A 113,897-nucleotide genomic window follows, 5' to 3' on the forward strand; every position below is an offset into this window, starting at 1 on the left:
GCGGTCCTCGGCCAGGCGCTCGGTGACGTTCTTCTTCCAGCCGTCCCCGGCCAGCTGGTCGTCCCGGTACTGCCGGGTGTCCATCATGTGGAAGTTGGCCAGCTGGCCCCACTGGATGGTGCGGTAGATCTTCATGTCGACCCCGGCCGGCACGGACGAGGCCCGGAGGGGCATGTTCTCGTAGTACGCCTGGAACGCGGCGGTGCGGCGCTGCCGGAACCGCTCGGTGGTGTCGTTCAGCTGCCCGGCGTCCTTGTTCTCCGGGATCTCGTCCGCCCAGTTGTTGTCCACCTCGTGGTCATCCCACACCACCAGCCACGGCGCGACCGCGTGCGCGGCCTGCAGGTCAGCGTCGGACTTGTACTGCGCGTGCCGCTGCCGGTACCCGGCGAGGCTGGAAGTCTCGGGGCCCTGGTGGTCGCGCGGGTTGCCGCCGCCGATCACGTAGCTGTCCTTCTTGTACTCGTAGATGTAGTCGCCCAGGTGCAGCACCAGGTCCGGGTGGTCCTGGGCCAGCCGCGAGTAGGCGGTGAAGTAGCCGTGCTCGTACTGCGAGCAGCTGGCGAACGCCATGGCCAGCGCCGCCGGCGTCTCGTGCGGCGCCGGGCTGGTGAGGGTGCGGCCCACCACGCTGATGTGCTTACCCGTGCGGAACCGGTAGAAGTACTCGCGCCCCGGGCGGAGGCCTTTGATTTCCACGTGCACCGAGTGGGCGGTTTCGATCCGGGCATTCTCGACGCCGCGGGCTACTACGGTGCGCATGCCGGCGTCTTCAGCCACTTCCCACGCCACCGCGATGTTGCGGGAGGGCATGCCACCCAGGCCGTCCTCGGCGATCGGGTCCAGTGCCAGCCGGGTCCAGATCACAAAGCCGTCCGGCCAGGGCTCGCCGGAGGCGATTCCCAGCAGGAACGGATCGGTGCGGAGACCGGCGTCGTCCGCTGTTGAAACGGCGACGGCGGCACCCGGCCAGGCGGCGACGAGCCCGGCCCCGAGGCCGGCGGAAAGGAGGGATCTGCGTGAAATGTTGTCCATGGGTTCGACCGTAGTGAGGCCGGTTGGACATGTTGTGAGGGCGGCGTGAATGCGTGGTTAACTGCGTGACAAGACCTGTCGATTTGGAGCAGTTTCTACTTCCTGGAGTTCAACGCGTCGAACTGCTCCTGCCAAAGGGATAACTCCTCATCGACGTAGCGCCTGTGGGCAGGAGTCCATTTGGGCCAGATGTCGGGCGAGGCCGGGACTGGTGCGGGCCGCGGTGCCCGGTCTCGGGCGGGGGGAACTTTGCGCTTGGGGCTAACGGGGGTCTTCCGCGGTGCTTTCGGCCGGCTCTTCCTCCTGGTGGCCAGGGCCGTAACGTGCGTCAGCCCGATTATTAGACCGTAAATGCCCCAGAAGATGCCGAGCAGGACCAGGGCAACGAGAAACAATGCAAGGTAAAACAGGATCCCTGCTGCAGGGATTAGTAGCACCATGGTCTATTCCACCGGTCCACCGTCGTTTGGATGAGGTTTGTTCGGCTATCCAGCAGCTTCTGGCAGGGGCGGCTGCATAACTGCCGCCCCTACCCACATGTAGTAGCCGGCAGCCACCATGGCGAGCCCAAAAGGTATGGCGAGCAGGACAGCAGGTGTTTGTTCATTGGCTGCCAGCAACGCGACAGTGCTGACCACGAAGACGATCCCGAGCCATCGTGGAAGAACACCTGAACGGAGAATGAAGACCCCGATCATCAGGAGGCCTGCGATGATAGCCAGCAGCCCGGGGATGACAAAATAGGGCATCCCTGGGAAGTCGCCGGCGAAGAATACCGTCTGGATGAGCGCTCCCGTAAACAGCAGGATGAGACCAACGGCGGCCGTAATCAGGCCAGCGTTCGCAAGCTTGAGGTACTGGCCGGATCGCCGTGCAAGGAGTGCCATACCGGCTACGCCAACCAGTATGAGAAGGGACGCGACAGAGGCTGCCAAAGGGGCAAACCCGGTCGATGTACGCATGGCTCTTGTTTCGCATTCCAAGCCGATGCAGCCGATCGGTTCCAGATTGTGTAGGAATGCGGTCAAGACGCACAGCACGCCACCGAGCATCGCTGCGGCGCCAGCCCATCTGTGGAATTGCCCCGTCCAGAATCGGTCGTCGAAACTTCCCCGGGCCATCGTCAACCGCCATCTCTCTGGAGACCGCCAGTGTGTCTTCCAATGCTGGACCCGGCCGGAGTGGCGGTCAAGAGCCGGTTGCCAGGCACAGAAGGATCCGCATGAATTCCTTGAGGCGGGTCGCCGCCGAGGTGCACGTTGAGGACAGCTGACAGGTCGTTGTACCGCTCAGCAAGGTCGTCGCGGACCTCTGCCTCCGCCGTCTCCATCCAGCGCGTTCGGAGCGGCTCGATGATCTCAAGTCGTCGTGCAACCTGCCTATGCTGCTCGAGTATCTGCTCAACGTGCAACGCACATACGGGTGCCCGTTCCGCGAACTGCGGGTTCATCGCAGGTCCTCGCCCTCGTGGTGGACATGGAGGATCTTGTCGAAGTTCCCCAGCACTTCCCCCACGTATGCGGCGTTTGCCCCCAGGCCGCACAATGGCCGTTAGGTTTCGACGGGTTGGCTTCGACGAGCTCAACCGCCGGGCAGTACCTCAGCCACCTCTACCGTGACCCTCGCGTCACGGAACTTCTGCACCTGACCCGGGTCGGCGCCGTCGTCCGTGACCAGCGTCCAGGGCAGCGCGAGCCTCGCCCACGCGTGGAAGGGGCGCAGGCCAAGTTTGGAGGAGTCGGCCAGGACGTAGACGCTGTTGCCACGGCGGGCCATGAGCTCCTTGAGCCGGGTCTGAGCGTGGTCGGCCTCGCAGATGCCGTCCTCGGCGGTGACGGCGTCGGCGCCAAGGAACACCCGGTCAAAGCTCATCCGTTCCAGGGCGGCCTCGGCGAGCGGGCCCACGAAGCTCTGGCTCAGGCTCCGCAGCCGGCCACCCAGGCAGTCCACTTCGATGCCGTCGGACTCGGCCAGTTCCTGCATGGTGTTGATGCCCGGCGTCGTCACGGACAACCGATCAAACCCCCGCAGTTCGTGGGCCAGGGCACCCACGGTGGAGCCGGCGTCGAGCAGGATGTTCTCCCCGGGCCGGATCACGGATGCCGCCCAGCGGGCAATGGCGTGCTTCTGCTCAAACGCCTCGCCGGTGCGCTGCCGGAGCGATGCTTCGGGGTGGGCGCCCAGGGCCATGGCGCCGCCGTACGTGCGGGCCAGCCGGCCCTGCCCGTTCAGGAGCGCCAGGTCGCGGCGGATGGTGGAGGCCGTGACCTCGAACCGGGCGGACAGTTCCTCCACGGAGGCCAGGCCGGTGGTGAGCGCCAGATGGTAAATTTCTTCGCGCCTGGCATTTGCCGACAGCATTCCCGGTCTCCTTCCCGTGGGCGTGGTTACCATGCTAGTTCCGGCCCCGGCCAACTGCCCGCAGCATTGCCGTGTGCTCCTACACGGCCACGGCGGGCCGGGTGGCCATCTCCGCCGCCTGGTGCAGGGCCTCCACCATGCTACGCGAATCGGCGATCGCCTTGCCGGCAATGTCAAAGGCGGTGCCGTGGTCCACGGAGGTGCGGATGACGGGCAGGCCCACGGTGATGTTCACGCCGGCCTCGATGCCCAGCACCTTCACCGGGCCGTGCCCCTGGTCGTGGTACATGGCCACCACCAGGTCGTAATCGCCCCGGCCGGCCAGGAAAAACAAGGTGTCGGCGGGCAGCGGTCCCGTAACGTCGATGCCTGCCGCCTGGGCGGCCTTCACGCCCGGCTCGATCTTCTCCGCTTCCTCGCCCTGGCCGAACAGCCCGCCCTCGCCGGCGTGAGGGTTGATGGCGCAGACGCCGATCTTCGGGTTGGGGATGCCGGCACGGATCAGGGCGTCATGGCCGCGGCGGATGGTGCGCTCCACCAGTGCCGGGTTGATCTTCCGCACGGCGTCCATCAGCCCGATGTGCGTGGTCACGTGGATGACCTTGATCTTGGGCGTGGAGAGCATCATGGACACTTCCTCGGTCCCGGTCAGCTGCGCCAGCAGTTCGGTGTGCCCGGGGAAGACGTGCCCGGCCGCGTGCAGGGCCTCCTTGTTCAGCGGGGCGGTGCAGATAGCCTGCACCTTCCCGGCCATGGCCAGCTCGCTCGCCACTCGGATGTATTCATAGGCGGCGTGCCCGGCCACGGGGGAGAGCTGCCCCCAGGGCAGGTCCTCCGGCAGCAGCGCCAGGTCGATCACGTTCACCCGGCCCGGCGTGAACACTGCGTCCTCCACCGAGGCGATGGTCCAGATGTCCGCGTCGACGCCCAGGATGTCCGCGGCCTGGCGGAGGCGCAGCGCGTCGCCGATCACCACGGGCCGGCACTCGGCGTTGCTCTGCGGGTCCAGCACGGCGGCCACCACCACCTCGGGTCCGACACCGGCGCCGTCGCCCATGGTTACGGCTACAAAGGGGAGTTCAGTGGGATCAACAGAGTTCATGGAGGGTCCTTTTCCGGGCAGGGACGGCTTGGGCGCCGTCGGCAGAGGGGAGTGCGTTGTGGGGGGATTCCCTGTCAGGGAGGGTGAAGAAGGTGAGTAGCCGGCCAATACGGCCAGGATGGTGCGGAGGCTGTTCGTTTCGCCGAAACTGCCCGGGCGGGTGACCACAGGGTTTCCGTCCGGAGCCAGCGACAGGACGGCGCCGTGCTCAACCTCGCCCTGAACGCTCAGCCGCTGCACACCCAGGGCATCCAGCACGGAGCGGGCCGTTTCCCCGCCGGTGAGCATCAGCGGCCGGTCCTTGGCGAGCGGCGCCACTGTCCGGGCCAGGGCGCCGGCAATCCTGGCCGACATCGCGGGATTCACCGTGGATGCATCCACGGCCACCGCCGCCGGGCCTGCGGCCAGGGCCTTCTCCAGCGAAACCAGATCCGCGGTTCCCGCCAGCATGTCCGCCGGGGACAGGGTGATGACGGCAACGCCGTTACTGGCCAGGGCCTGCAACTGTTCCCGTGCTGGACCGGACGCGGAGCCCACTACCAGCAGGGGAAAGATGCCGGTTGTGCGCTCGCCAATGGAAGAACGTACGACGGCGGCGCTTCTGTTGTGTGCCTTACCGGCAGTCCGCGCCAGCGCGGCTCCGAGAGCTGAACCGAGGGCGGAGGCACCCGCGAACCGGACGCCGGGAATGCTGAGGGCGGCGCTGACGATGGCATCCAGGTCGGCCTGTGTCTCGGCGTCGCAGACCACCACGGGGAAAGGCCGGCCGGCACTGGCGGCCTTCAGCGCTGCGGCCAAGGTCTCGCCGCCGCCGCGGACAGTGGCCAGCTCCACCAGGGTGGTTGCCACAGGCTGCAAGGCAGCGCCGATGGTTGCTGGCGGAACCGACGTCTCGGCATGCCACAACGTGGTTTCATGCAGGGGCATCCCCTGGTGGTGCACCGTTCCGTTGACCGTGCTGCGGCCCAGCGGCGGCAGTGCCAGCGCCAGGACGACGGGACCGTCGGCGCTGAGGACCTCCAGTTGCGAGGCCACGGGCCCGCGGAGCAGGGAGTCGATCTTCAGGAAAACTGTGGGGGAGTGGTCCCCGACGGGAAGCGAGTGCAGGACTTGGCGCAACCGCCCGGCGGCGGCATCTGCTGGGAGCCTCCGGTTGTCCGTATCCAGCACCAAAAGCCCGACGTCCTGCCCGTGGTTCCCGTCCTGCAGGAGGTTCCGCAGGGCGGTGGCAAGCTCCTCCGGAAGGTGCGGGAGCAGACAGACGTGCGGGGCGCCGTCGTTGGACCTTGTCTTGCCGGGCACAGTTTGCGCGCTCCGCGCATCATCCTTACGGGTCTCGGCGTGTTCCGTCAGGAAGGCCGCTGCGGTCTCTGCGGCGCCGGAAAGATCGTCAGCAATGGCAATAATGCGTTTCATCGCTGCCTCCTTTGGCTTCCGCGGAACTGGGTACGGTGAAGCCGTTTTGGACCGGCCTGCACAAAACACGCTAACCTACTTGCGCACTTTGCGCAATCATGACATTGTGAGCGGAGTAACAACCCTGGTGCCTCGTATCAGCACGAAGATGCAGCACCTGGCCGGCACGAGCCGGCCCTTACCTGGAGGTCAAAGATGACTCGATCCGACAGTGTCGCCGGCGGCAGTGCATTCCTCGGCGAAGTAGCGCAACGTTCACTCTCCCGGCGTTCGCTGCTCCGGTGGGTTGCCCTGACCGGAGCAGGTGCCGTGCTGGCACCCGCCGTCACCGCCTGCGTGGGCCCGTCCGCCCCCGGCCCCGGCGTCACCGGCACCAGTACCCTCACTCTGGGGCTGAACCGCTCACTGGTCAGCCTCGACAACAAACTCAACCAGTTTGACGCCGCCGTCACCGTCCAACGCGCCGTCCGCCAGGCCCTCACCGAGATCGGCGACGACCTCAAGCCCCGCAACGTCCTGGCCGAAAGCTTCGAACTGACCAGCCCCACCCAGTGGACCGTCAAGCTCCGCAACGACATCAAGTACTCCGATGGCACCAAGGTTGCCGTGGAGGACGTTTCCAAAGCGCTGGAGATGTACAGCCAGGTCAACGGCTCCTTCCTGGCACCCCAGTTCCCCGAATGGCCCGTCGTGACCAAGAAGGACGAACTGACCTTCACCCTGGACACCAAGGCCCCGCTGCCCGTGCTGAACACACTGATGTCCAACATTCTCATCACCCCGGCCGCCGCCAACAAGCCCGAGGAACTCCAGGAGGGCGTCGGCACCGGCCCCTACAGGGTGGCCTCAGCCGACCGCGGAACGGGCACCTACAAGCTGGTGGTCAACGAGAACTACTGGGGCGAGAAGCCCAACATCTCCGAGGTCAACGTCCGGTTCATGTCCGAGGAATCCAGCCGTGTGGTGGCCCTGCGCTCCGGCGAGGTGGACGTCATCGACTCCATCACCCCGGATTCGGTAGCCCAGCTGAAATCCGTTGAAGGCATCAAAATCGAATCGGTCACCGGCACCCGTTACAACCAGCTTTTCTACAACTTCCGCAAGCCGGCGGACAGCCCTATGTCAGATCCCAAGGTCCGCGAGGCGCTCTCCTACGGCTTCGACAGCAAGAGTATCGTTGACGGCATCCTGGGCGGCACGGTCACTTCCGCCAAGGGCGTGGTCCCGCAGACCCTGGCGGGCGCCGTGGAAACCGGCGACTACAAGTACGATCCCGCGAAGGCCAAGTCCATGCTCGCGGACCTGGGCGTCTCCAACCTGTCCCTTAAGGTCATCTGGGAGACCGGAGAATTCGCCGGCGACGTGTCCATCATGGAAGCCCTCGTGGAGATGATGAAGGCGATCGGCGTCACCGCCGAGCTGAAGCAGTTCGAACCCGGTGGGGACATCTCCAGCTGGCGGCAGGGCAAAGCCGGTGACTGGGACATCCTGGGCAACGGCTACGGGAACCAGACGGGCCTCGCTCTGACCAACCTGCAGGGCATGTACGCCGGCACCGCCGCGAAGGAAGCCACCCGCGACACATACCACGGATTCGTCTTCCCGGAGATCAGCAGCAGGATCATCACGGCAACCTCCGAAACGGATACCGCCAAGAGCACCCAGCTGCTTACCGACGTCCAGAAGGACATCTGGGCCAAATGGCCCTGCATGTGGGCATTCATCCCCAACGCCGTGCTGGCCCGCCGCACCCGCGTGGAGGGCATCAAGCTGCGCCCCATCAACTCCTACCAGCTCTCCACAGTCAAGGTGAACGGCTAGTCCCATGGTCACATACGTCTCCAAGCGGTTGGGGCAGAGCCTCCTCACGATCTTCCTGACCGTGTCCACAGTCTTTGTCTTGATCCGGATGGCTCCCGGCGACCCGGCCTACGCCTTGGCCGGGCCGCTGGCCTCCACCGGGGACCTCGAAAAAATCCGGATCTCCATGGGGCTCAACGAACCCCTGCTGACCCAGTACGGCATCTTCCTCAAGGAACTGGGCGCCGGGAACATCGGCAAGTCCTACTCGTTCCAGGCACCCGCCCTGGAAGTGGTGATGTCCCGGCTGCCCAACACCATCTTCCTGGCGGTACTCGCCATCCTGCTCGCCATCGTGGTGGCCATCCCGCTGGGGGTCTGGATGGCCAAGCGTGCCGACACCAAGCGTGAACTCGGCGTCAACGTGCTCACCATCGCCGGGCAGTCCATGCCGGACTTCTGGATCGGCATCATGCTGCTGACCCTGTTCGCGGTGGTGTTCCCCATCTTCCCGTCCTCCGGCTTCACCAGCTGGTCCGGGGTGGTCCTGCCCGTCACCACGGTGGCCATCCTGCAGATCGCGCTGGTTTCCCGGATGGTCCGTCGCGAGGTGGGCACAAACATGGCCGCCCCGTACCTCACGGTGGCCAGGGCCCGCGGCACCGGCGAGCAGAAGCTCACCTGGGCCTATGCCATGCGCAACTCCTCCATCCCCATCCTCACCACCCTTGGCACCCGGTTCGCCGGCATGCTCAACGGCGTGGTTGTGGTTGAAGTGGTGTTCAACTGGCCAGGACTGGGTTCCCTGGTGGTGCGGGCGCTCGAAACCCGCGATTACCCGCTGATCCAGGCCACGGTCCTGGTGACGTCCGTGCTCGCCGTCGGCGTCCAGCTGCTGATCGATCTGTGTTACCCGCTGCTTGACCCCCGGGTCCGGCTCGGAAAGGTGTCCGTCGCATGAGTACCGTCAACGAAATCCCGCTCGCCGCGCAGGCCATGAAACGGCCGACGGCGGTGACTAAGCGGCTCCTCCGCCGCTCCTCGGCTGCCCGGCGGGAACGTTCCGCCAAGGTGAAGATCGTGCTGGGCGCTTTCCTCACGGCCGTGGTGGTCCTGCCGATCATCCTGGCCCAGGTCCTTCCGCTGCCTGACGTGGACGCCCAAGCCATCACCTCCCGCTTCCTGCCCCCGTTCAGCCCGGACCACCTGTTCGGCACCGACCAACTGGGCCGGGACATCCTCTCCCGGGTGCTGCACGGCGGCCAGGTGTCGCTCACCATCGGTGTGCTCGCCGTCGTGATTTCCGGCCTCGTGGGTGTGGTCCTCGGCGCGCTCGCAGGATTCTTCGGCGGTTGGGTGGACGCCGTGGTCTCCCGCCTCATCGAGGCCCAGCTCTCGCTGCCCCTGCTCATGATGCTCCTGCTGGTGGTTGCCCTGTTCGGCCCCTCCATCCCGGTGATCACCTTCGTGATCGCCATCGCCCAGTGGCCGGAACCCGCCCGCCTCACCCGCTCGCTGGTGCTGGTGGAACGCGAAAAGCCCTACGTCCAGGCTGCCAAGGTCCTGGGCCTGCCGCAGATCACCACCCTGGTCAAGCACGTCATCCCCAACGTCATCAACCAGGTGATTGTGGTGGTCCTGCTGCTCCTGGCCACTGCCGTGCTGATGGAAAGCGCGCTGAGCTTCCTCGGCGCCGGCCCGCAGCGGCCCTTCGCCACCTGGGGCCGGATCATCTCCGACGGCCAGGACTTCATCACCACCTCCTGGTGGATCGTGACGCTCCCGGGTGCCGTGATCGCCATCCTGGTGGTGGGTGTGAACCTGCTGGCCGACGGCCTGCGGGACCGTGTACGGCGCCGGAAGGGAGCCACCTCATGAGCGTGCTGGAGGTCAGGGACCTTGCCGTTGAACTGATGACCACCGCCGGCGTGATCCGCGCCGTGGACGGCATCAGCTTCTCCATCGATGCCGGACAGACCGTCACCATTATCGGTGAGTCCGGTTCCGGCAAAAGTACGACGGCGATGGGCCTCCTGAGGCTCCTGCCGGACGACCTTGCCGTTATCTCCGGCCATGCAGAGCTGGACGGCGTGGATGTGGTGACTGAGCCGAAGCAGTTCGCGAAGCTCCGCGGCCGGTCCGTCGCGCTGATCCCGCAGGACGCCATGACCGCGCTGTCACCGGTGCACACCATCGGTCGGCAACTGGGCGAGGCGATCCTCCGGAAAGGAGGCGCCTCCAAAGCCGACCTGAACAGGCGCTCCGTGGAGCTCCTGGAGCAGGTCCGCATCCCCGAACCGGCTGTGCAGCTGAAGAAGTACCCGCACCAGCTGTCCGGCGGCATGCTGCAGCGTGTCCTGATCGCCATGGCGCTCGCCGTTGACCCGGTTCTGCTGGTGGCCGACGAGCCCACCAGTGCACTGGATGTCACCGTGCAGGCCGGCATCCTGGACCTGCTCATGGAGCTGCAGGAACGGACCCACGTGGCCATCCTCATGATCACGCACGATCTGGGCGTGGCGCGGTTGGTCTCGGACCGGATCCACGTGATGAAGGACGGAAAGTTCGTGGAAAGCGGCGAAGTGGAACAGATCGTTGAGCACCCGCGGACGGAGTACACCAAGAAACTCCTCGCCGCCGTGCCTAAGCTGGGGCACTGGGATGGGGAACCGCACCATGACCCGCTCGAAGCAGGCCCGCCGTCGCCGGACGCAACCGACCAGCAGGCAACCGTCCGCCAGGCAACGTCCAGCCAGGCAACCACCAGCCCGGTAACACTGAACGGAGCACACCCGTGAGTTCACCCTTGAACACCCCGCCAGCAAAGGCCGCCGGGCAGGACCTGGTGCTGTCCGTCAAGAACCTCACCGTGGACTACGCCGTGCACCGCACCAGCTTCCGCGCGGTGGACGATGTCAGTTTCGACGTCCCGCGCGGCAGCACCGTGGCCATCGTGGGGGAGTCGGGCTGCGGCAAGTCCACCATTGCGAAGGCCATTGTGCGTCTGCTGACGCCCGCCTCCGGAGAGATCCTGCTGAACGGCCAGGACATCGCCCGCATGCCTGCCCGGCAGCTGCGGCCGCTCCGGTCCAAGGTGCAGATGGTTTTCCAGGACCCCTACGGTTCGCTGGATCCGCACCTGACCGCCGAGGACATCGTGGCCGAACCACTGATCCTGCGCGGCATCCGGTCCGGCAAGGAACGCCGGGCGGAGGCGGCCAAACTGATTGACAAGGTGGGTCTGCCGGCCTCTGCCCTGGGACGCCGTCCGGCCGAGTTCTCCGGCGGGCAGCGCCAGCGCATCGGGATCGCCCGGGCGCTGGCCTCCAAGCCGGAACTGCTGGTCTGTGATGAAGCCACCAGCGCGCTGGACGTCTCGGTCCAGGCCCAGGTGCTGGAGCTCCTTGCGGACATCCAGCGGGACCGCGGGCTCACCTACCTGATGATCAGCCACAACCTCGGGGTGGTGCGGGAAAGCAGCAGCCACGTGGTGGTCATGTCCAAGGGCAAAATCGTGGAGCAGGGACCCACCGAACAGGTCCTCACCAGGCCCCGGGACCCATACACCCGGGCGCTGCGGGCCGCGGCGCTGGATCCGCTGACCATGACCGGCCGCAAACCACGCGAGCTGGTCTCAAGACTGAACAAGGTGGCGCCGCAGGGCGAGCCCGTACTGATGGAGGAAGCAAGCTGATGCAGGGAACCAACGTGGCAGGCCTGGAGCTTCCCATTTCGCAACTCGCCCTGGGCACCATGACCTTCGGGGACACCGCATCGGAAGAGGTGGCCGCCGGCATGCTGGCGGCGGCGCTGGAGGCGGGCATCACGGTGGTGGATACCGCGAATGGTTACGCCGGCGGCGCCAGCGAGGAAATCCTGGCGAAGCTCCTGCCCGCGCACCGCGACGCCGTCGTCCTTGCCTCCAAGGCCGGGATGCCGCACGCGGACGCCGGTGACAACTCGCCCCTCTCCGCGGAGGGCCTACGGCGCTCCGTGGAGGGCAGCCTCCGGCGACTGGCCACGGACCGGCTGGATCTTTTCTACCTGCACCAGCCGGACCGCAAGGCGCCGATGGAAGAGACGCTCGCCGTCGTCGGACAACTGATTCGCGACGGCAAGATCCGCGCCTGGGGCGTGTCCAACTTCGCCGCTTGGCAAGTCAGCGAGCTGAACGCGGCAGCCGACAGCTCCGGGGTGCCGCGGCCGGTGGTGGCGCAGCAGCTGTACAACCTGCTGGCCACGCGGATCGAGGACGAATACCTGGAATTCGCCCAGCACACCGGGCTGCTGACCATGGTCTACAACCCGCTCGGCGGCGGGCTCCTCACCGGCAAACACACCTTTGCGCAATCACCCACCGAAGGCCGGTTCGGCAGCTCCCGGCTGGCCGAGATGTACAAGCAGCGATACTGGGACCCCCGGCTCTTCGAGGCGGTCCGCCAGCTCGGTGTCATTGCCGACGGCACGGGCCTGCCGTTGCCGGAGCTGTCCTTCCGCTGGCTGCTCAGCAAGCCCGGCGTGGGCTCCATCCTGCTGGGCGGCTCCAAGCTGGAGCAGCTGCAGACCAACATCGCCGCGGCCGCGAAGGGCCCGCTGCCGGAAGATGTGGTGGCCGCCTGTGATGCCGTGGCCGCGGAAATCCGCGGGCCCATGCCCAACTACAACCGCTAGCCCAGTTGCACGTCTTTACTAACTGAAGAGGAATCTGCCATGACTGCCGCATCGTTTGCCGCAAAAGCCCGAGCCAATGAGCCCGTCGTCGGATACTGGGTGGTCCTGGACTCACCGGTCTCCACCGAGCGCGTGGCACGGCTGGGCTATGACTACGTGGCCCTCGACGCCCAGCACGGGTTGATGGGCTATTCCGGCTGGCTGCACGGCCTGATGGCGATTGATGCAGCCGGGGCTGCCGGAATCGTCCGGGTCCCGTCCAACAACGCGGCCTTCATCGGGCAGGCGCTGGACGCCGGAGCTGCCGGAGTGATCGTGCCGCTGGTCAATAACGCCGAGGAAGCCGCCGCCGCAGTCCGGGCCGTGCGCTACCCGCCCCACGGCATGCGCTCCTATGGGCCCATGCGGTCCGCGCTCCGGATCGGGCCGGTGCCCGCCGAGGCCGACGCCACCGTGCTGTGCCTTGCCATGATCGAGACGCCTGAGGGCCTGGAGAACGTGAAGGAAATCTGCGCCGTGCCCGGAATCGACGGCGTCTACATCGGCCCGTCCGATCTCTGCCTGGCCGTGGGCGGCAAGTTCCCCAACGACCCCGACGTGGCCGAGGAGTTCAACGCCGCGCTGGTGACCATCCGCGAGGCAGCACAGGCCGCCGGCGTAATCGCTGCCATTCACACAGCGAGCGGTGAGATCGCGCGCCAGCGGATCGCGGAGGGCTTCACATTCGTCACCGTGGCGTCCGACCTGACACACCTGGAAATCGCGGCCGCGAACCACCTTTCCAGGGCCCGCGGGGAGTAGCCGGGGTGTTGGAGACTGCGGCGATCGGGCCTGTCCGGTGATCGAGCCTGTCCGGATCCCAGTTGCCCAAAAACGTGCGGGAAGTGAGAGAGGGTCCTGGGGTTCCTGACCGGTCGGACGGCGGGGCCGGGGGGAATTGCCCTGATCGGCAGGCTCAAGCGGCGGGCAACCATCGTTGCAGCTCCAGGCGGAACACCCAGAGAAGGACGTCCTCGCCGGGCACGTACCAGTCGCGCTTCGGAACCCTCTGGAAACCCAGGGATTCGTAAAGAGCATGTGCCCGTCCCATAAACGTCGCGCTCGTAATGCTGATCGCCCTGATTGCGGGCAGCGACTGCGCGTGTTCAATGACCCTTCGGACTACAACGCGACCAATCCCGCCGCCCTGAACCGCAGGATCAACGGCCAGCATCCGGAACTCCAGCTCATTGTCCACCGCGATCTCGCTGTACGGCTGGCCTGCGAAGGTCAGCGTCACGGCCGCGACCACCGCGCCGGAGGCTTCGGCCACCCACACTTCGGCATGCTCCGCCCGGTGTTCCACGTCCTCAAGCACGCTCATGTACGGGTGATCGGCGGTGAAATGCCCGGCATGGAGGTACGCCTCCCGAGTGATTCTCCGGACCTCTGCGTGATCGGCGGGCGTTGCCTGCCTGAAGACCAGATTCACCGTCCAACAACCCCGGCCCCAGCGACCCGGGCAACGTACTCCTCGAGCAGGGCCAGAGCCGGCTGCGAAGATGGATCGCCCACAGCGTCCGCCCCCACGGCGTTGGCCGCCGCCAGCGCCGTGGAGTAGTCAAGTCCCGCGCCGAGTGCCAGGACCAGGGCCGCGCAGAACGCGTCGCCCGCGCCGATGGTGTTCGCCACCGTCACTGCGGATGCGGGGGCTTCTGCCACCTTCCGCCCGTGTTCGAACATCGCGGAGCCGTCCTTGCCGTACGTCACGGCTACCAGCTTGGCCGCGGCGAGGGCGGGGATTAGGGCGTACTCGCTCTCGTTGACGATCACCAAGTCGCAGCGTTCCAGCAGCTCGGCCGGCAAGTCCATCGCTGGTGCGGCGTTCAGCACAAAGTACCCGGCGGGCCGCCTGGCGGCCTCCAGTACCACGGGCAGGCCCACCTCCAGCTGGCACAACACCGTCTCCTCGGGGCCGAACTCCACGCCCTCCAGGGAGAGGCTGGAGTTGGCGCCCGGGCAGACGACAATCTGGTTCTCGCCGTCGCGGTCCACCACAATCAGCGCCGTCCCGGTCGCCTCCGGATGGACCGCGACGTCAGAGGTGTCGACGCCGGCGCTCGCCAGCGCGTCAAGCATCCGGTGCCCCTGGGCGTCGCTGCCCACGGCGCCGACCATCCGGGTATTCCCGCCCAGCCGTGCAGCCGCCGCGGCCTGGTTGGCGCCCTTGCCGCCCGGCTGTTCGGAGAGCACCGCCCCGCCGATGGTTTCGCCGGCAGTGGGGAGTCTCTCGGCGGTGGCGATCAGGTCCAGGTTGATGCTGCCGACGACGGTGACGGCAGGAAGTCGATTGCTCATGGGAAGTCTCTCTCGAGGCGAAGCCGGAAGTGGCCGGATTGGGAAATAGTCTACGGCATGGTTGTACTTGTGCGTCATACATGGTTGTATAACAACTCGGATCGCCATTCCGGATGATTCAGCTCGAACAAAGGAGTTTGATGTGAACACCCCAACGTCGGTTGCCGCCTCCCCGCCGGTCAGCGCGGAACAGCCCGCCTTCGCCGGCCGCCGCGCCGCCCTGCTGATCTCCACCCTGCTGCTGGGCGTGCTGTCCTTCCAGCTCAACGCCAGCATGGTGACCCCTGCACTGCCGCAGATCGCCGCCGCATTCGGCCAGAGTGCGGACAGCGCCGCGCCCGTCCAGTCCATGTTCTTCCTGGCCGGCGCCATCGCCGGGCCCGTGATCGGCCGCTGGAGCGACTTCATCGGCCGCCGCGCCGCCCTGCTCCTGGTCCTCGGCATCATGGGCGCCGGCACCATCCTCTGCATCGCCGCCCCCACGCTGCCCCTGCTCGTCACCGGCCGGTTCCTGCAGGGCGTCTCCAGCGCCGTGTTCGCGCTCGCCTACATCGTGCTCAGCGAGAATCTGCAGGCGAAGGTCTTCGGCACCTCCGTGGGCATCATCGCCGCCATCAACGGCGGAGTGGGGGGCGTGGACGGCTACGTGGGCGGGCTGATGGCCGAGACCCTCGGCTTCCGCTCCATCTTCGTGGTGGTGCTGGTCCTCACCGCCATCGCCGCCGCCTGCATCATCAAGATTGTTCCGGCCGGACGGCCGCGGGGCGTGCGCGGCGCCATGGACTGGTGGGGCGCCGGATCCCTCTCCGTGTTCCTTGTGTTCATCACCTACTTCGTCTCCGGCGGATCCGCCGCCGGCTGGACAGCGCCCAGCACCCTGGCACTGCTCGCCGCCACCATCGCGTCCTTCGCCGCCTTCTGGAGCATCGAGAAACGGCGCACCAACCCTCTCATCGCAGTCCACCACCTGCGCTCGCGCCAGGTCTGGCCCGTCATCGCCACCACCGTCCTGACCCTCGCCGGCATCTTCGCCATCATCAACTTCACCGTGGTGCTCCTCAGCCAGGACGCCGGTGCCGGCTTCGGGCTGACCGCATCAGTTTCCGCGCTGCTGTTCCTCACCCCGGCCGCCCTGATCGGCGTCTTCGCCGCACCTCTCGCTGGCTGGCTCGCCGACCGGCGCGGCTGGATCAAAACCCTCCGCGCCGGCACCGGACTGAGCCTGGCGTGCGCTATCGCAGCCGCCATGTTCTCGGACAACCAGATCGCGGTGCTGATCGCCGTTGCGGCCCTGGGCATCTTCTACAACGGCTTCTTCCTCACCGCCATCAACGGGCTCTCGGTGCTGCTCTCACCCAAGGAAGCCCCGGCTGCCCTGCCCGGCATCAACGGTGCCTCCTTCGGCATCGGGGCGAGCCTCGGCGTCGTCCTCGTGGCACCCTTCGCCGCCCAGGCCACCGCCGCCGGGTACACCACCGCCCTCTGGATCTCGGTGGCCATCACGGCCGCCGCGTTCATCGTCAGCCTCTTCGTCGCCGCCCCCAAGGGCGAGACGGTCTAACCCCCTCTACCGAAAGAGAACCACCGCCATGACCGACACCTTTCCGTTCTACCTGGACTGCGACACCGGAATCGACGACGCCCTCGCCCTGGCCTACCTGCTGGCCGCCCCCACCGCTGACGTGGTGGGCATCGGGACCGTCAGCGGCAACGTCAGTGCCGCCGTCGGCGCCCGCAACACCCTGGACCTGCTCCAGCTCGCCGGCCACGCGCACATTCCCGTGGCGCTCGGCGCCCACGATCCGCTGGCCGGGCAGTTTGGCGGCGGGGCGCCGTGGGTGCACGGAGAGAACGGGGTCGGCGGGGTTTCCCTTACGACGGCGTCCGCCACGTTGGAGTCCGAGAGTGCGGCCGAGATGCTGGTTCGGCTCGCCCATGAGTATCCGGGAACGCTGCGGGTGCTCGCCATCGGCCCGCTGACCAACATCGCCGAGGCGCTGCGCCTGGACCCCGCGCTGCCCTCGCTTGTGGACGAAATCACCATCATGGGCGGGGCGGCCCTGGCCCCGGGAACATTAGCCCGGTGGCGGAAGCCAACATCTTCAACGACCCCGAGGCCGCCGCCCTGGTGCTGGCCGCCGACTGGGACGTGACCCTGGTGCCGCTGGACGTCACAATGGCCAACGTCCTGGAGGAAAGCCACCGGCAGGAACTGCTCGCCGCGGACCACCCGGTCCCGCAGGCCCTCGGCGACATGCTGGGCTACTACTTCCGGTTCTATGAGGGCATCTTCGGCCGGCCCTGCTCCGCCATGCACGATCCGCTGGCGGCGGCGCTCGCGGTGGGCGGCATTAAGGCGACGGTGGCCCCGGTGGTGCATGCCGCCGTCGACACCTCTGCCGGGCCGGGCCGCGGGCAGACCGTCTGCGACATGCGCGGCTCCTACTTGGGCTACCCGGAGCAGCCCGGCGCGCGGTGCCGGGTGGTCCTCTCGCTGGAAGGGGACTTCGCGCCGCACCTGGTGGAGACGCTGCTGTCCTTTACTGAAAGTACGACGGCGGCACTTGCCGCGGGTGCGGCGGCCGCCTGAAATATCCGCAGACTTTTCCGCAACCACTATCCAGCCGGTCCGGGTTAGCGCAAGATAACCCCATGAAAAAAACAGTTATCGCCGGTTTCGCGGCCCTCATGATGGGGCTCGGCGCCATCACCTTCGCCGGCCCAGGCAATGCAGCGCCCGAGCCGCCGCACATCGCGGGGCAGATTATGGTCAAGTTCCGCGTTGATGCGGCGGCAGTTGGGGTACTGCGCCGCCATGGCCTCAGCGACGGCCCGTGGATTGGCAGCACAGGGGCCCGCCTCATCAAGGTTCCGGCCGGCAAGGAACTGCAGCTCATTGACGCCCTCAGCCTGAACCCAAACGTTGAATACGCCGAGCCGGACCATGTGGTGACGGCAGCTACCGATCAGCCCAACGTCGACTATTTCCCCCGCCAGTACGCTTTGCACAACACTGGCCAGGAATTTACCAGCACGATGGGAGTAAAAGTGGCCGGGGGTACGCCAGACGCCGACGTGGACGCCGTCGAAGCGTGGGCTAAAACGACCGGTGCCGGCATCAGGGTGGCTGTGCTCGATACAGGAGTCACGAACAGCCACGACGACATCTCATCACAGGTTGTTGAACGCGTTAACTACAGTGATGCGGCAACTGGTGAAGACATATACGGCCACGGCACACACGTCGCCGGCATCATTGCCGCCATCAAAAATACGGTTGGCGTCTCCGGTGTGTGCCCGGACTGCGACATCCTGGACGGCAAAGTCCTGAACGACCAGGGGTCCGGCTCCACCTCGAGCATCGCCAAAGGCATCGGCTGGGCTGTGGAGAAGGAGGCCAAGGTCATCAATATGAGCCTGGGGCAGCGTGTTTCCTCACGGACCTTGGAGATCGCGGTTAATAACGCCTGGAAGGCAGGGGCGGTGATCGTCGCCGCGGCCGGCAACGCCGGTACCCAGGCCAAGATCTACCCGGGCGCCTACGCAAATGTTATTGCCGTTGCAGCAACCGACAACAAGAACGTGAAAGCCTCCTTCTCGACCTATGGCAAGTGGGTGGACGTCGCAGCGCCCGGTGTCAGCGTGTACTCGACCTTCCCGAACGGATCCTTTGTCCTGGGGACGCAAAACAACCGCTCCCATGGTTACGACATCGCCAGTGGCACCTCGATGGCCTCACCCATCGTCGCCGGCGTTGCCGCGCTTGTCTGGAGCACTTCTGCCGGGACCGGAAACGCATCAGTCCGCGACAAGGTCGAATCATCCGCCGACGAGAATATTTACGGCACCGGCATGTACTGGGCCAATGGCCTCGTGAACGCCTGCGATGCGGTCGGTTGCGTACGGCCCTAGTCAGACCGCGGTTGCCGTCAGGACTGCAGGGACTGCATTACTGACAGGTGGCCGGCGCGGGCCGCGATGAGGCACTTGGCCAGGTAAAAGGGCCGGTTCGCGTGCCTGACGTACTGGGTGAGGACCAGCACAGGGTCCGACGGCCGGAGGTCCAGCAGCTTCGCTCGGCTGGGCCCCACCTGGCTCAGGCTGATCTGGCACTCGCCCGGACCGGGCTGCCGGCCGAGCTGTTTGGTGAGCGTGGCAAGCAGGGTGGCGCCGGCGTCGTCCTCAATGTCCAAAGGTGCGGCGGGGCGGCTGCCGAGGCTGACAGGCTGGGCGGAGACGTTTTCCTGCAGGTGGGCGATGGCCTCGCCGTCGCGGATCAGGACGGATTCCCACAGCCAGCAGTCGCTGCCGGGCTCCACGCCGACGCCGGGGGCGACGAACTCGGAGGCGGGCTGCCGCTCCCGGAGGACGCGTTTGATTTCCAGGTGCTGGCCGGGGCCGCCGAGGACTTCCTCGAACGGGCGGATCCGTTCGATGCCGATGCGGGGGAGGGTGTCCGAGACGAAGCGTCCGACGCCGCGCCTCGCCCGGATGAGCCCGTCTTCCTCGAGCAGCATGAGGGCTTCGCGGACCACGGTGCGGCTGACTTTCATATCGGCGCCGAGCTCGGTTTCCGTGGGGATCATGGAGCCGGGCTTGAGGAGGTCGTTGCGGATGGCTTCGGCGATCCGGGAGTACACCGCCACGCGGAGGGGTGAGCCGGGCTGGGCCTGCACCGGCTGGGACAGGAACCGGACGGCGTCCTCGTGCACGTTATGCCTCGCTTCGTGGTCTGGGGATTCCCAGCCTACCGGTGTGACGCGTTTGTTGGACAAGGCGCGGGTGGCTTTGCACCTGCTTGCTCAGGATGTCCCAGCGCTGGGTGGGGTTCTTGAGGCCGTCCGGGAGCGAATTCTTAGGCTGGAGTTCCGCGCCCGGGCGGGCCGACGCCGTCGTCCGTCACCGCAGTTCCCCGGCTTGCGCTATTTTCCGCACCCAGTGCACATTTGTGCAGCAGCTCTGACGGGTTTTCTCAGTCCCGGCGCCGACGCATACGCTACCCACCAGTAACAACGCTGGGTTTGAGGGTTTTGGCCTCGGGGGAGAGCGCACCGCTTTATAGGGCTTTTTTGGCGCACGTCTGTGCAACCCGGCTCCGCAACGACGGGTGTGCTGCGTAGCATGGAAAACCCTGCCGGTACTTGATCACCCCTAGAACCATCACTACCGGCCGCCCCTGTTGGCACATGAACAAAGAGGTTTCCATGTCATTCGTTACCCGGGCCCTGTCCGTCGCGGCTGCCGCCGTCCTCGCCACTTCCTTGGCTGCGGCTCCCGCCCAGGCGATCGAGATTTCCCCGCCAGGGGCCAACGACTGGTCCTGCAAACCAACCGCCGAGCATCCCTATCCGGTCATCCTGGTACCGGGAACGTTCGAGAGCATGGAGAAGAACTGGTCCACCCTCTCGCCGTACCTCAAGAGCGCCGGGTACTGCGTTTTCGCCCTCAACTACGGCGAGACGAATGGCGTGTATGCCACCGCACCGGTGGCCGAGTCGGCGCAGGAACTCGCCCCGTTTGTGGACGCGGTACGTGCTGCCACCGGAGCGAAGAAAGTGGACCTGGTGGGCCACAGCCAGGGCGGCATGATGCCCCGCTACTACTTGGGCTTCCTCGGCGGGGCCAAGTACGTCCGTCAGCTCATCGGCATCGCACCCTCCAGCCACGGGACTGAAGGTGTGATTGTCCCGCCGCCGGGCTTCGTCCAGGACCCGGACTTCACCGGCTTGGGCTGTGCTGCCTGCGCCGATCAGCAGGCAGGCTCGGCGTTCATGCAGGAGCTCAATTCCATCGGCGACACCGTAGCGGGACCCTCCTACACCGTCATCTCCACGGTTTACGACGAAGTGGTCATTCCTTATAACAGCCAGTTCCTGAACGGTCCGGCCCGGCAGGTCAGCAACATCACCATCCAGGACAAGTGCCCGGCCGATGTCTTCGAACACGACCAGACGCCGAACGACGCCGTGGTGCACCAGATCGTGGCGCATGCGCTAGGCAACCCGTCCGGCCCCGCAGACCCGGCCTACCAGCCCGCCTGCTTCTAGCCGTTGTGCCGGTGTGAGTCCAGGGCTCGAACGGCGAGTCTGACAGCAACCAGACGGTGCCGCAGGCCTACAGCGTCTCGGGAACCTCGCGCCCCGGACGGGCGGATTCGTGGCCAGCACCATTCCGAGGTTGCCCGCCAGGAACTTGTTGGAGACATGACCGGGATGCCCATGGTGATGCCGATTTATTGGGGCACGGTTGTCAGCCCGGAGGCGAGGCCCTGTACGGTGTCGGGGAGGCCGGCAGTGGCCGTGACCATAAACCCTACGATGGCGGCCAGGTTGGCGATGCCTCCGATGAACGTGGCGGCCGGCACGATGACCAGTGAAACCAGCTGGTGGACGCGGGGTAGAGCCAACATCACCAATGGGGAACCCTGACGGAAAAGTGTTGAAAGACAGCGGGAACGGATCCCGAACCACACGTTCGTCCTCGGAACACAGAACAAACACTCCTTCAGTTACGACGTCGGCAACGGCACGTCAATGTCCTCGCCGATCGTCGCTGCCACGGCTGACTGAGCAACAGCGGCGGGAAGTCCAGCAGATGCTGGCTGTCCGTCGTATGCGGCAGCCTCGGCGAGGAGTTACCCCCGCGCCTGCAGCCCCGGCACTCCGTCCTGGATCGCGAAGGAGGCCTTGGTTGAAACGGGGGCGCCCGGCGTCGTGACGTAGTCCAGAACCCGGAAGTCGGCGGTGAGCGCGTCCTTGGTGATGCGTGTGTTTACGTAGCCGCGGTTGTCGTTGTAGAACTTCAGGTGCGGGTTCCAGGCCATCACCGGATCCGTGGCGGAGCCGTCGCCGTCGCCGTCGCCGTCACCGTTGGAAGTGATGGAAGTGCAGACCAGTTCGGAGCCGACCACGGGGGCGGCGGGGTCCTTGTAGTCGATCTTGAGGTCGCGGGCCCAGTTGCCGTGCACGTCGCCGGTGAGGACCACGGCGTTGCGCACGTTCGCGTCTACCCAGCCGTGGGTGATGCGGCGGCGGGAGGCGGCGTAGCCCGTCCAGCAGCCACTTTCTCCTGCTCGGCGCCGGTGATGGTGCGGTAGACCTTCAAATGGCCTGGTCCGTCAGATCCCGGATGTGCTTCGGATCCAGGAAAGAGCGCGGTCGCGGCGGACGTCGTCATTGGCCACTGTTAGCAACCGCTCGGCGACGAGGCCTGGATCCACTAAGCCGTGCTCGAGGAGCGCCCTCACAAACAGATGGTCCTTGATCCTGCCTGCGATGAGTTTCGCGGCACAAAGGTCGTGGGGCTCCAGACACAGCCCGCTACGTCCATTAGTGTTAGCGTTTCTGACTTTGACCAGGCGGTCCGTCCAACCGGTCGGGAGAACCGCGGTGTTCTGGCCGACTCCCTGAACATAGAAGCCGTGGGTCTCGTGGAAGTGGGACATTTCACCGATGGCGGCGTCCAGCTCCGTGGCGAGAGACTGGGCGTCATCGTCCTTCAATGGAGCAACATCGACCTCTTCTGAATGCGTCGCTTCGTCGGGCAGTTCGTCTTCTGTGAAGGACCCGAGGATCGATTGGCTGCCAATGATGAAGACGGCATCCTGCCGGATGATTTCGGTGGCCGCACGGATAGCGTGCTCAAGGTCCCTACGCCGCACGAGCTGCCTTGTGAATTGCGACGAGCCGCTCTTCCTGGGAGAGCACGCCGGCGAACGGCGTCATCTGGCGAAGGTCGATACCTCGCTCGTCAGTGCCCAACATGCTCTCCACGAGCCGGTTGATGTCGCCGCCATTAACGAGAGTGTTCCACTCTGCCACCCAACCGTGTGCGTGGGCACCGCGTGTGCGTGACGCCATCCTCTGGAGGTTTGTCCGTGCCTTGCTGAGTACCGGCTGGGGATCCTCGCGGACCTTTTGAGCCACGGCCAGATGCAGCTCGTACGAGACTCGTTCTTCACGGCGTGGCAGCCGTGGCCGGCTTTCCCTGGCTTTTTCGAGCAGGCGTTGGCTCACGGAGGGACTCACTCCGATAACTTCGGCGATCTTGCGAACAGGCATGCCTTCAGCCCAGAGCGCGAAAACTGCTTCGGCGCGCCGATCGGAAGCCGCGAGCATCTCACGACGGAAATTTTCGGCTGCCGCCCCAGCATCTTTTGCTTTCCGGATGAGCTCATCCGTCATCGTAGTGAACACGCTTGTATCCTACCCCCATACAAGGGGCCGGAAAAGGGCAGCGGCGGGTGGTCGGCAGAAAAGCCAGCCGCCCGCCGTCGTCGTACCGGGGTTTCGACAGGCTCAACCACCGGAGGTTTCGGCAGGCTCAGCCACCGATGAGGCCGGGTACCCGTCCTGGATGGCGAAGGAGGCTTTGGTGCTGACGGGGGATCCCGGCGTCGTGACGTAGTCCAGGACCCGGAAGTCGGCCGTGAGGGCGTCCTTGGTGATCTTGGTGTTCACGTAGCCGCAGGGGTTGTTGATTGTGTCGCTGTTTGCTCCGCCTACGTATCTCGCTCCGGCTACACCGCGTTGGCGCTCGCGTTCAGGATGGACAACGCCATCCATTTCCCGGTGTTGGCAATCACAGAATGCAGCCACCAAAAAACCTCTTGCGGCGCCCATCCTGTAAGCGGAGAATGGCGTCACTGGCGGGGTTCTGTATCCTCTCCGCCGTGGATATCGGGGCTTCGCCGAAGCCCTATTTTCAGGAGATATCCATGAACATCAAACGTTCCTCCGCTGCCGTCGCCGCCGCAGTACTGGCGGTGCTTTTTGCCGGCGTTGCCCCGGCTTCAGCCGAGATTGCCGACGAACATGCTGCCTGCACCGGACTCGGCATCTCGGACCATGCAGTCGCCGACGGCCCGGGCGCCGTTGCCGGCATCATCACCGAGATCAAGGGTGCCGCCACTGTCTACGGTTTCGACAACATGGGCCAGGTTGTGAGCAAGTTCTCGAAGGTCCATGCCGGCACGCACGTACCAGGCTGCGAGGAAGCCATTGAGGACATTCTCGTCGCCGGGCCATGACCTGACGAGTGCAGGCGCTCCGTTCCGGGAAACTGCCCCAATCCGCACTCCCTGAGGCGGACGGCTAGCTGGACGGTGCCGGTAGCCCGGCCGCGATCAGCAGGCTGAGCAGGATCAGAATGATCCCCACCGAGGGAAGATCCACACACGGCTGGATCTTCCCTTCGGGGCTCTATTTACCGCGCGGCTCCACCCATCAGTCCGGCGGTCCCTCGGCCCGTTTCCAGTGCTCCCGCAGCAGTCCGGCCAGCCGGTCAGGTTCGATCCGGTGCGGGGGATCGAAGTGGTGGCGGTCTGCGAACACCTCGAGGCGGAAATCGGAGACGACGGCGGCAAGGCGGTCGGCAACCTCGCCGTAGTCGTTCGGGTTGCTCAGACCGCCGAGAACGAACAGCACCGGCTTGGTGAACGCGGCAAGCCGGGCGCGGTCCAGGTCATACGTCTTGAACTCCTCCACGAAGGCTTTGATCCCGGCCGGCCGCTTGGCCATCCACGGCGGCGGGGGACCCTGCGGGGGTGGCGGCAGGACGACGTCGGACTTCACGCCCAGCCTCATGAAGGCGGGCATGAACTGCTCAGGCGGCAGCGATTCGAGCTGTGCGTACTGCTTCCAGAGCTCGGCGTGGGCAGGGCTCCAGTCCCAGTTCCCGGCCCAGGCGGCTTCCAAAAGGGTCAGGCTCAGCAGGTGCTCAGGGTGTTTGGCGGCAAAGGCCAGCGCCGCGGCGCCGCCGCCCGAGTAGCCCACCAGATGGAACGCCTTCCAGCCGCGGACCCCCGCCTCGCGGAGGACGCCGACGGACTCGGTGTCCAGGGTCCAGCCCGGCGGGGGAGCATCGCCCGCGTAGAGTTCCAGGTCCTTGGCCACGGCGTCGACGCCAGGTCCCAGCGCCTCAATCAGCGCACCGTAGGCAGGTTGGGCGGGGAGCACGCTCCCGGGAAGAAGGATGGCCCGAATTGGTTCCATGGTTGGATGCTACGCCCGGGCGGCCGCGATCGGGAACGGCAATGGCCCCGGCAGCAGCGTGAAGCTGCGGCCGGGGCCATTTCGAGTGATGTAGCGGGGTTTCCCGCCCGGGTGTTCCTATGCGCGATCCTTGACGTGGCCCTTGGTGAGGATCACGGCCAGGGCAACCATGCCGACGCCGAGCAGCAGGTGCAGGACGTTGTCGAAACCGTTCAGCGGGACAAAGTTGCCGGCCGAATCCTGGGGGACCACCAAGCCGTAGACGAACAGGACCAGGTAGATGATGCCGCCGTAGAGGAGGAAGGAGCGGGCGCCCGTGGCGGTCTTGGCCATGAGGAGGCCTGCAGCGCCGAAGAGCAGGTGGACGATGTTGTGCAGGGCCGAGACCTGGAAGAGGCCCAGCAGCATTGCCTCGGAGTGGTGGCCTGCGAAGTGCAGTTCATCAAAGTTGGCCGTAATGCCCGGAACGAAGCCCAGGATGCCGACCAGTAGGAACACTGCACCGACAACTATCGATGCCTTCTGGACGTTGGTGCGGGCTGCCGTTCGGGTGCCGGTGTGCGTTGCCATGGTGATCTCCTGATTGCGATATGTGTTTATGGATCAGCGGGCTTTCTTTCCTGCCGACCCGTGGGGTTATGTCAGCTATTCGGGCGTGACCGCATGTCGGATGGGTATTCAGAAAATATTCTCGAGCGCACTCCCAGGTTTCGCAGCGATAATCATGGCGCTACTGGCGACCACCGTCCTGATGGAAAGCGCGCTGAGCTTCCTCGGCGCCGGCCCGCAGCGGCCGTTCGCCACCCGGGTGCCGTGATCGCAGCTATTCACACCGCCAGCGGTGAGATCGCGCGCCAGCTTGCCGGTGGTCGAGCCCGCCGGGCTCAGCCGCCGACGGTATCGGCAGGCTCGACCACCGGGGTTGATCCGCCGTGGATTTCGTATCGGGCCTTGCCGCCTTGCTTGGCCCGGTACATGGCTGAATCTGCCTGCCGCAGCAGCTCCGTCACGTCCGCCGTGTCCGTGGTGCGCTGCGCGACGCCCATGCTCAGCGACACCCGCAGCGACCGGTCACCGATGACGAACGGCTCGCTGAGCGCCTCATAGATCCGCTCGGCGACGGGCCCCGTGGCCGGAGTGCCGTCGTCGTTATCCACAACGACGACGGCGAACTCGTCGCCGCCCAGCCGGGCCACCAGGTCGTGGCCGCGGACGCTGGCCCGCAGCCGCTCTGCCAGCTGCGCCAGCAGCGCGTCACCGCCCTCATGGCCCAGGGAATCGTTGACGTCCTTGAAATCGTCGATGTCGATGAACAGCAGGCCCTCGTGCCGGGTCCGGCGGTCGCTGTCGGGTTCGAAGGATGCCAGCAGTCGCTCGGCCAGGGCTGCACGGTTGGCGAGCCCGGTGAGGTCATCGTGTGTGGCCCGGTACGTCAGGGCGTTGTGGCTGTCCTGGAGCGCGGCGGCCATCCCGTTGAAGGCCACGGTCACCTCGCCGAGTTCGTCGCGCCGGGCCACGTTCAGGCGGTGGCCGTAGTCGCCGGACTGCAGCTTCAGGACGCCCCGGCGGAGGCTGTTGACGGGCCGCATCAGGTCCTTGACCATCCGGCGCCGGAAATACAGGGTGGCGCCGATGGCCACAACGAACAGCCCGAACCGGCCAATCACCAGAAGCCCTTCAAGTTCGCGTGTGTCCACGAGCCCCCTGTTCAGCGCCAGGAGCGAGGACTGCTGGACGGCGGCCAGTTGCGACCGCACGGTGGAGCTTGCGGCCGCGAAGGCAGCGGCATCAGCTACATTGCTCCCCGTGAGGTTCAGTGCCCGGTCACCCCAGAGGCCGGCCTGCTCCAGTCCCGCCTGCCAGTCCTGCTGGGCCATGGAAAGGGCTTCGGTCCGGCCTTCGTCCGCAACCGGGACGGCGGCGGCCACACGGAAGAGAGCTTCAATGTCCTGCTGCTCCAGGACAAACGCCTCCCTGTTCACGGGCGCCGCCGCCAGCAACTGGTGTCCCAGTTGCTCATGAGCCTCAAGGGCTGCGGCCAGGTCCGCGACGGTGCCGTACTCGGCCTGCAGCCGGCCGTTCGCAGCTTCCATCTCGTTCACCACGAACCGGACTCCGACGACCGTGACTGCCGCGCCGACGAACAGGGCCAGGAGCATCAGCGTGAACGCCCCGGACCATTCACGCTGCAGGCTAAAGGAGCGCAGCGTAGTGGGGGCTCTATTCATGGGCGTCCTCGGACCGGGGTGATGTTATGCCTAAATTACACGGCACTTCCTACAATCGGGCTTCGACAGGCTCAAACACCGGGCGTCACCGGTTTCGGCAGGACCAGTCGCCGAGTCGGCCCAGCGCCCAGTCCCAGCGGATCAGCTCTTGCTCCAGCCTGACAGCCGTCCCGAAGGCGTCATTGCGGAGGCCTTCGTACAGTGCGGACTCATCAGGTGTCAGCCTGCCAAGCGAAGCCTTCGACGGCGACGGCTCGGTCACCCATGCATCTCGGTGTGCCAGCAGCGTGGCCTCGTCCATCATCACGCTCATCACATGCGGGTGGATCGCCCGCAGCTGGTCCAGGATCCGGAACCCGTGGGTGTCCAGATCGCCCCAGTACAGGACCTCGCGGTCGCGCAGCCACCCTGCATCCCGCAGCGACGAGAAACCATAGCCGCCGCCATAAATAGCCAGCGTGTCCTGCCTGTCGGGGAGGGCCAGAAAGTTGACGAGGTTTTCCGTGATCAGAACTTTGGTGACCGGCAGGCTCAGCGTACTGAAGGCTTCAGCGGTCACGGTCAGGTCCCGCGCCGTGCCCAGCAGTGGCACGGCAGGATCCAGCACGCGGAACCTGACCAGCTCCGGCGGATGCAGGAAGCCGTGGCCCGCGGCAAAGCGCGCCGCCGGCGTCCGGGCCGGCGTTAGCCCCAGCAGCGAACCGGGCTCAGCGGGAAAGTCCGGAAGAGAGTCCTCGTCCGGCTCAATCTCGGCGCGCACGGAATCAGCCCGCAGCGCCATGGCCAGCTCGCTGATCACCGCCCTGTGGTTCTCGATGAACTTGGTGTGCACACCGGGAAGGCTCAGCTGACGCACATAGATGCCGGGCACGGGATTGTCCTCCAGCCACAGGGCCACCCGGGCCGCTGTCAGCGCGTCAGCCCCGAGTTCCAGCAGCTTGAGCGGCCGCTTCAGCGCCCAGCCGCGGAACAAGGAGTGCAGCGAGGCCAGACTCCCGGCAAGCTCCACGAACCGGGCTGCATCCTTCGCCTTACCCACAAAGCCGATCTCGGCCTCGGCGTTTGCAAAGACCGCCGCCGCCGGAAGCTGGTTGGCCCCCACCGTGGTGCGCCCCACCTCTGCGGTTTCCAGGCTGAACGGACCCACCGCGGCGAACAACTCAGCCGCCCACGCACTCGCCGCCGCGTAGTCAGTCCGGAGCGTCGCCGCCGTCGGACGTTTCAACGGACGACGGCGGGGGTGCAGTCCGCTGGGTTCCAGTACCTCGCGGAGCAACGCGCCGCTGCCCCAGGCCTTCAGCGACTGCGCCCGCAGGTCAGCCAGTGTGGTCCAGCCCTGAGCCCGGCCCGCCTGCGCCTGGCCCGCCTGTGCCCGGCCCGGGGCGGAAGCCGAAAGCCGGTCACCCGGCACGCCGGGCCCGCTCGTCCCGGTACTCCTGGATGGTCATGTTCCGCAGCTGCGAATCGTCGCCGTTGGTGTTGGCCACGAACCCCACATGGGAGACAAAGGGCTCGATCACATGGATCTTCTGCAGGGGAGTGACGATCAGCAGCTGCAGCTTCATCCGCTGGAACAGCTCCAGCCCATACCGGGCTGACTCGTCGGAGCCGCGGCCGAACGCCTCATCAATGACCACGAACCGGAAACTGCGGCCACTGCCGGCGTTCTTACCGGCACCCTTGCCGGACGCCAGCCCGAACTGGAACGCCAGGGCGGCCGCGAGAATCGTGTAGGCGAGCTTCTCCTTCTGGCCACCGGACTTGCCGCCCGAATCCGTGAAGTGTTCAAATTCCTCGCCGGTTTCGGTCCATTTTTCCGAGGCGGAGAACGTGAACCAGTTCCGGACGTCCGTGACCTTGGCGGTCCAGCGCTCGTCGAGGGTGGTGTAGCCGTCCCGGCCCCGGAACCGCTCGATCAGGCGCGCCACCTGCAGGTACTTCTGCTCGGAGTACTGGTCATCGTCGCCGATGGTCCCCTCCGAACAGGCCCGCAGGTCCAGGCCGAACTGCCGGACGTCCAGGTCGGTGCTGTTCTGGTGCTCCAGCTGGATGTGCCGGCCGGTGTTGTACTCAATCCCGGCCAGGGACAGGTTGATTTCGCCGATGCGGTTCACGATGTCCTGCCGGCGGCTGTCCAGGAACGCGTTGAACGCCACCACCTCGTGAATGGTGTTCTGGTTCAGGGACTCCTTGAAGTGGGCCTCAAAGCGCGGGAGATCGTTGCTGACCAGCTGCTCCAGCAGCTTGCCGAACTCGCCGGCGGACTCCAGGGCGGCGTCAATCTCCGTGGTCTCGTTCGGGTACTTGTTCCGGAACTCGGCCATGAGCCGGACGGTCTTCTCGGCGGCCCGGGTGATCTGTTTGGACAGTGCGTCGATGGTGTCTGTCAGCCCGGACCGGACGGAGCTTTCGACGGTGCCGGTGTTTTTGTAGGTGAGCGGTTTGCCGGCGAGTTCCGCGGCGGCCAGCCTTGCGACGGCGGCCAGCACGCCGCCGTCGTCCGTCAACGGGGTCTCCCGCAAGACGTCGCGGCAGTCCTCGATCGCCTCCACGATGTCCTTGGCCGAGCCCTCGTTGGAGCCGATCCGCCGCTGGACATCATCGGCCCGCACCTGCAGGCGATCCAGCTTTCCGGTGAGCTCGGCTTCCTTCGCCGTCAGCTGCCGCAGCACATCGCTGGTGGACTCCAGCTGGGCCTTCTCCGCCTTGAGCTCCTCGATGCGGCGTGCTGTGAGCTGCCAGCTGAGCTCGGCGAAGTCCGACACCGCCCCGATGATGCCCAGCTGCTGGTTCTGCCGGCCGATGGCGCCCAGGGAATCGTTGACCCTGGACAGCTGGCCGGCCACCACGCTCAGCTGGCCCTGGACCTCGTCCTGCTCGGTACGGAAACGGCTGATCTTGTCCAGGTTGTCCCAGCCCAGGACGTAGTTCCGGCGGTCCGAGAGCTCCTGCCGGTCATCCTTCTCGTGCCGGCCGCGGCCGCCCTTGAGCTGGCCGTTGGCGGTCAGCGCCTTGGAGCGGCGGCGGAAGTCCTCCAGGGTGTCGCAGCAGAAATAGTCGAAGCGGCTGCTGAGCTCATCGAGCAGGAAATTGCGGAACGGCGTCCCCTGCTTGATGTCGATCTTCGCCGCCAGCGTGCCCGCCTCGGCCGGCTTCGGCGTGGACGATTCGCCGATCTTCAGGTACACCAGCCGGCCGCGCAGGTTGTTGCCGTCCACCCAGCCGCTCACAGCCGCATAGTGCTCCGACGGCACCAGCAGCGACAGGGCAAAGCCGCGCAGTGTGCGTTCGGCGGCGCCTTCCCACGCCGCTTCGCCGTCGCGGACGCGCAGCAGCTCACCGGCGTACGGCAACTCTGATTCCTGGATGCCGGTACCGTCGCAGAGCCGACGGCGGAGCTCCACCTGGGGGCGCGGCAGCAGGTTGGGACGCGCCTGCAGGCTGGTCAGCTCCGCGGCGATGTCGCTGGCGCGACCGGTGAGTACCGTGCGTGTCATGGTCAGTTCGGTGCGGGTGTCCTGCACTTCGTTGGCGGTGGCGGCGAGGTCCTTTTCGACGTCGGCGAGCCGGGCCCGGTTGGCGTCGAACTGGACGCGGTCCGCCGGGGCCTGAAGACCGAGCTCTGCCGCGGCTTCGGCATACTTTTCGAAGCGAACCCGCTGCGCCCGGGACTCCTCGCCCAGCCGCGCGGCCTCCGCCTCGATGGCGGCCAGCCGGCCGCCGCCGTTGCCGCGGATATCTTCCTTCACGGCGGCCAGGTCCAGGCGGAGCTGAGTGATTTCGGTGGCCAGTTTGCCGCTGTCCTCCTGCAGCCGGAGGCCGGTGTTCTGCAGTTCCGTCTGGTGTTCGATGCTCAGCTGCAGTTTCCGGTCCGTGAACCAGGGATGCAGCTGGTCCCGCTGTTGGCGGGCGAATTCGTCGTCGCGGCTCAGGGCGGTGTGCTGGGCGGCGCCCTCGGTGATGGGGGTGAGCAGGGCGATCTGGTCCTTGGCCCGGAGGACGGCGTCGTGGGCCTTCTTCAGGTCGTCGAAATGGTGGATGAGGTTGCCGATCCGGGCCTCGACGTCGTCTTCCTCGAGCATGTTGGTGCGCACGAAGTTGGTGATGTTCTCCACCTGCTTCATGGACACCGTGCGGTGGAACAGCTCCATGGCCTGGTTTCCGCTGATGCCGAACTGCCGCTTGAACGCCGCCGCATACGGCTCGAACGTTTCATGGAGGGACGCACCCGCGGCACGGAGCTGCTTCTTCAGCTTCGCGGGGTCCTGGCCGAAGTTGGCGAAGTCCCCGGCGATGGACTGCTCGCCCTCCACCAGCGAGTAGAAGCGGTTGGGCTGGCCGGCTTCCTGGGTGGCCCAGAGGGTGATGGCAAGGGTGATTGATTTGCCCAGGACGGCATTATGGAAGACGCCCAGGACCACTGTGAGCTTGCCGGTCCCGCGCAGCGCAACTGGCTTGGAGTACTCGCCGCCGGCGCTCCGGGTGCTCTTGTGGAAACCCCGCACATACGACATCAGCGTGCGTTCCTTCTTCTGCGCACCCGCGGCCTTGTTGTACTCGATCCTGTTGGCCGGCAGCAGCAGGGTGGTGATCGCATCCACCACTGTCGACTTCCCGGAGCCGATGTCGCCGGTCAGCAGGCTGTTCGAACCGTCCAACCGGAACGTCCGCACCTCCTGGTGAAAGGTGCCCCAGTTGAGCAGCTCCAGACGGTGCAGCCGGAAGCCCGGGGGAGTGCCGGCGTCGTCCGCTTTTTCATCCAGGCTGAACAGCATCTCCTGCTCGTCTGTCCCGCCTTTAACTGGGGTGGCCGTCTCGGTGGTCATGTGCGGTCCTCTTCCTTACTGCCGGTGACGGCTCCGCTGAGCGAGGCGCGGTAGTCAGCGAGCCGCGCGTCGAATTCCTCCAGCCACTGGGCATCCACGTAGGCCTTCAGGATCCGTGCTACTTCGTAGGTGCCCGTCTGGCCGCGGAGTTTCCGCAGGAAGCCCAGCTCCACCACCTTCTTGATGTTGGTGCTGAGCTGGTCCAGGATCCGCGCCTCGTTGCTGGATTCGGGCAGGAAAACGGCCACCATGTCTGCGATGTCCTGCTCGGTCATGATGAGGCGCAGTTCGCTGCTGTTGGTGTCGAATTCGAGCATCCGGCCGCGGAGCAGCGCCAGGAGGAGGCTGACGTTGAAGGTGAGCGGGCGGCGGGGGATCAGCCGCGGCAGTGTGCCGTCCGGATCCTCGCGGGATTTCAGGAACGCGTAGCCCTCGGACTCGTCCAGGATCAGGTCAAGGCCCAGGACGGCCACGTAGTCGCGGACATGGGAGGACAGGCCCAGCAGCGACTGCCAGATCTTCTCGTCCGTCTCGGCGTAGACCACGCCCTTGAAGAGCTTGGTGACGACGCCGGGAAGTTCCTCCGGCGTGTGTGTTTCGGCTGCGTCTGTGGTGGTCATGCCGGCCTCACGAAGATGATCTGTTCGACGGTGGCTTCCCGGATGCTGCCGTCCGGGAGCTGCCAGGACAACTGCTGTGACTCGTCCGGGTTAATGGACGCCCAGTCCGATTCGGTGGCGAGCTGGTAGTAGGCCACGAGCTCGGCCAGCCCCTGGGAGAGCGGATGGGCGGCCGCTACTTCGCCGAGGGTGGCCTGCTCGGCGCCGGCCAGGACGTCGTCGATATTGGACTTCAGCCGCTCCGTGTCCACATGGAACTGGCTGAAGAGGGCGCCGGCGTCCACTTCCGTGTCGTTGGCTGCCACCACGACGTCGTCCACCATGATCCGCCGGCTCGGCTCATACAGCGGCCGTTCGAAGGGGAGCGCGACCTCGACAGATTGAGCGGCGATCTCCGTAAAGACGCCCGACGGCGGCACCTCCCGGGTGCCCAGCGCGCCGGATTCGATGCTCCGGACGAGCTGCATGATGCGCTTGTTTTCCAGGTACACCTTGTCGTCCAGGAGCCGGCGCATCTGCTGCGAGAGCTGCCGGACAGTGGCCTGGGTCTGCTCGACGGCGGGTAGCCAGTCCTGGTGCAGATTGGTCACGGTGTGCAGGTTGTCCAGTTTGGCGAGGGCGTCGATCTGCGTGGCCCGCTGCAGCAGGTCCCGCAGTTCCGTTCGGAGCTGCGGGGACATCAGGTAGTCCCAGAAGCCCTGGAACGTTCGGCCCTGGAGGGAACCGCTGATGTCCTGCTGGTTGGCGAAGATCGAGGCAAGGAGCTCGCCCTGGGTGCCGTCCCAGGTGGCGATCTGTTCACGGACCTGCCGGTCAAGCTTCCGGAAGTTCTGCTCCACCTCACGGAAATCGGAGAGCAGGTCCTTGGCCAGGGTGGTCAGCTGCTGGAAGTGGTCCAGGGCTTCCGGCGCAGTCATCACGCGGATGTTGCCGTCCTTGATCCGCTGCATCTCGGCGTCGATCCCGTCCCGCTGGCGCTGGAGCTCGGCGAGCCTTACCTCCGGATCGGTCTCGGACTGCTGGACCAGGGCCTTCAGGACGGCGAAGATGCTGGTCAGCCTGGACTGGGTGGCCACGAAGTCCCGCCCGCTCAGGCTCTCCACCCAGCGGACCACGTCCTCGGCGGCGGCGGTGAGATCGTAGCGCGGCTCGTCCTGGCCCGGGACGTAGTATTTCCGCAGCCAGGCCCGTTCCGGGGCCGCCCACTCATCCAGGTACTCACCGGCCGGCCTAGGATACTTGTCCTCGCCGAAGACTTCACGGAGGCCGAACAGGACATCATCAAGGTGGTCAATGAGCTCCTGCCGGCCGATGTCCCGCTGGTTGGGTCCGGTGAAGGCCTTGATGAAGAAGCTGACGGCCAACGGGGCGTTCTGTGCGCGGAGCAGGGACCACCCTGCGTGGTTCTCACGCAGTGCGTTGATGGCGTAGAAATCCATGGCGTCCTCATGCAGGGTGCTGTTATTCCTAAGCTACACGGGGCGGTGACAGTGATCGAACTTGTCGTCCCCGGTTGATCGAGCCTGTCGGGATCCAGGGTTTCGACAAGCTCAACCACCGGGCGCACTCAACCACCGGGGGATAGGACGTTCAGGCCTGCCTCGACGGCGGCAGCCAGGAGCTCAGCGTCATACGCCACCATTACGTCGGACTGCAGCCGGATGGCTGCGGCCAGATGGATGGCGTCGGCGCTTCGGAGCTTGCCGGGCAGGGCCGCCGCGTACATAAGGTCCGAACGGGCAAGATCGACCAGGTTGATGGCTCCCAGGACCGTATTGACGGACTCGCCGGGAAATCCGCGGCGATGGGCCGCGCAATGAAGTTCCGTATAGAGGAGCATCGAAGCCACCAGCTGGTGGCCCTGGGCTGCCGCGGTTGAGAGGTAGTGGGCGGCCGCGGATGACTCTGGCTCTTCGACCACCAGCTTGAGGACAGCCGACGTTTCCAGGTAGATGATCACCGGTCCCCGCGGAGGTCAGCCAGGATCTCAGCAGTGCCGGCTTCTGACGGGACGCGCGGCAGCGTCTGGAAATCGACCGGCCCCTTGGCGGCTGGGCGGACCTGGCCCGCCAGCAGCAGCCGCTCAAAGGGTGACGCCGACGGCGGGATCAATGTAGCGGCTATTTCGCCGTTGTTCGTGACGTCGATGGTTTCGCCGTTCTTAACGCGCTCCAGGATTTTGCTGCTCTGGTTGCGCAGCTCCCGGTGTGGGATGGTCGCCATGGTTACCTCCGTAGCAAGCGTAGCAACCTGCGTGTCCGAGGGTAAGGATCAGTCACCGCGGGTTTCGGGAGGCTCGGTTTCGACAGGCTCAACCACCGCGGGTTTGGACAGGCTCAACCACCGCCCGCTCCCAGTGCCGCCGGAGCAATTCAGCCAGCCGCTCGGGCTCGATCCGGTGTGGCGGATCAAAATGGTGGCGCTTGGGGAACACTTCCAGGTGGAAGTCCGGGAAGAAGACCCTGGACAGCCGGCTGGCGATATCGCCGTAGTCATGGGGATTGCTCAGGCCGCCCAAGGCGAAGTAGACGGGCTGGCGAAAGGCAGCCAAACGCGCCCTCTCCAGGTCATAGTTTTTGAAGGTCCGCAGGAACGCCCTGATGCCCGCCGGCCGGTTGGCCATCCACGGCGGCGGGGGATCCGGCGGCGGCGGCAGGACGACGTCGGGCTTAACTCCCAGCCTCATGAAGGCGGACATGAACTGTTCCGGCGGGAGTGTTTCCAGCTGCTCGTACTTCTTCCGGAGCTCCGCGTACGCAGGGCTCCAGTCCCAGTTCCCGGCCCAGGCAGGTTCCAGCAGCGCCAGGCTCAGCAGCCTCCCCGGGTGCTTGGCAGCGAACGCCAGCGCCGCCGCGCCGCCACCTGAATAGCCCGCCAGATGGAACGTCTCCCATCCCCGGGTATCGGCTTCGCGCAGCACGCCGTCGATCTCCGTGTCCAGGCTCCAGTCCGCCGGCGGCCCATCGTCCGCGTAGAGCTCGAGATCCTTGGCGATTGCCTGGACATCCGGCCCGAGGGCTGCGATGAGTCCGCCGAAAGCGGCCTGGGCAGGGAGTACAGCGCCTGGTAGAAGAATGGCCCGAATTGGTCCCATGGGAGAACGGTACGCCTGGGTTTCGACAGGCTCAACCACCGGATCTTGGAGGCTCAACCACCCGTCTCGTTGGCCGGTGGTAATCGAGGTTCAGAATCTCCTGTAGTCTTGATCCTGTTGTTGTGTTTATGCGGTTGGTAGTTCAGGCAGTACGCGCGGTCGAAAGTCCGCGTCTTTCTGAAGTAGCGGTTTTGAACACCCCACACCGGAGGACCCGAAAGTCGGGACTTTTCCTCCACCTTCACGAAGGACAAAAATAATGGCTACTGGTACCGTCAAATGGTTTAACGCTGAAAAGGGCTTCGGCTTCATTTCCCCCGATGACTCCTCACAGGACGTTTTCGCTCACTACTCCGCGATCGCCTCTTCCGGCTTCCGCTCACTCGAAGAGAACCAGAAGGTTTCCTTCGAAACCGAGCAGGGCCCCAAGGGTCCCCAGGCCGTCAACATCCAGGCACTCTAATTCTTTAGAGATTCTGGGGCCTTAGGGTTTCATTATTCAAAGCAGGGCCGGTCATAGACCGGCCCTGCTTTTGTTAACCCGGAAGTGCTTCAAAGCGCCCGACTGGCAACTTGCGGGAAACCCCTTCAAGATAGTCAGTGGGCAAGCAGGGGGGATCGAGTCCATCCCGCCGCACAGAGAGGCCCGCCCTTCGTGGCAATACCAAAACGTCAACTCAGTCCGCTCATCCGCAAGTACGTCAACGGCAGCCGCCCAGCCCAGGCAGAGACCAGAGGCCTCGGCGAGCTCAAGCCGGTGGAGCCCGCTGCCCGCCGGGAGGGGGTGCCCGTACTGGGCGATGACCAGGTCTATGTGATGAAATACGGGACGGTCTATCACACGGCATGGTGTCCGGTGGTGGGCGACAGCTGGGACCACGCCCCCAGAAGACTGCTAGTGACCCTATTGGCCGCTGTGGGGGAGCGAACCCGGTGCGCGGAATGCAACCGGCACACGAAGGCAGCCAGGGCGTCAGCCGCGCAGGAATACCACCAGCAAGCCCGGCCCACCCCCGAACCCCCACCGCCTGACGCCGTGGTCCCGCTGAAAGTCATCGGGCTGGCCCATGGGATACTCTTCCTGGCCGCAGGGCAGGAATATCGGGAACGTTTTAAGGAAACCGCCGTGGAGCCGGCTACCCCGCTGTGGGTGGACGGGCGCCGCGACGGCATGGTGGTGCGGCTGGACTCCGCCAGCGACGAACCACTCGTGCTTGTCCAGTTGGACCCCCGCGCCACGTTCCGGAACGGTCCGTACCAGGTGCGCCTGCGTCATCCGCTGCGGCGGTCGGCCACCAAACCCTATGCGGTTGAGTCGGTTGAGTCCGTAGAACCCGCACCATAACGGATCCCCGAAAGCCGCGCGAGATTGTGGGTCCCCAGGACCTCACGAAAGACGTGGACGCAGAGCCGGCCTCCGGCGTCGTCCTTTCCGAACTGCTGGATGCCCAAGAGGGAATTACCTGGAGTGGCTGCCACTTCTCCTTCTGGGTCGTTCAGCACGCAAGAAAGAGTGAGGACTGTCACCGTCCACGTTGAGGGGTACTACAACAAGCCGGGCTGGGCCCGAGGCAACCGGACCCAGCCCCGCAGTAGCCTGTGCTGAGCGAGGCTTAGCGCAGTTCGATTTCCAGTACCTGGAAATCGTCAGCCGCGTGCCGGCCTACCAGCAGGCGGAATGTACCCTGCTCGAACTTCCAGCCGCCGTCGTAATGCCCGAAGGCTTTCGCCGGGACGCGGACCTCGACGCTGTCCGTTCCGGCGGGTGCAAGATGCGTTCCGGCGTAGCCGGCGAGCCAGCGGACCGGACGCTCCACAGCCGACTCCGCACGGTCTAGGTAGACCTGGACCACTTCGCGACCCGTGCGTGTGCCGGTGTTCCGAACCGGAACGTGCACCACAACGTCCTGCCCGGCCAGAACGGACTGGGGCGCGTGGGGGGTTCCCAGCTCGAACGTGGTGTAGCCCAGCCCGAAGCCGAACGGCAGGGCCGGGGCGGCGCCTCCGGCGGCTTCCTGCTTGAGCCACGCCCGGTAGCCGATGTGGATCCCCTCGGAATAGACCACCTTGCCGTCAACGGGCGTGGTGTTGAGGACGGGCACATCCGCCAGCGCGGCGGGCCAGGTGGTAGGAAGGCGTCCGCCGGGCTCCACTGCGCCCAGCAGGATGTCGGCGATGGCGGAGCCGAATTCCTGGCCACCGAACCATCCCAGCAGCACCGCGCCAACCTTATCCAACCAGGGCATGAGCACCGGCGACCCGGAGTTCACCACCACCACCGTGCGCGGGTTCACCGCGGCCACGGCCTCCACGAGCTGGTTCTGCCGGCCGGGAAGGTCCAGGTCCTTGCGGTCGAAACCTTCGGACTCGATGGCCGCATTGGTGCCAACCACGACCACCGCCACATCGGCGGTCCGTGCGGCTTCAACGGCGGCGTCGATCTCCGCCTGCGGGTCCGTGACCACCGTTTCCTCACCCAGCAGGATTGCGGTGAAGGGGATGACCTGCTGCGTGGGCAGGTGGTATTCCGCCTCGATCCGGACGCTTTGGCCGGACGCCGTTTCGATGGGGTGGACGGTCTTGGGCGGGTCGAAAAGCGCGGCCCCGAGGACGTCCGTGTCGTCCTCTATTTCGCCCTTAAATACTTCCGATCCGTCCAGTGCAAGTCGGATCTGGCCAACGGTGCCGACGCCGACGTGGTGGACTCCCGCTCTCTCTGGAGTCCACTCGGTCTTCATCCGGATGGCCGCGGCGCCCTCAGGGATGCCCACCCCGAACCAGATCAAGTGCGAGGCAAGCCTGTCTTCACCTGAGATGACAGAACCGTCAGCGGCAAGGAAGGAGACACGCATCCCGGGGACCCCGGACACAGGATTCCACAACGTCGTGCGGGGGAAGGGCTGCAGTCCCTCGGCGACCTTGGCGCCGCGGGAGTAGCTGACCTCGACGTTGCCGGGGAGAGCCGCCCGCAGTCCTTCGAGCGGTGAGACGGTGTATTTGGGCATCACCGTGGCGCTGCCGCCTCCCTGCGTGCGCGCCTCCTGGGCGTTATGGCCGATTACGGCAACGCCGCTGAGTTTCGAGGCGTCCAGTGGCAGGAGCCCATCCTGGTTACGGACCAGCACCGCGCCGCGGACGGCAACTTCACGGGCGACGGCGGCGCCGTTCAGCTGGGTGGGAAGCTCAGTCACGGCGGGGGTGAATCCCTCGAGGGAACCGACGCGGGCTGCCAGCCGCAGGATGCGGGTGACCTTTTCCAGGATAACTACCCGGCTGACGCGTCCGTCCTTGACGGCGGCCAGCAGCTTGGGTCCCCAGTGGCCCACCGGGCCGGGCATTTCCAGGTCCTGGTGGGCGTTGGCCGCCTCCACCGATCGGACACCGGTCCAGTCGGAGACCACGACGCCGTCGAATCCCCATTCGGTGGAGAGCGGCGTTTCGAGCAGTTTGTTTTCGCTGGCGGTGGTGCCGTTGATGGAGTTGTAGGAGCTCATCACCAGCCACGCCCGCGCCTCGGTGATGGCGTCCTCGAAGGCGGCCAGGTACAGCTCGCGGAGCGGGCGTTCGTCCACCACGGAGTCGGCGGTGAAGCGCTCGGTTTCAGCTTCGTTGGCCAGGTAGTGCTTCGGCGTGGCGCCAACGCCCATGGACTGCACGCCGGAGACGTACCCGGCGGCCATGGTTGCCGTGAGCCGGGGATCCTCGCTCATGCATTCGAAGTGTCGGCCGCCCAGCGGTGAGCGGTGAAGGTTGATGGTTGGGCCCAGGACGGCGTGCACTCCCTTGCGGCGCGCTTCCTGTCCTAGGACCTGGCCGTACTGGCGGGCTGTTTCGATGCTCCAGGTGGCTGCGAGGGCGGAGGACGACGGCAACGAAACAGAATCGTGGCGCTCATCGAAGTCTTCTCCCCGGACGCCGGAGGGTCCGTCGGACAACACGACCCGGCTTAGGCCGATGTCGGGAAGGGCATGGGTGGCCCAGACGTCCGCGCCGGTCAGCAGTTGAATCTGCTGTTCCAGGGAAAGGCTCTCGGCGAGTTCGAGAATCCGCGCTTCGGCGTCGGGGGTATCTGGAGCCTGGGACAGTACAGCTGGTGACAGGGCGGGGTTCATTTAGTTGACTCCTTTGATGCGGGGGACGGGGACGGCGTCGATGATTCCCACGACGGTGCCGGCTATGAAGAGCGCGGCGTAACCGCCGAGCGTGATGACGGGGAGGGCGATGGCAGGTGCCCAGCGACTTCGGGAGTGCTGGGCGGCAGGTGCACTCAAACCGCACCTGGGGCAACGGTCCTTGGCAGGCGATAAAGACGACACCGGGACATACCTGTGTGCGCGTGGCTCATGGGGATTGGGAACGGACTTTCGGCGGGCTGAAGCGGCGGGTGGATGATGGCGGACCCACCGGCAGTTTCGTCACCGTTCAGCATTCGAGCGACAGTGCCGTCGGGTTCAAGTTCGTCTACAGCCTCGAGACCGACCTGCCAGGCTTGGTCAGCATCTTTGAAGTCGATCCGAAATCCGCGGCCGGCGGTCAGCAACGTCTCATCTCCGAGATTCACGATCATGCCGTAGCTGTCGGATCCGGCGGGATCTACGCCGATGCCTGCGGCTCTGGTGATCACCAGATCGATGCTCTCCAGGGACCGCGTTACGGTCGGGACTGCATCGGTGAGATGAAATCCCATGAGTTCGCGCCGCGTGCCGTCGGGATGACTCGTCACCGGATGCACTGCAGACAGTAGGGCGTAGGCGTCCTCCAAGGCGGCAAGATCTTCCCAGTCGGCAGAGTCGACACCGAAGGGAGATACGCCGAGCGCGCCGTACTGGCCAATGGCGAGGAAAACGGTCCCGACACCAGACTGATCCCGCCGCTGCTCGGGAATGAACAATCCCCGGGACATCTCTGCAAAAGCGGGCAGGATCTTGTCCGGGTCACCGAAGTACACGTCAGGTGTGAATAGGTCCACACTTGTCGCGATGGATGTCCAAACATCCGCGACCCGCGGCAGAGGACCGCCGCTAGGGTAGGTGCCGGGGACCTGGCCTCCCGCTACTGCGAACCCTTCGACGTCGATGTCAATCTCGCTGTCGAGCCACGCATTTACGTAGAAGGGAAGCGGCGATACGGTTCGTGCTCGGCGCGCCAGTGCTTCGACATGGGTGGCGTACCCCCAAGCCATGAACGCCTCGTCACGTCCTAGCGGATCGTCCGTAATATCTGCCCAGCTTCGCCGTTCTCCCTCGAACCCGGGACGTCGGAGAAGGGATTGCCTCAGACTTTCCGGCACGGCCGCATGGAAGGCACGATCGGCATGCTCGGAATGATCTCTGGATGCCCCCAGCAGACCTATTTCGTTCTCGATCTGGATCATGATTACGGTACGGTGCTCGGCGTCGATCTGCTCTACATGCTCCACAAGCGACTGAAAGGCAGGTGCGTCGAGCTGTGTGGGGCCGAACGGCGTGAGCGTGTCGGACAGCCGGCCGTCTTGGAGCACGCAGCGTGGGAACCTCTGCCAATCGAGCTTCACCCATGCCGGTGCGTAGCTGGAGGATCCATTCTTCCAGGCCCCGAACCATAGCAGCACCAGGCGGAGACCTGCTTTACGCACCTGCGAGACGAGCTTGTCGACGGAGGAGAAATCGTAGTTGCCCTCTGTGGGTTCGAGCGCTTCCCAGGTGACGCTGGCCAGGACCGTTGTCGCGTTGACTTTGCGGGCTATCTCAAGTCCGTGGCTCAGGGCGGCTGTTCCGGATGAGGTGGAGTTGTGTAGTTCGACTCCGAGTACGGGAAAGTGTCGGCCGTCGACTACGAGTTGCGCAAGCCCGCTGGTGCGGTCGAGATGTGGGACCATAACGGCGCTTGCGGTGGTTGTGTTCGTCATTTGATTCCTGTGTTTGCGATGCCCTGGATGAAGTAGCGCTGTAAGAAGAGGAAGACCACGATGATCGGCAGTACGACGACGACCGCGCCTGCCAAGAGCAGGCCATAGTTTGTGCCGTTGGCCCCGATCGAAAAGAGCGCGAGAGCCACCGGGAGGGTGTACATGTCGTCCGTCTGTGCGATCACCAAGGGCCAAAGGAAGTTGTTCCATTGGGCCAGGAATGTCAGGATGGCGAGCGTGGCGAGGGCGGGTCCCGAAAGTGGCAGGATCAGCCGGAAGAAGGTCCGGATCTCTCCGGCACCGTCCAGTTTCGCCGCCTCAAGGAGGGCATCGGGAATGTCGCCGATGAACTGGCGCATGAGGAAGACACCGAGTGGCGTGACGATATAGGGAAGAATCAGCCCAAGGTAGGTGTTGGCCAAGCCCAGGTTGCTGACCTGCACGAACAGTGGCACGAAGGTAGCTATACCGGGGACGATGAGCATCAGTAGCACGAGCGAGAACAGCAGCCGTTTGCCCGCGAAGTCGATCTTTGCGAGGGCGTAGCCAGCCATCGCGCAGAAGAGAAGATTGCCAATGACACAGGCGACGGCGACTACGACGCTGTTGAAGAAATACAGCCCGAAGTTCTGCCGTGACAGGAGATCCGTAAAGTTGTCGAGGGTGGGGTTTTTGGGGAGCCAGGCGTTGGGGTCTGCCAGAATCTCGCCTGTCGGTTTGATCGATCCGAGAATCATCCATGCGAAGGGAGCGAGGGTGACGACGAGCCCGAGAGTGGCAAGTATGTAGATGAGGGTGCGTGTGCGGAGGCCTTTACGGACTGAGCGCACCGAAGCGGTGATGGTCATTTCAACTCCTGGTACGGAACAATCGGAACTGGAGGAAGCTGAGCAGCGCGATGAGGAGTACAAGAACGTATGATGCCGCTGACGCAAGCCCGTACAGTCCAAAGCCGAACTGCTCGTACGCGTAGTAGCCGATCGAGGTCGTGCTGTCGAGGGGGCCGCCGCCGGTCATGACGAATGGCTCCTCGAAAAACTGCAGATAGGCGATGCTCAGCAGGACCGCAACGACAAGCGTTGTCGGCTTCAACAGCGGCAGCGTGATGCTGCGGAACGAACGCCACTTGCTGGCACCATCTACACTCGCTGCTTCATGGAGCTCGGTCGGAATAGCCTGGAGTCCGGCAAGAAAGATCACCATGGGGATTCCGAAGTTGCGCCACACGGCCATGATGATGAGGGCCGGCATCGACCACGCCGGATCGTTGAGCCAATCAGGACCGGCGATTCCGATTGCTCCGAGGGCGGCATTGAACAGTCCGTCCTCCTGGTACATGTATCGCCACACGACAGCGACGGCGATGATGCTCGTCACCACAGGCGCAAAGTAGCCCACGCGGAACACAGCCTTCAGGCGGTTGATACCCGAATTGAGGGCAACGGCCGCGACAAGGGAAACGAGCATCGTGACAGGTATGCCGACCGCGACGAAGTACAGGGTGTTCAGCACCGCGCGAATGAACGTGTCGTCAGCCAACAACGTCAGGTAGTTCTCTAGTCCGACAAAGCCCACACCGAACGGGGTCCGCAGGTCGCGGCTGGTGATATCCGTGAAGCTCATCAGCAACGACGCAAGCACCGGCCACAGACCGAACGCGAAAAAGAAGATGAGGAATGGACTGCAAAACAACCAGGCGGCCATAGTGCGACTACGCCGGGCACGGTTCCCCTTCCGGGGTGGCAGACTGGTGCCGGCCACCGCGGAAGTCGCTATTAGAGTTGCCACGGGTGTTACCTGCCTGTCCCGATCTTCTTGGCACTGGACTGGATCGCTGCCTGTGCCTCCTCGGGAGTGCTGGCACCCTTCGCGACCTTCTCCGCTTCGGCGTCTATGAGCGCACCAATCTGGGTCCAGGTCGTAACTGCGGGCGCATTCTGCGCGTTCTCGAGCTGTTTGCCGAACACCTTGAGGTAGGGGTCCGAGGAGAGAGCCTCGGAATCCCAAGCCGACTGCACCGCAGGCAGATCGCCGGAAATCCTGAACCACTGCTCTTGCGTTTCCGCCTTTGACAGCCATCGGACAAGCTTCCACGCACCGTCGCGGTTCTTTGCGTCTTTGAATACCGCGAGGTGGCTACCGCCGATATACGACGTGTTGCCTGCTGGGCCAGCTGGGACGGGCGCAAGGCCGACCTTGCTGAGGAACTCCTCACCTCCTGCCTGCTTCAGCAGACCGATCTCCCACGGTCCGGAGATGAACGAACCGACTTCACCTGAAACGAATTTCGGTTCGATCTCTCCGAGGTTGACTGGCCCGTTCTGACTTGCGATTCCGTTCGTGAACAACGACTGGTATCGCTTAAGTCCTTCCAACGCCTGCGGGGAATCAAAGGTTAGCTGCGTACGCTTCTCGTCCGTGAGCTGAGCCCCCGCTTGCCACATATACGGGAGTATGGTCTGCCACGTGTATGCGGCACCGGTTGCAGCCGAGAAGCCCCACTTGGCACCCTGGCCCTGGAGGCCCTTGGCGAAATCGTCGAACTTGTCCCACGATTCCGGGGCCGTGACCCTTGCCGCGTCGGCAAGGTCCTTCCGATAGAACAGGGCTCGCGTTTCGACATACCACGGCACCGCAAACGTGGCACCGTCAATTTCGGCGCTGCCTTGTGCGCCCGGGAAGAACGATTTCTTATCGACAAGGCCCTCAGGCACAGCCTCCAGGCCGTTGCCTGCGACGAACGAAGCCAGGTCGGAGGAACCAACCATCGTCGCGTCGGGCGTCGACCCTGATGCGACCGCAGTTTCGATCTTCTTGGCATAGTCCTGCCAGGGCACTGCAGTGACCTCAACGGTCGCGCCGGGGTTCGCTTCCTTGAAGCCCTTGATGAGTTCAGGCAGCTTTTCGCCCTCAGTTCCCATCGCCCAGATCTTGACGGTACCCGTCGCCGGACCGGCGTCCACCGCGGCGCCGGGCTGGACGTCCTTGGCCGCAGTGTCAGTTCGTCCGCATCCAGTAAAGACAAGGGCTGTCAACACGCCACCCGCGACGGTAGCAAGAAGTGCTTTGCGTTTCATTAGCAGATTTTCTCCTCATTGAGTACGGCGAAGTGTGCCGTCCAACGAAAGTACCACGCAAAACCGAACGACTGCAACATTCTGATCCGAATTGGCTATCATGAATGAGTGACCACCACGATGCCCCCCTCTGCCCAACCGCCGACACGTCGGGGCCCCGGCGTCAAGACAGCGCAACGGCGGCAGGAAATCGTCGAAGCGGCGACGAACGTTTTCGCCTCCCGCGGCTACCACGGGGGATCCCTGCGCGACATCGCCCGACAGATCGGGTTGAGTTTGACCAGTGTCGTCCATCACTTCCCGGCGAAGAGCGACCTTCTTGAGGCTGTTCTGGACAACGCCGATCAAACAGGCGGATGGACCTTGGGCCTTGCACGCAACGAAGGGGTGAAGGTTGCAATCCTCGCGCTTGTCGATTTCAACTTGGAGCGCCAGGAACTGCTGCGGCTTCTGGCGATTGTGTCTTCCGAGGCGTCGGATCCAGCACACCCGGCTCACCAGTGGTTCGTGGACCGATATGCCAACCTCGCCTCTTCTCTCGCCGAACTCCTTGAGTACGACATTGAGCGTGGCCGCGTTTCGGCAGACGTCGACCCGGAACTGACTGGGCGTTTGCTAGCGGCTATGTGGGACGGACTACAGTTGCAATGGTTGCTCGACCCCACACAGGACATGCACGGACAAATGGACGCCGCCCTCAGCCGTCTGCTGCAGTAGGTGCGCTATGCCGACTCGGGGCTTGGCGCAGGCTACGGGAGCACGGAGGGCCTGCTGTTCGCGTTGGGCGTCGGCCTGTCTCATCTGTGATCACCCCTCCGACGAGCGGCTCTCCGAGGCTCCGATTCCCCGAGGAATTGATCGCTCGCGCGCGCGAGTCCGCACTGCGGAATTGCCGACCACGCTGCCGATGCTGGCCGAAGGACGCCGCTCCTTGGAACACTGACAATGGCACAGCAACTTAATCGAGTGGGCTGGTGCTGGGGATTCGAGAGGGATCTCCAGTCCACCACCGCTGCCCGGACGGCTCCGATGACCTTAGTCCCCGCCAGCCCCTAACCTCGCAAGCTCGGCCAGGGAACCCGGCGGGCGTGGGCCCAGACCCCCGCGCGGTCACTCGTCAGGGTTCGGATTGCGTACGTCCTTTTCGCCGATATCGGCAGCACCCAGGGCGGCCGCGGCAGGGCTGTGGGAGGTGTTATGCAAATGCTGTGCGAGTTCCGGGTGGTGGAGGTCCAGGGCGGGACGCTCCGAACGGATCCGGGGCAGCGACGTGAAATTGTGCCGCGGCGGCGGGCAGGAAGTCGCCCATTCGAGCGAGGCGCCGAAGCCCCACGGGTCATCCACCTCAACACGCTCCCTGCTGCGCCACGTGATGTAGACGTTCCAGAAGAACGGAATCGTCGACGCGCCGAGAAGGTATGACGAGATGGTGGAGAACTGGTTCATCCAGGCGAAGTTGTCCTCCACCAGATAGTCCGCGTAGCGGCGGGGCATGCCCTTGACACCCAGCCAGTGCTGGATCAGGAAGGTCCCGTGGAAGCCTAGGAACAGCATCCAGAAGTGGATCTTTCCGAGGCGCTCGTTGAGCATCTTGCCGGTGAATTTTGGCCACCAGAAGTAGAAGCCTGCGAACATCGCGAACACCACAGTGCCGAACACCACGTAGTGGAAGTGCGCCACCACGAAGTAGGAATCAGACACGTGGAAGTCCAGCGGCGGAGAGGACAGGATGATCCCGGTCAGGCCGCCGAAAAGAAACGTGATCAGGAAGCCGAGGGCCCACAGCATCGGAGTCTCGAAGGTCAGGGACCCCCGCCACATGGTGCCGATCCAGTTGAAGAACTTCACGCCGGTTGGCACCGCGATCAGCATGGTCATAAAGGCGAAGAACGGCAACAGCACCGAGCCGGTCACGTACATGTGGTGCGCCCACACGGTCATGGACAGGGCTGCGATGGAGATGGTGGCGTAGACAAGGCCCTTGTAGCCGAAGATCGGTTTGCGGCTGAAGACCGGGAAGATCTCCGAGACGATGCCGAAGAACGGCAGCGCGATGATGTACACCTCGGGATGGCCGAAGAACCAGAACAGGTGCTGCCACAGAATTGCGCCGCCGTTCTCCGGATCATAGATGTGGGCACCGAACTTGCGGTCGGCCCCCAGCGCAAACAGTGCCGCGGCGAGCGGCGGGAAGGCCATGATCACCAGGATGGACGTCACCAGGGCGTTCCAGGTGAAGATTGGCATCCGCCACATGGTCAGGCCCGGGGCGCGCATGCAGATGATGGTGGTAATGAAGTTGACCGCGCCCAGGATGGTGCCGAAGCCGGACAGCGCCAGGCCGAAGACCCACAGGTCACCGCCCACGCCGGGGGTGAACGTGGTGTTGTTCAGCGGCGCGTAGGCGAACCAGCCGAAGGCCGCTGCGCCCTGCGGGGTGATGAAGCCAGCGACGGCGATGGTGGATCCGAAGAGGAAGAACCAGAAGGCCAGGGCGTTCAGCCGCGGGAATGCGACGTCGGGGGCGCCGATCTGCAGCGGCATGATGAAGTTGGTGAAGCCGGCGAAAAGCGGCGTCGCGAACATCAGCAGCATCATGGTGCCGTGCATCGTGAACAGCTGGTTGTACTGCTCCTTGGTCTGCAGGACCTGCATGCCCGGTTCGAAGAGCTCGGCCCGGATCAGCAGGGCCATGACTCCGGCCATCAGGAAGAACACAAACGAGGCGATCAGGTACATGTACCCGATGACCTTGTGGTCGGTGGAGGTGAGCCAGCCGACCACCATGGAGCCTTTGCGCCGCGGCACTACAGGGGGAGCAGCGGTTGAGGCAGTCCCTATTCGTGAATGTCCGGTGATGGCCATTTTTCACCTCACAGATCTTCTGCACGGCAGCTATGGGCCCTTTGCATGAGCCCCTAATTGCAGGCTACTCAGGAAAATAGGGGGCGGGAAGGGTTTCTCCCCACCCGTTCCCTAACCTCGCAAGCTCGGCCAGGGAACCCTGCGGGTGTGGGCCCAGCTCAAGCACCGTTAGTGCAGGCCCATCGCGTTCCGGACCTCGTCCAGGATGTGATGGACGGCTGTTTCCGCGCCCACCGCGTCCCCGCGGGCCACTGCCGCCGCAACATCCTCGTGGGCCTGTAACGCTTCGGCCCGCGGTTTGAAGGGCATCAGGCCCTGCTGCGTCCGGCTGGTGAGCACCTCGGCCACCATGCCTTCGAGCGCCGTGAACATCTCATTGCCGCAGCTTTGGAGCAGCAGGCAGTGGAACTCGATGTCCACCGCCAGGAACGCCTCGAGTTCGCCGGCTTCGCCCAGCCGCCGCAACTCCGCGGCCAGGAAAACCAGCCTGGCCCGTTCCGCGGCGCTCGCCCGGCGGGCAGCACCTGCAGCCGCAATAGGCTCGACAGCGATGCGCAGCTCCGTCAGACTGCTGTACTGGATATCACGCCGTACAGAGCCCAGGCGCCAGCGCACCAGCTTGGGATCGAAGACATTCCACAGCCTGCGCTCCTGGACCACGATGCCCACCCGCCGGCGCGAATACACCAGGTTCATGGACTCGAGGACCTTCATGCTGTCCCGCGCAACGGTGCGGGAGATGCCGTACTCCTGCTGGAGGCCCTCAAGGGTCAGCCGGCTGCCCGGAGGAAGGCTCCCTGCCGCGATGGCGGAGCCAACCGCCTCGAGAACGCGTTCATGCATGGCGGGGGAGGCCCCGCCGTCGTGCGCGTCATCCGCGTCCGGTGGTGTCGCCGTCGACATCTTTCCTGCTTTCGTCTGCGCCTGTGCGCACCCCAATCGTACGCACAAAGTTCCAAAGGTATGACTTGTGACACCAAAAGATAGTACCTATAGCAATAAATGGTGATACCTTATTTCCCGGCGCAGTTCCCTGTGAAATGCGCTCAAAGCTTTCTTCATTTAGCCAACGGCGTCTTCTTCGGAGGTACAACATGCAGTATCCAGCCACGCACCTGGTGGTGATGGGCGTTGCCGGTTCCGGCAAGTCCACCATTGCGGCAGCGCTTTCCCAGCAGCTTGGCTGGGCCTGCGCCGAAGCGGACGAGTTCCACCCCCAGTCCAACATCGACAAGATGACCCAGGGCATTCCCCTGCAGGACGGGGACCGCTGGCCCTGGCTGCGGGAAATCCAGGACTGGATGACTGCACATGCCGCTGCCGGGAAGAGCACAGTACTCACCTGCTCCGCGCTTAAGCAGAGCTACCGTCAGCTGCTGTCCGACGCACGGGGCCGGGTCCTGTTCATCCACCTCGACGGCGGCGCCGACCTGATCGGCCAGCGCATGCAGGGCCGCGAAGGCCACTTCATGCCGTCCACACTCCTGCCCAGCCAGCTGGCCACCCTGGAACCGCTGACCGGCAACGAACTCGCCGCCGGCAGCCTCCGCCTGGACATCTCAAACTCCCCGGAGGAGATCGTCGCCGCCGTGCTTGCTGGCCTCGTGCTTCCCGCGCGTTCGGCGACGAGCGCCCACCTGGAGCCCAGCGCCTGCTGAGCCGGGCCTCTGCCCCCAATTTCCCCAATATTTCATTAGTTCTGTTTCAAAGGAGAACCATGGTCATCGAAGGATGGACCCAGACGCTGGGCGCAGGCCCCCTGCTGCTCATCGCCGCGGCATCGATTGTTGTGCTGCTGTTCCTGATCATCAAGCTGCGGATGCACGCACTCGTCGCCCTGATCGTGATCAGCCTCGCCACCGCATTCGCCACCGGAATCCCCGCCAACCAGGTGGTTCCTGTGCTGATCAACGGGTTCGGCACCACCCTGGGCACCGTGGCGCTCCTGGTGGGACTGGGCGCCATGCTCGGCCGCATTGTTGAGACCAGCGGTGGCGCCAAGGTGCTGGCCGACTACCTGATCGGCGTGTTCGGCGAAAAGCGTGCACCGTTCGCGCTGGGCCTGGCCTCGCTGATCTTCGGCTTCCCGATCTTCTTCGACGCCGGCCTGGTGGTTATGCTGCCCGTCGTCTTCGCCGTGGCCCACCGGCTGGGCGGGGGAGTGCTGCGCTACGGCCTCCCCGCCGCCGGCGCGTTCTCCGTGATGCACATCTTCCTGCCGCCGCACCCGGGCCCGGTCTCTGCTGCAGCCTTCTTTGATGCCAACATCGGGCTGGTCCTGATCGCCGGCCTCATCACTGCCATCCCCACCTGGTACGTCACCGCCTACCTCTTCGGAGTGTGGACCGGCAAGAAGCTGGTCCTCCCGGTGCCGGAAATCCTGGGCCACGCCAGCGCCGAAGCCGAATCCCACCCGCCGCGCTTCCGCACCATCATCGGCCTGCTGCTCCTGCCCTTGGTCCTGATCTTCATCAACACCGGCCTGAACACCCTTGCGTCCTCCGGCGTGCTGTCCGAAGAGGTCAAAAGCGAGCAGTGGTTCCAGGTCCTGCGCACCATCGGTGAAACCCCGGTGGCCCTGCTGATCGCCGTCCTGGTGGCCGTGTTTGTCCTGGGCGCCCGCCGAGGCAAGGACGCCGGCGCCATAGAGAAGCTGCTCGAATCCTCGCTGGGCCCGGTCTGCTCGGTCATCCTCATCACCGGTGCCGGCGGCATGTTCGGCGGCGTCCTCCGTGCCTCCGGCATCGGCGCGGCACTCGCCGACGTCCTGGGAAACCTGGGCATCCCGCTGATCCTGGCAGGCTTCCTGATCTCCGCCATCCTGCGCATCGCCCAGGGTTCCGCCACCGTGGCCCTGACCACCACCGCTGGCCTCATCGCCCCGGCCGTGGCCACCGCCGGCCTGACCGGCATGCAGGTTGCCGCCCTGGTTATCGCCGTGGCAGCAGGCTCCGTGGTGGTCTCCCACGTCAACGACTCCGGCTTCTGGCTGGTGGGCCGATTCTTCGGCATGGACGTCAAGACCACCCTGCGGACCTGGACCGTGATGGAAACCCTCATCGGTGTTATGGGCTTCGCCATCGCCGCGGTGCTCTTCCTGCTCGCCGGCGTGGCGGGTTAGCGATCTGACTCTAGCCACGGCTGACTGAAGTACGACGGCGGGGCGTCTGGAGAAATTCCGGGCGCCCCGCCGTCGTCGTACTCCGGGTGCGCCGCTATTTGCGGGGTTTGGCTGCCTTGGGCGCTTTCGGCGGAAGCCCCGCGACGTACTCGAAGGCCTTCTCCACCCAGGCGCTTGCCCGCGCGTCGTCGCCCTCACCCTCGGCGTTCCACACCTCCGGCAGCCCGGTGTAGCCGCCCATGGGCCGCTCCGCCGGGCCGAACGGGACGGTCCGCTCGGTGCTTTCGAGCACCTGCCGGTCTGCGTCGGAGAGCTTCACGCCGATCGTGGAGCCGAACAGTCCGGCGAACATGTTGCCGTTGACGAAGGCGCCCAGGTTGCCGAACATCGGCTTGACCACCACCTCGGGGCTGTCCGGCACTACTGCGCGGAAGCGCTCCTTGGCTTCGTCGGACGCTTTGGCCATCTCCATGTCGCTCTCTCCCAGGGTTGCGGTGTGATTCCTTGTGCAGCTTATGCCCGCCGGTGCGCCGGGGACAGAATTGCCGTACCGCTAGGCTGGCAGGAGTCCGCACTCCCAGGTTCCACCCCAACCGAAGGACACCCCTTGACCCAACGCACCATCGTGATTACCGGCGCCAGCGACGGCATTGGCGCGGCAGCCGCGCGGACGCTGACCCAGGCAGGCGACCGGGTGGTCGTCGTCGGCCGTTCCGAGGAGAAGACGCAGGCCATCGCGAAGGAACTCAACGCCGACTACTTCGTCAGCGACTTCGCCGAGCTGGACCAGGTCCGCACGCTCGCCGCGCAGCTGAGGGACGGCTACGACCGGATCGACGTCCTGGCCAACAACGCCGGCGGCATCATGGGCAAGCACGAGCTCACCGTGGACGGCAACGAGTCCACCTTCCAGATCAACCACCTGGCGCCGTTCCTGCTCACCGCCGAGCTGATGGACGTCCTAACCGCCAGCAACGCCAAGGTCATCAACACCGCCAGCGCGGCCAACGGCTTCGGCAAAATGGACCTCTTCGACCTCAAATCGGAGCACACCTACTCCACCAACCGCGCCTACGGCACCGCCAAACTCGCCAACATCCTCTTCACATCCGAGCTGCACCGCCGCTTCGGCGAGCACGGAATCACGACGGCGGCGTTCCACCCGGGCGTGGTCCGCACCAACTTCGCGGCAGAGTCCACCAGCCCCATGCGGCACGCCTACAAGACGCTGCTCAACCGCTTTATGCTCACCCCGGACCAGGGCGCCGACACCCTCCTCTGGCTCAGCAACGGCACCGCTGGCACCGACTGGATCTCCGGCGCCTACTACGCCAAGCGCGCCCTCGCCAAGGCCAACGCCCAGGCGTACGACGCCGAGCTGGCGCAGGGTTTGTGGGAGGCCAGCGAGGCGCTCGTCGCCCGCTGAGTTTCCAGCCGGTGGAGGGTCACCCGAGGTAACACGCGTGCAATATGAACAAGTTCGCATGATTTTAACGAGCGTAATTCGGTGATTGTGCTAATTTCTCTCTGTTGACGTGCAGATCTTCGGTACCCGGGACGGGACAGGGGAGTGCGCCCGGCTGCCGCACACCTGCTGACCACCCCTCCTGGAGACGCCCGTGGAAACCCCCTCACCCCTGACGCTCGACGCGACGCCGGACCTGAAGCCCGCCGGGCCCGCGCCGGTCCAACCCGGACTCCGGAGATCCATGGGCACCAGGCACCTGGTGATGATCGCCATGGGCGGCGTCATCGGATCGGGCCTGTTCCTCAGTTCGGGCTACACCATTTCCCAGGCCGGTCCGCTGGGCGCTGTGCTCGCCTACCTGGTGGGCGCGTTTGTGGTGTACCTGGTGATGGCATGCCTGGGTGAGCTGGCCATCGCCTATCCGGTGTCCGGCGCCTTCCACATCTACGCCGCCCGCTCCATCGGGCCCGCCACCGGATTCGCCACCGCCTGGCTGTACTGGCTCTGCTGGGCGGTGGCCATCGGCTCCGAGTTCACCGCGTCCGGGCTGCTGATGCAGCGCTGGTTCCCGGACATTGCCGTGTGGATCTGGTGCCTGATTTTCGCTGCCGTGCTGTTCGGCTTCAACGCGGTGTCCGCCAAGTTCTTCGGCGAATCCGAATTCTGGTTCGCCATCATCAAAGTGGGCGCCATTATCGGCCTGATCGTCCTCGGCGGCGCCGCCCTGTTCGGTTTCCGTCCACTCAGCGACGGCGCCAGCCACCCCTTCCTCTTCGAGAACTTCAACACGGCGGGCGGCCTCTTCCCTAACGGCTTCACCGGCGTCCTGGTCACCGTGCTCGCCGTCTTCTACGCCTTCTCGGGGTCCGAGCTGATCGGCGTGGCAGCGGGCGAAACCAAGGACCCCGCCACCAGCATCCCCAAAGCCATGCGCACCACAGTGATCCGCCTGTTGATCTTCTTCGTCGGGGCCATCGCCGTCATCGCAGCCACCATCCCCTACAACGAAGTGGGCCTGGACGAGAGCCCGTTCGTTACTGTCTTCTCGGCCATCGGGATCCCGTTCGCCGCCGACATCATGAACTTCGTCATCATCACAGCCCTCCTCTCCGCCGGAAACAGCGGGCTCTTCTCCTGCGCCAGGATGCTCTACTCGCTGGCCGACGAAGGCCACGCGCCCCAGGCCTTCCGGCGCCTCACCCGCCGCGGCATCCCGCTGATCGCCCTCTCGGTGAGCATGGTGGGCGGCATCGCATCGCTGGTCAGCAGCGTGGTGGCCCCGGAAACGGTGTACCTGGTGCTGGTCTCCGTGGCCGGATTCGCCGTGGTGGGGGTGTGGATGTCCATCACCGCCTCGCACTTCTTCCACCGGCGCGCCTTCGTGCGGAACGGCGGCGACGTGGGCGCCCTTGCCTACAAAGCCCCGCTGTTCCCCCTGGTGCCCATCCTGGCGTTCACACTGTGCGTCATCTCGCTGGTGGGCATCGCCCTGGACCCCAACCAGGTGGCCGCCCTCTACTTCGGCATCCCGTTCGTTGCCGCCTGCTACGCCTACTTCTACGTCCGGCACGGCCGGAAACGGCCGACGGCGGCAGTCCAGTAACCAGGCCGGGTCACCTGCGTAACCAGCCCGGGTCGCCGTGGAAGATTTGTCGCCGTGGAAGAATAGGGCGGGCACCGGCAGTGAGGGGTAATAAGCGTGGATTCGTCCGCTGAAGCGTCATCGTTGGCGCAGGGGCTCCGCATTGTCCGGCTGGTGGTTGACCGGGAGAAACGCGGGCGGCAGCTGCTGGGCGTCTCCCAGCTGTCCGCGGAGCTGGGCATGGACCAAAGCCGCGTCTCACGCCTGACGCAGGAACTGTGCGATCTGGGCCTGCTGGAGCGGGTGGACCGGGGACCGTTCCGGACCGGGCCGCGGTTCTTCAGCCTTGCCGCATCGCTGAACACTGGCTGGGTACGTGAAGCCAAGCCCGAACTCGAGTCCTTGGTTTCCGCCCTGGGGCTGCGGGCCCGGCTCTCCGTCCGGGACGGTTTCCGGGCGATCCTGTTGCGCGCTTCCAGTAACGACGCAGGCCTGGGCAGCTTCGTTGCGCCCGGCATGGTGACTCCGGTCTGGTGCACCGGCGCCGGCAGGGCCCTGCTCTGGGACCTCGACCGGCCTGCCCTGGAGCTGCTGCTGCACGAGGTGAACTTCATCGGAGTGGGCGGCCCCGGCGCCGCCCACTCCATCGATGAGGTCCGGGAGCTGATGGCCCGCGACGTGGCGCGCGGCCACATCACCTGCGACGAGGAATTTGAGCATGACATCGTGGAACTCGCAGTCCCGGTGCGTGACGCCGGCGGCAACATCCTGGCCGCACTCAGCGTGCTGGGACGCCGGGCCGAAGTGGGCGACGACGCTGCGGGCATTGCCGCTGTCCTGCGCGGCGCCGCGGACCGCCTCGGATCCTTCGCCGCCGACCGCTAAGCCTGGCTGCCTTCCCGGGGCTGGCCTGAAGTGAATCCATCCTTCCGAGGAGCAGCGCGATTCGTAGACCAGGGTGCCGTAGGGCAGTAGCCTTTCGTTCATGGGTGGCCAATTTAACCGACCCACTGCGGGAGCCCTGCTGGTTGCGGCAGGCGCAGCCTGGGTCATCAAAGCCATGGTCATTATTACGACGGGTCAGCAGCCGGACCTTCTATTTCAAACGGGCTTGATAGTCTGCGCGGTAGGTCTATACATGCTTCTTTCCGGGTTCCAAGGACCCCGGAGGGTTCTAACAATTTTGGGGGCGGCGGCCGCTGGCGCTGCCTTCGCCGCCACAGGCGCGGCGGTGGTGATGGAAATCGTCCCCGGCGCCCAAATTTCTCGTGGTGATGCGTTCGTCTTCCCTTTCTCGGCGCTGGTGCTGCTTGGCGGAGTCGGAGTATTCATCGCAATGGTTGCCCTTGGAATCGCCTACTACAACCCCGGCCAGCCGTTTAGGTGGACCGTCATCCCCTTGTTCGCGGCGCTAATGCCGGCACCCGCTGCTTTGACCGGGTTCATCCATGCAGAGTTTCCAATTCTTCTCATCGGACTTTCTTGGGCCACTGCCGGAGCGGTAATCGCCGTTCGGGAAACCGAGAAGTCCAGTCTGGCCGGGAACACAGGGCCCTAGGCACTGCTTCCTCCGTTCTAGGAGGCCTGGCTGCCTTCCCGGGGCTGGTCGCTGTCCGGGTGCTGGAAGCCAAGCCTGGCCTCCAGCCAGCGTCCCTGCTCCAGCAGTGCCGCCGCGAACTCGGTCCGGCGCGGCTCCAGGCGTGCCCTGGTGCCCACGATCTGCAGCGCCGCCGCCACGTCCCCTTTGAAATCCCGGACGGGAACGGCCAGCGAATAGAGCCCCGGCTCCGCTTCCTGATCCACCACTGAATAACCCCGCACCCGCGCCGCAGCCAGCCGCCCGAGGAAATCGCCGACGTCGGACGGGGTATTGGGGCCGTGCCGCACAAAGTCCATGTCGGCGAAAACGGTCCGTACTTCGGTTTCCGACGACTCCCACAGCACAGCCTGGCCGGCGTCGCTGCAGTACGCGGGGTAGGGCCTTCCCAGCCATGAGCCCACCAGGTTGCTGCTGGCGGGAACGCTTTCGCCGATGGTCACGGTGCTCTCGCCGTGCAGCACGCCCAGGAAGCACCCCTCGTCCGTGTCGCGGGCCAGCCGGTCCAGTGCCACTGCGCCGTCTGTGTGCAGCCTCTGCGCGGTCAGTTGCTGGGCATCGGTCAGGATGGACCAGTCCAGGGTGTAGGTGCGCTCGCCGGTCCGGCCGAGGAAACCCTCCTGCTCACCGGTGCGGAGGTTCCGCGACACCTGGCTGCGGTCTTTGGCCAGGTCCGCGGCGATCCCCGCCACCGTCCCGCCCGGAAGTCCGGCCTCATGCCGTGCACCCAGGGCCAGGATGGCCAGCATGCCGCGGCCCATGCTGGAGGTTTTCGACATAGGCCAGAGTCTAATGGAGTTGCCGGATCCGGGCCGGTCATAGTTCGCCACGCTCGTTAAAAGCATTTCAAATTGCCTATGATGAACAACATATTCCTTCCCTCCATCGACTTCCGGAGTTCCTGCCATGCCCCGCAACACCACGCTGTCCCGCCTGCTTGATGCCGGAGCGCACCTGATCGCGGACGGCGCCCTCGCCACCGAACTTGAGGCGCGCGGCTGCAGCCTGGATGACCCGCTGTGGTCGGCCAAGGTCCTGCTGGAGCAGCCGCAGCTGATCCGCGATGTGCACCGGGACTACTTCGAGGCCGGCGCCAACGTGGCCACCACCGCCAGCTACCAGGCCACCCCGCTGGGGTTCGCCCAGCGCGGGCTTTCCGAGGACGCGGCACTGGACCTGGTCAGGCTCTCGGTCCGGCTGGCGGATGATGCCCGGCGCGAACACTTTGCCCGGCATCCGCAGGCCGGGCCGCTGCTGGTCGCTGGCTCCGTGGGCCCCTATGGCGCCTACCTCGCGGACGGCTCTGAGTACCGCGGGGACTACGTCCTGGACGCCGAGGCCTTCAAGGATTTCCACCGCCCCCGCATAGCTGCCCTGGTGGAGGCCGGAGCCGATTTCCTGGCCTGCGAGACGCTGCCGTCCTTCGCAGAAGCAGAGGCGCTGCTGGCACTGACCGTGGAGTTCGACGTCGAATCCTGGTTCTCCTTCTCGCTGCGGGACGGTGCGCACATCAGCGACGGCACTCCGTTGGCTGCGGCAGCTGAGCTCTGCGGGTCCGAGCCCCGGGTGGTGGCCGTGGGCGTGAACTGTGTACCGCTGCATCTGGTTCCGGCCGCCCTGACAGCCCTCGGCCAGGCGGGTTCCAAACCGCTGGTCACGTATCCGAACTCCGGCGAAAGTTACGACGCCACCACTAAGACCTGGGCACCCTTATCAGAGCGTGCCGCTGAAGCGGGCGAGTCCCGGCCCGAAGGCCTTGCCGCCGGAGCCGGTCCCTGGCGCGAGCTCGGTGCCCGCATCGTGGGAGGCTGTTGCCGCACCACTCCCCGGGACGTTGCCGCCCTCGCCGCCGCCCGCCCCGCCTAGCACCCACCCAACTAGCTAGCAGTTAACGTCGTCATTTACGCGAATGTCGACATTAAATGCGACCTAATTGGGAAGAATTTAAGCGCGCGCCGGCCGGGCCCCTTCGACGTCGGCGGCGCTTTCTGTCGCGCCGCGGGCGCTGAGCCCTGCGACGACGCCGGCGACGTCCGCCGCTGACCGGTTCTGGCTCAGCTTGGTCTTGGCCTCGATCCTGGTGATGACCAGTTCGATGCCCACAATGGCGCGCAGCTGGCCGGAGATGTAGCGTTCCGGCGCGTCATCCACGCTCCACGGGTGCTCGAAATCCGCTTCGTTGGCGTTGGTCAGCCGCCTGACCTGGCCGGCGATCCAGGCCGGGTCGTCATGGATGATGAGACGGCCGTACACGTGCGCCGTCGAGTAGTTCCAGGTGGGCACAACGCGGCCGTGCTCGGCTTTCGACGCATACCAGGACGGCGAAATGTAGGCGTCCGCGCCCTGGACGATCATGAGGGACTCCCCGATGGCCGGTTCGGACCACTGGGGGTTGTTCCTGGCGACGTGCGTGTGCAGGGCGCCGTGTTCGCCCACCGAGGGGTCGTAGACGAACGGCAGCAGCGTGGCGAGCAGGCCTCCGGACGTCATGGTGACCAGGTTCGCTGCGCCCGGCCGGGTCAGCAGTTCCTGGACGGCGTCGGGGCCGGCTTCAAAATGGGCTGGCGTGTACATGGGACTAATCCTTTGCAGGTTCGAGGGTTCTTGTGGCGAGAGGCTCGGCAGGGTGAGGGGCGGCGGGCTGCGGGGTTGCAGGCTTGAGCCGGACCCGGACCGCGGCGCCCGCGCAGAGGATGACAGCCAGGCCGCCGACGATCGTGCTCCACGTCAGCGACTCGCCGAGCAGAAGGCCCGCCCAGCAGATGCTCAGCACGGGCTGGACAAGCTGGATCTGGCTGACCTGGGCCATGGGGCCGATGGCCAGGCCGCGGTACCAGGCGAAGAAGCCGAGGAACATGCTGACCACGCCGAGGTACGCAAAGGCCAGCCACTGGACCGGTGTGCCCGACGGCGGCTGCTGCGCCACGGACACCGCCACCAAAAACACCATCAGCGGCGACGCCAGCACCAGCGCCCAGGACACGGTCTGCCAGGCGCCCAGCTCGCGGGCCAGCAGTCCACCCTCCGCATAGCCGATGGCCGCGGCCACCACCGCGCCGAGGAGCAGCAGGTCCGCCGAGTGCAGCTGCCCGAATCCGCCGGACTGCAGGGAGGCGAAGCCGATGGCCGCCAGCGCTCCCACGCCGGTGATGAGCCAGAACGCCGGGCGTGGACGCTCGCGTCCCCGAAGAACTGCAGCCACTGCCGTCGCGGCGGGCAACAGGGCGATCACAACGGCGCCGTGACTGGCCGGCGTTGTGGTGAGCGCGAAGGAAGTCAGCAGGGGAAACCCGACGACGATGCCGCCGGCCACCACCGCGAGGCGGACCCACTGCGTGCCGCGGGGGAGCCGCTGCCGTGTGAGGGCGAGCGCGAAGATGGCGAGGATGGCGGCTACCACCGCACGGCCCGACCCGATAAACAGCGGCGACAGGGACTCGACGGCCACCTTCGTGAAAGGAACCGTGAAGGAGAAGGCCGCTACTCCCGCGAGACCCCACCAGAGTCCGGTGGGCTGGCGGGACGGTATCACTGGCGGTAAAAGCGTAGTAGCGCTACTATTGTCTCTCATGAATAACGATAGCAGTTCCCGGATTGTGGTGCACCTGAAGAAATGGATTTCTTCGGCCGCGCCCGGTGCCAAGCTGCCGTCCACGCGCTCGCTGGTGGCCGAGTACCAGGCCAGTCCCGTCACGGTGCAGAAGGCCCTGCAGACGCTCACGGCACAGGGACTGATCGAGAGCCGGCCCGGCGTCGGGACCTTTGTGCGCACCGTCCGGAGCGCCCGTCCCTCCGACTACGGCTGGCAGACGGCGGCCCTCCGTTCCCCGCTGGCGCCGCCGCCCCCGGCGTCCAGCACCATGCGCAACGTGGCCAACGATGCCATCTCCTTCCACTCCGGCTACCCGGACCGCGAACTCCTGCCCGAGCGGCTGGTGCGGGCCGCCATAGCCCGGGCAGCCCGCGGTGACGCTGCCCTGTTCCGTCCGCCCGCGGCCGGAATGCCCGAACTCCAGTCGTGGTTCGCGCACGAACTCGGCGCCTCCACGCCGGCCGGGACCACCCCGCCGAACCCGAGCGACGTCGTCGTACTCCCCGGAAGCCAAAGCGGGCTGAGCTCCATCTTCAGCGCGCTCGCCGGCCGCGGACATCCGCTGCTGATGGAATCGCCGTCCTACTGGGGCGCCATCCTGGCCGCAGCGCAGGCCGGCGTGCGCATTGTCCCGGTGCCCAGCGGACCGGACGGACCGGACCCGGCGGAGCTCGCCCGCGCCTTTGACGAGTCCGGCGCGCGGCTGTTCTACGCGCAGCCCAACTACGCCAACCCCACGGGCGCGCAGTGGTCTGCCGAACGGCGTGAACAGGTCCTGGACGTGGTCCGCGCGAAGGGGGCGTTCCTTGTGGAGGACGACTGGGCGCACGATTTCGGCATCACCTCCAACCCCGTGCCCGTTGCCTCCCGCGACGACTCCGGCCACGTGGTCTACCTGCGCTCGCTGACCAAGAGCGTGTCACCGTCCATCCGCGTCGCCGCGGTCATCGCCCGCGGCCCGGCGCGGGAGCGCATCCTGGCGGACCGGGCGGCCGAATCGATGTACGTCAGCGGGCTGCTCCAGGCGGCAGCGCTCGACGTCGTCACGCAGCCCGGGTGGCAGACGCATCTTCGCAGCCTCCGCCACCAGCTCGAATCCCGGCGGGACCTGCTGCTCACCAGCCTGCGCCAGCACGCCCCGCAGGCTCATATCGAGCTGGTGCCCAAGGGCGGCCTGAACCTGTGGGCGCGGCTGCCCGACGGGACCGACCTCGAACGGCTGACCCGCGACTGTGAAACCGCCGGGGTGATCATCGCCGGCGGCAACGAATGGTTCCCCGCCGAACCGGCAGGCCCGTTCATCCGGCTCAACTACTCCGGGACGAATCCGGGCGCCTTTCCCGAGGGCGCCCGGATTATCGGCCAGGCGATTGAACGCAATGGGGCCTGACGGGATCGGCGGTCCCTATTCGCCCAGCAGCCCGGTGACGGCGATCTCGCCGCCGTCGCGCTCTTTCAGGCCGGCCACGAATTCCTCCTTTCCATCATGCGGGTCAGGGCCGCGCCGAGGTCGTCGTCGAAGCTGTCGAATTGCCAGAGATACGGGTCCGAGACCACGCCGTCAACGGAGTGGAACAGGCCGGACGTAACTTTGCGCATGGGGACCTCCAAGGTCAGGGGCAGATGGCAACCACGGTGTTGGCTATGCCCTCAGCAGGGAAGCCCCCGCCTGTGGTTGAGCCTGAGTCCTTCGGCGGTTGAGCCTGTCGAACCTGGATCCCCACGGGTTCGATCACCGGTCTCAGGCTGGATCCCCACGGGCTCGATCAGCGGTCTCAACCGGGCCGCAGTTAGGTTCGTCACCACCGCCTGCGTGTTGCGCGAATCCGCGGGCCGGCAGCCGCATACTGGTGTTCATGCGGCCTCTCACCGCACCCCGGCCAGGCAGGAGGAAAATGCATGGAAACCCTGAAGAAGATCGTACGCAACCAGTACTTCCCCGCGGCCGCGGTGTTGACGGCGGTGTTGCTTTTCTGGATCATCGCCATGTTCGGCGGGCTCTCCCTGCTGAATAACAACCAGCCCCCCATGGCCACGCTGACGTGGATGCTGTTCGTCTATGCCGCGGCTGTGCTGACGCCGCTGGCAGGCATCCTGGCCGGTGTGGACCTGGTCCGCCGCTGGCGCCGCAACCGCATGTACGCGTTGGTTGAGCTGGAACAGGACGGGACCGCCGAGTCCGAGGCCGCGCAGGCGCAGGCACAGGCACAGGCGCAGCCCGCCGAGGCCGAAGCCCCAAGGCAGTCCGCACCGAAACAGCCCGCACAGCACCGCCCGGTAACCCAGCAGCAACCCGTCAATCGCCATCCGGTGCAGCAGCCTGCTCAGCAGCAGACCGCGAAGAAGCAGCCGGGTCAGACCAAGCAGCGCAAAAAAGCCGCGTAGCCACCGGCCAATAACCGCCAGGGCCAAACGCTACAGCGCCAGCTCCACCCGGTTCCGGCCGGCCGCTTTCGCGGCGTAGAGGGCGGCGTCGGCTTCACCCAGGAGGGTGTCGGCGTCGGCACGGTGCTCGGAAGTGAACGCGGAAATCCCGGCGCTCAGCGTCAGCTGCCCCAGCGGATCCCCGGAGTGGACAATCTCCAGGCCGCGCACGGTATCCAGCGCCCGCTCCATTAAGGCCTTGGCGCTCAGCTGTGACTGGTTCGGCAGGACCAGCAGGAATTCCTCGCCGCCATACCGGTACACGCCGTCGCTCTTGCGCGCCGCGCCCACCAGCGCCTCCGCCACGGCCCGCAGCGCGAGATCGCCCGCCTGGTGCCCGTAGATGTCGTTGTAGCTCTTGAAGTGGTCCACATCGCACATGGCCACGCTATATCCTTCCGCGTAACGCTGGCTGCGCGCATGCAGCTGCTCAAGGTCCTCGGAGAGCTTGAGCCGGTTGTGCAGGCCGGTGAGCGGATCCGTCCGCGCCTGCTGCGAGAGCACCTTCCGGTAATGCGCCAGGTCCGCGTGCAAGGTGGTCACCCGCAGCGCCACCAGCAGCCGAGCATGCAGGACAAACGGGTCCAACGGCTTGGTGACGTAGTCGTCCGCCCCGGCAGCGAGCCCGGCAAGTACATCGTCCCGCGAGCCCTGCGACGTCAGCAGCACGATGTACGTGTACAGGTCCGCCTCGCGAGCCCGGATGGCCCGGCACAGCGCCAGCCCGTCCATCCCGGGCATCATCCAGTCCGTGACCACCACGTCGGGCTGGTGTTCCAGGTACAGGGCCCAAGCCTCATCACCGTCCGCCGCCGTCAGGCAGTCATGCCCGTAGCGTTCGACGGCGGCTCGGGCCACCAGGAGCGAGCCCGGATCGTCATCTGCCACCAGGACTTTCACTGTGCCACCTCCAGCGCTAGATCGAGTTCAAAGTCCACACGCACAAGCGCAGCTTCCAGCCGGCTGACCAACTGCGGGCCGCCGTCGAGCATTCCGCTGCGTCCCAGGACTTCCAGTTCGCCGCACAGGCTTGCGACGGCGGTGGCCCCGATGTTGGCCGCCGCACCCTTCAGGGCGTGCGCCGCCTGCGCCAAAGCCAGCCCGCCGCCGTCGGTCACCGCTTCGCGCAGCGCCGCGAGCCGCGCGGGAACGTCCTTACGGAACGCCTCTGTTGTGGCGGGCAGCAAGCCCAGGCCGTCCTCCGGCCCGAGGCCGCGCAGCATGGCGAGCCGGTCCGCATCCAGCGCGGGAGCACCTCCACCTGTGACGGCCAGCAGCTGGGGAGCCTCGTGCTGGAGAGATTCGTGCTGGGGAGCCTCCTCCCACTGAAGCGCCACCGGCTCCGGCGGCCCAGAACGCTCCGTGTCCTGCTCGGGGACCCAACGGGCCAGGGCCGCTTCAAGCTCGGCGGCGTCCACCGGTTTGGAGAGGTAATCGTCCATGCCGGCGGCGAGGCAGCGTTCCCGGTCCCCGTCCAGGGCGCCGGCGGTCATGGCGATGATCGGGAGATGGCTGGCCCCGTCGTCGCGCCGGCGGATGACCCTCGTGGCCTCGAACCCGTCCATCACCGGCATGTGGCAGTCCATCAGGACGGCGGCGTACCGCGTGCTGGCGGTGGCGGCCACGGCCTCGGCGCCATCGGCAACCACGTCCACCGCGTAGCCGAACTTGGTCACCGTGGCGCGGGCCACCAGCTGGTTCACATCGTTGTCCTCCACCACCAGGATGCGGCCCCGCGATGCGCCCCGAAGAGAGGACACAGGGGACGAATCGGCGGACGTCTCATGGGACGACTCCGGGGAGGACTCGGGGGACGAACCGTACGACTCAAACGAAGAGTCAGCCTCGGAAGACCGGCCAACCACAAGAGGCGCCGGGGCGTGGTGTTCACTCGTGGACATTAGCCGGATCAGGCGGTTGTAGAACTCGGAGCTGCGGACCGGTTTCATCAGCCATTCGCGGACTCCGGCGTCGGCGATCTCGGCGGCGTTGACCTGCATGGTGGACGTGAGCATGATCAGCTCGATGTCCGCCAGTGCGGCGTCGGCCTTGAGCTCGCGGGCCAGCTCCAGGCCATCGGTATCAGGCATGCAGAGGTCCAGCACGGCCAGGTGGAAAGGCACTCCGTCCGCTGCGGCTTCGTGGGCGCGGGCCAAGGCAGCGCGGGCATCCGGCACCGCCTCCGGCTGCAGCTTCCAGCCGCGCAACTGGGATTCCAGCACCAGGCGGTTGGTGGCGTTATCGTCCACCACCAGGACGCGGAGCCCGGTGAGGAAACCGGCGGCCGGCACGGGATCCGTGGACGGCAGTGCGACGGGCACGGGGATACGGAACCAGAACGTGCTGCCGTCGCCCGGGGCACTGTTCAGGCCGATCTCGCCGCCCATGGCCTCAGTGAGCCGGCTGCAGATGGCCAGACCTAGGCCGGTGCCGCCGTAGCGCCGGGTGGTGGAAGCGTCCGCCTGGGAGAAGGATTCGAACAGCCGCGCGTGGTGCGCAGGGTCAATGCCGATGCCCGTATCGCGGACCTCGAAGCAGACCATGGCGGTGGCCCCGGGATTGGCGTCCGGCGTCTCGGTGGTCACGCGGATGGAGACCTCCCCGGCCCCCGTGAACTTGACGGCGTTGGAGGCGAGGTTCAGCAGGATCTGGCGGATCCGGCCGGAATCACCGTGCAGCCTGGCCGGAACGTCCGGTTCGCAGTAGGCGATCAGCTCCAGGTTCTTGGCCTGCGCGGGCTCGGTCAGCAAGCCCGCCACTTCCTCCACCAGGACGCGGGGATCGAAGGCGCGGATATCCAGGTCAACCTTGCCGGCTTCCAGTTTGGAGAAGTCCAGGATGTCGTTGATGAGCGACAGCAGCGCCTCACCAGCGCCCTTGACGCCTTGGGCGTACTGTTTCTGCGTGTGGTCCAGCGGCGTCTCCAGCAGCAGTGCTGTCAGCCCCACGACGCCGTTCATGGGGGTACGTATCTCGTGGCTCATCGTGGCCAGGAACTCGGACTTGAGCCTGCTGGATTCCAAGGCCGCTTCCCGCGCCGCCTTCAGCTCCTGTTCGGCGGCCCGGCGCAGGGTAATGTCCCTGGAGATAACGGCGATGCCGCGGAGGTTCCCGTCTTTGCGGATGGGAGAGACGGTCACGGAGACCGGGATGAGGGCCCCGTCCTTGGCCAGGTGTTCGGTTTCAAAGCTCGTGGCCTCGCCGCTTTCGAGGAGTTGCTCGACCACCTCGTCGTCGCCGTCCGTGCTGCCCGGCGGCAGCAGGAACCGCGCGTCGCGGCCGATCGCCTCCTCGGCAGAGTAGCCGTACTGCCGCTCGGCGCCCGGGTTCCAGCTAGTGATGACGCCCTCCGGCGTGGTGCTCAGGATGGCGTCCGTGGAGGAGTTCACGATGGCGCCGAGGCCCTCCAGCTCAGCCGTCCTGGCCGCGACTTCCTGCTCCAGCCCGGTGGTCAGGGTGAGGTTCTCGATGATGATCAGGACCTGGCGGACCAGGATGCAGGCAACGGTCGTCCGGGCCACCGTCAAGAGGAAGGCGCTCATCTCGCTGACGTGCTCCTGGGCGATCATCATGACGGCCACCAGGATCGGCACGTAGGGGAGCAGTTCAAGGGCCAGCGCAAACGCCTTGCGGTCTGGCCGGGGGTTCTCCGCGTAGGGGAGCAGCGGTGCCAGCGCAATCAGGAGGAAGGCGCCGATCCAGCCCAGGGCGAGGGGCGATCCCGTGACGCCCGTGACACCTTCGAACGTCAGCCTGACATAGATGCTGTCGGTGATGGTGAGCACCAGCAGGCCGCCGCCGAAACACAGCCACGGCAGCCGCTCTCCGGGCTGCCGGCGCATCCCGAGGACCAGCACCAGGGACGTGATGACCATGTCCACCACGGGGTAGCCCATGGACGTGAGCCGGGTGAGGAGGTCGCCTTCCGCGCTGAAGGCCGGGCCCAGCGCCGTGTACCAGCTGATCACCAGGACTGAGCCGGCGATCACCGCGGCGTCCAGCACCGTCCGGGCCAGCCCTACGCGGGTGGTGCCGCCCGGGCGCTTGAAGCTGAAAAGCGCGACGGCGGCCGGCACCGAATACGCGAGGAACAGTGCATCCGCCAGGGAGGGGAACGGGTACACGTGGTCGTTGGCGAGGCCGAAGTAGGTCCACACCGCCATACCGGCTGCCCAGACGTAGGCGGCCACCGACATCAGGGCCCAGGCCCGGGCGTTCACGCCGCCGTGCCACGCGGCGTGGGCGCAGCTGCGGCCTGCCAGCGCGGCAGCCACGAGGATGGCAAAGTCACCCGTCACCATGGCCGTGGGCGTGCCGCTGTTGGCGGCAAAATACACTCCAAGAACGCCCAGCACCACAGCACCAAGCGCGATCAGCCAACCTAGCCTGGCCGTGCTCCCGCTGATGGCAGGACGCAGCTCCAGGAGACCACTCTGAGACACGCGGATCCCTCCCCATCGGTGCGCCCGTCACCCGTAAAAGCTGAGACCCGGGCCCGCCCGAGACCTGGGCAGAGACGCATCCCTATGATATCCCTCACAACTCAAGAAGGACCGTACTTCCCGTCCACATGAACCACCTGCCGCCCCGCGCGTTGCAGCAGGCTCGCCGCCACCCCGGAACGGTATCCCGTGGCACAGTGCACCCACACCGTACCCGCCGGAATCTCGGCCATCCGCCCCAGCAGCTCATGCAGCGGGATGTTCACCGCCCCGGCGAGGTGGCCGGCGTCGTACTCATCCGTCCGGCGGACATCGAGCACCACGTCCCCGGCGCTCCGCCCGTGCAGCATTTCAGCCCAGTCCACACGCGGATAATGCACGACGGCGGTGCCCGGCGCGAGTGCCGACGGTTCCGTTCCGAGGGCGGCATCGGGGGAGTCGATGCCGATCCGGGACAGGTCCCGGATGGCCTTTTCGACGTCCTCCTCTGATCCCACCAGCGTCATTTTTTGGTTCCACGGCAGGACCCAGCCCAGGTAGGCGGTAAAGCTGGAGCCGCGGCCGTACTCGAAACTCACCGAGCCCTGCAGGTGACTGCTGGCGAAGGCAACCCGGTGGCGCAGGTCCACCACCCATTCGCCGTCCGCGAGCCGGCGGCTGAGCTCCTCCGGATCCACGGACTCCGGCACGGTGAGGTCCGCCGGCCCCGGACCCTGCCGGTTCGCCGGCGCCATGTGCGCGTAGTAGGACGGGTAGGCCGTCAGGTTGTTGATGAGCTCCCGCACAAAGTGGTCCTCATCGGCGTCCGTGAACGCGTGGTTGGATTGCTGCTGCTCGGCAAGAGTGGACGTCCGGACGCTCGACGCCGGCCCGGACGAACAGAACGAGCCGAACCCGTGCGTGGGGTACAGGGCCGCGTCCGGCTGGGCCTCGGCGGCCAGGCGGCGGACCGAGGAGTACTGGGCGCGGGTGAGGTCTTCGGTGTCCTCGTCACTGACCAGATCAGTCCGGCCCACCGACCCGTAGAGCAGGCTGCCGCCCGAGAACACGGCCTGCTGCTCGCCGTCGCTGACCACGTAGCTGAGATGGTGGTGGGTGTGGCCGGGCGTGGCCACGGCCTTCACGGTGAGCCGGCCCACCTGGACCGTGCCGCCGTCGGCCATTGGCGTGTGTTCGAACCCGACGTCGTCCTTTGCGCTGACAAGGTACTCGGCACCGTGCGCCCGGGCCAGGATGAGCCCGCCGGTGAGGTAGTCGTTGTGCAGGTGGGTTTCGGCAACGTGGGTGATCCGGACGTCGGCTTCCGCGGCCGCGGCTTCCACCCGGTCCGTGTCCCGCTGCGGATCGATGACCAGCGCTACCTCGCCGTCGTGGACCAGGTAGCTGCGGTCCCCGAGCGGCCGCGTTTCGATGACAACGACGTCCATGGAACCCATTGTCCTCGCGTTCCCGCCGCTGGCTTAGTCAGCGCAGGCGCCCTTACCTGTCCTTCATTGCCTGGATGGCGCGGTCTGCCGTTTTCAGGGCCCGCTTCAGCCTGGCGCCAGGCTCAGGGTGGGAGAAAAAGTAACCCTGCAGGAAATCGCAGTCCAGCGCTGTCAGGAAGTCCGCCTGAACCGCCGTCTCGATGCCCTCGGCGGTGACCGTCAGGCCCAGGCTGTGCGCCATGTTGATCATGGAGCTGAGGATGGGGAGGCGTTCGGTTCCGGTGCGCACCATGGACACAAAGGTCTTATCGATCTTCACTGTGTCCACCGGCAGTTCCTGCAGGCGGCCCAGCGACGAGTATCCGGTGCCGAAGTCATCCAGCGCCACGCGTACTCCGGCCTCACGGAGACTGGCGAGCTGCTTGATCAGGCTGTGGTCGGCGTCGAAAAATACACTCTCGGTGACCTCCAGGACCAGCTGGTACGCCCCCACCCCGCTGGCCTCGGCGAAACGGAGGACGTTGCCGGCAAAGTCAGGTTCCTGCAGCTGGACTCCGGAAACGTTCACCGCCAGCGAGCGTGACGGGTCTTCGTTCAGCCACGGCGCGAGCTGGGCGAGGCCTAAAGTCATGACGGCGGCACCGATCTCGCTGATCACGCCGCTGCGCTCCGCAATGGGGATAAAGACCGACGGCTGGATGCGCCCGCCAACGCGGTCCCACCGCGCAAGCGCCTCGAACTGGACTACCTGGCCCATCCGCGGGGAGACAAGGGGCTGGTAGTCCACGGAGATTTCCCCCAGCGGAATGGCGAGCTGCAGGCCGGCCTCCATGTCCGTGCGCTGCACCAGCTCGGTCATCATGTCCGGATGGAACCGACAGTACCGGTTCTTGCCCGCCGTCTTGGCCGCATACATTGCGATGTCCGCCTGGCGCAGCAACTCCGACGCTCCGATGGCGGCATTTCCCATGGAGGCAAGTCCCAGGCTCAGGCTGGGGCGCAGCATGGTGCCGTCAATCCACACCGGAACATGCAGGCAGCGGACAATACAGGCCGCGATGGTTTCGACGTCCGGGCAGGCGGTAAGCAGAACGACAAACTCGTCGCCTCCCAGCCTGGCCACCACGTCCGCGGTGGGGACACAGCCTGTGAGCCTGCGCGCCACTTCCACGAGCATGTCGTCGCCAGCCTGGTGGCCCATAATGTCGTTGACCTCCTTGAAATCGTCCAGGTCGACCAGCAGGACATCCACGGTCTTGAACCGCGGCTCGCGGAGGGCCGCCACCAGTGCGTCTTTGAAGACCGCCCGGTTGGCCAGTCCGGTCAGCGGATCCTGGAACGCAAGTGCTCGCAGCTGTTCGGCCTGCGCGGCCAGGTCAGTCACGGCCTGCTCTGCAAGCTCCTGCGCCTGCCTGCGCGGAGTGACATCCCGGAAGCTCCACACCCGGCCCGCGATCCTCTCACCAACCCGTTGGGGCCGCGAGTACCTTTCAAAGGTCCTGCCATCCTTGAAGTCCAGCACGTCGTGGCTTTCTGCCGCCGGGTTCGCCACAACCTCGGCGATCCTTGCCATGAAGGCCTCCGGGTGGGCAACCTGGGAGATGATCAGCCGCATGATGGGCACTTCGGTGTCACCGTCCAGGAGTTCCGGCGGGATGCCCCACATTTTCAGGAACTGGTGATTGAACCCGGCAACACTGCCGTCGGAGCTGATCACCAGGATGCCGTCTGCGGTGGATTCGAGGGTGGCCGTCAGCAGTGACATGGCCTCGAGGAGGTCAGCGTCAGCTCCCTTCCGGTGTTCCGTGTTACGGACTGAAACCAGCAAAACCTGCGAACCGCCGTCGTCCAGCAGAGAGCCTGCCACCTCGGCGGCGAACTCTGTGCCGTCCCGGTGCAGTCCGTACACTTCACGCGGCGGCAGCGGTTTATCGGGCTGCGCTTGCAGGTGCTCCTGAAGCAGCCGCGTTTCGCTCCGGAACCCCTCCGACAGGAGCAGCCAGTGGTCGCTACCGATCAGCTCAGCGCGTGTGTAGCCGAACAGCTTGCTGGCTGCCGCGTTGGCCATTTTGATGGTGCCGTCCGCGTTGACAGCGAGAAGCGCATCCGGGCTGGCATTAAGAAGCGCGCCAAAATCTGGTGGGCCCAAATCCTTGTCCTGCCGCTTGGAACGCCCCATGCGCTACCACCCCCACGCACATCATAAAGTGCATGTTGTGATCGCGGTACGAAAACGCGTGACTTTCGCGCGGCGCTCGGGAATGGAGGCCCTGGAATTCGCGTTCGTGTGGTCCGTAGCGGTGAAAACTGGCTAAGAGTGACGCATTCCCGTCAGGCCGGCCCCGGCCCCGGAAACTTGGCCGGCCCCGGAAACGACGCTGACAGCGGCGCCGGCGTTGGTGCCCAGTCCGCGGACCACCCAGCCCTCCGCCTGCCAGGCAGCGGCATCGAGGACGTTCCTGGCGTCCAGGATCACGCGCCGCCGCACCAAAGCGCCCGCAGCGGCAGGGCACAGGCTCCTGTATTCATCCCACTCAGTAAGGAGGAGCACCAGCTCGGCACCCTCCAAGGCCCGCGTTGCGGAGGCTTCGAACCGCAGCTGCGGATACCGCAGCCACGCGTGGTTCACGGCTTTCGGATCGGTCACCGTCACGTGCGCGCCGGCCGCTGCCAGCCGCGCCGCGACGTCCAGGGCGGGGGAGTCGCGGATGTCGTCGGTCTCGGGCTTGAAGGAGGCTCCGAGGATGGTGATGGCGCGTCCGGACAGGGCGCCGCCGCACAGTTCCGCGGCCAGGGACACTGTCCGGGTCCGCTGGCGGACGTTGATGGCATCCACCACACCCATCCAGTCGTTCACCGGGTCCACGCCCAGCGCGGCGGCCTGGCTGCGGAGGCTGCGGATGTCCTTGGGCAGGCACCCGCCGCCGAAGCCCAGCCCGGCATGCATGTAGCGGTTCCCGATCCTCGGGTCCATGCCCATGGCCTCGCTGAGTTCGGCCACGTCCGCGCCGGACGCGTCGCATAGTTCGGAGATGGCGTTGATGAAGCTGACCTTGGTGGCCAGGTACGCGTTGGCGGCCGACTTGATCAGTTCCGCCGTGGCGAAGTTGCACACCAGGCGAGGAATGCCGGCGTTCAGCAGCGGCTCATAAACGGCATCCAGCGCGGCCGTCACGGCACGCGGCGCCCCGGTCTTGGGGTTGAAGGCCGCGGCGCGTCCGCCCGCCACACCGTAGACCAGCCGGTCCGGCACCAGCGAGTCCTTCACTGCCGTGCCCTGCCGCAGGAACTCCGGGTTCCAGCCCAGCTGCACGTCCGGCCGCCCCGCGAGGACGCCCTGGAGCATGTCCACCGTGCCCACGGGCACCGTTGATTTACCGACGACGACGGCGCCCCTCGCCAGGTGCGGGAGCAGCGCCTCGGTGGCGGAAACGAGGAAGGTGAGGTCGGCGCCGTCGGACGTCTTGGACTGCGGCGTCCCGACGCACAGGAAATGGACCTGGGCGCCGGTGGCAGCGGCGACGTCGGTGGAGAACGTGAGGCGGCCGGTGCTGCGTCCGTCGCGGAGCAGTTCGTCCAGGCCGGGTTCGAAGAAGGGGGCATGGTCGCGGCCCAGCTGGTCCACTTTGGTGGCGTCCACGTCGATGCCCACCACGGTGTGGCCCATGGACGCGAGCGTGGCGGCGTGCACGGCTCCGAGGTAGCCGCAGCCGATCACCGATATTTTCACAGGGACGCTCCACTTTTGGTTTGGGCAGGCTCAACCACGGGGCGGCGGCTCTTGGTTTCGACGGTTTCTGCCAACGGTTCTCCTGCGATTACTGATTGGTACTGACGCACAAGCTCGGCGCTGAGCACCGGCCACGTCCGCGCCTGGACCGAGGCGTGCGCTGTCGTGGCGAACGCGCGGCGCTTGGCGTCGTCGCCCATGAGGTCCATCACCCGGGCCCGGAAACCGGCCAGGTCGCCGGGCTGGTACAACCAGCCTGTACGGGAGTTTTCCACCAGGTCCAAGGGGCCGCCGCGGCCCGTGGCCACCACCGGCACCCCCGATGCCATCGCCTCCTGGATGGTCTGGCAGAACGTCTCGAACTCGCCGGGATGGACAAAAAGGTCGAAGGACGCCACCGTCTTCGCCAGCTCCTCACCGAAGAGGAACCCGGTGAACACGGCGCCCGGCAGGGCTTCCTGCAGAGCCGACTTTTGGGGTCCGTCGCCCACAATCACCAGCTTGGTGTTCGGGACGTTGGCGAGCGCGGCGAGGTCCTCCACCTGTTTTTCGATGGCGAGCCGGCCAACGTAGCCGATGATCCGCTCACCGCCGGGGGCAACCGTTGCCCGCCACCCGGCGTCGCGCTTTTCCGGCGAGAACCGCGCCGTATCCACACCGCGCCGCCACATGCCCACCCGCGGAATCCCGCGGCCGCGCAACTGGTTCAGCGCGAAGGTGGACGGCACCAGGGTGCGGGTGGCCAGCAGGTGGATGTTCTCCACCCGGTTCCACGCCCAGTTCTCCAGGAACGGCACACCATAGCGTGCGGCGTAGCTGGGAACCTCGGTCTGGTAGATGGCTACGGTGGGGATCCCCAACTGATGCGCGGCCTGCACTGCCCGCCACCCGAGGATAAACGGCGATGCGAGGTGGACAACGTCGGGTGCGTAGTCGGCAAGGATTCGCTTGACCCGGTACACACCGCCCATCGCCACTCGCACGTTGGTGTAGCCGGCCAGCGGAACTGCGGGAACCCGGTGCACCGTCGCGCCGTGAACCACCTCGGCCGGTCCCACGAACTCGGAGACAGCATAGGTGGAAGGGGCGATGACCAGGACGTCGTGGCCCTGGTCCTCCAGGTGTTCAAGCACCCTCAGGATGGAGTGGGTCACTCCGTTCATCAGCGGCAGGAATGACTCGGCAACAATTGCGATCCTCACCCCTCCACGGTGGGCGCGGCGCCTGTCGGGGCGGGGTCACCCGGGTTGAGTCGAGGGAAAGGTTGGGTTAACAGATCGGCGCTCAGCCGTCGTGGCCGTGCCGCAGCACGTCCGGGAGTTCGTCCACATAGACCGTTTGCGGCGGCTCAAAATAGATGACCAGCACCTCGTCGCCGACCGCGAAGACGCTTGTCTTGTCGAAGGGGTGGGCATGGAACGCGTTGGTGCCGCCCAGGTAGGGCAGCATCACCTCGCCGAGGGTTCCGGGGCCAATGCGCCCGGTCACGCGGCCGATCTTGCCGGTCAGGCTGCGGTCAACGTTTCTATGCATCGGGGCCTTTCGCGGGGCGCTTGCCTTCCCGGCTGTTCTTCAGTGCCGAGGACAAGGCAGGGAGGTAGTCGCCCACCTGGGCCAGGATGCCGCCCAGCATCTTGTTCACGCCCTCGCCGCCGTTCAGCACGGTCATCTGGCCCACGTGGGAGAAAGGCTCGGCCGCCGCGGCGATGATGGCCGGCATGTTTTCGGCCAGCTGCTGCGAAATGACGGCGTCCTGGTTGGTCCCGAGTGCTTCGGCCCGGGCCTTGATGCCGTCTGCCTCGGCCAGCGCCTTGGCCTTGATGGCGGAGGCCGCGGCGTCACCGCGGGCCCTGGTGGCAGCGGCTTCGGCCTCGCCGGTGACCTTCGTGGCTCCGGCCGCGGCCGCCGCGGCAGTGGCGTTCGCCTGGGCCTGCAGTTCCGTCCGGCGGGCGTTGGCCTGGGCCTCAAGCTCCGTGCGGCGGGCCAGCGCCTCGGCGGCGCTGATGTCCGCCGCCTTCTGGCCCTCCGCGTCTGTGCGCTTGGCATAGGCCTTGGCGTCGGCGGGCTTCCGGACCGTGGTCTGGAGCTTCTGCTCCTCCCGGTCCGCCTCAAGCTTGGCCACTTCCGTTTCCTGGACGACGACGTGCTGCCGCGCGGTCGCATCCGCCAGCGGTCCCGCCTGGGCGGCCTCGGCTTTGGCCCGCTCGGCGTTCGCCTGCGCCACCGACTGCCGGATGGCCGAAACGCTCTGCGCGTCCGCGATCATTGCAGCCGCCTCGGCCTCCTTCTCGGCCGCCTCGCGGTTCCGCGTGGCCTCCGCGATCCGGGCCTCCATTTTGACCTGGGCAATGTGGGGCTTGGCGATGTTCTGGATGTACCCCGTGGGGTCCTGCAGGTCCTTGATCTGCAGCGAATCCACCACCAGCCCCAGCTTCTCCATTTCCACTCCGCTGGCGCTGCGGACCTGGGACCCCAGCTTGTCCCTTTCGCGGATGATCTCTTCCACGGTCATGCTTCCGATGATGGACCGCAGGTGGCCCTCAAAGACGTTGTAGACCTGGCTTTCCATTTTGGGCTGCTGTCCCAGGAAACGCCTGGCCGCATTTGCGATAAACGGCGGGGCGTCACCGATTTTGTAAATTACCACGCCTTCCACAATCACCTGGATGCCCTGCGAGGTCACGCAGGAAACCTTTAGCTCCGTTTCATTCAGCGTCAGGGAAAGGGTGCGGACGGTCTGCAGGCCCGGAAATACCAGGGCGCCCTTTCCGGTGACAATCTTGAAGTCCATGCCGGCCCGGGTTTCCAGGGTTCCGCGTGTCAGGCCGGAGATGATCAGTGCCTCATTGGGCTCCGCCACTTTCCACATCAGTTTGATGGCACCCCAAACAAACCCGACCACCAGTATTGCCCCGATAATCGCAGCAAGAAGCGGGAAGAATGCTGACAGATCCGGCATGACGAGGTCCTTTCGCGTGCGGAACAGGCCTCCCAGGAAAGCCCCAATAATGGCAGCTGCTCAGGCCTTGCCGGTATTGCGTGTCTCCAATTCCAGCCTGCTGGCCAGCTGTTGTAGACAGTCTGGTTGGCGCCCGCCCAAGAGTCCAGAGCGCGGGCTGTTGCGTAAGGGTTTCAACAGGCTGGATCTCGACCGGCCAGGTTCCTATTTGCCGAGGATCTCGCGGGCAACGCGCTGGGCCTCGATCTCCTCAGGGGCAACGGTGGCTCCGCGGAGGTATCCGGCGGTGGCCATGATTTGCCGCAGCTCGGCTTGCGTGCGCGGCGTGGTCACTCCGTGGTGGGCCATGGCATGGCAGTTGGCGCAGAGCGGAACCAGGTCCGTGAGCGGATCCAGCTGGTAGCCGCCGCCGAGTTGGGCCGCCGGCACCACATGGTGGACGTCGATGAAGTCCTTGCCGAGCTCGCCGTACGCCAGTTCGAAGGAGAACCCGCAGGCCGCGCAGCTGTTGCCGCGGTGCGCGATACACGCCCGCCGGGCCTCGGGGTCACGCTCGTAGCGGTTGGCGGTGACGCGCACGACGGCGGTCTCGGGGTACGTGCCGGGCACAGGTTGGGTGGGGTCTGGTCCTTGCGCCGGCCCGTGAGTGGCCCAGAGCGTCCGGACCGCGGCTTCGTCGCCGGACTCCAGCGCCATGCCCTCGGTTTCGGCGCTGTCCCACACGACGCCAGGCACCGCTGCGTCGAGGACCGCCGCAGGCACGTGGTCGCCCAGCGGCAGGAGCGCATCGAACGCCACCTGCACGGTGAACCCAGGCTGGCCCGACAAGGCCGCCTGATCCGGGTGCCCGGGCTGCCCCGACAGGACGACGCCATGGCCGATCAGTCCGGGGCCGTGCGCTCCCAGCAGGAGCAGCCACACACCGGTGCCGGGGGCGACGCTCCGGCCCACGCTCCAAGGCTCCAGGTGCAGCCCTGTCACGGCGACCTGTTCAGTAACAGCCGCGTAGTTCCAGCGGTTCCAGCCGGCCGGGTCCCAGCCCAGGATGATGTCGCTCATGGGGCCATTGTCCCAGTGGGATGATCAACGGGCGGGTTCGGCCACGGACGTGGTCCCAGTATCCGCGATCAGGCCGGTGACGGCGCGCTACACACCGGTGCGAACGGTTTTGCCCCAGGTGAAGAAGTCCAGCGCGGACCGGCCCTGCTCCAGGAGCGAGGTTCTTGGGCGGGGTGGGCGGCCGTCTCGGCCGCCCACCCGCACTTGGAGCTAGCCGAGGTTGCGCATCGGGTCGGGCCAGTTGCCCACTGTCGAGATGACGTGGGAGCGGTTGATCACAGCAGTGTTGATGGACATGACAGTTTCTCCTGACTGAACGTGGTGTCCGCGCGCCGGTGGTGCGCGGGTGGTCATTGTCTGCCGCGAAAAGGGCAGAGATGACCTGTTCAGTCGGGTGAGGAACCGGGGTCGAAGGAAGGACCGGCCGGCAGCGTCACGGCGTCGGACAGATGTGTTCCACTGTCGGCTGTGGGGAGGGACGGCCAGGACCCGCCAAGGTCAGTCGCACCCTCGGAGCCTCCGGCTGACCCGGAACTGGCCGTCCCGGCGCCATTTGCCAGGGCAGCGGGAGTCCGCGGATCAGGGTTCTGCGGCCCGTTTTCGGGGCCGGAAGGGCTTGCCGATGCCTCCGGCAGGGCCAAGCCTGAGCGGTCCTGGGCCGGGCCGAAGCCGAACCTCGGGGTGTTGGTGGCCGCCAGGCCAACAGGGCCGGCCGGTGCCGGGCTAACGCTCGCAATGCTGCCCTTCTCAACCGCGCTCGACGCCGGGAGGCTGGGAGCCGCCGTTGGCAGGGGGCCGGGTGCCGGCGTCGTACGCGGCGGCAGGCCAGGCAGCGGGGCGATGCCGGGAACGGGCAGCAGATCGGGCACGGGCAGGAGCGGCGGCAACTGCTCAGGCAGCGGCAGGACATCGGGGAGGGGAAGCGGGAGGGGCGCCTGTACCAGCGGCAGATCGGGAAGCCCGGGCACCAAGCCAGTGACGGTATCAACAGTGCTGGTAACCGCTGGCAGCGCGGGGGCAGCCAACGCGTTTGCGGCGGCCGCGGCCGAATCCGCCAGGGACGTTGCGGTTGCCAGTGCAGTTCCGCTTGAGCTCACCACGGCGGGAGGGACCGGAACAGGAAGCGGTTTCGCAAGTGCCGCGGAAGCGGGCTGCAGGAGGTCTCCGGCATCGGGGAAGGGGCTGGACGCGGTGGCTGTTCCGGCTCCCCAGACGAGCCACGCCAACGCGGCCAGGAGGGCCAACAAGACAGGCCGGGACGCGGAGCGGCAACGAGCCCGCAGTATCGCCCCCATCCGATTCCCCCCTCGTCGATGGGCACTGTCGATGGGCACTAGAGTACGCTCGGCCCCGGCCGCCGTCCAGCATTAGTTTTCGCCGCCGTCGCGCACAAAGAAGCCGGTGCAGCTGTTCGCGGAACGCGGCAACTGCACCGGCGAGTAGGACGAAAATTCAGAACTTATGTATCATTTCTCATTCGCGGCTCCTGTATCCCGGCTTGTCATTTCCGGGCTATTTCCTCTCGCCGGACATGTTCCTGGAGAACAGCCAGCCAGCAGCTACCATTGCTACGCCCAGCACCAGGTGGGTCCAGTTGTCAGCCATGTTGAACGACAGGAAGTTGGCCGCCGAGTCAACGCCGACACTGAGCCCGAAAATGCTGAGGATGATGTACAGCGCGCCTGCTCCGATGAGGAAGTTCCGTGCGCCATGTTCGGTCCGGGACATCGCCCAGCCCGTTGCGCCGATGGCCAGCTGCACAATATTGAGCAGCATGGACACCTGGAACAGCCCAAGGAACATTGCATGGGAATCAGGTCCCAGGAACATCAATTCGCTGTACTGGGTGGTGACGCCGGGGATAAAGCCCAGGGCACCCACCACCAACAACAGGATACCTACTCCCATGCCCGCATTCTGGACGTCTGCGCGCCCAAAATGAACGTGTGCATGTGGGGATGCGGTAGTCATTTTTTCTGCCTCCAACCACTGATTGCGGACATTCCAATTTTACGGCGGACGCGTGGAAAAAGCGCCGAATTAGGCGCCCCGACAGTCTGAACGCCCGACGACGGCCCCATCACCGGCGGCGGTCGCCCACCTCCGCACCCGTCGCGGGTTCACAATCAGCGCGGCGGACTACGAACTCTGGTGAGGCGCGTCTCGCAGGGGAGAATGAGCCTGTCGAAACCCGGTCCGGAGCCCCGGCCGTGACACCATGGGACACGATGAAACTGCGCGCTGATCAGACCGGAGACCGAGGCCTTCCCATGCCCTTGTGGCTGCAGGGAGGCCTCGAAACGGCGCAGGCTGCCATCATCTCCGCGCTCCTGGCGGTGGTTCCCATTGTGGCCGTGTGGGCCACCGCGGGCTTCCAGAACACCGCCTTTGATTCCCTGGCCCGCCTCGCCGGGCAGGGCTGGCTGCTGATTCACGGGGTGCCGCTGCAGCTCGCCGTGGTGTCCGGCGAGGCTGGTGCGGCCGGCAGCCCAGGTTCCGGCCTGCTGACCCTGGTGCCCCTCGGCCTGACCCTGATCCCGTTTTTGCTCGCCTGGCGTGCGGGGCGGCGCCTGGCCCGGGCCTCCTATACGGACCAGCTGTGGCAGGCGCTGCTCGGGTCCTGGGTGGTCTACTCGGCGTTCGGCGCTGCCACCGGCTTTGTGTGCCGCACGGCCGACGTCGTCATTAACATCTGGATGGCAATGCTCATCCCGCTCATCCCGTTCGCCCTCGGCATGGTGATCGGCGCCCGCCGCGAGGCAGGCTCATGGAGCCGGCTGATCGGCGTCGACGCAGTCGACTGGATCTCGCGCACCAGCCAGCATTCCCGCTGGGCCGGCTCCTATTTGGGTTCCGCGGCGAAGGCGGGCTGTGTTGCCCTTCTGGCGGCGTTTGCGCTTGCCGGTGTGCTCTTGGCCGTGGACCTTTTTATCCACTGGAACCTGGTGATTGCTGTCTACGAAGCGCTCGACGCCGGCGCGGTAGGGGGTGCCGCCCTCACCATCGCGCAGCTTGGGTATCTGCCCAACCTTGTGGTTTTTGCGCTGGCCTGGGTCTCGGGCTCGGGCTTCGCCCTGGGCGTGGGCTCGCAGGTGGGGCCGCTGGGCACAGCAACCGGGCCGCTGCCGTCCATCCCGGTCTTCGCCGCCATCCCGTCGGGTCCGCTGGACTACGGGTTTATGGCACTGGTGCTGCCCGTTCTGGCGGGGATCCTGGCCGGCTGGTGGTTCCTGCGCGAAGGGGAAAACCACTTCGACGAGTGGCTCTCCATCAAGTTTGACGCGCGCTGGTTCACGGCCACGGTGTCCACGCTTGCCCTCGGCGCGCTGGTGGGCGCTGTGTCCGGTCTGCTGGCCGCGGGCCTGGCCTGGCTGGCCCGCGGCTCCGCCGGGCTGGGCCGCCTCACGGCCATCGGACCCGACCCCTTGTGGATGGGACTCTGGATTGCCGCGGAGGTGGGCATCGGCGTCGTGATCGGTTACGCAGCCGGACCGTGGCTGGAACGCCAGCAGCACGTGGATGAGGAAGCGGAACTGGCCCGCTGACTTTCGTGGCTGTTGCTGGCGTGGCTGCTACCGGAGACCCGGCAGCGAGCTTTCCAGCTGGACCCGGCAATTGGAGAGCGCCTGGTCGGTAAGAGCCTCGCGTGAGCAAGCCTGGAAGTCCTGGACCTGGCGGAAAAACAGCGCCGTGGCCAGGATGACCAGCAGCATGATCAGCGATACCACTAGCCCCGAGATGGTGCCGAACAGGACCAGCTTGGACTCCTTGAGCCGAGCCGACCGGACCAGCAGAAGGATGCCCAGCACAAAGCTCGCCGCGGTCAGGATGCCGGTGAGCCAGAGGTAGTTGACGTCGAGCTGGTAGACGAAGAAAGCGCCCAGCACGGTGACAATGAAGATCCGGAACAGGTTGCGGGTTTTGGTGAGCGAGTCCTTGGCGGCGTCGCTGAGCGGCTGTTTGGTCCGTTGCTGGCCAGCCGGTTCCGGGGTGTTGTTCATGTTTTCCAGCCTACGCGAGCGTGCCCATAAGCTAGACCCATGCGCATCGTAGTCCTCGTTTCCGGCACCGGGTCCAATCTCCAGTCAGTCATCGACGCCGTCAAGGCAGGGGAGCTGGACGTGGAAATCGCGGCGGTGGGTGCCGACCGGGAGGGGACCTACGGCGTCGAACGCTCCTCGGAAGCCGGGCTGGAGACGTTTGTGGTCAACTTCAACTCCTTCCCCACCCGCGACGAATGGGATGCCGCACTGACCGCCCGCGTGGCGTCCTACGCCCCGGACGTGGTGGTCTCCTCAGGCTTTATGCGCATCGTCAGCGCCGATTTCATCGCTGCCTTCAACGGCAAGTACCTCAACACCCACCCCGCCCTGCTGCCCGCCTTCCCCGGCGCCCACGGCGTGCGCGATGCCATGGCCTACGGCGTGAAGGTCACCGGCTGCACGGTGCACTGGGCCGACGCCGGGGTGGACACCGGGCCCATCATCGCCCAGGAAGCCGTCACGATTGAACCGGGCGACACCGAGGAATCCCTGCACGAACGCATCAAGGTGGTGGAGCGCCGCCTCCTGGTCAACACCCTGGCAGCCCTCGCCGCCGCCTGATTTTCTCGAATGCTCTATCACCTACAGTCGCTCTGAGGGCTGAGAACGACCGCAAGTGATAGAGCATTGCGGGCGTCGGAGAGCATTCGGGTGACGCCGGGGGCTACTCGAGGCGGCGCTGCTTGGTTTCGGGGGAGAAGAACGCCATCCACAGGACGGCCACCAGCACCAGCCCGCCGGCCAGGGCGAAGGACGTGGCCAGGCCGAGTTCGGGCCAGAAGTAGTTCGCAAATATCAGCGGCCCAAAACCAGCCCCCAGCCGCGAAAATGTTGACGCCCAGCCGAAACCCGTGCCGCGGAGCTCGGTGGGGTACAGCTCAGACACGTACGCGTAGAGCACCGGAATCGCTATCTGCACCACAAAGCCGAATACCAGGAGCCAGAACACGGCTGCGGTGGGGATGTCCACCACAATCGCCACGATCACCAGGGTCAGTGCGGACAGCGGGCCGGTGATGGCCAGGATCCATTTGCGGCCCACACGCTCCACCAGCAGCGCTGCCACAACAACACCCAGGAGCCCAACCGCGGCCATGGACGCCGTGGTCACAAACGCCTTGTACTCGGCGAAGCCCGCGCCGATCAGGATCCGCGGCATCCATGTCAGGGACAGGTAGTAGACCAGCAGGATGCTGAAAAACAGGGCCCAGGCCGTGGCCGTGATCTTCCAGTTGAACTGCCACACCAGCCGCAGCTGGTGCCATGCGCTGCCGGCGGAGAGCCGCGGAACTTCCTGCGCGTCGGGCAGGCTGTAGGCGCGGGGTTCGGCGCCCGTTGCCGCCACGAGGTCGTCGATGACCTTGGCAGCTTCGTCGCGGCGGCCCTTGCGGATGAGGAACAGCGGCGACTCCGGGACGCTGCGCCGGACCCAGAACACCAGGAGCGCAGGCAGCACCATCACCAGCATTGTCAGCCGCCAGTCGCCGAACACCGCCACGAGGCCGGCGGACACAAAACCGGCAAGGGCCGCGCCCACCGGCCACCAGCCGTCCATCGCGGTGAGGACCTTCCCGCGCTGCTTGCGTGGTGTGAACTCACCCACCAGCGCGTAGTCCACCGGAATGCAGCCGCCCAGACCAAAGCCGGCCATAAAGCGGAACACGCAGAACCAGATCAAGTCGGGGGAGAAGGCGCCCAGGACCGTGAAGAGCGAGAAAATCAGCAGCGTGGCCGTAAACGCCTTCTTGCGCCCGATCGTGTCCGCGATGGTGCCCCACACAAACGCGCCCAGGGCCATGCCGATCAGGTTGGACGTACCCACCCAGGCCACCTCGCCGGGAGCCAGGGCCCAGTGCGTCGAGAGCAGCGGGATGAGGATGCCGTTAAGCGTCACGTCCCACGCATCGAACATGAAGCCAAGGCCGCCGATCACGAAGATCCTGCCCTGGACTTTCCAACGCCAGGGCAGTTCCTGGACCACCTGTTCGCCGCTGGGCACAGTGGTGTAAGTATTCATCGCAGCCTCCTGTGAAAACTCTAACCGTGCCCACTGACGTTCACACTGAGGCCGGCAAGCGGGGCAAACCGCACAACACGATAAACTGGGCCCATCCCCACCAACCGCGGCACTGTTCCGCGAGATCAGACGGAGACTTTTTGTGAGCGTCACGCAGCCTGACCGTGTATCCATCGACCGTGTTCCCATCCGCCGGGCGCTGATCTCGGTCTACGACAAGACCGGTCTGGAGGATCTCGCCAAGGGCCTGCACGCAGCCGGCGTGAAGATCGTCTCCACCGGTTCCACGGCCAAGAAGATCGCCGCGGCCGGTATCCCGGTCCAGGAAGTCGAAGAAGTCACCGGGTCTCCGGAAATGCTGGACGGCCGCGTCAAGACGCTGCACCCGCGCGTCCACGGCGGCATCCTGGCGGACCGCCGCGTTCCCGCGCACATGGAAACCCTCGCAGGCATGGAAATTGAAACCTTCGACCTGGTGGTGGTGAACCTCTACCCGTTCGTTGAGACCGTGAAGTCCGGCGCCGCGCAGGACGATGTCGTTGAACAGATCGACATCGGCGGCCCCGCCATGGTCCGTTCGGCAGCGAAAAACCACGCCGCCGTCGCCATTGTTGTTGACCCCACGTTCTACGGTTCCGTGGTCACCGCCGCCGCTGAGGGCGGTTTTGACCTGAAGACCCGACGCCGGCTGGCCGCCAAGGCGTTCGCCCACACCGCGTCCTACGACAACGCCGTGGCCACCTGGACTGCCAGCCAGTTCCTGGATGAAGACGGCGACGGCGTCATCGACTGGCCTGCCTACGCCGGCCTGTCGCTGGAGCGCTCCGAGGTTCTCCGCTACGGCGAAAACCCGCACCAGCAGGCCGCGCTCTACGTGGACAAGGCCGCCCCGGCCGGCATCGCGCAGGCGGACCAGCTGCACGGCAAGGCCATGAGCTACAACAACTTCGTCGACGCCGACGCCGCCCTCCGCGCCGCGTTCGACTTCGCCGAGCCCGCCGTCGCCATCATCAAGCACGCCAACCCGTGCGGTGTCGCCGTTGGTTCCGCTGATGCTGCAGACCCGATCGCCGACGCCCACGCCAAGGCCCACGCCTGCGACCCCGTTTCCGCCTTCGGCGGCGTCATCGCTGCCAACCGGACGGTCACCGCAGCCATGGCACAGACCGTTGCCGGCATCTTCACCGAGGTTGTCATCGCCCCGGACTTCGAGCCGGCAGCCGTGGAGATCCTCGCCAAGAAGAAGAACATCCGCCTGCTCGCACTGCCCGAGGGCTACGGCCGCTACCCGGCCGAAATGCGCCAGGTCTCCGGCGGTGTCCTGGTACAGATGAGCGACAAGGTGGACGCCGACGGCGACAACCCCGCCAACTGGACTCTCGCCGCCGGCGAAGCCGCTGACGAAAAGACCCTCGCGGACCTGGCCTTCGCCTGGACCGCCTGCCGCGCCGCCAAGTCCAACGCCATCCTGATCGCCGATCATGGTGCAGCTGTGGGCATCGGCATGGGCCAGGTCAACCGCCTGGACTCCTGCCGCCTGGCCGTCGAGCGGGCCAACACGCTGGGCGTTTCGGTGGAGTCCGACGTCGAAGGTGCTGGCGGTGCGGCTGGTCCGTCGACAGCAGAGGCGACCGTTGCACCCGAGCGTGCCCGCGGCGCCGTTGCAGCCTCCGACGCGTTCTTTCCCTTCGCTGACGGCCTGCAGATCCTGATCGATGCCGGTGTACGCGCCGTGGTCCAGCCGGGCGGTTCCGTCCGGGATGAGGAAGTCGTCGCCGCGGCCAACGCAGCCGGCATCACCATGTACTTCACGGGCGCCCGCCACTTCTTCCACTAATCCCCGCCGGCTCCCTAACCTCGCAAGGCCCCACCAGCTCCCTCCCTCGCAAGCTCGGGTCGGGGCCCTCGCTGGAGCGGTTCCACGGTCAGGGAACCCTGCCGGCGTGGGCCCAGGGTTAAACGTCGACGGCGCCTGTCCCCACTGAGGGGACAGGCGCCGTCGGGCCTTAACGGGCAGCTAGGAAGGACGTGGTGCCGGGTCCGCGCCCCGCTGCATGAGGCGCGGACCCCCTTCCGGCAGCCGAAGCTCCCGGGGCTTTGCAGCGGCCATGCGCTGTTTGGTCCAGTACTCGAGGATCTCCTCGCGGGGCTGGCCCGATTTGCTGTGGCTGACGGATCCGTTCCCGGATGCCTCGTCAGGCGAGGTTTTCCTAGGCTGCTGCGGCACTGAAGTAGGCCTCCTGGATGGCCGCGCCCCAGTACGGGCCGTACATCACGGGTTTCGGAGTGTACCCGTAGCTGTTGATGGAGTTCTGGAAGCCGTCGGAGCCGCTGCCGATGAACCAGGGGCCGCCTGACGAGCCGCCGGTCATGTCGCAGGGGATTCCTTGCGTGCCGAACTGCGGGTTGGTCGTGTCATTGGTGGCGGTGCCGGTGCAGATCCAAAGCCGCTCGCCGTTGAAGGGCTTGGCGGCGGGGTAGCCGTAGGCGGTGTACTTCAGGCCGCGGGCTTCATTGAATGCCACGCCTGAGCCGCCGACGACATCCTCCAGCAGTGCGCCGTCTTGCCTCGGGTCCATCGCGGCAAAGCCGGTGTCGTAGCTGATGTCTCCACCCACACTCCACTGGGTGGGCGTGAAGTACTCGCTGGCGCTCCACGCGCCGTAGGGGGCCACCCCGTCCTTGTACTTAGGGACAAAAACGAAGTTGGTGGCGAACTTGCCGGGACCCTCGTTGAGGCAGTGTCCGGCCGTGGCAACGGTGCTCTTGTTCGACGCCGACACGACGTTTCCGGAGCAGACGTAATTTTGGCCGCCGAGGGTGAAGAACACCTTACCGATGTGGGCTACCGGGTCCGCAGGCTGTGCGAGCGAGGGCTTGCCTTTTGTGCCCGTCACCGTGGTTTTGGGTCCCTGCAGCACGTCGGCCGCGCTGGATGATTTACCGCGTTCCAGCGCCTTGCTGGCCAGGACGTCGCCGGGAATCGCTGCGCGCATGCGGTCTGATGTCCAGTAGTCTGCCGCACCGGTGCTGTCCGCCGTTGCGCGGGCTACCGAAGGTACTGCCTTATCGTCCGACGCCGATGGGGCAGCGTGGGCGCCCCCGGCACCAACCAGCGCGATTATGGCAGCTGCCGAAAGGCTCAGGAAGCTGGCAGCCAGGGAGCTGGTTCGCGTCATTATTGTCCTGTCTAAAACGGGTGTGAGGGGGCCCGGGACGGCCCGCCGCGTGACCCCTCGAACCTATCGACGTATGACAAATTTGTAAATAGTAGTGACGCCTCGGGTATGGTCCCGGGCAGGCGTTCATGATCGCGCGCTGGTGCGCCGCTCTGGTCAAAACCGTTGCCGAAGGGTATTTTTCTCCTATACAGTGGCACGTCCGACCTGGGCTCCGGACTCTATGCGAATTGGGGCCCCATCGTGATTGCTTTCTGGAAGTCCGCCAAGAAGTCCGCCGTGCATGGCCGGCACTTTGCAGCCGAAGGGAGCGCCCAGGGTGCTTCGCCGGAAATTGAAGCCTACGCAGCAGGCCTGCAATTGCGGGACGTTGATCCCATCCATTCGTTCACGGCGACGGAGGAGCTGCGCCGCCAGGACCCCAAATACGTACAGCTCTGGCCCAGTGACATACCCCACAAGAGGCGCTGACTCGATCCGCACCGGCGACGGTGGCTCCCGGCGGTAAAGCGCGACGGCGACTGGCCGCCCGGCGCGTGCGCACCGCCGTCGGGCGTTTTCCCATGCCCCAATCCGCTGTAATGCAGGGCCGTCTGGCCGCCCCAGTACGGTTCAAAGCCGTGTCCTCAGGTAAGTTAGGGGGTGGTGAAATAGAACAAAATTTCCAAAAAAATCAGCCGACCTCCAGGGAGACGCCCGCGCATGTCCAAGATTATCTATACCCACACCGACGAAGCGCCGATGCTGGCTACTTATTCGTTCTTGCCGATCATCGAGGCGTTTGCTTCGACCGCAGGTGTGGAGGTGGAGACCCGTGACATTTCGCTCGCAGGCCGCATCATCTCCGTGTTCGGTGACTACCTCACCCCGGAACAGCAGATCGGCGACGCCCTTGCTGAACTGGGTGAGCTGGCAAAGAAGCCGGAAGCCAACATCATCAAGCTGCCCAACATCAGCGCTTCCATCCCGCAGCTGAAGGCCGCCATCGCCGAGCTCCAGGGCCAGGGCTACAACCTGCCGGATTACCCGGACAACCCCTCCTCGGATGAGGAAACGGCCGTCCGTTCCCGCTACGACAAGATCAAGGGCTCCGCTGTGAACCCGGTCCTGCGTGAAGGCAACTCGGACCGCCGCGCGCCGCTGTCCGTCAAGAACTATGCCCGACAGAACCCGCACTCCATGGGTGCGTGGTCTGCGGACTCCAAGACCAACGTGGCCACTATGAGCAAGGACGACTTCCGCTCCAACGAGAAGTCCGTGGTTATCGAGTCCGACGGCACCATCGCCCTCCAGCTGGTCCGCGAAGACGGCTCGGTTAAGGTCCTGAAGAAGGCCTTCCCCGTCCTGGCCGGCGAGGTTATCGACGGCACCGTCATGCGCGCCGCCGCGCTGGATGAGTTCCTGGCAGCCCAGGTTGCCCGCGCCAAGGAAGAGGGCGTCCTCTTCTCCGCACACCTGAAAGCCACCATGATGAAGGTCTCGGACCCCATCATCTTCGGCCACGTGGTGAAGGCCTACTTCTCCGAACTGTTCGAGACCTACGGCAAGCAGCTCACCGCCGCCGGCCTGAGCCCCAACAACGGCCTTGCCGCCATCCTGAGCGGCCTTGAGGAGCTTCCGGAGGACGTCCGTGCAGGCGTGAAGGCGCTCATCCAGAAGGGCCTCGACGATGGCCCGGCCCTGGCCATGGTGGACTCTGACAAGGGCATCACCAGCCTCAACGTGCCCTCCGACATCATCGTGGACGCTTCCATGCCCGCCATGATCCGCTCCTCCGGCCACATGTGGGGCCCGGACGGCCAGGAAGCCGACACCCTGGCGGTCCTCCCGGACAGTTCCTACGCCGGCATCTACCAGGTTGTTCTGGACGACTGCCGCGCCCACGGCGCCTTCGACCCCACCACCATGGGCACCGTCCCGAACGTAGGCCTGATGGCCCAGGCCGCCGAGGAATACGGCAGCCACGACAAGACGTTCGAGATCCAGGAAGCCGGCACCATGCAGATCGTGGACGGTTCCGGCGCTGTGCTGATCGAACACAAGGTCGCCCCGGGTGACATCTGGCGCGCCTGCCAGGCCAAGGATGCCCCCATCCGCGACTGGGTCAAACTGGCCGTCACCCGCGCCCGCGCCTCCAAGACGCCCGCAGTTTTCTGGCTGGACGAGACCCGCGCGCACGACCGCAACCTCATTGCCAAGGTCAACGAATACCTCAAGGACCACGACACCGAGGGCCTGCAGATCGAAATCATGTCCCCGGTGAAGGCAACGGCATTTACGCTCGAGCGCATCCGCAAGGGCGAGGACACTATCTCCGTCTCCGGCAACGTGCTCCGCGACTACCTCACGGACCTGTTCCCCATCCTTGAACTGGGCACCAGCGCCAAGATGCTTTCAGTTGTTCCGCTGATGAACGGTGGCGGACTCTTCGAAACCGGCGCCGGCGGATCGGCCCCCAAGCACGTCCAGCAGCTGCTCAAGGAAAACCACCTGCGCTGGGACAGCCTGGGTGAATTCCTGGCTCTGGCCGTCAGCTTCGAGCACCTGGCCACTACCACGAACAACGCCCGCGCGCAGGTCCTGGCAGACACCCTGGACAAGGCGACGGGGACCTTCCTGCTGGAAAACAAGTCCCCGAGCCGCCGCGCCGGCGAGCTGGACAACCGTGGCAGCCACTACTTCCTCGCACGCTACTGGGCCGAGGAACTGGCCAAGCAGACCGAGGACACGGATCTGGCGGCATCCTTCGCGGCTGTGGCCAAGGAGCTTTCCTCCAACGAGGACACCATCGTCAGCGAACTGGCCGCGGTACAGGGCTCAGCGGTGGACATCGGCGGTTACTACCGTCCGGATGAGGCCAAGGCCTCGGCCGTGATGCGTCCGTCCGCCACGTTGAACAAGGTCATTGCGACTCTGAACTAAGCGGAACCGAACCAAAGAGGCGGCGCCCCGGGAAACCGGGGCGCCGCCTCTTTTGTCTAGTCGACTTCGTCTAGCCGATGGGACCGGATGAAGCGCAGGTGGGTTAATACGTGATGTGCCGTCCACCCGCACTCAGTCGCCGTCCTTGCCTTTGCCTCTATTTCCCTTGTCGTCTGAGGGCGCGGGAGCTACCGGCGCGGTGGCTCCTTTTTGGGCCGCATCGGCGTCCGCCTGCCTTTGCGCTGCGGCCGCGTCCTCTGCGACCTTCGCTGCTGCTGCGTCGGCTAGGGCCTTGGCCGCCGTCAGGTCTGCCCGGACAGCAGTGGCGGCCGTCGTGATGCTGCGCCGGCGTTCCTCGGAAACCTGCCCGGTCCGCGCAGCGGACGCGAGGTCGGCCTCGAGGCTATCCAAAGCTGCCAATCCGCCAGCGGGGTCATTAGTCGCTGAGGCCTGGGTGACGCCGAGGACTCGTGCCTGGAGTTGGCGGGCGGCATCACGTTGAAGGCCGGCCTCAGCCGGACCGCACGCTGCCAGTGAACCGGCGAGCAGAAATGCTGCTGCAGCTGTCAGGCATTTGGCAGTGGCCGAACGCCCGCGGTGCTTCGGTGCAGGGCTCATGGTTCCACGCTCTCCTGAAGTTCCTTGAGGTGGTCGCCCAGGGTGCCGGTGACGGCGGGGTAAGGAACGACGTCGGGCGTTGGCTGAGGTGCCAGGCCCAAGGTCAGCGCCGCCGCGGCTGCTCCAGCGGCGAGCACGCCCAGTGCGGTGACCGTCCAGAACCGCCTTCCGGCGTGGCGGAGACGAGACAAGCTCGGAACCCAGCCCCGCGCGTCAGGACCGCGGGTGATGTCCAGCTGGCCCTTGCTGGATCGGACTACAGGCAGATCTGATTCCGCGGTGATGGCGATGGACGGCGGCCTGAACGGCATGGCCGGGAGTACGCGGGTTGTCTCCGTCGCGAGCTCGCCCGGTGCGGACACGGGTGACACCAGGGCCTGACGCAGAACGGATTCAACATCGGACGCGACGGGACGTTCCAGCGGTTCGATGGCAGTCATTGAACGGATCAGATCAGCCCACTCCGCCGGAAGGTCAGCGGGGATCTCGGGTGCCCGGTGCAACCTGGCCACTGCGGATTCCACGGCGCTGCCCGGGAACTCAACGGTTTGCTTGATGCATTCCAGCAGTACCAGACCCAGCGAGTAGATATCCGTGGCGGGCGACAGGGGAGAACCCATGGCCTGCTCCGGACTGAGATATGCGGCCGTCCCCACCATGGTTCCCGTGGCGGTCAGCCGTGCTGAATCCGCCATCCTGGCGATGCCAAAATCCGTGAGTTTGGGTCGTAAAGGTTCGCCCGGACGGATTTGGACGAGCAGGATGTTCCCGGGCTTGATGTCGCGGTGGATGATGCCCAGGCTGTGCACGTAGGCCAGCGCGTCAGCTACGCCTGCCCCGATGACTGCAAGCTCGTCCAAGGGAACTGCACTGTGCCTGATCCGGCTGCGGAGGTCCTGGCCCTCCACGAGCTCCATGGTCAGGAACGGCCGAGGTTGGTCCAGGACACGGGTATCGATGCCTGCATCGAACAGCGTGACCAAGCTGGGATGGTTGAGCGTTGCCAGCAGTTGGATTTCGGCTTCCTGGCGTCTGAGCTCATTGGCATCCGGTGCTTGTGGGGCAAAGAGCTTCAGGGCGACATCCCTGCCCAGGTTTTCGTCCCGGGCGCGGTAGACGGATGACATGCCGCCGCGGCCGATTATGTCTGCCAGCCGATAGCGTCCGCCGAGCATTTCATTCTTAATTGAGCTAGGCGAATCCGCCACCATGACCAGTTCCTCCCGGTGCGCTGCGGCACTATTCCTGCTCAATAATACCGGCCGGTAGGGCATCCTTTGAGCCGTCTGCCGGCACGCCGGTGGCCCGGCTAAGAAGTGATTGGGACTTTCTCAGCCGGACCTCCGGTCACAAGGACAAGTGCTGGTAGTTGAGCTCTCTGGTGGCCACCTCCTATCGGAAAGTTGGCTAGGCCGCGAACGGCGGAGCCGGTGCGTTGACGGGTCTTAGCCGTCGCAGTCCGTTGACTGCGGAGTCCGCTAGGCCTTCCGGCGCCGCTTGAGCATCAGCAGTCCGGCAAACAGCAGGATGACGGCCAGAGGGATCAGTGATGCATCCATACCCGTCTTGGCCAGGGTGGCGGCGCCGCCCTGGCCTGAGGTGTTGCCCATGGTGTTTGCTGCGGAAGATACCGAACCGGTGGCGGTGCCGGCGGGAATAACAGTGATACCGGTCGTGCCACCGCCCGTGGTGCCGGTCGTTCCGGTTCCCGGATCGGTGGTGCCGGTGGTTCCGGTTCCCGGGTTCGTGGTGTCAGTGCTACCTGTGGTGCCGGTGCCCGGGTCCGTGGTGCCGGTAGTTCCGGTACCCGGGTCCGTTGTGTCCGTGTCACCCGTCGTGCCGGTTCCCGGGTCCGTGGTGTCCGTACCGGGCATGTCCGTACCAGGGGTTTCAGTACCTGGGGTTCCACAGCCATCGCCGCCGCCGATGATGACGCATGCATCAATAACAACATTCGCGCCGTCAAGAACGCCGGACGTGCCCAGGCCGAGGTTGATATCGGCCGCTGCGGCGACGGCGGTGGTGGTGTCGTTGGTGCCGTTGCCGTTGGTGTTGCCCAGGAGGTTGTCTCCGAGGTTGACGTCTACGACTGCGGCGACGCCAGCGGTGGTGCCACTGTCGTTTGTATCGCCGAGGATGCCATTACCGAGGCCGAGGGTGATGTCGGCTGCTGCCGCAACGTCGGCGGTGGTTCCGTCGCCGGTGGTGCCGTCGAGGACGTTGTTTCCGAGGCCGAGGTTGATGTCGGCTGCTGCGGCAACGTCGGTGGTGGTTCCGCTTCCGTCGGTGCCGGTCACGGTGCCGCTGCCCAGCCCGATCGCGAGGTCGGCTGCAACGTCAGCCGTGGTTCCGCTCCCGTCGGTGCCGCCAAGGCCGAGGTTGACGTCGACCACAGCGGCGACGTCAGCAGTGTCCGACTGCGTTGAGCCACCCAGCAGGCCCAACGACGTCGTATCTGCGGACGTCGCCGCTGAGACCAGTGCGGAGGCCGTGAGGTCCGGTCCGCTGGTTGTGTCGGCGGCGCTGGCCGCGGTGGCGCCGAAGGCTAGTAGCCCACCGGCAAAGAGGGTGCTAAGCAGCCCCCTACGAAGGTTGCAATTCATGGTGTTGTCTCCTGAAGAGTTGATTTGGGGCGCTGTTCAGCGCCTTGAGGCCGTGTTCTGCCCATGAAAGGGCAGGGGGGCTCAACTAGTCAGGAGAGGAACCGGGGTCGAATGACACCGGCGAGGGGACATGCTGAGGTGATCCGCTGACGGGGAAGGCTCCCGAAAGCGGCAGGTTGAAACCGAACTCGTCCAGCCAGGCAGCAGAGCCTGAGACGCCGGAGGGCGAAGCGCCGCTCCCCACACCCGAAGCAGGTCCTGCCGGAGCTGGAGCCTGAGGCATGGACGGATCGACTGTCCACGTATTTCCGGGCGCAAGCGGGAGCGTTCGTGCGCTGGTCTTGGCCAGCGCGGACGACGCGCCAGTGGCGGCCCGAAAGTGGTCTGCAGCGTTGGTGGAGCGGCCCGGCGCATCATCGGCGCTGTGTTCAGCACCTGCAGTTGGTCCCGCGGCGGCATCCGCAATGGTGGAGGCCTCACCGGCGACGGCAATCCCGTCAACGATCAGGTCGGGCAGCGTGACCGGCACGGCCGCCACGGTTGCATCCACCAGATCGACCACGGGCTGCAGCACGGGTTCAAGAACGGGGACCGCTTCAGCGAGTGGCGGAGCGACGGTCTCGATCAGGTCATCGGCAGCCGTATCGACCACTCCGGCAACCGGGACGGCCACGGAAGTGACGGTGCCAGCCGGAACCACGCTGTTCACTACGGGTAGTGGGGCTATCAGGTGGTCAGCCGTGCCTGCCACCCTGCCTACTACGGGCTGCAGCAGTCCGGCAGGGGAAGGAGCAGGGGACGCGGCCTCAGGAATCGGAGTTTCAGCACCGGACAATGGGGCCGTAAGGGACGAAACAGATGACGCTACGCCACCCAGAACGGATCCTGAATCTCCCGAAGAGTCTGCTGTCGCGGCTGAAGCGGAAAGCGTCAGCCAAGTGGCGGTCACCGCACCTGCGAGGAGAAGTGGCCGGAGCGCACGCCACGGCGAACGGAATTTAGCCATGCGTACCACCCCCAGCATCGTTGAGACCTACGATTTCATCAGCGTAGGACTCGCGCGTACAGGAAGTCTAGGGAAACTGAAAATAAATCCAGCAAGCTTACTAATTTGTCACCCAGTCATCGATAACCGAAAGATGACAGTTAAGCCTGTTTACAAAAATGTCATAGCCCAATAGGTTAGTGGGCATCGTTCGGGTAGCTGACGCCCAGCTGCCCGCGCACTCCGTCAAAGAGCCGCATGGTATTGATGGAATCCTCCAGCGGCATGACCGGGCTCTCGGCCAGGCCCTGTTGGATGCAGCGTGTCACCTCGCGCAGTTCGTAGGTATAGCCGATGCCGACGACGTCGAACGCCTCCGTGCGCAGGCCCTCGCGCCCGATGCCGATCACTAACTCCCGCGGATTGTTGATGGAACCGACACTTTGGAGGTAGCCCAGGCTGCCGGCCACGGTGGCAGTCCGCGGACCGTACGCCAGGAGCGAGGACGTCAACTGGGCCTGGGCACCATGGTTGTAGCCGAGCGTCAGCGCATTCTGGGCGTCCACGCCGTCGTCATTAATGAAGCCGGTGGCACTGACGGTCTGCGGGAACCCCAGCGTTCCCACTGCCCACAGCAGGGGGTAGACCGAGATGTCCAGGAGGGCGCCGCCACCGTCCTGCCTGGCCCACAACCTGGACGTCGGGGAATAGGGCGCGGGAAAACCAAGGTCAGCAGTCACCCAGTGCACGTCCCCGAGCTCCCCGGACGCGGCAATCTCGAACGCCCGCTGCATGCCCGGGAGGAAGCGGGACCACACTGCCTCCATGAGGAAGAGCTTCCGCTCCCGGGCAAGCGCGACGAGCTCGCTCGCTTCCCTGCCGTTGATGGTGAACGCCTTTTCGCACAGGACGTGCTTGCCCGCATTGAGCGCAGCGAGCACAATCTCGTGGTGCTGGGCGTGCGGCGTGGCGACATAAACGACGTCCACCGAGTCATCGGTGAGCAGGCGCTGGTAGCCCGGCACGCCGTCGTCGTCCCCGTAGGCCTTGGTGAAACCGTAGTCCGCCGCGAAACTCTCCGCGGTGCCCTGTGAGCGGGAACTGACGGCGTAGAGCTCCGCGTCGGGAAGTAGTGCCAGGTCCTGCGACACTGACCGCGCGATCCCGCCGGTGGCTATGACGCCCCACCGCAGGCGTTTTCCGGTGGCGGACCGGGGATCCGGATCGGACTGGCTGGACAGCCACGGTGTGGCAATGGGCGCACTCATGGTGCCCATCCTCTCATTCAGACCAGTGCGGGCGTCAGACCAAGGCGCGTCGCGCCGGTTCTTCCGTCAGCCGGCCCTGCTGGAGCCTGAAGCGGCGGTCCGTCTTGTTGGCCAGCGCCCTGTCGTGCGTGACCACCAGGATAGTGGTGTTGTGGTCACGGCTGAGCGAGCTGAGCAGTTCGATGATGTGATCACCCGTCTGCTCATCAAGGTTCCCGGTGGGCTCGTCCGCGAGGATCAGCTTGGGTTCGTTGGCCAGCGCCCGGGCGATCGCCACGCGCTGCTGCTCGCCGCCGGACAGCCGGTTGATGCGCCGCACCTGTTTCTCCGTGTCGAGCTGCACCTGCTCCAGAAGGTCCATTGCCCGCTGCCGTCGCTCCGCCCTCCGCACCCCGGCGAACTCCATGGGCAGCATGACGTTGTCCAACGCGGAAAGATTCGGGATCAGGTTGAACTGCTGGAAAACGAACCCAATGTCCCGCCGCCGGTACTCGGTCAGTTTGCCGTCCGGCATCCCTGCCAGGCTCACGCCGTTGACGACGACGTCTCCGCTGGTGGGTTTGTCCAGCGCACCGAGGAGGGACAACAGTGTGCTCTTGCCGCTGCCGCTTTTGCCGACGATGCAGGCCAGCGTGCCCTGCTCCAGTACAAAACTGACGTCGTTGACCGGCTTGATGGTGCGGTCACCGGAGTTGAAAGTGCGGACCAGGTTCTTGACTTCAATCATGGCTATTCTCCTCGCAGGACTTCGATGGGACGGATGCGCGCCGTGAGCAGCGCAGGGACCAGCGCGCCGATGATGGCCACGCCGAACACCGCTGCGATGCCGGCGGCGATGACGCCGGGGGAGGCGCTGGCGGTGACCGATGTCAGCAGCTGGGACGCGCCGCCAAGGGGTCCTCCCTGGCCGCCGGGGAAGCCAGCGCCGCCGCCGGGGAAGCCGGCACCGCCGCCGGGGAAGCCGGCACCTCCGGCTACGCCGGCCGCGCGACCGGTGGTGGCCGCCGTCGTACTCGTGTTGGTGCTGATCAGTGCGGAAGCGATGCCTCCGCTGGCAAAGGAGGCGACGGCAGCCCCCACCGCGCTGCCCATGGCCACCAGCACCAGCGCTTCCAGCACGAACTGCAGTCCGATGGTGCGGTTGGGTGCTCCGATCGCCTTCAGGACACCGATTTCCCGGCGGCGCTCGCGGACCAGCATGACCATGATCAGCAGGATGATCAGTCCGGCGGTGCCCAGGGCTGCGACGAAGGCGATGAAGGAGATGTTCTTGACGCTGCCGAGCGAGCTGACGGCCGACTCCAGGTTCTGGCCCTGGGTGACGTCGGCCTTGTCCGTGCCGAGGGCGGACTCAAGCGCGGTCTTGGCGGCCCCGAGGTTCTCCATGCTGTCCACCGTGACGATCATCGATGACAGCTCGCCAGGCAGTTCCGCGACGGTCTGCGCCGTCGGAAGGGTCAGATACAGGGCGTTGTTGCCGAACGTGGTGCCTGAATCGAAGAGGCCAGCCACCGTGAACGTCTGGTCGTTGATGGTGAACGTGGAACCGATGGCCAGGTTGTTCTTCTCGGCCAGTGTGGTTCCCAGGAGGGCGTTGGCGGATTCAGCCGTGTAGTCGCCCAGCCCAGTGCCTTCGGTGATGGTCAGGGCCTTGCCGGTGCTGTCCATCTCGCCGCCGATTCCCGTCGCGGTGATGGGAAGCGAGCGCACCGGCTGCGTGGTAGTTCCCGTGGTGCCGTTCGCGGCCTGGTTACGGCCGCCGAGTGTGCCGGCGTCGATGGCTGCGGTGAGGCTGGTGGTCAAGGTGGTGGCGTTCTGTCCGCCGGGCCCGCCCTGGCCGCCGCCGGGGCCAGCCTGCGTGCCGGCCGCCGTCTGCGCTGCCGCTTCGGCCGCGTTCCGCAGCCGGAGTGAACTGGTGCCGACGACGGAGGTTACGTTGGGGACGGCAGCTGCGGTTGCTGCCTGCTCGGCGGTCAGCGGCTCGCCGCCGCCTTCGAAGCCTTGGCCGCCGGCAGGGTTGACGGTCAGGACGGTCCCGACGGACGCGTTCAGCTCCTGGACTTTGGCTCCGACGGCCTGGTTGGCCACCAGCATGGCCAGGGCAAGTCCGATCGCGACGGCCAGGACTGCCACCACCGCAGCTGTTCGGACCTTGTTTCTGAAGGCGTTGCCAACACTCCGGGCAAGGACGCTCACGGTACTCCTAAGATCTGGGGCCGGCGGAAGGCCGGCATCTGCTCCTACCCTCGCGTCCGGGCCTGTGCAGGACGACGGACGAAGCTGTGTTTCAGCTGTGAAACGCGGCGGGCAGTGAGAGAGCGTTAGTGAAGAGCGTGCATTAAGTGAGAGAGCGTTGGAACGCGGAATGCCCCGGCTCCCTATAGGGGAGCCGGGGCATTCCAGGTAAACCGGTGGTGACCGGCGGACCGTGCTGCTTGGACCGCGTTACTTGGACCGCGTTACTTGGTCAGCGGGCCCAGTACCGGATCGTCCACGTAGGCCGTCTTCACGTTGGCGGCGGTCACGATGACCGGCGGCAGCAGGAAGGCGGGGACGGTCTTTACCGTGTTGTTGTAGGACTTGTCGTCGTTGATCTCAGGCTTCTTGCCTGCCTGGAGATCCTTGACCATCACGATCGCGTGCTCAACGAGCTTGCGGGTGTCCTTGTTGATGGTGGAGTACTGCTCGCCGGCAAGGATGGACTTGACGGATTCAACTTCCGAGTCCTGGCCGGTGATGATGGGCAGCGGCTTGCCGGCGGCCTTGACCGAAGTCAGGACAGCGCGGGCCAAGGTGTCGTTCGGTGAAAGGACGCCGTCCAGCGAAGCGGTTCCATAGGAACCGGTCAACAGGGTGTCGGCGCGGCGCTGGGCGTTCTCAGCTTTCCAGCCCTGGGTGACGGCCTGCTCGAAGCTGGCCTGGCCGGAGAGTACCTTCAGCGTGCCGTCGTCGATCTTGGGCTTCAGGATGCTCATGGCACCGTCGAAGAAGACCTTCGCGTTGGCATCATCCGGTGAACCGGCGAAGAGCTCGATGTTGTAAGGGCCGGTCGGTTTCTTGGCCTTCATTCCGTCGAGCAGCGCCTGGCCCTGCAGCACGCCCACCTTGAAGTTGTCGTAGGCCACGTAGTAGTCCACGTTCTCTGTGTTGAGCAGCAGCCGGTCATAGGCAATGATCGTCGCGCCGGAGTCCTTCGCCTGCTTCAGCTGGGTGCCCAGCTGGGCACCGTCGATGGCACCGACAATGATGACCTTGGCGCCCTTGGTGATCATGGCACTGATCTGGTTCTGCTGCTCGGAGACGCCGCCGTTGGCGAACTGCACGTCGGGCTTGAAGCCTGCGCTGGAGAGCCCGTCGTTGAACAGCTTCTCCGCCAGTACCCAGTTTTCGCTGGTCTTCTGGGGAAGCGCGACGCCGATGGAGGAGTTCTTCTCGAAGCCGCCGGCTCCGGTGGTGCTGGTGGTGCCGGGTTCGGCCCGTCCGCAGGCCGTCAGCGCCAGTGCTGCGATTGCAGCTATCGCTGCTGCCTTTCCTACTTTACCAATCATTCGCATTTCTTGGTCCACTTTCTCTTTGGGGGTATTGGTTCCGGAACCTGAATCGCTCAGGCTTCCCTGGCGATCGTTTCCTTGGTGGAGGTGGTTTCGTCGGGCTGCAGGGGTGTGCCGGGCCCGCCGGTTGGGCGGTTGAAGCTCTGCATCATCAGTCCGATGATGGACCGCTTGCCCTGAGACTTGTTGTAGACGTCGAACGCCACGGCGATCAGCAGGACCAGGCCCTTAATGATCTGGGTGAGGTCGGCGCCGACGCCGAGGAGCTGCAGGCCGTTGTTCAGGACTGCCATGACCAGGCCACCGATGATGGAACCGATCACGGTGCCCACGCCGCCTGTCACGGCCGCGCCGCCGATGAAGACTGCGGCGATGGCGTCCAGTTCCCAGCCGACGCCGTCGAACGGGCCCGAAGCGGTGGAGCGGCCCACGAAGATCATGCCCGCGAGGCCGGCCAGGATGGACATGTTCATCATGACCAGGAAGTTGACCTTCTTGGACTGGACGCCGGAGAGTTCGGCTGCATGCCGGTTGCCGCCCACGGCGTAAATGTGGCGACCCACCACGGTCTTGGAGGAGACGAAACCGTAAATCAGGACCAGGACGGCGAGGATCAGGCCGGGGATGGGGAAGGACGTGCCCGGACGGCCGGTGGCAAAGAGGTACGTGGCGTACAGGATGGCCGCGCAGACCAGGACAAGCTTCAGGACGACCACCCAGGTCTCTGCCACTTCGGCGCCCAGCACCTTCGCGGTCCGGCGGCGGCGGATTTCGCTGAAGATCACGAAGGTGACTGCAGCGAGGCCGATCAGCAGGGTGAGGTTGTTGTATCCGGTGCTGGGCCCAACCTCAGGAAGGTAGCCGGAACCCAGGTACTGGAAGTCATTGGGTACCGGGATGGTGTTGGACTTGCCCACGAACTGGTTGAAGCCGCGGAACAGCAGCATGCCGGCCAGGGTGACGATGAACGCGGGAATGCCCACGTACGCCGTCCATAGACCCTGCCAGGCTCCGATCAGCGCACCGAGCAGCAGGCCGAGGAGCACTCCGGCGTACCAGGGGATACCCCAGTCGCGGATGGCCAGGGCCACTGTCACGCCCACAAACGCGGCCACGGATCCTACGGAGAGGTCGATGTGACCGGCGATGATGACCAGCACCATGCCGATGGCGAGGATGAGGATGTACGAGTTGCCATTGAAGAGGTTGATGACGTTGCCCGGCGTGAGCGTGCGGCCCTCTGTGGTGAATTGGAAGAAGATGATCAGCGCGACCAGAGCGAAAATCATCCCGAATTGGCGGGTGTTGCCGCCAAAAAGCTTCTTAAGCGCGTTCATTGTTTCAGTCCTTGTATCTGGAAGGATCTGGAGGATTCCAGAGGGTCAGGCGGCCTTGCGGGCGGAGGTCATCAGCTTCATGAGGCTTTCCTGGCTCGCTTCCTCTTTGTTCAGGACGCCGGTGATGGCGCCCTCGAAGATGGTGTAGATGCGGTCGGAAAGACCCAGCAGCTCGGGCAGCTCGGAAGAGATGACCACGACGCCCTTCCCCTGGTTGGCCAACTGCTGGATGATGCCGTAGATCTCGTACTTGGCGCCCACATCGATGCCCCGCGTCGGTTCATCCAGGATGAGGAGGTCCGGGTCCGTGAACATCCACTTCGCCAGGACCACCTTCTGCTGGTTGCCGCCCGAGAGCTTGGCGACGCCTTCCTCCACGGAGGGCGTCTTGGTACGCAGTGCCTTGCGGTACTGCTCGGCTACTGCGAATTCCTTGGCAGTGTCCACCACGCTGTTTCGGCTGATCTTCTTGAGGTTCGCTGAAACGGTGGTGGCCTTGATGTCATCGAGCAGGTTCAGGCCCAGGGACTTTCGGTCCTCCGTCACATAACCCAGTCCGGCGTCAATCGCCTGCCGAACGTTTTTGAGGACGACTTCCTTGCCGTCTTTGTAGATGTGGCCATTGATGAACCGTCCGTACGAGCGACCGAAGACAGACCTGGCCAGCTCGGTGCGGCCGGCACCCATCAGCCCGGCGAATCCCACAATTTCCCCGCGGCGTACGAAGAAGTTGGAGCCCTTGCAGACAAGCCTGTCCTGGATGGCGGGGTGGCCCACGGACCAGTCCTTGACTTCGAAGAACACCTCGCCGATCTTCGGCGTGTGGTCAGGAAAGCGGGACTCGAGGGCCCGGCCCACCATGCCCTTGATGATGCGGTCCTCGTCGACGCCGTCGGCCTTGACGTCGAGCGTTTCGATCGCCTTGCCGTCCCGGATGATGGTGATGGAATCGGCGATCTGCTCAATCTCATTGAGCTTGTGGGAAATGATGATCGAGGTGATGCCTTTGCCTTTGAGGCCGAGCATCAGGTCCAGGAGATGCTGGGAATCGGATTCGTTGAGCGCAGCGGTGGGCTCGTCCAGAATGAGGATCTTGACCGACTTGTTCAGGGCCTTGGCGATCTCCACCAACTGCTGCTTGCCGACGCCGATCTCCTTGATGGGGGTGTCCGGGTCTTCCCTGAGGCCCACCCGGGCCAGTAGCTCTGTGGACCGCTGCCGGGCCTCCGCCCAGTTGATGACGCCGCGTTTGGTCGGTTCGTTGCCCAGGAAGATGTTCTCCATGATGGACAGTTCCGGGATCAGGGCCAGCTCCTGGTGGATGATCACAATGCCGGCGTGCTCGCTGGCGCGGATGTCCTTGAACTGCTGGACCTCGCTCTGGTACACGATGTCGCCGTCGTAGCTGCCGTACGGGTAGACGCCCGAAAGCACCTTCATCAGCGTGGACTTGCCAGCGCCGTTTTCGCCGCAGATTGCGTGGATCTCGCCGGCCTTGACCCGGAGGCTTACATCCGCCAAAGCCTTGACGCCGGGAAATTCCTTGGTAATTGAGCGCATCTCGAGGATGACCGGGTCAGTGTGCGTGGTGTGGGACGACATTTGTCCTTACGCCTCCAATGCATGACTTCTTTGTCCGCCCTGCAAAGCGCAGGGTCGTCTGATGAAAAAGTAAACTGGATCACACGGGTTGTCGTCAAGTCTTTAACGCAATTACCGGGGTAACGAAACGGCTACGCACGCCGGATCCCGGCATGCTGGAACACCAGTGCGGCCGCTCCCAAAGCCTCTGCGCGGTCCCCAAGTGAGGACATCGTCAGCGTGGTGGTCTCGCCGATCACCGGCACTGCATGACGGATAAGCCCCCGCCGAATGGGGTCGAGCAGCAGGTCGCCCAGGCCCGCGAGAGGGCCGCCCACCACGATCACTTCAGGGTTGATCAGGTTCGCTACGTTGCCCAGGGCGCGCCCAACGGCCAGGCCTGCATCGTCCACTACCCTGAGTGTTGCGGAGTCGCGCGCCAGGGCTTTGCGCACGATGTCCGCAGGTGTGAGGGGTGGGTCTTCCCCGCGGCCCAGCAGCTCAATCATGGTGGTGGTGGAGGCGATAGTTTCCAGGCAGCCACGGTTGCCGCAGCGGCACACGAGCCCGTGCTCGTGGATCGTTGCATGGCCGATTTCGCCGGTAATGCCAACGGTGCCGTAGTAGGGCGCGCCGTTGAGGATAAGGCCGGCGCCGATGCCCGATCCGATCTTGAGGAACATCAGGTTGCTCACGCCTGAATGCGGTCCCCACGTAACCTCGGACCAAGCGCCAAGATTGGCGTCGTTGTCAACGAATACGGGTATTTTGAGGGTTTCCTCCAGATGGTGAAGGATGTTGATTCCCACCCATTCCGGGAGGATGGCGCCCTGCGCCACGGTGCCGGTCCGGCGGTCGATGGGGCCGGGAATTCCGACGCCGGCGCCCACCACCAGGGTCCGGTCCACGCCGCTTTGCTGTAGCAGTTTGTCCAGCAGAGCGACGGCGGCCCGGATGCCTTCCTCGGCCTGGTGGCCGAGCGGCAGCAGGACGGATTCCTCGGCGATCACGTGGTAGCTCAGGGATGCCAGAACCACGCGCAGGTGCCGTCGGCCGAAGTCGATTCCCACAGCCACCGCGCCGTTGCTGTTGAGTCTTACGTTGAGTGCCCGGCGTCCGGAACTGGTGATCGGTTCGGTTGACGCCAGGCCCGTCTCCTGCATGATTTTGACGATGTTGGACACCGTGGCCGTGGAGAGGCCGGTCTGGCGCGCAAGCTCGGCCTGGGTGGACGGGCCGCTCATGAGGGTCTCGATGATCCGTTGCTGGTTCAGTTGCCGGAGGGCCGACTGGGATCCCGGATTCTTTGGCTTGCTCCTCGTCGAGCGCGGTGTGGCGGACATGAAAAGAAGACTGCCCTACTTTTACGGTTGCAGTCAAGAAGTTAACGCAAGGAGTCTGCCGAATGAGACAAATTGATGGGACGATCCGCCCGTCCTGTGGCCTTGGCCGGTGCAATTGGCCCCGGATGCCGTTCAGGTCCGGTGGCTAGGCTGGAAAAAAGCGGACGCATTGGCCGTCCCGATCATGTGAGGTGGTAACGGTGCTGCTGGCCCTGATGCAGGCAAACGCCCGCGTACTCGACATAGAGGCAAACCGCGCCGCCCTGGATGCGGCGGCCGGCGCCGCTGCCGCGGAAGGCGCGGCAGTCCTGGTTACGCCGGAGCTGTTTCCCGTGGGCTACGCCCCGCTGCGGCTCCGCGCGGAGCTGGACCCGGCCCGGCTCCCTGCCATCCGCGAGACGTTGCGCGGCATCGCGCGCCGCCACGGTATCGGGCTGGTCTACAGCCTGCCGTCGGTCACGGACAGCGGCAGCTGGCACATCACCTCCACGCTGGTGGACGGCGCGGGCGCCGAGCTCCTCACCTACGCAAAGGTGCACCTCTTTGGCGATGACGAGCGCGCGGCGTTCAGTCCCGCGGACGCGGGTCCCGCCGTCGTCGATTTCAACGGGTTCCGGACATCCATGGTGATCTGCTATGACGTGGAATTTCCCGAAACAGTCAGGGCCGCGGCGCTGGGCGGCGCGGAGCTGCTCCTGGTGCCCACGGCCCTGGCGCACGGCTTCGAAACCGTTCCGCAGGTCCTGCTCCGGGCCCGTGCGCTGGAAAGCCAGCTGACCATCGCCTACGCCAACCACTGCGGAACCGAGGACGGCTGCGAATTCCTGGGCGGGAGCGTCGTCGCCGGCCCGGACGGTTCCCTGCTGGCCGCCGCCGGGCCGGGAACCGAAATCCTGTACGCCAAGGTGGACCCTGACGCCGCCGGAAACGCCCGTGGCCTGGTGCCCTACCTCCGCGAACGCCGCCCGGATCTTTACCGGTCCTGGGGCATCTGAGGCTCCACCCCGTCCACGTACTGCAGGGCAATCCACAGTTCAGCCCTGGCCTGGGCGGAACCAAGGTCCATGGCCAGCAGCTCGCCGAGGGCGTTGATCTGGCGCCGCACGCTGTTGCGGTGCATGCCCAGGACCTTTGCCGAGGCGTCCCAGTTGCCGTTTTCGCCCAGCCACGCCTTCAAGACACTGAGTTGTGAGCTGCGCCGGTCAGGCTCCTGCGCCAGGACCGGCTCCAGCAGCCGGGCGGCAAGCATGGTGCCGGCGCCCCGGCCCAGCAGCCCAGTGACCGACCACGTGACGTCATCCACGCGCACACTTTGTCCGCTGGCCTGGACGCGGGGCCGCAGTGACGATGCACGCTGGTACGCGGCAGGAAGTCCTGCCATTTCCGTGGGATCACCCACCACCAGCCGCCAGCCCAGGTCCTCCACTTCATGAAGCAGCGCGTCGTCCACCTTGAGCCGGGTGACGGCGGCGAACCCGTAGTCAGTCAGTTCCACCATCTTTGTGTCGAACAGCCGGCGCCACTGCAGCAGCTCCCGGACAGGGCCGTCCGACGACGCGGGCGCAGAGGCGTCGGCCCGGATGCCCTGCACCACCCGGAGGGCACCGGACCGGGTTCCGGAAACGCTTTGCGCCAGAAGGTCCCTGAGGACGTTCAGCTGCCGGGTTGAGCCGACGGCCAGGCTGTCCGGGTGCAGCAGGAGGGCCGTCGCCAGCTGGCTCGGGGCCAGGGAGCCGCTGGTGCGCTGGCGTACCAGCAGTTCCAGCAACCCCACCACCGAGGACACCACGCTGTTCTGCGCCGGGGTCAGCGGCCTGTCCGTGCCGAGGATGAGTGCCCCGAGGGTGGCGTCCTTGGTGCTTCGGAGCGGATGGCCAAAAACCAGGGCGGAACCGTTCGCGGGGAGGGAATCCGTCTCCACCCGCGGGCCGTTGCCAGCCAGCAGCCGCTTCAGCATCGGTTGCAGGGCGGAAGGCTCGACGGCGGCGGCCGGGCTGGTCCCGCCGGTCCCGGCTGCTGCGGCCCGGGCCCGCACGCGGCCGTCCGCCCCGAACAGCTGGGCCCATACCGGGACCCGCTGCGCCAGGGCGGAGAGGAGCTCATGCTCGGGCCTGGCCGACAGCACCGCCCGCATCAGCTGCCGGTTGGTGTCCGCCAGCTGACGGAAGACCCGGGCGTTGCCGGACTCCAGGAGCTTGGAGAACTCCAGGCCGATGGCGGCGAAGGGGACACTGCTGGGGATCTGGACCAGCGTGAGCCGATGCGTTTGGCATGCCGAGAGCACGTGGTCCGGGACGGCGTCGAAGTAGGGCTGCAGGCCGAACCCCAAGGCGGCGACGCCTGCGCCGACCAGCCGCCGCACGTACGCGTCGGCACTCTCCTTCGTGCCGCCGTCGTCCTTGAACGGCAGTCCCGCCGTCAGCACGAACTCCCCGTCCAGCAGGTAGGGCGTGGGATCCTCCAGTTCGCTGGGCTCCACCCAGCGCAAAGGGGTGCCGGCGTTCCCGGCGTCGTGCAGGACGGTGAGGTCCCGGGGGAGCGCGGCCAGAAACTGGCCCAGGGTTACGGCATCCAAGTGCTCCGCCGCCTCAGGCTGCACGGAGCGGCTCCGGGCAGGGGAGTTCGGCGCGGTTCATGGTTGGTGCAATACGTCTCATGCCTGAACACTATAGGTCACTTTGCACATCCCTGAGATACGGCTCACACCCCTACGCTGGGGTGGGGAAACCGACAACTACTCACGAACGGACGTCAATGATGACTGTGCCAACACTCTCCGGACCGGCCACGGGCCGTGCGGCCGGCCGTCCCGGGCTGGGCGCGCAACTGCTGCGCCGGAAATCCATCGGGCAGATGGTCAGCGAGGCGGAAATCGGCCAGGGTGGGCCGAAACTGGTCCGCAGCTTCGGGGTCCTGCAGCTGACCATGATCAGTGTCGGCGCCACCCTAGGGACCGGCATCCTGGTGATCCTCGGCGAATCGGTTCCGCTGGCCGGCCCCGCGATCTGGATCTCGTTCGCCATCGCCGGGTTCGCCGCGCTCCTGTCCGCCGTGTCCTACGCGGAAATGGCGGGCATGGTCCCCGTGTCCGGCTCCAGCTACTCCTACACCTACGCCACCATGGGCGAGGGCATGGCCTGGATCTGCGGCTGGTGCCTGGTCCTCGAGTACGCCGTCTCGGTCGCTGCCGTTGCCGTCGGCGCGGGCCAGTACGTGAACGAGGCGCTCGCCGTGTTCGGCCAGGTCCTGCCCGACGCCGTCTCCCAGCCCCCGGGCGACGGCGGCCTGGTCAACATCCCTGCCATGGTCATCGTGGTGCTGGCAACCATTCTGCTGGTCCGGGGCGCCAAGGAAAGCGCCTGGATCAACACGTCCATCGTTGTGGTCAAGGTGGGCATTCTCCTTTTCTTCTGCGCGGTGGCCTTCACCGCATTCAACGCGGGCAACTTCGAACCGCTCCTGCCGATGGGTGCCGCCGGAGTGTCCGCGGCCGCGTCCCGGGTCTTCTTCTCCTACATCGGCTTTGACGCCGCCTCCACCGCCGGCGAGGAAGCCCGCAACCCCAAGCGCGACCTGCCCCGCGCCATCATGCTCTCCATGGTCATCGTCACCACCATCTACGTCCTGGTGGCTGTCGCGGCCATCGGCGCCCGCCCCTGGGGCTGGTTCGACGGTACCGAAGCGGCCCTCGTGAAGATCCTGGAAGAAACCACGGGCCAGCCCTGGATCGCCCTCGTCTTCGCCGTCGGCGCCGTCCTCGCGATCGCGAGCATCGTGCTCACGGTTCTGTATGGCCAGACCCGCATCCTGCTCTCCATGTCCCGCGACGGGCTCATCCCCAAGATCTTCGGCCGCGTCTCCCGCCGGACCGGCACCCCCGCGGCCGGCACGCTCCTGGTGGGAATCGCCGTCGCCCTCACCGCCGGGCTGGTCCCGCTTGGCGCCCTGGCCGACGCCACGAGCATCGGAACTCTGTTCGCCTTCGCCCTGGTCAACGTGGCCGTGATCTACCTGCGCCGCACGCGGCCCGAACTCGAGCGCACCTTCCGCGTCCCCCTCTTCCCGCTCACCCCGATCCTCGGCGCCCTGATGTGCGCCTACCTCATGGCCAACCTCGGCGCCGACACCTGGGTGACCTTCGGAATCTGGATGCTGGTGGGCCTGGCGGCCTACTTCGGCTACGGCCGACGGAACTCCAGGGTAGCGGCGCTGAGCCACGAGGAATACCGTGAGCTGAGCAGGCCGGAATCTTCAACGCTGTCCACCCCCGAACGAACTAAGGCAGAGCTTTCATGACCGTCGCCACCGAACTCCCGGCCTCTGACCCGTCCAGCACACAGACTGGCCCCATCACCATGCTGAACCCGGATTTTCCGTTCAGCTACGACCACTACCTCGCCCACCCGGCAGGGCTCGGTGCGGTTCCACCGGAACTCTACGGCACCGAGGTGGCAGTGGTCGGCGCGGGCCTTTCGGGCCTCGTCACGGCCTACGAACTGATGAAGCTGGGCCTGCGCCCCGTGGTCTACGAAGCGGACCAGATCGGCGGGCGCCTGCGCACCGCCAGCTTCCCGTCCGCTCCCGGCGTGGTGGCCGATCTGGGCGGGATGCGGTTCCCGGTTTCCGGGCGTGCGTTCTACTACTACGTGGACCTGCTGGGGCTGGACACGCAGGATTTCCCCAACCCGCTGGCGCCCGTCACCTCCAGCACCGTGATCGAACTTACGGGCCAGAAATACTACGCCGAGACCGCCCAGGACCTGCCGCCGTTCTTCCGCGAGGTGGCCGATGCCTGGAAGGCGGCCGTGAACGACGGCGCGAAGTTCGTCGAAATGCAGGAAGCCATCCGGGCCCGGGACACGGGCCGGATCAAGGATCTCTGGAACGAGCTGCTGCCGATCATGGACGAGCAGACCTTCTACGGGTTCATCGCCGGGAGCGAGTCATTCAAGGAAGCCGGCTTCGCCCACCGTGAGGCCTTCGGCCAGGTGGGTTTCGGCACCGGTGGCTGGGACACCGACTTCCCCAACTCCATCCTGGAAATCCTCCGCGTGGTCTACACCGACGCCGATGACCAGCACCGGTTCATCAGCGGGGGAGCGCAACGGCTGCCCGTGGCACTGTGGCAGCACGCGCCGTCGGGCATGGCCCACTGGCCCGACGGAACGTCCCTGGCGTCCCTTCACTCCGGCTCACCCCGCGGCGCCGTGGACAAGATCAGCCGCGATGCCGACGGCGACCTCCGGATCCGGGAGCGCTGGGGCCGCGAAGCCAGCTACCCCGCCGTGGTCACCACGTGCCAGTCCTGGCTGCTGTCCACGCGCATCCACACCGAGGAGGCACTGTTCCCGGCCGAACTGTGGACTGCGATCGAGCGTTCGCACTACATGCAGTCATCCAAGACGTTTGTGATGGTGGACCGGCCGTTCTGGAAGGACATCGATCCGGACACCGGCCGTGAGGTCCTGTCCATGACCCTCACGGACCGGTTGAACAGGGCCACCTACCTCCTGGAGGACGGCCCGGACAAGCCCGCCGTGATCCTGCTGTCCTACACGTGGAACGATGACGCGCTCAAATGGCTGGCGCTGGACGCCGACGAACGCGTTGAGCTGATGCTGCACTCGCTCGAGCAGATTTACCCGGGCGTGGACATCGCCAGCCACATCGTGGGCCAGCCCATCACCGTTTCCTGGGAAGCGGACCCCAACTTCATGGGTGCCTTCAAAGCGAACCTGCCGGGGCACTACCGCTACCAACAGCGCCTCTTCACGCATTTCAAGCAGGACAAGCTGCCCGAATCCCAGCGCGGGATCTTCCTCGCGGGTGACGACGTGTCCTTTACCGCGGGCTGGGCCGAGGGCGCCGTAACCACCGGCCTGAACGCGGTGTGGGGTGTGGTGAACCACCTGGGCGGGACCTCGGCGGTTGGCAACCCCGGTCCGGGCGAACTCCTGGACGCCATCGGGCCTATCAGCCTCGACTGAGCAGGTGGGACTAGCCGTGCAGTTCCCGGTGCGCCCGGGCCAGTTCGACGTAGCGGGCGGCGTTGGCCTTCACGCCGTCGAACTCCTCGTCGGTGAGTTCCCGCCGTACCTTCGCCGGGACGCCTGCAACCAGCGAGCGGGGCGGCACAATAGTCCCCTCCAGGACAACGGCGCCGGCTGCCACGAGCGAGCCGGTGCCGATCACCGCGCCGTTAAGCACGGTGGCGCCCATGCCGATCAGGCAGTCGTCCTGCACAGTGCAGCCATGGACGACGGCGGCATGTCCCACACTGACCCCGGCCCCGACGCTGCAGGGGAAGCCCGGATCGGCGTGCAGCACCACGTTGTCCTGCAGGTTGCTGCCGGCGCCGACGCTGATGGCCGCCGTGTCCGCCCGGACCGACACACCGTAGAAGGCGCTCGAGTCCTCAGCGAGCGTGGCCTCGCCGATGATCGACGCCGTCGGGGCGATGAAGGCGGATTCGTGGACGGCCGGGGTGTTCCCGGCGAAAGTGTGAAGAGGAGCCATGGGCCAAGCCTAGGACATTCCCCTCACTTGGGAGAGTCAGGGGTGCGGAGGATCAGGAACTGGTAGTGCTGCGTCCAGGTCCCCGCGCCCGGGCCGGATTCCTCGCCGTTGCCTTCCGGCCAGGTGACAAAGTCCTCGATGGCACCGTGCCGGCCAAAGACCTGCCGCACCGTCGCGTCGCTGCGCCGGCTGAAGAACCGGGGTTCGACGTCGTCCTCGGGGTTCAGGACCTCTTCATCCTCACCGGACCAGAGACCGACGGCGATTGGCGCGCTGGGTGCCGTGACGCGCACCAGTTCGCGCAGGACGCCGTCGATATCGGTGGCAGGGACGTGCAGCAGCGTGCTCATGGTCCAGAGGGCCGGGAAGGTTCCGTCCGGGAAGGGCAGTTGCCGGGCGCTGGCCACGGAGACGTCCAGGCCCTTCGCCCGGGACCTGCGGACGTGCTCCTCGGAGAGGTCAACGCCGGTGTAATGGATGCCGGCCCGGACGAACTCCAGGCCATCGAGCCCCATGCCGGAGCCGATCTCCAGGACGTTATGCCGGCCCTCGGCCTTGAGCAGCGAGATGAACCGCTCTCGCTGTTCTACCCGCTGGGGCGCAAGCGTATGTTCCGTGCCGGCCGCCGCGCGGCGGTTATAGAACTCGGCGAGGCGCTGCTCGTTGCCCGGTTCCTCCAGTGCATTCTCAACTGCGTCCATGGCCAACGACCTTAAATAGGGGACCGCTTAGTTAAAGACCACTGTCCGGTTGCCGTCCAGGAGGACCCGGTGTTCTGCATGCCATTGGACGGCCTGCGTCAGCGTGCGGCCCTCCACGTCCCGGCCCATCTGCACGAACTGCTCAGGCGTGCGGGCGTGGTCCACGCGGATGACTTCCTGCTCGATGATGGGGCCCTCGTCCAGGGCAGCCGTGACGTAGTGGGCAGTGGCGCCGATCAGCTTGACCCCGCGGGCGTGGGCCTGGTGATAGGGCTTGGCGCCCTTGAAGGACGGCAGGAACGAGTGGTGGATGTTGATGGCCTTGCCGGTGAGCTCCGCGCACAGGTCATCCGAAATGATCTGCATGTAGCGGGCCAGGACGGTCAGTTCGATATCGTGCTCGGCCATGAGGGCGCGCAGCTTGTCCTCGGCCTGGGCCTTGGTGTCCGGGGTGACCGGGATGTGGTGGAACGGGATGCCGTAGAACTCGGCCAGCCCGGCAAGGTCGCGGTGGTTGGAAACAATGGCGGGGATCTCGATGGGCAGGGTGCCGGAGCGCTGCTGGAACAGGATGTCGTTGAGGCAGTGCGCGGACGTGCTGGCCATCAGGAGCGTGCGCACCTTCTGGCCCACGGGGTTGAGACTCCACTGCATGCCGAACGAGTGGACCACCGGCTCGAGGGCAGCCTGGACCTCGGCCCGGGAGGCCGTCGTCGTCGCTTCCACCCGCATAAAGAAGTTGCCGGTTGCGGGGCTGCCATACTGCTGCGAGTCCAAAATATTACAGCCCGCCACCAGCAGCGCTCCGGCCACAGCGTGGACAATTCCGGGTCGGTCCGGGCAGGACAATGTCAATACGTAAGCTCGGTTCAGCTGCTCTTCAGTCACGACTACAAGCCTACCCGCGCGGCCCGCCCGCGTTTGGTAGTCTGGTGGGGTCGCAACTGGCGTTGGGTGGCTAACCACCAGGGAGTGGCAATCACGAAGACCACGGATCGTACGCCTGGGCCGAGGGTCATGTCTTACCGGAACTGCATCCTCTGAGGGTGCGGTTCGCTTTCACGCCCTGTCATCAAGGGGCGATGATGAGCGCCAGCCGGTAGCCTGACCTTAGCAGTGCCCGTATCCCTAGCCAGGAGTTTTTCGTGACTACTACCGCCACCACAACAGTCGCCGTCAGCAACCAGTCGCTGGCCGAGCTTGACCCCGAAATCGCAGCAGTCCTCAGCCAGGAACTTGGCCGCCAGCGCGGCACCCTGGAAATGATCGCCTCCGAAAACTTTGCCCCGCGCGCTGTGATGGAAGCCCAGGGCTCGGTCCTGACCAACAAGTACGCCGAGGGTTACCCGGGCCGCCGTTACTACGGCGGCTGCGAATATGTGGATATCGCGGAGCAGCTGGCCATCGACCGCGTCAAGGCACTGTTCGGTGCCGAGTACGCCAACGTCCAGCCGCACTCCGGTGCCCAGGCCAACGCCGCAGCATTGTCCGCCATGATCACCCCCGGTGACAAGATCCTGGGCCTGTCCCTGGCCCACGGCGGCCACCTGACCCACGGCATGAAGCTCAACTTCTCCGGCAAGCTCTATAACGTGGCTGCCTACCAGGTGGAGCCGGACAACTTCCGCGTTGACATGGACAAGCTGCGCGAACAGGCCATCGCCGAGAAGCCCCAGGTCATCATCGCCGGCTGGTCCGCCTACCCGCGCCACCTGGACTTTGCGGCCTTCCGCTCCATCGCCGATGAAGTGGGCGCGCTGCTCTGGACCGACATGGCACACTTCGCCGGACTGGTGGCTGCGGGGCTGCACCCGAGCCCGGTGCCGTACTCCGACGTCGTCACCTCCACCGTGCACAAGACCCTCGCCGGCCCGCGCTCCGGTGTGATCCTGGCCAAGCAGGAGTGGGCCAAGAAGATCAATTCCAACGTCTTCCCGGGCCAGCAGGGCGGGCCGCTCATGCACGTCATTGCAGCCAAGGCCGTTGCCTTCAAGATCGCCGGCACCGAGGAATTCAAGGAGCGCCAGGAGCGTGTCCTCGAAGGCGCCAAGATCATCGCTGACCGCCTCAACCAGTCCGACGTCTCCGACGCCGGCGTCTCCGTCCTCACCGGTGGCACCGACGTGCACCTGGTCCTGGTGGACCTGCGCAACTCCCAGCTCGACGGCCAGCAGGCCGAGGACCTCCTGCACTCCGTGGGCATCACCGTGAACCGCAATGCGGTTCCGTTCGACCCCCGCCCGCCGATGGTCACCTCCGGCCTGCGCATCGGCACCCCGGCCCTCGCCACCCGCGGCTTCGGTGCTGCCGAATTCACCGAGGTGGCAGAGATCATCGCCACTGCACTGAAGGCCGGCACCGCCACGGACGTCGAGGCACTGCAGTCCCGCGTGGACAAGCTCTGCGCCGATTTCCCGCTGTACCCGCAGCACGAGCAGTGGTAATCCATGACCATTGAAACTGGAACTGCACAGATTCTTGACGGCAAGGCTACCGCCGCTGCCATCAAGGCCGAGCTGACCGTACGCGTGGCCGCACTCAAGGCCAAGGGCGTCGTCCCCGGGCTGGGCACCATTTTGGTGGGCTCCGATCCCGGGAGCACCTGGTACGTGGGTGGCAAGCATAAGGACTGCGCGGAGGTGGGCATCACGTCCATCCGCCGCGACCTGCCGGAGGAGACCACGCAGGACGAACTCCTGGCCGTGGTCCGCGAGCTGAACGACAACCCGGAATGCACCGGCTACATCGTGCAGCTTCCCTTGCCCAAGCACATCAACCAGGACGTCATCCTGGAGGCCATGGATCCGGATAAGGACGCCGACGGCCTGCACCCAATGAACCTGGGCCGCCTGGTGGCCAACGTCAGCGGACCCATGACCTCGCCGCTGCCGTGCACCCCCAAGGGCTGCGTGGAGCTCCTCACCCGGCACGGCATCAGCCTCAAGGGCAAGCGCGTCCTCGTGGTGGGCCGCGGCGTGACCATCGGGCGTCCCGTCGGGCTACTGCTGACCCGCAAGGACGTCAACGCCACGGTCATCCTGGCGCACACCGGCACCGTGGACCTGGCCGCCGAACTCCGCCAGGCCGACGTCGTGATCGCCGCCGCGGGAGTCCCGCACATGATCAAGGCGGCGGACCTGAAGCCGGGCGCAATAGTGCTCGACGTCGGCGTGAGCCGTGTTGACGACGGCAACGGTAAGGCAGTGGTCACCGGAGACGTGGACCCCGCTGCCGCCGCCGTCGCCTCGTGGATCTCCCCGAACCCGGGCGGCGTAGGGCCGATGACCCGCGCCATGCTGCTCGCCAATGTGGTGGAGACCGCGGAGCGCCAGGCGGGAATCGCCTAGTTTCGTTCCTTAACAGCAAAGCCCGACGGCGGTCCGCATCTTTCACTTGAGGTGCGGGCCGCCGTCGGACTTTTTGGAGTGGAACCGAAACCTACTTCAGCTGGCCGCGGACCTCCCCGCCGGGGAAGTCGGCGTTATGCACGTTGACGTAGTAGTCGCCTGGGTTGGATTCGATGGCTGCCAGCACGGCCGAGTCTTCCGTAGTGCAGGTATCAATCGTCCAGTCCGTGCCGCTGTCCACCTCAAGCGGAATAACCACACCACCAGCCACATTGCGGGACGCGAGGTGGATGTGTGCCGCCATGGCAGGAGCGGACAGATCACGGACGGTCAGCGTATAGCAGAGCTCGTCATCGTCGATGGTGTAGGTGAAGGATCCGCCGGCCCCGGTGTGAACCGGACCGACTTCCTGGCCGGTGTTGAGCGGAATGGCGGGAGCGGCGCCCGGTTTCGCCTCCGCAGGGGCGGTGATCCCCAAAAGGGAGATGATGGCTGTGGCCACCGCGGCTGTCCTGAACGCATGACTCTTCATGATGTGTCCTCAGATAGACGAATGAACTTCTACCCCTAGCCCGATTCACGCTACGCCGCGCCCTGATCAGGCACAATAGCGCGCGTCCCGGACCCGGTGTTCGCCGGGGGTGGAAGGTGCGCTGGGGCTCTGCTGCGTTTGAGACAATGGACGCATGCGATCTCTGGGTAACACTCAATCTCCGTCCGGCCGGTCCAAGGGCGGCTTCTCCATGCTGCGGATCAGCGGTCCGGGAATGATGGTCTTTGTCATCGCGTTCATCGTTGCCGTGATCTTTGCCGCGAACCAGAACGACGTCGTGGGCTGGGTTGTCGCCATCATCGCCGCCTTCTGGCTGGCCCTCGCAGCCTTTGTGGTGTTCAGCATCCAGAAGGCCGCCAAAAAGGCCGGCGCGAAGCTGACGGAAGCCCAGAACGCCTTCAACAGCGCAGCCGGCCGTGCGCCGTCGTCGTCTTCAGCCGACCACGGCGGCACCCGGGTGGTGTACGAGCGGAACGAAGCGGACGAAGTCCGCGACCTCAAGCTGGACCACTCCTTCAAGATCGTCCAGGTCCAGATCCAAGTAGTGGAGAAGGAACGCGCCAAGGGTGAGGCAGCGGATCAGGATACGATCCGCCGCGCGCTGGAGACCATCGAGATCACCGCCACCAACGCCCGCGACATGATCCGCGCTGCCGGCGGCACCGGCGACCCGGTCAGCGGAACCATCATCGACTAGAGTAGTGCGGGTGATCTCGGCATTGAAGAAGGACCACCTTCGCATCGCATCAGTCAACGTCAACGGCCTCCGGGCTGCCTACAAGAACGGTATGGCGGCATGGCTGGAGCCCCGCGAGGTGGACATTCTCTGCCTCCAGGAAGTCCGGGCCCCTGACGCGATTGTGCGCCAGCTGCTCGGTGATGGCTGGCACATCCTGCACGCCGAAGCCGAGGCCAAAGGCCGCGCCGGCGTTGCCATTGCGTCCCGTGAAGAGCCGCTGGACACCCGCAACGGCATCGGCGATGACTACTTCGCCACCGCCGGACGCTGGGTTGAGGCTGACTTCAGGGTGGCCGACGCCGAGGGGAACCCCGCGCAGCTGACCGTTGCCAGCGCCTACGTGCACTCCGGTGAAGTGGGCACACCGAAGCAGGTGGACAAGTACCGCTTTTTGGATGTCATGACCACCAGGCTGCCGGAACTGTCCAAGCACAGCGATCACGCACTGGTGGTGGGGGACCTCAACGTGGGCCACACCGAACGGGACATCAGGAACTGGAAGGGCAACGTCAAGAAGGCCGGCTTCCTGCCTGACGAACGTGCCTATTTTGACCGCTTCTTCGGCGAGGACATCGGCTGGAAGGACGTCCACCGTGGCCTGGCGGGCGACGTCGACGGCCCTTACACCTGGTGGTCACAGCGTGGGCAGGCGTTCGACAACGACACCGGCTGGCGCATCGACTACCACATGGCCACCCCGGACCTCGCCGCCGCCGCGTTCTCGGCAGTGGTTGACCGGGCGCCTTCGTGGGACACCCGCTTCTCTGACCATGCCCCGCTGGTAGTGGACTACCGGCTCTAAGCCCCGAAGGTTTTTTCCCCATGACTAGCCCGACTTCCCCGGTGACCAAGAAACGCATCCTCTCCGGCGCCAAGCCCACGGCGGACTCCCTGCATCTGGGCAACTATATTGGCGCTGTCCGCAACTGGGTGGACATGCAGGCTGAATATGATGCCGTCTTCTTCATCCCGGACCTTCACGCCATCACCGTGGACTTCGATCCCGCCGAGCTCGCCAAGCGCACCCGGGTGGTTGCCGCGCAGTACATTGCCGCCGGCATCGACCCGGACAAAAGCATCTTCTTTGTGCAGTCCCACGTCCCCGAGCACGCCCAGCTGGCCTGGGCCCTGAACTGCATCACCGGCTTCGGCGAAGCGTCCCGGATGACACAGTTCAAGGACAAGACCCAGAAGTCGGGCGCGGACGCCGCAACTCTTGGCCTGTTTGCATACCCCACGCTCATGGCAGCCGACATCCTGCTGTACCAGACTGACCTCGTGCCGGTGGGCGAGGACCAGCGGCAGCACCTGGAGCTCACCCGGACCCTGGCCCAGCGCTTCAACACCCGCTACGGCCACACGTTCACCGTGCCGGAGGCCACCATCCTCAAGGCCAGCGCCAAGATTTACGACCTCCAGAGCCCGACTGCCAAGATGTCGAAGACAGGCGGGTCGCCCCACGGTTCCATCCAGCTCCTGGAAGACCCCAAGCTCGCCGCGAAGCGCATCAAGTCCGCGGTCACTGACACCGGATCCGAGGTCCGGTTCGATCCCGAAGCCAAGCCCGGGATCTCCAACCTCCTCACCATCTACTCCACGCTCACCGGAAAGTCCGTGGCTGAGCTGGAGACGGAGTACGAGGGCAAGATGTACGGCCACCTGAAAGTGGACCTTGCGGAGATCATGGTGGACTTCATCACGCCGCTGCGGAACCGCACCAACGAACTGATGGCTGACCCGGCCGAGCTGGACCGGCTGCTGGCCCAGGGCGCCGAGCGGGCCAGGGAAATCGCCGCAGTGACCCTTGGCCAGGTCTATGAGCGCATGGGCTTTCTGCCGTCCCTCAGCCTCGCAGGGGTCCGCTAGCTCGATGTCGGCCGCC

At 65.7% G+C, this 113,897-nt stretch carries 101 protein-coding genes and 4 pseudogenes (2 of these 105 running past the window's edge); 39 read left to right on the forward strand and 66 right to left on the reverse strand.

Annotated features, from left to right (window positions below; genetic code table 11):
- The 5 genes from NIBR502772_RS07750 to pdxA form a co-directional block, all read right to left on the reverse strand.
- A protein-coding gene (locus NIBR502772_RS07750; protein ID WP_141139742.1) for an alkaline phosphatase crosses the window boundary here: on the reverse strand, positions 1-1,035 show its 5' portion. It extends 552 nt beyond the left edge of the window; the window shows 1,035 of its 1,587 coding nt (coding positions 1-1,035); it begins with the start codon at positions 1,033-1,035; the stop codon falls past the left edge of the window.
- 485 nt (positions 1,036-1,520) lie between these two features.
- A complete protein-coding gene (locus NIBR502772_RS07755; RefSeq protein ID WP_141139743.1) occupies positions 1,521-1,922 on the reverse strand; it encodes a DUF2207 domain-containing protein in 402 nt (133 codons plus the stop codon).
- 236 nt (positions 1,923-2,158) lie between these two features.
- Positions 2,159-2,485 (reverse strand): hypothetical protein, encoded by a 327-nt coding sequence (locus tag NIBR502772_RS22605; protein WP_210412405.1) that lies wholly within the window; start codon positions 2,483-2,485, stop codon positions 2,159-2,161.
- 131 nt (positions 2,486-2,616) lie between these two features.
- A complete protein-coding gene (locus NIBR502772_RS07765) occupies positions 2,617-3,396 on the reverse strand; it encodes a DeoR/GlpR family DNA-binding transcription regulator (protein WP_141139744.1) in 780 nt (259 codons plus the stop codon).
- A 79-nt stretch (positions 3,397-3,475) separates the two neighbouring features.
- The gene (pdxA, locus tag NIBR502772_RS07770) at positions 3,476-5,914 is read right to left on the reverse strand and encodes a 4-hydroxythreonine-4-phosphate dehydrogenase PdxA (RefSeq protein ID WP_141139745.1); all 2,439 of its coding nucleotides are present in this window, start codon (positions 5,912-5,914) and stop codon (positions 3,476-3,478) included.
- 195 nt (positions 5,915-6,109) lie between these two features.
- Here pdxA and NIBR502772_RS07775 point away from each other — a divergent pair, with 195 nt between their 5' ends.
- Genes NIBR502772_RS07775 through NIBR502772_RS07805 form a run of 7 tightly spaced genes read left to right on the forward strand, consistent with a single transcriptional unit; the run spans position 6,110 to position 13,186 of the window.
- Positions 6,110-7,735, forward strand: coding sequence for an ABC transporter substrate-binding protein (locus NIBR502772_RS07775; protein WP_141139746.1), 1,626 nt, complete (start codon positions 6,110-6,112; stop codon positions 7,733-7,735).
- Positions 7,736-7,739: 4 nt separating this feature from the next.
- On the forward strand, positions 7,740-8,675 hold the full coding sequence (locus tag NIBR502772_RS07780) for an ABC transporter permease (protein WP_141139747.1): 936 nt from the start codon (positions 7,740-7,742) through the stop codon (positions 8,673-8,675).
- Complete coding sequence (locus NIBR502772_RS07785) at positions 8,672-9,592, forward strand: ABC transporter permease (protein WP_141139748.1); 921 nt, start codon at positions 8,672-8,674, stop codon at positions 9,590-9,592. Before NIBR502772_RS07780 ends, NIBR502772_RS07785 begins: the two co-directional genes overlap by 4 nt.
- Entirely contained in the window at positions 9,589-10,512 is a 924-nt protein-coding gene (locus NIBR502772_RS07790) for an ABC transporter ATP-binding protein (RefSeq protein WP_141139749.1), read from the forward strand. The genes NIBR502772_RS07785 and NIBR502772_RS07790 overlap by 4 nt, the downstream gene beginning before the upstream one ends.
- Positions 10,509-11,408 carry an ATP-binding cassette domain-containing protein gene (locus tag NIBR502772_RS07795; protein ID WP_246848734.1) on the forward strand — a complete coding sequence of 300 codons (900 nt, stop codon included), beginning with the start codon at positions 10,509-10,511 and terminating at the stop codon, positions 11,406-11,408. The genes NIBR502772_RS07790 and NIBR502772_RS07795 overlap by 4 nt, the downstream gene beginning before the upstream one ends.
- The gene (locus tag NIBR502772_RS07800) at positions 11,408-12,385 is read left to right on the forward strand and encodes an aldo/keto reductase (protein ID WP_141139750.1); all 978 of its coding nucleotides are present in this window, start codon (positions 11,408-11,410) and stop codon (positions 12,383-12,385) included. Before NIBR502772_RS07795 ends, NIBR502772_RS07800 begins: the two co-directional genes overlap by 1 nt.
- A gap of 39 nt (positions 12,386-12,424) precedes the next feature.
- Complete coding sequence (locus NIBR502772_RS07805) at positions 12,425-13,186, forward strand: HpcH/HpaI aldolase/citrate lyase family protein (protein ID WP_141139751.1); 762 nt, start codon at positions 12,425-12,427, stop codon at positions 13,184-13,186.
- 154 nt (positions 13,187-13,340) lie between these two features.
- On the opposite strand, the gene NIBR502772_RS07810 is transcribed toward NIBR502772_RS07805, so the two are convergent.
- Both NIBR502772_RS07810 and NIBR502772_RS07815 read right to left on the reverse strand, forming a co-directional pair.
- Positions 13,341-13,856, reverse strand: a complete 516-nt coding sequence (locus NIBR502772_RS07810) for a GNAT family N-acetyltransferase (RefSeq protein ID WP_141139752.1) — start codon at positions 13,854-13,856, stop codon at positions 13,341-13,343.
- A complete protein-coding gene (locus NIBR502772_RS07815) occupies positions 13,853-14,722 on the reverse strand; it encodes a ribokinase (protein WP_141139753.1) in 870 nt (289 codons plus the stop codon). Before NIBR502772_RS07815 ends, NIBR502772_RS07810 begins: the two co-directional genes overlap by 4 nt.
- Before the next feature lie 142 nt (positions 14,723-14,864).
- Between NIBR502772_RS07815 and NIBR502772_RS07820 the strand changes: the two genes are divergently transcribed.
- The 3 genes and pseudogenes from NIBR502772_RS07820 (at position 14,865) to NIBR502772_RS07830 (ending at position 18,634) form a co-directional block, all read left to right on the forward strand.
- Positions 14,865-16,283, forward strand: a complete 1,419-nt coding sequence (locus tag NIBR502772_RS07820) for an MFS transporter (RefSeq protein ID WP_141139754.1) — start codon at positions 14,865-14,867, stop codon at positions 16,281-16,283.
- Positions 16,284-16,311: 28 nt separating this feature from the next.
- Positions 16,312-17,312, forward strand: a pseudogene (locus NIBR502772_RS07825) (nucleoside hydrolase).
- A gap of 62 nt (positions 17,313-17,374) precedes the next feature.
- Complete coding sequence (locus NIBR502772_RS07830; RefSeq protein ID WP_141139755.1) at positions 17,375-18,634, forward strand: S8 family serine peptidase; 1,260 nt, start codon at positions 17,375-17,377, stop codon at positions 18,632-18,634.
- A gap of 17 nt (positions 18,635-18,651) precedes the next feature.
- Here the strand turns inward: NIBR502772_RS07830 and NIBR502772_RS07835 are convergent, their stop codons facing one another.
- Entirely contained in the window at positions 18,652-19,434 is a 783-nt protein-coding gene (locus tag NIBR502772_RS07835) for a GntR family transcriptional regulator (RefSeq protein WP_141141986.1), read from the reverse strand.
- Between the two features lie 492 nt (positions 19,435-19,926).
- Here NIBR502772_RS07835 and NIBR502772_RS07840 point away from each other — a divergent pair, with 492 nt between their 5' ends.
- Entirely contained in the window at positions 19,927-20,769 is an 843-nt protein-coding gene (locus NIBR502772_RS07840) for a triacylglycerol lipase (protein WP_141139756.1), read from the forward strand.
- A 185-nt stretch (positions 20,770-20,954) separates the two neighbouring features.
- Here the strand turns inward: NIBR502772_RS07840 and NIBR502772_RS22380 are convergent, their stop codons facing one another.
- The 5 genes and pseudogenes from NIBR502772_RS22380 to NIBR502772_RS07860 form a co-directional block, all read right to left on the reverse strand.
- Positions 20,955-21,131 (reverse strand): hypothetical protein, encoded by a 177-nt coding sequence (locus NIBR502772_RS22380; RefSeq protein ID WP_168223457.1) that lies wholly within the window; start codon positions 21,129-21,131, stop codon positions 20,955-20,957.
- Positions 21,132-21,356: 225 nt separating this feature from the next.
- A pseudogene (locus NIBR502772_RS07845) lies at positions 21,357-21,776 on the reverse strand (alkaline phosphatase D family protein); the annotation flags it as partial.
- A gap of 63 nt (positions 21,777-21,839) precedes the next feature.
- Entirely contained in the window at positions 21,840-22,382 is a 543-nt protein-coding gene (locus NIBR502772_RS07850) for a DUF6036 family nucleotidyltransferase (RefSeq protein ID WP_141139757.1), read from the reverse strand.
- Complete coding sequence (locus tag NIBR502772_RS07855; RefSeq protein ID WP_168223506.1) at positions 22,372-22,905, reverse strand: hypothetical protein; 534 nt, start codon at positions 22,903-22,905, stop codon at positions 22,372-22,374. Before NIBR502772_RS07855 ends, NIBR502772_RS07850 begins: the two co-directional genes overlap by 11 nt.
- Before the next feature lie 114 nt (positions 22,906-23,019).
- Positions 23,020-23,199, reverse strand: a pseudogene (locus tag NIBR502772_RS07860) (hypothetical protein); the annotation flags it as partial.
- 239 nt (positions 23,200-23,438) lie between these two features.
- Between NIBR502772_RS07860 and NIBR502772_RS07865 the strand changes: the two are divergent.
- Positions 23,439-23,750 (forward strand): hypothetical protein, encoded by a 312-nt coding sequence (locus NIBR502772_RS07865; protein ID WP_141139759.1) that lies wholly within the window; start codon positions 23,439-23,441, stop codon positions 23,748-23,750.
- Positions 23,751-23,946: 196 nt separating this feature from the next.
- Here NIBR502772_RS07865 and NIBR502772_RS07870 read toward each other — a convergent pair whose 3' ends face one another.
- Positions 23,947-24,714, reverse strand: coding sequence for an alpha/beta fold hydrolase (locus NIBR502772_RS07870; RefSeq protein ID WP_141139760.1), 768 nt, complete (start codon positions 24,712-24,714; stop codon positions 23,947-23,949).
- A gap of 117 nt (positions 24,715-24,831) precedes the next feature.
- Complete coding sequence (locus tag NIBR502772_RS07875; RefSeq protein ID WP_141139761.1) at positions 24,832-25,284, reverse strand: DUF4383 domain-containing protein; 453 nt, start codon at positions 25,282-25,284, stop codon at positions 24,832-24,834.
- Between the two features lie 28 nt (positions 25,285-25,312).
- On the opposite strand from NIBR502772_RS07875, the gene NIBR502772_RS07880 reads away from it, so the two are divergent.
- Entirely contained in the window at positions 25,313-25,531 is a 219-nt protein-coding gene (locus NIBR502772_RS07880) for a hypothetical protein (RefSeq protein WP_141139762.1), read from the forward strand.
- A gap of 67 nt (positions 25,532-25,598) precedes the next feature.
- Here the strand turns inward: NIBR502772_RS07880 and NIBR502772_RS07885 are convergent, their stop codons facing one another.
- The 8 genes from NIBR502772_RS07885 to NIBR502772_RS07920 form a co-directional block, all read right to left on the reverse strand.
- Complete coding sequence (locus tag NIBR502772_RS07885; protein WP_141139763.1) at positions 25,599-26,942, reverse strand: diguanylate cyclase domain-containing protein; 1,344 nt, start codon at positions 26,940-26,942, stop codon at positions 25,599-25,601.
- An 85-nt stretch (positions 26,943-27,027) separates the two neighbouring features.
- Complete coding sequence (locus tag NIBR502772_RS07890) at positions 27,028-28,353, reverse strand: Wadjet anti-phage system protein JetD domain-containing protein (RefSeq protein ID WP_141139764.1); 1,326 nt, start codon at positions 28,351-28,353, stop codon at positions 27,028-27,030.
- Positions 28,343-31,768 (reverse strand): ATP-binding protein, encoded by a 3,426-nt coding sequence (locus NIBR502772_RS07895; protein ID WP_141139765.1) that lies wholly within the window; start codon positions 31,766-31,768, stop codon positions 28,343-28,345. The genes NIBR502772_RS07890 and NIBR502772_RS07895 overlap by 11 nt, the downstream gene beginning before the upstream one ends.
- Positions 31,765-32,388, reverse strand: a complete 624-nt coding sequence (locus NIBR502772_RS07900) for a DUF4194 domain-containing protein (RefSeq protein WP_141139766.1) — start codon at positions 32,386-32,388, stop codon at positions 31,765-31,767. Before NIBR502772_RS07900 ends, NIBR502772_RS07895 begins: the two co-directional genes overlap by 4 nt.
- A complete protein-coding gene (locus NIBR502772_RS07905) occupies positions 32,385-33,827 on the reverse strand; it encodes a DUF3375 domain-containing protein (protein ID WP_141139767.1) in 1,443 nt (480 codons plus the stop codon). Before NIBR502772_RS07905 ends, NIBR502772_RS07900 begins: the two co-directional genes overlap by 4 nt.
- A 128-nt stretch (positions 33,828-33,955) precedes the next feature.
- A complete protein-coding gene (locus tag NIBR502772_RS07910; RefSeq protein WP_141139768.1) occupies positions 33,956-34,348 on the reverse strand; it encodes a type II toxin-antitoxin system VapC family toxin in 393 nt (130 codons plus the stop codon).
- Complete coding sequence (locus NIBR502772_RS07915) at positions 34,345-34,611, reverse strand: type II toxin-antitoxin system Phd/YefM family antitoxin (protein WP_141139769.1); 267 nt, start codon at positions 34,609-34,611, stop codon at positions 34,345-34,347. Before NIBR502772_RS07915 ends, NIBR502772_RS07910 begins: the two co-directional genes overlap by 4 nt.
- A gap of 88 nt (positions 34,612-34,699) precedes the next feature.
- Positions 34,700-35,482 (reverse strand): alpha/beta hydrolase, encoded by a 783-nt coding sequence (locus NIBR502772_RS07920; RefSeq protein WP_141139770.1) that lies wholly within the window; start codon positions 35,480-35,482, stop codon positions 34,700-34,702.
- Positions 35,483-35,741: 259 nt separating this feature from the next.
- On the opposite strand from NIBR502772_RS07920, the gene NIBR502772_RS07925 reads away from it, so the two are divergent.
- Together NIBR502772_RS07925 and NIBR502772_RS07930 are read left to right on the forward strand one after the other, a co-directional pair.
- On the forward strand, positions 35,742-35,945 hold the full coding sequence (locus NIBR502772_RS07925; protein WP_024365339.1) for a cold-shock protein: 204 nt from the start codon (positions 35,742-35,744) through the stop codon (positions 35,943-35,945).
- A gap of 192 nt (positions 35,946-36,137) precedes the next feature.
- Positions 36,138-36,827, forward strand: a complete 690-nt coding sequence (locus NIBR502772_RS07930; RefSeq protein WP_141139771.1) for a hypothetical protein — start codon at positions 36,138-36,140, stop codon at positions 36,825-36,827.
- 268 nt (positions 36,828-37,095) lie between these two features.
- On the opposite strand, the gene NIBR502772_RS07935 is transcribed toward NIBR502772_RS07930, so the two are convergent.
- From NIBR502772_RS07935 to NIBR502772_RS07955, 6 genes are all read right to left on the reverse strand, one after another.
- On the reverse strand, positions 37,096-39,594 hold the full coding sequence (locus NIBR502772_RS07935) for a beta-glucosidase (RefSeq protein ID WP_141139772.1): 2,499 nt from the start codon (positions 39,592-39,594) through the stop codon (positions 37,096-37,098).
- Positions 39,595-39,753 (reverse strand): hypothetical protein, encoded by a 159-nt coding sequence (locus tag NIBR502772_RS22385; protein WP_168223458.1) that lies wholly within the window; start codon positions 39,751-39,753, stop codon positions 39,595-39,597.
- Complete coding sequence (locus NIBR502772_RS07940; protein WP_141139773.1) at positions 39,750-41,369, reverse strand: DUF5597 domain-containing protein; 1,620 nt, start codon at positions 41,367-41,369, stop codon at positions 39,750-39,752. The genes NIBR502772_RS22385 and NIBR502772_RS07940 overlap by 4 nt, the downstream gene beginning before the upstream one ends.
- Positions 41,366-42,217, reverse strand: a complete 852-nt coding sequence (locus NIBR502772_RS07945) for a carbohydrate ABC transporter permease (RefSeq protein WP_141139774.1) — start codon at positions 42,215-42,217, stop codon at positions 41,366-41,368. The genes NIBR502772_RS07940 and NIBR502772_RS07945 overlap by 4 nt, the downstream gene beginning before the upstream one ends.
- 1 nt (position 42,218) lies before the next feature.
- Positions 42,219-43,073, reverse strand: a complete 855-nt coding sequence (locus NIBR502772_RS07950; RefSeq protein ID WP_141139775.1) for a carbohydrate ABC transporter permease — start codon at positions 43,071-43,073, stop codon at positions 42,219-42,221.
- A gap of 89 nt (positions 43,074-43,162) precedes the next feature.
- Positions 43,163-44,446, reverse strand: a complete 1,284-nt coding sequence (locus NIBR502772_RS07955) for an extracellular solute-binding protein (RefSeq protein WP_141139776.1) — start codon at positions 44,444-44,446, stop codon at positions 43,163-43,165.
- A gap of 108 nt (positions 44,447-44,554) precedes the next feature.
- Here NIBR502772_RS07955 and NIBR502772_RS07960 point away from each other — a divergent pair, with 108 nt between their 5' ends.
- Positions 44,555-45,163: a TetR/AcrR family transcriptional regulator gene (locus tag NIBR502772_RS07960; protein WP_210412407.1), complete on the forward strand. Its 609-nt coding sequence runs from the start codon at positions 44,555-44,557 to the stop codon at positions 45,161-45,163.
- Positions 45,164-45,556: 393 nt separating this feature from the next.
- Here the strand turns inward: NIBR502772_RS07960 and ctaD are convergent, their stop codons facing one another.
- Positions 45,557-47,311 carry a cytochrome c oxidase subunit I gene (ctaD, locus tag NIBR502772_RS07965; protein WP_141139777.1) on the reverse strand — a complete coding sequence of 585 codons (1,755 nt, stop codon included), beginning with the start codon at positions 47,309-47,311 and terminating at the stop codon, positions 45,557-45,559.
- Positions 47,312-47,479: 168 nt separating this feature from the next.
- Entirely contained in the window at positions 47,480-48,214 is a 735-nt protein-coding gene (locus NIBR502772_RS07970) for a FadR/GntR family transcriptional regulator (protein ID WP_141139778.1), read from the reverse strand.
- Between the two features lie 191 nt (positions 48,215-48,405).
- Between NIBR502772_RS07970 and NIBR502772_RS07975 the strand changes: the two genes are divergently transcribed.
- Together NIBR502772_RS07975 and NIBR502772_RS07980 are read left to right on the forward strand one after the other, a co-directional pair.
- Positions 48,406-48,969 (forward strand): gluconokinase, encoded by a 564-nt coding sequence (locus tag NIBR502772_RS07975; RefSeq protein ID WP_141139779.1) that lies wholly within the window; start codon positions 48,406-48,408, stop codon positions 48,967-48,969.
- Positions 48,970-49,028: 59 nt separating this feature from the next.
- Positions 49,029-50,432, forward strand: a complete 1,404-nt coding sequence (locus NIBR502772_RS07980; RefSeq protein ID WP_141139780.1) for a GntP family permease — start codon at positions 49,029-49,031, stop codon at positions 50,430-50,432.
- 94 nt (positions 50,433-50,526) lie between these two features.
- Here the strand turns inward: NIBR502772_RS07980 and NIBR502772_RS07985 are convergent, their stop codons facing one another.
- Positions 50,527-50,904, reverse strand: a complete 378-nt coding sequence (locus tag NIBR502772_RS07985) for a TfoX/Sxy family protein (RefSeq protein WP_141139781.1) — start codon at positions 50,902-50,904, stop codon at positions 50,527-50,529.
- A 135-nt stretch (positions 50,905-51,039) separates the two neighbouring features.
- Between NIBR502772_RS07985 and NIBR502772_RS07990 the strand changes: the two genes are divergently transcribed.
- The 4 genes from NIBR502772_RS07990 to NIBR502772_RS08005 all read left to right on the forward strand — a co-directional run bounded on the left by NIBR502772_RS07990 (position 51,040) and on the right by NIBR502772_RS08005 (position 55,040).
- Positions 51,040-51,858 carry an SDR family NAD(P)-dependent oxidoreductase gene (locus tag NIBR502772_RS07990; protein WP_141139782.1) on the forward strand — a complete coding sequence of 273 codons (819 nt, stop codon included), beginning with the start codon at positions 51,040-51,042 and terminating at the stop codon, positions 51,856-51,858.
- Between the two features lie 193 nt (positions 51,859-52,051).
- A complete protein-coding gene (locus NIBR502772_RS07995; RefSeq protein WP_141139783.1) occupies positions 52,052-53,503 on the forward strand; it encodes an amino acid permease in 1,452 nt (483 codons plus the stop codon).
- Positions 53,504-53,599: 96 nt separating this feature from the next.
- Positions 53,600-54,367, forward strand: coding sequence for an IclR family transcriptional regulator (locus NIBR502772_RS08000; RefSeq protein WP_141139784.1), 768 nt, complete (start codon positions 53,600-53,602; stop codon positions 54,365-54,367).
- Between the two features lie 100 nt (positions 54,368-54,467).
- Complete coding sequence (locus tag NIBR502772_RS08005) at positions 54,468-55,040, forward strand: hypothetical protein (RefSeq protein WP_141139785.1); 573 nt, start codon at positions 54,468-54,470, stop codon at positions 55,038-55,040.
- Between the two features lie 17 nt (positions 55,041-55,057).
- Here NIBR502772_RS08005 and NIBR502772_RS08010 read toward each other — a convergent pair whose 3' ends face one another.
- Positions 55,058-55,858, reverse strand: coding sequence for an IclR family transcriptional regulator (locus tag NIBR502772_RS08010; protein ID WP_141139786.1), 801 nt, complete (start codon positions 55,856-55,858; stop codon positions 55,058-55,060).
- Between the two features lie 127 nt (positions 55,859-55,985).
- On the opposite strand from NIBR502772_RS08010, the gene mmuM reads away from it, so the two are divergent.
- The gene (mmuM, locus tag NIBR502772_RS08015; RefSeq protein WP_141139787.1) at positions 55,986-56,945 is read left to right on the forward strand and encodes a homocysteine S-methyltransferase; all 960 of its coding nucleotides are present in this window, start codon (positions 55,986-55,988) and stop codon (positions 56,943-56,945) included.
- 78 nt (positions 56,946-57,023) lie between these two features.
- Here mmuM and NIBR502772_RS08020 read toward each other — a convergent pair whose 3' ends face one another.
- A complete protein-coding gene (locus tag NIBR502772_RS08020) occupies positions 57,024-57,653 on the reverse strand; it encodes an FMN-binding negative transcriptional regulator (protein ID WP_141139788.1) in 630 nt (209 codons plus the stop codon).
- 4 nt (positions 57,654-57,657) lie between these two features.
- A complete protein-coding gene (locus NIBR502772_RS08025) occupies positions 57,658-58,650 on the reverse strand; it encodes a DMT family transporter (RefSeq protein ID WP_141139789.1) in 993 nt (330 codons plus the stop codon).
- On the opposite strand from NIBR502772_RS08025, the gene NIBR502772_RS08030 reads away from it, so the two are divergent.
- Positions 58,649-60,061 (forward strand): PLP-dependent aminotransferase family protein, encoded by a 1,413-nt coding sequence (locus NIBR502772_RS08030; RefSeq protein WP_141139790.1) that lies wholly within the window; start codon positions 58,649-58,651, stop codon positions 60,059-60,061. The two genes, NIBR502772_RS08025 and NIBR502772_RS08030, sit on opposite strands and share 2 nt — an antisense overlap.
- Before the next feature lie 92 nt (positions 60,062-60,153).
- Here NIBR502772_RS08030 and NIBR502772_RS08035 read toward each other — a convergent pair.
- Positions 60,154-60,270, reverse strand: a pseudogene (locus NIBR502772_RS08035) (dihydrofolate reductase); the annotation flags it as partial.
- A 300-nt stretch (positions 60,271-60,570) separates the two neighbouring features.
- Between NIBR502772_RS08035 and NIBR502772_RS08040 the strand changes: the two are divergent.
- Positions 60,571-61,056 (forward strand): hypothetical protein, encoded by a 486-nt coding sequence (locus NIBR502772_RS08040; RefSeq protein ID WP_141139791.1) that lies wholly within the window; start codon positions 60,571-60,573, stop codon positions 61,054-61,056.
- Between the two features lie 30 nt (positions 61,057-61,086).
- Here the strand turns inward: NIBR502772_RS08040 and NIBR502772_RS08045 are convergent, their stop codons facing one another.
- The 11 genes from NIBR502772_RS08045 to NIBR502772_RS08095 all read right to left on the reverse strand — a co-directional run bounded on the left by NIBR502772_RS08045 (position 61,087) and on the right by NIBR502772_RS08095 (position 76,683).
- Positions 61,087-61,995, reverse strand: a complete 909-nt coding sequence (locus tag NIBR502772_RS08045; RefSeq protein WP_141139792.1) for a diguanylate cyclase — start codon at positions 61,993-61,995, stop codon at positions 61,087-61,089.
- On the reverse strand, positions 61,992-65,537 hold the full coding sequence (locus NIBR502772_RS08050) for a PAS domain-containing hybrid sensor histidine kinase/response regulator (RefSeq protein ID WP_246848735.1): 3,546 nt from the start codon (positions 65,535-65,537) through the stop codon (positions 61,992-61,994). Before NIBR502772_RS08050 ends, NIBR502772_RS08045 begins: the two co-directional genes overlap by 4 nt.
- 101 nt (positions 65,538-65,638) lie before the next feature.
- A complete protein-coding gene (locus NIBR502772_RS08055; RefSeq protein ID WP_141139793.1) occupies positions 65,639-66,964 on the reverse strand; it encodes an MBL fold metallo-hydrolase in 1,326 nt (441 codons plus the stop codon).
- A gap of 52 nt (positions 66,965-67,016) precedes the next feature.
- A complete protein-coding gene (locus NIBR502772_RS08060; protein ID WP_141139794.1) occupies positions 67,017-69,143 on the reverse strand; it encodes a bifunctional diguanylate cyclase/phosphodiesterase in 2,127 nt (708 codons plus the stop codon).
- 132 nt (positions 69,144-69,275) lie between these two features.
- A complete protein-coding gene (locus NIBR502772_RS08065; RefSeq protein ID WP_141139795.1) occupies positions 69,276-70,694 on the reverse strand; it encodes a UDP-glucose/GDP-mannose dehydrogenase family protein in 1,419 nt (472 codons plus the stop codon).
- Positions 70,691-71,896 (reverse strand): glycosyltransferase family 1 protein, encoded by a 1,206-nt coding sequence (locus NIBR502772_RS08070; protein ID WP_210412408.1) that lies wholly within the window; start codon positions 71,894-71,896, stop codon positions 70,691-70,693. Before NIBR502772_RS08070 ends, NIBR502772_RS08065 begins: the two co-directional genes overlap by 4 nt.
- A gap of 82 nt (positions 71,897-71,978) precedes the next feature.
- Complete coding sequence (locus NIBR502772_RS08075; RefSeq protein ID WP_141139796.1) at positions 71,979-72,227, reverse strand: hypothetical protein; 249 nt, start codon at positions 72,225-72,227, stop codon at positions 71,979-71,981.
- Positions 72,220-73,653: a flotillin family protein gene (locus NIBR502772_RS08080; RefSeq protein ID WP_141139797.1), complete on the reverse strand. Its 1,434-nt coding sequence runs from the start codon at positions 73,651-73,653 to the stop codon at positions 72,220-72,222. Before NIBR502772_RS08080 ends, NIBR502772_RS08075 begins: the two co-directional genes overlap by 8 nt.
- 204 nt (positions 73,654-73,857) lie before the next feature.
- Complete coding sequence (locus NIBR502772_RS08085) at positions 73,858-74,712, reverse strand: HNH endonuclease (protein WP_141139798.1); 855 nt, start codon at positions 74,710-74,712, stop codon at positions 73,858-73,860.
- A 386-nt stretch (positions 74,713-75,098) separates the two neighbouring features.
- Entirely contained in the window at positions 75,099-75,956 is an 858-nt protein-coding gene (locus NIBR502772_RS08090) for a hypothetical protein (RefSeq protein WP_141139799.1), read from the reverse strand.
- A 268-nt stretch (positions 75,957-76,224) separates the two neighbouring features.
- Entirely contained in the window at positions 76,225-76,683 is a 459-nt protein-coding gene (locus tag NIBR502772_RS08095; protein ID WP_141139800.1) for a DUF4383 domain-containing protein, read from the reverse strand.
- Between the two features lie 257 nt (positions 76,684-76,940).
- Between NIBR502772_RS08095 and NIBR502772_RS08100 the strand changes: the two genes are divergently transcribed.
- Positions 76,941-78,257, forward strand: coding sequence for a DUF6350 family protein (locus NIBR502772_RS08100; RefSeq protein WP_141139801.1), 1,317 nt, complete (start codon positions 76,941-76,943; stop codon positions 78,255-78,257).
- A gap of 27 nt (positions 78,258-78,284) precedes the next feature.
- Here NIBR502772_RS08100 and NIBR502772_RS08105 read toward each other — a convergent pair whose 3' ends face one another.
- Positions 78,285-78,713, reverse strand: a complete 429-nt coding sequence (locus NIBR502772_RS08105; protein WP_141139802.1) for a hypothetical protein — start codon at positions 78,711-78,713, stop codon at positions 78,285-78,287.
- Between the two features lie 39 nt (positions 78,714-78,752).
- Between NIBR502772_RS08105 and purN the strand changes: the two genes are divergently transcribed.
- Entirely contained in the window at positions 78,753-79,316 is a 564-nt protein-coding gene (gene purN / locus NIBR502772_RS08110; RefSeq protein WP_141139803.1) for a phosphoribosylglycinamide formyltransferase, read from the forward strand.
- A gap of 103 nt (positions 79,317-79,419) precedes the next feature.
- On the opposite strand, the gene NIBR502772_RS08115 is transcribed toward purN, so the two are convergent.
- Complete coding sequence (locus NIBR502772_RS08115; protein WP_141139804.1) at positions 79,420-80,772, reverse strand: MFS transporter; 1,353 nt, start codon at positions 80,770-80,772, stop codon at positions 79,420-79,422.
- Positions 80,773-80,914: 142 nt separating this feature from the next.
- Between NIBR502772_RS08115 and purH the strand changes: the two genes are divergently transcribed.
- On the forward strand, positions 80,915-82,609 hold the full coding sequence (gene purH, locus NIBR502772_RS08120; protein WP_141139805.1) for a bifunctional phosphoribosylaminoimidazolecarboxamide formyltransferase/IMP cyclohydrolase: 1,695 nt from the start codon (positions 80,915-80,917) through the stop codon (positions 82,607-82,609).
- Positions 82,610-82,982: 373 nt separating this feature from the next.
- Here the strand turns inward: purH and NIBR502772_RS08130 are convergent, their stop codons facing one another.
- Positions 82,983-83,951, reverse strand: coding sequence for a serine protease (locus NIBR502772_RS08130; protein ID WP_168223507.1), 969 nt, complete (start codon positions 83,949-83,951; stop codon positions 82,983-82,985).
- 243 nt (positions 83,952-84,194) lie between these two features.
- On the opposite strand from NIBR502772_RS08130, the gene NIBR502772_RS08135 reads away from it, so the two are divergent.
- Both NIBR502772_RS08135 and NIBR502772_RS08140 read left to right on the forward strand, forming a co-directional pair.
- Entirely contained in the window at positions 84,195-84,422 is a 228-nt protein-coding gene (locus NIBR502772_RS08135) for a hypothetical protein (RefSeq protein WP_141139807.1), read from the forward strand.
- A 231-nt stretch (positions 84,423-84,653) separates the two neighbouring features.
- Positions 84,654-86,873 carry an NADP-dependent isocitrate dehydrogenase gene (locus NIBR502772_RS08140; protein ID WP_141139808.1) on the forward strand — a complete coding sequence of 740 codons (2,220 nt, stop codon included), beginning with the start codon at positions 84,654-84,656 and terminating at the stop codon, positions 86,871-86,873.
- 132 nt (positions 86,874-87,005) lie between these two features.
- Here the strand turns inward: NIBR502772_RS08140 and NIBR502772_RS08145 are convergent, their stop codons facing one another.
- From NIBR502772_RS08145 to NIBR502772_RS08195, 11 genes are all read right to left on the reverse strand, one after another.
- Positions 87,006-87,491, reverse strand: coding sequence for a hypothetical protein (locus tag NIBR502772_RS08145; RefSeq protein WP_141139809.1), 486 nt, complete (start codon positions 87,489-87,491; stop codon positions 87,006-87,008).
- Entirely contained in the window at positions 87,488-88,702 is a 1,215-nt protein-coding gene (locus NIBR502772_RS08150) for a serine/threonine-protein kinase (protein ID WP_141139810.1), read from the reverse strand. Before NIBR502772_RS08150 ends, NIBR502772_RS08145 begins: the two co-directional genes overlap by 4 nt.
- Before the next feature lie 267 nt (positions 88,703-88,969).
- Positions 88,970-90,094, reverse strand: coding sequence for an LPXTG cell wall anchor domain-containing protein (locus NIBR502772_RS08155; protein ID WP_141139811.1), 1,125 nt, complete (start codon positions 90,092-90,094; stop codon positions 88,970-88,972).
- A gap of 85 nt (positions 90,095-90,179) precedes the next feature.
- Positions 90,180-90,803 carry a hypothetical protein gene (locus NIBR502772_RS08160; protein WP_141139812.1) on the reverse strand — a complete coding sequence of 208 codons (624 nt, stop codon included), beginning with the start codon at positions 90,801-90,803 and terminating at the stop codon, positions 90,180-90,182.
- Positions 90,804-91,276: 473 nt separating this feature from the next.
- Positions 91,277-92,347, reverse strand: a complete 1,071-nt coding sequence (locus NIBR502772_RS08165; RefSeq protein ID WP_141139813.1) for a Gfo/Idh/MocA family protein — start codon at positions 92,345-92,347, stop codon at positions 91,277-91,279.
- A 34-nt stretch (positions 92,348-92,381) separates the two neighbouring features.
- Complete coding sequence (locus NIBR502772_RS08170) at positions 92,382-93,074, reverse strand: ABC transporter ATP-binding protein (protein WP_141139814.1); 693 nt, start codon at positions 93,072-93,074, stop codon at positions 92,382-92,384.
- 2 nt (positions 93,075-93,076) lie between these two features.
- Positions 93,077-94,543 carry an ABC transporter permease gene (locus tag NIBR502772_RS08175; protein ID WP_141139815.1) on the reverse strand — a complete coding sequence of 489 codons (1,467 nt, stop codon included), beginning with the start codon at positions 94,541-94,543 and terminating at the stop codon, positions 93,077-93,079.
- Positions 94,544-94,806: 263 nt separating this feature from the next.
- The gene (locus NIBR502772_RS08180) at positions 94,807-95,901 is read right to left on the reverse strand and encodes a sugar-binding protein (protein WP_141139816.1); all 1,095 of its coding nucleotides are present in this window, start codon (positions 95,899-95,901) and stop codon (positions 94,807-94,809) included.
- Positions 95,902-95,951: 50 nt separating this feature from the next.
- Positions 95,952-97,235 (reverse strand): multiple monosaccharide ABC transporter permease, encoded by a 1,284-nt coding sequence (gene mmsB, locus NIBR502772_RS08185; RefSeq protein WP_141139817.1) that lies wholly within the window; start codon positions 97,233-97,235, stop codon positions 95,952-95,954.
- Positions 97,236-97,280: 45 nt separating this feature from the next.
- Positions 97,281-98,837: a multiple monosaccharide ABC transporter ATP-binding protein gene (mmsA, locus tag NIBR502772_RS08190; RefSeq protein WP_141139818.1), complete on the reverse strand. Its 1,557-nt coding sequence runs from the start codon at positions 98,835-98,837 to the stop codon at positions 97,281-97,283.
- A gap of 131 nt (positions 98,838-98,968) precedes the next feature.
- Positions 98,969-100,159, reverse strand: a complete 1,191-nt coding sequence (locus NIBR502772_RS08195; protein ID WP_141139819.1) for an ROK family transcriptional regulator — start codon at positions 100,157-100,159, stop codon at positions 98,969-98,971.
- Positions 100,160-100,359: 200 nt separating this feature from the next.
- On the opposite strand from NIBR502772_RS08195, the gene NIBR502772_RS08200 reads away from it, so the two are divergent.
- Positions 100,360-101,154, forward strand: a complete 795-nt coding sequence (locus tag NIBR502772_RS08200) for a carbon-nitrogen hydrolase family protein (protein ID WP_246848737.1) — start codon at positions 100,360-100,362, stop codon at positions 101,152-101,154.
- Here NIBR502772_RS08200 and NIBR502772_RS08205 read toward each other — a convergent pair.
- Complete coding sequence (locus NIBR502772_RS08205) at positions 101,133-102,758, reverse strand: PucR family transcriptional regulator (RefSeq protein WP_141139820.1); 1,626 nt, start codon at positions 102,756-102,758, stop codon at positions 101,133-101,135. The genes NIBR502772_RS08200 and NIBR502772_RS08205 overlap by 22 nt on opposite strands.
- 158 nt (positions 102,759-102,916) lie before the next feature.
- Between NIBR502772_RS08205 and NIBR502772_RS08210 the strand changes: the two genes are divergently transcribed.
- Both NIBR502772_RS08210 and NIBR502772_RS08215 read left to right on the forward strand, forming a co-directional pair.
- Positions 102,917-104,455, forward strand: coding sequence for an amino acid permease (locus NIBR502772_RS08210; RefSeq protein ID WP_141139821.1), 1,539 nt, complete (start codon positions 102,917-102,919; stop codon positions 104,453-104,455).
- Positions 104,452-106,146: an NAD(P)/FAD-dependent oxidoreductase gene (locus tag NIBR502772_RS08215; protein WP_210412409.1), complete on the forward strand. Its 1,695-nt coding sequence runs from the start codon at positions 104,452-104,454 to the stop codon at positions 106,144-106,146. The genes NIBR502772_RS08210 and NIBR502772_RS08215 overlap by 4 nt, the downstream gene beginning before the upstream one ends.
- A 10-nt stretch (positions 106,147-106,156) precedes the next feature.
- Here NIBR502772_RS08215 and NIBR502772_RS08220 read toward each other — a convergent pair whose 3' ends face one another.
- The 3 genes from NIBR502772_RS08220 to purU are packed head-to-tail and all read right to left on the reverse strand — an operon-like array spanning position 106,157 to position 108,264.
- Positions 106,157-106,675: a gamma carbonic anhydrase family protein gene (locus NIBR502772_RS08220; protein WP_141139822.1), complete on the reverse strand. Its 519-nt coding sequence runs from the start codon at positions 106,673-106,675 to the stop codon at positions 106,157-106,159.
- Between the two features lie 23 nt (positions 106,676-106,698).
- The gene (locus NIBR502772_RS08225) at positions 106,699-107,376 is read right to left on the reverse strand and encodes a class I SAM-dependent methyltransferase (RefSeq protein WP_141139823.1); all 678 of its coding nucleotides are present in this window, start codon (positions 107,374-107,376) and stop codon (positions 106,699-106,701) included.
- A 27-nt stretch (positions 107,377-107,403) separates the two neighbouring features.
- On the reverse strand, positions 107,404-108,264 hold the full coding sequence (gene purU / locus NIBR502772_RS08230) for a formyltetrahydrofolate deformylase (RefSeq protein ID WP_058929694.1): 861 nt from the start codon (positions 108,262-108,264) through the stop codon (positions 107,404-107,406).
- A gap of 257 nt (positions 108,265-108,521) precedes the next feature.
- Here purU and glyA point away from each other — a divergent pair, with 257 nt between their 5' ends.
- Both glyA and NIBR502772_RS08240 read left to right on the forward strand, forming a co-directional pair.
- Positions 108,522-109,820, forward strand: coding sequence for a serine hydroxymethyltransferase (gene glyA, locus NIBR502772_RS08235; RefSeq protein ID WP_141139824.1), 1,299 nt, complete (start codon positions 108,522-108,524; stop codon positions 109,818-109,820).
- A gap of 9 nt (positions 109,821-109,829) precedes the next feature.
- Positions 109,830-110,723, forward strand: coding sequence for a bifunctional methylenetetrahydrofolate dehydrogenase/methenyltetrahydrofolate cyclohydrolase (locus tag NIBR502772_RS08240; protein ID WP_141141992.1), 894 nt, complete (start codon positions 109,830-109,832; stop codon positions 110,721-110,723).
- Positions 110,724-110,814: 91 nt separating this feature from the next.
- Here NIBR502772_RS08240 and NIBR502772_RS08245 read toward each other — a convergent pair whose 3' ends face one another.
- Positions 110,815-111,255, reverse strand: a complete 441-nt coding sequence (locus NIBR502772_RS08245; RefSeq protein WP_141139825.1) for a CHRD domain-containing protein — start codon at positions 111,253-111,255, stop codon at positions 110,815-110,817.
- A gap of 154 nt (positions 111,256-111,409) precedes the next feature.
- On the opposite strand from NIBR502772_RS08245, the gene NIBR502772_RS08250 reads away from it, so the two are divergent.
- The 4 genes in view from NIBR502772_RS08250 to NIBR502772_RS08265 are tightly spaced (at most 20 nt apart) and all read left to right on the forward strand, a layout consistent with a single transcriptional unit that may run on beyond the window.
- The gene (locus tag NIBR502772_RS08250) at positions 111,410-111,973 is read left to right on the forward strand and encodes a hypothetical protein (RefSeq protein ID WP_141139826.1); all 564 of its coding nucleotides are present in this window, start codon (positions 111,410-111,412) and stop codon (positions 111,971-111,973) included.
- A gap of 10 nt (positions 111,974-111,983) precedes the next feature.
- The gene (locus NIBR502772_RS08255; RefSeq protein WP_141139827.1) at positions 111,984-112,817 is read left to right on the forward strand and encodes an exodeoxyribonuclease III; all 834 of its coding nucleotides are present in this window, start codon (positions 111,984-111,986) and stop codon (positions 112,815-112,817) included.
- Positions 112,818-112,837: 20 nt separating this feature from the next.
- A complete protein-coding gene (gene trpS, locus NIBR502772_RS08260; RefSeq protein WP_141139828.1) occupies positions 112,838-113,881 on the forward strand; it encodes a tryptophan--tRNA ligase in 1,044 nt (347 codons plus the stop codon).
- 4 nt (positions 113,882-113,885) lie between these two features.
- On the forward strand, positions 113,886-113,897 hold the start of the coding sequence (locus NIBR502772_RS08265; protein WP_246848738.1) for a 2'-5' RNA ligase family protein. The gene runs 585 nt beyond the window's last position; only the first 12 of its 597 coding nucleotides appear in the window; it begins with the start codon at positions 113,886-113,888; its stop codon lies off the right edge, out of view.

The organism is Pseudarthrobacter sp. NIBRBAC000502772 (genome assembly GCF_006517235.1).
GTDB lineage: Bacteria > Actinomycetota > Actinomycetes > Actinomycetales > Micrococcaceae > Arthrobacter.

What these genes read in the sequence shown, in the direction of transcription:
- NIBR502772_RS08220 (WP_141139822.1), bottom strand. Translation starts at nt 106,675, where the DNA reads ATGGCTCCTCTTCACACTTTCGCCGGGAACACCCCGGCCGTCCACGAA.
- NIBR502772_RS07780 (WP_141139747.1), top strand. Translation starts at nt 7,740, where the DNA reads ATGGTCACATACGTCTCCAAGCGGTTGGGGCAGAGCCTCCTCACGATC.
- NIBR502772_RS07950 (WP_141139775.1), bottom strand. Translation starts at nt 43,073, where the DNA reads ATGGCCGCCTGGTTGTTTTGCAGTCCATTCCTCATCTTCTTTTTCGCG.
- NIBR502772_RS07970 (WP_141139778.1), bottom strand. Translation starts at nt 48,214, where the DNA reads ATGTCGACGGCGACACCACCGGACGCGGATGACGCGCACGACGGCGGG.
- NIBR502772_RS08150 (WP_141139810.1), bottom strand. Translation starts at nt 88,702, where the DNA reads ATGGTGGCGGATTCGCCTAGCTCAATTAAGAATGAAATGCTCGGCGGA.
- NIBR502772_RS07885 (WP_141139763.1), bottom strand. Translation starts at nt 26,942, where the DNA reads ATGAATAGAGCCCCCACTACGCTGCGCTCCTTTAGCCTGCAGCGTGAA.
- NIBR502772_RS07900 (WP_141139766.1), bottom strand. Translation starts at nt 32,388, where the DNA reads ATGACCACCACAGACGCAGCCGAAACACACACGCCGGAGGAACTTCCC.
- NIBR502772_RS07980 (WP_141139780.1), top strand. Translation starts at nt 49,029, where the DNA reads ATGGTCATCGAAGGATGGACCCAGACGCTGGGCGCAGGCCCCCTGCTG.
- NIBR502772_RS07875 (WP_141139761.1), bottom strand. Translation starts at nt 25,284, where the DNA reads ATGGCAACGCACACCGGCACCCGAACGGCAGCCCGCACCAACGTCCAG.
- NIBR502772_RS08085 (WP_141139798.1), bottom strand. Translation starts at nt 74,712, where the DNA reads ATGAGCGACATCATCCTGGGCTGGGACCCGGCCGGCTGGAACCGCTGG.
- NIBR502772_RS08075 (WP_141139796.1), bottom strand. Translation starts at nt 72,227, where the DNA reads ATGCATAGAAACGTTGACCGCAGCCTGACCGGCAAGATCGGCCGCGTG.
- NIBR502772_RS07785 (WP_141139748.1), top strand. Translation starts at nt 8,672, where the DNA reads ATGAGTACCGTCAACGAAATCCCGCTCGCCGCGCAGGCCATGAAACGG.
- NIBR502772_RS08020 (WP_141139788.1), bottom strand. Translation starts at nt 57,653, where the DNA reads ATGTACACGCCAGCCCATTTTGAAGCCGGCCCCGACGCCGTCCAGGAA.
- NIBR502772_RS07935 (WP_141139772.1), bottom strand. Translation starts at nt 39,594, where the DNA reads ATGAACCCCGCCCTGTCACCAGCTGTACTGTCCCAGGCTCCAGATACC.
- NIBR502772_RS08105 (WP_141139802.1), bottom strand. Translation starts at nt 78,713, where the DNA reads ATGAACAACACCCCGGAACCGGCTGGCCAGCAACGGACCAAACAGCCG.
- mmsA (WP_141139818.1), bottom strand. Translation starts at nt 98,837, where the DNA reads ATGTCGTCCCACACCACGCACACTGACCCGGTCATCCTCGAGATGCGC.
- NIBR502772_RS22380 (WP_168223457.1), bottom strand. Translation starts at nt 21,131, where the DNA reads ATGTTGGCTCTACCCCGCGTCCACCAGCTGGTTTCACTGGTCATCGTG.
- NIBR502772_RS07870 (WP_141139760.1), bottom strand. Translation starts at nt 24,714, where the DNA reads ATGGAACCAATTCGGGCCATCCTTCTTCCCGGGAGCGTGCTCCCCGCC.
- NIBR502772_RS07855 (WP_168223506.1), bottom strand. Translation starts at nt 22,905, where the DNA reads ATGACGGATGAGCTCATCCGGAAAGCAAAAGATGCTGGGGCGGCAGCC.
- NIBR502772_RS07775 (WP_141139746.1), top strand. Translation starts at nt 6,110, where the DNA reads ATGACTCGATCCGACAGTGTCGCCGGCGGCAGTGCATTCCTCGGCGAA.
- NIBR502772_RS08195 (WP_141139819.1), bottom strand. Translation starts at nt 100,159, where the DNA reads ATGTCCGCCACACCGCGCTCGACGAGGAGCAAGCCAAAGAATCCGGGA.
- NIBR502772_RS07815 (WP_141139753.1), bottom strand. Translation starts at nt 14,722, where the DNA reads ATGAGCAATCGACTTCCTGCCGTCACCGTCGTCGGCAGCATCAACCTG.
- NIBR502772_RS08030 (WP_141139790.1), top strand. Translation starts at nt 58,649, where the DNA reads ATGAATAACGATAGCAGTTCCCGGATTGTGGTGCACCTGAAGAAATGG.
- NIBR502772_RS08225 (WP_141139823.1), bottom strand. Translation starts at nt 107,376, where the DNA reads ATGGACGCAGTTGAGAATGCACTGGAGGAACCGGGCAACGAGCAGCGC.
- NIBR502772_RS07925 (WP_024365339.1), top strand. Translation starts at nt 35,742, where the DNA reads ATGGCTACTGGTACCGTCAAATGGTTTAACGCTGAAAAGGGCTTCGGC.
- pdxA (WP_141139745.1), bottom strand. Translation starts at nt 5,914, where the DNA reads ATGAAACGCATTATTGCCATTGCTGACGATCTTTCCGGCGCCGCAGAG.
- NIBR502772_RS08210 (WP_141139821.1), top strand. Translation starts at nt 102,917, where the DNA reads ATGACTGTGCCAACACTCTCCGGACCGGCCACGGGCCGTGCGGCCGGC.
- purN (WP_141139803.1), top strand. Translation starts at nt 78,753, where the DNA reads ATGCGCATCGTAGTCCTCGTTTCCGGCACCGGGTCCAATCTCCAGTCA.
- NIBR502772_RS08115 (WP_141139804.1), bottom strand. Translation starts at nt 80,772, where the DNA reads ATGAATACTTACACCACTGTGCCCAGCGGCGAACAGGTGGTCCAGGAA.
- NIBR502772_RS08165 (WP_141139813.1), bottom strand. Translation starts at nt 92,347, where the DNA reads ATGAGTGCGCCCATTGCCACACCGTGGCTGTCCAGCCAGTCCGATCCG.
- NIBR502772_RS07790 (WP_141139749.1), top strand. Translation starts at nt 9,589, where the DNA reads ATGAGCGTGCTGGAGGTCAGGGACCTTGCCGTTGAACTGATGACCACC.
- NIBR502772_RS07800 (WP_141139750.1), top strand. Translation starts at nt 11,408, where the DNA reads ATGCAGGGAACCAACGTGGCAGGCCTGGAGCTTCCCATTTCGCAACTC.
- NIBR502772_RS08130 (WP_168223507.1), bottom strand. Translation starts at nt 83,951, where the DNA reads ATGACGCGAACCAGCTCCCTGGCTGCCAGCTTCCTGAGCCTTTCGGCA.
- NIBR502772_RS07765 (WP_141139744.1), bottom strand. Translation starts at nt 3,396, where the DNA reads ATGCTGTCGGCAAATGCCAGGCGCGAAGAAATTTACCATCTGGCGCTC.
- NIBR502772_RS08095 (WP_141139800.1), bottom strand. Translation starts at nt 76,683, where the DNA reads ATGACTACCGCATCCCCACATGCACACGTTCATTTTGGGCGCGCAGAC.
- NIBR502772_RS07865 (WP_141139759.1), top strand. Translation starts at nt 23,439, where the DNA reads ATGAACATCAAACGTTCCTCCGCTGCCGTCGCCGCCGCAGTACTGGCG.
- NIBR502772_RS08010 (WP_141139786.1), bottom strand. Translation starts at nt 55,858, where the DNA reads ATGTCGAAAACCTCCAGCATGGGCCGCGGCATGCTGGCCATCCTGGCC.
- NIBR502772_RS07915 (WP_141139769.1), bottom strand. Translation starts at nt 34,611, where the DNA reads ATGGCGACCATCCCACACCGGGAGCTGCGCAACCAGAGCAGCAAAATC.
- NIBR502772_RS07975 (WP_141139779.1), top strand. Translation starts at nt 48,406, where the DNA reads ATGCAGTATCCAGCCACGCACCTGGTGGTGATGGGCGTTGCCGGTTCC.
- NIBR502772_RS08180 (WP_141139816.1), bottom strand. Translation starts at nt 95,901, where the DNA reads ATGCGAATGATTGGTAAAGTAGGAAAGGCAGCAGCGATAGCTGCAATC.
- NIBR502772_RS07940 (WP_141139773.1), bottom strand. Translation starts at nt 41,369, where the DNA reads ATGACGAACACAACCACCGCAAGCGCCGTTATGGTCCCACATCTCGAC.
- mmsB (WP_141139817.1), bottom strand. Translation starts at nt 97,235, where the DNA reads ATGAACGCGCTTAAGAAGCTTTTTGGCGGCAACACCCGCCAATTCGGG.
- trpS (WP_141139828.1), top strand. Translation starts at nt 112,838, where the DNA reads ATGACTAGCCCGACTTCCCCGGTGACCAAGAAACGCATCCTCTCCGGC.
- NIBR502772_RS08025 (WP_141139789.1), bottom strand. Translation starts at nt 58,650, where the DNA reads ATGAGAGACAATAGTAGCGCTACTACGCTTTTACCGCCAGTGATACCG.
- NIBR502772_RS08140 (WP_141139808.1), top strand. Translation starts at nt 84,654, where the DNA reads ATGTCCAAGATTATCTATACCCACACCGACGAAGCGCCGATGCTGGCT.
- NIBR502772_RS07945 (WP_141139774.1), bottom strand. Translation starts at nt 42,217, where the DNA reads ATGACCATCACCGCTTCGGTGCGCTCAGTCCGTAAAGGCCTCCGCACA.
- NIBR502772_RS07840 (WP_141139756.1), top strand. Translation starts at nt 19,927, where the DNA reads ATGTCATTCGTTACCCGGGCCCTGTCCGTCGCGGCTGCCGCCGTCCTC.
- NIBR502772_RS08145 (WP_141139809.1), bottom strand. Translation starts at nt 87,491, where the DNA reads ATGAGCCCTGCACCGAAGCACCGCGGGCGTTCGGCCACTGCCAAATGC.
- NIBR502772_RS08215 (WP_210412409.1), top strand. Translation starts at nt 104,452, where the DNA reads ATGACCGTCGCCACCGAACTCCCGGCCTCTGACCCGTCCAGCACACAG.
- NIBR502772_RS08155 (WP_141139811.1), bottom strand. Translation starts at nt 90,094, where the DNA reads ATGAATTGCAACCTTCGTAGGGGGCTGCTTAGCACCCTCTTTGCCGGT.
- mmuM (WP_141139787.1), top strand. Translation starts at nt 55,986, where the DNA reads ATGCCCCGCAACACCACGCTGTCCCGCCTGCTTGATGCCGGAGCGCAC.
- NIBR502772_RS22605 (WP_210412405.1), bottom strand. Translation starts at nt 2,485, where the DNA reads ATGAACCCGCAGTTCGCGGAACGGGCACCCGTATGTGCGTTGCACGTT.
- NIBR502772_RS08060 (WP_141139794.1), bottom strand. Translation starts at nt 69,143, where the DNA reads ATGGGGCGTTCCAAGCGGCAGGACAAGGATTTGGGCCCACCAGATTTT.
- NIBR502772_RS08170 (WP_141139814.1), bottom strand. Translation starts at nt 93,074, where the DNA reads ATGATTGAAGTCAAGAACCTGGTCCGCACTTTCAACTCCGGTGACCGC.
- NIBR502772_RS08245 (WP_141139825.1), bottom strand. Translation starts at nt 111,255, where the DNA reads ATGAAGAGTCATGCGTTCAGGACAGCCGCGGTGGCCACAGCCATCATC.
- NIBR502772_RS07905 (WP_141139767.1), bottom strand. Translation starts at nt 33,827, where the DNA reads ATGGATTTCTACGCCATCAACGCACTGCGTGAGAACCACGCAGGGTGG.
- NIBR502772_RS08080 (WP_141139797.1), bottom strand. Translation starts at nt 73,653, where the DNA reads ATGCCGGATCTGTCAGCATTCTTCCCGCTTCTTGCTGCGATTATCGGG.
- NIBR502772_RS07985 (WP_141139781.1), bottom strand. Translation starts at nt 50,904, where the DNA reads ATGGAGATGGCCAAAGCGTCCGACGAAGCCAAGGAGCGCTTCCGCGCA.
- NIBR502772_RS08055 (WP_141139793.1), bottom strand. Translation starts at nt 66,964, where the DNA reads ATGGACGTCGTTGTCATCGAAACGCGGCCGCTCGGGGACCGCAGCTAC.
- NIBR502772_RS08040 (WP_141139791.1), top strand. Translation starts at nt 60,571, where the DNA reads ATGGAAACCCTGAAGAAGATCGTACGCAACCAGTACTTCCCCGCGGCC.
- NIBR502772_RS07895 (WP_141139765.1), bottom strand. Translation starts at nt 31,768, where the DNA reads ATGACCACCGAGACGGCCACCCCAGTTAAAGGCGGGACAGACGAGCAG.
- NIBR502772_RS07755 (WP_141139743.1), bottom strand. Translation starts at nt 1,922, where the DNA reads ATGGCACTCCTTGCACGGCGATCCGGCCAGTACCTCAAGCTTGCGAAC.
- NIBR502772_RS07955 (WP_141139776.1), bottom strand. Translation starts at nt 44,446, where the DNA reads ATGAAACGCAAAGCACTTCTTGCTACCGTCGCGGGTGGCGTGTTGACA.
- NIBR502772_RS08250 (WP_141139826.1), top strand. Translation starts at nt 111,410, where the DNA reads ATGCGATCTCTGGGTAACACTCAATCTCCGTCCGGCCGGTCCAAGGGC.
- NIBR502772_RS07830 (WP_141139755.1), top strand. Translation starts at nt 17,375, where the DNA reads ATGAAAAAAACAGTTATCGCCGGTTTCGCGGCCCTCATGATGGGGCTC.
- NIBR502772_RS08100 (WP_141139801.1), top strand. Translation starts at nt 76,941, where the DNA reads ATGAAACTGCGCGCTGATCAGACCGGAGACCGAGGCCTTCCCATGCCC.
- NIBR502772_RS07805 (WP_141139751.1), top strand. Translation starts at nt 12,425, where the DNA reads ATGACTGCCGCATCGTTTGCCGCAAAAGCCCGAGCCAATGAGCCCGTC.
- ctaD (WP_141139777.1), bottom strand. Translation starts at nt 47,311, where the DNA reads ATGGCCATCACCGGACATTCACGAATAGGGACTGCCTCAACCGCTGCT.
- NIBR502772_RS08005 (WP_141139785.1), top strand. Translation starts at nt 54,468, where the DNA reads ATGGGTGGCCAATTTAACCGACCCACTGCGGGAGCCCTGCTGGTTGCG.
- NIBR502772_RS07920 (WP_141139770.1), bottom strand. Translation starts at nt 35,482, where the DNA reads ATGGGACCAATTCGGGCCATTCTTCTACCAGGCGCTGTACTCCCTGCC.
- NIBR502772_RS07880 (WP_141139762.1), top strand. Translation starts at nt 25,313, where the DNA reads ATGGATCAGCGGGCTTTCTTTCCTGCCGACCCGTGGGGTTATGTCAGC.